We start from the raw sequence: 115,343 nt of genomic DNA on the forward strand, positions 1-115,343 counted from the left end.
AAAAATATAAAAAAATTGCAGCTACTGTACCTTTCAATTACCAAAAGCATAAATACCTAGAGCAACAAGAGGAATTAGGTAAATTACTTGGTAAAGAAGACGAAGTTAAAAAATGGGAAAAACAGTGGAAAGAAAAAACAGCTAAAGACGGTAAAGAAATCAAGAACAAGATAGGTAAAGATGCTACAGTTTCAATCTTCGATGAATTTGATAAAAAATTATATACATACGGTGATAACTGGGGCCGTGGTGGCGAAGTATTATATCAAGCATTCGGATTAAAGATGTCTAAAGGTCAAAATGATTTAACTAAAAAAGCAGGTTGGGCAGAAGTAAATCAAGAGCAAATTGAGAAAGTTGCAGGGGATTATATCGTGTCAACTAGTGCCGGTAAATCTACTCCAGGTTATGAAAAAACAAATATCTGGAAAAATTTACCTGCAGTTAAAAAAGGCCACGTTGTTAAGGTAAAAGCTGAAACTTATTGGTATAATGATCCTTATACGTTAGACTTTATGCGTAAAGACTTGAAGAAAAAATTAATGGATGCAAAATAATATACAAAAAAGGGAATTAACGAATATCAATTGGTTATATTGCAGGTTGCTACAATAGTGGCAACCTGTTTTTAATACACTATGAGAATTTTGATAAAATAATAATTAAGAATGGAGGAGAGATAATAATGACTAAAGTTTATTTTAACCATGATGGTGGAGTTGATGATTTAATTTCTTTATTTTTATTACTGCAAATGGAAGATGTTGAATTAATTGGTGTGAGTACTATTGGAGCGGATTGTTATCTTGAACCTTCATTGAGTGCATCAGTAAAAATTATTAATCGATTTTCTAATCAATCGATACAAGTTGCACCATCTTACGAAAGAGGTAAAAATCCATTTCCTAAAGAATGGAGAATGCACGCCTTCTTTATGGATGCATTACCAATTTTAAATGAAAGTCAAACGCCTAAAAGATCTAGTGAAAGTAACTATGAAGCTTATGAAGATATAATCCAAAAAGTAAACGCAAGTACTGAAAAGGTGACATTACTCTTTACGGGTCCACTTACCGACTTAGCTAAAGCGATGCGTCATGATCAATCATTCCTATCAAATGTAGAAAAATTAGTATGGATGGGTGGAACTTTTCTAGATAAAGGCAATGTTGAAGAACCAGAACACGATGGCACTGCAGAATGGAATGCGTTCTGGGACCCTGAAGCGGTTAAAACTGTGTTCGATAGTAATCTTAAGATTGATATGGTGGCTTTAGAAAGTACAAATCAAGTGCCTTTGACATTAGATGTGCGCCAAAAATGGGCGGACGAGAGAGAATTTATAGGGATTGATTTTTTAGGAGTAAGTTATGCTGCAGTACCACCATTAACGCATTTCGTTACAAATTCTACTTACTTTTTATGGGATGTGCTAACAACTGCATATGTTGGTATGCCTAAACTAGTAAAATCAGTAAAAATGAATGTGAATGTAATAAGTCATGGGCCGAGTCAAGGAAAGACTTATAAAGATGATAACGGGCGTAAAGTGAATGTAGTTAATTATGTTGAACATAATGCGTTTTTCGATTATATTTCTTATTTAGCGAAAAAAGCTTAATAAATAGAATTAATAACTTCAGGATATGTAAACTTTTTATTTATTAAAGTTTACATTGGTGGTATAATCATTCTCATGTAAGGAGGATGAACAAGTGAGTACAAAAAATTTAGTTTTTACAGCTTTGATGACTGCCATTATTTGTATTTTAGGATTAGTACCTGGTGTGCCTTTACCGTTTATGCCGGTACCTATTGTGTTACAGAACATTGGTATCTTTTTAGCTGGGATCATATTAGGGCGTAAAATGGGCGCATTGACTGTGATTGTCTTTTTATTATTAGCTGCCACAGGTTTACCAGTTTTATCCGGAGGACGTGGAGGAATAGGTGTATTTGTAGGCCCATCAGCAGGATTCCTATTTTTATATCCATTTATAGCTTACTTTATTGGATTAATTAGAGACCGTTATTATGGGAAAATTAATTTCCTTATACTCTTCGTCACTACATTAATTATCGGGGTTCTAGCATTAGATATCATCGGTACTATCATTATGGGATTCATTATACATATATCGATTTCTAAGGCATTTTTACTATCATTTACTTTTATGCCTGGAGATATTATTAAAGCCATTATATCTAGCTTGATTGGTGCGACCATCTTAAATCACACTCGTTTTAAAAGTTTGATACAATAACATTAATATATATCAAACTTTGCGAGGTAGAAATCTATGACTCACATCACGTTAAATGATATCTATGTCGATGGTGTGAAATATTCAGAAGACAACCGTAAAATCATTTATTTAACGCCGGGACATCCACTTAAATTTGATAGTAATACATGGATCTATAAAAAAATGCCTACAATAAGTCAATGGACTGAAGATTTGAAAGAACAACAGGGGTATCATCTTAACCAAGGTTCAAATCATTTGTCGTTTTATTTTCCTGAAAATGAAGTTCTTAGTAAACAATGGTTAGATATTATTAGACAACAAGGTTTTGAACTAGGTATTTTGGAATTGTATGCAATAGAGGCTAATGAACTAAGGCAATTGCCTCAAAATAATCAAGTGATAATTCAGCAAGTGACAGAGCAAAACATTGATGATTATGTATATATTCATAACTACTTTGCTCTGCCTTTTGGAGAACAGTATGCCAAAGAAAATGCAAAGCAAATCAAGGAATGCTTCTTGTCAGATGGAAAAAATAGGTTAATTGCGTACTTAGGGAAAAAGCCTGTTGGAATTGTTGATTTAATTATTACATCACATACGGTGGAAATAGATGGATTAGGTGTGATGGAGCAATACAGACATAACGCTATTGGTTCATCAATTCAATCGCACGTCGGTAAATTAGCTAAAACCAAGCCAGTAATTCTTGTCGCAGATGGTGAAGATACAGCTAAGGATATGTACATAAAGCAAGGTTATACATATTTGGGTTTTAGGTATCAAATTTTAAAAGAAAACATCTAATAAAAAGGCTAGTGAATTTAGGAAAAACAAATTTCCTATATTTCACTAGCCTTTTATACGTTCTGGATGGCTATAAATACTAAAGTTACCATCTCTAATAAATCCAATTGCTGTAATGTTTAAGTCTTTCGCTAATTGTACAGCTAATGTTGTTGGGGCTGATTTAGAAAGTATCACACCTACGCCAATTTTTGCTGCTTTAATTAATATTTCAGAAGAAATACGACCGCTAAATATTAATACCTTATCTCTTACCGAAATATGTCTTTGTATACAATAACCATATAACTTATCAAGTGCATTATGACGTCCAATATCTTGTCTATGTTCAAAAAAGGTATTACCATCACTAATTGCTGCGTTGTGTAAGCCGCCGGTTTGTTTGAAGATCACACTAGCACTTTGAAGTTGAGTCATCATCCTTAAAATCTGTTGAGGATGTAATTCGATTTTAGACATCGAAGTTTTAGCAATAGCGGCATCGTTATGAAAGTAAAACTCACGACTTTTCCCACAACATGAGGCAATCATACGTTTCGTAGAATATTCAAAACGATCTCCCAATGATTTAGTTAATTTTACATGAGCAAAGCCTTTACTATCATCAATTTGAATTGATTTTAATTCGTCTCTCTTAAGAATGGCTCCCTCTGAAGCGAGAAATCCTAGTACAAGTTCTTCCATATTGGTTGGGCTACAAATAATAGTAGCAAATTCTTCGCCGTTGACCATGATAGTTAAAGGGAATTCTGTAACATAAAAGTCTTCGGTTTCAAATAATTGCCCGTTTTCATATCTTATAATTGATTGATTACTCGAAACATCATTATTCATCTTGTTTTGCTCCCCATTTTAGTCATAATACAATCATAATGCTAAATATTAAAAATTTAAATGCTTTTGTTTATGTAAACTTTTTAATAATTAATGTAAGAACTATAAAAGAAAATGTTCATTCAAATGTTCTATTAATTGTAATTATTTTTCAAAAAAGGACTTTTCAAGGTTCTCATTCAGAGTATAATGTAAATAGAGTGGAAGGATTAGTTTATGAAAATAAAACATTTTTTAGTTGCTATGTTAGTTCTGTGTCTAGTATTAGCAGGATGTTCGAACTCTAGCAATAGTAGTAAAGATAGTGATAAAAAGGATGAAAGCTCGTCTGATAATAGTAAAAAGCAAGAATTACAAATCTCTGCTGCAGCGAGTTTAACTGATGTTAGTAAAGCACTTGCGAAAGAATTTAAAAAGGAACACAAGAACGCTGATATTAAATTTAATTACGGTGGTTCTGGTGCGTTAAGACAACAAATTGAAACAGGTGCTCCTGTAGATGTATTTATGTCTGCAAACACTAAAGATGTGGATCAATTAAAAGACAAGAAGAAAGCTCATGATACATATAATTACGCTAAAAATAAACTTGTATTAATTGGTGATAAGGATAAGAATTATAAATCAGTTAAAGATTTAAAAGATGGTGATAAACTTGCTTTAGGTGAAGTGAAAACTGTACCAGCAGGTAAGTACGCTAAACAATATTTAGAAGATAATAATTTATATAATTCAGTAAAAGATAAAATCATTAATGCCAAAGACGTTAAACAAGTATTGAATTATGTTGAAAAAGGTAATGCACAAGAAGGTTTTGTATATAAAACTGACTTATACAATCAAAAGAAAAAGACTGATAAAGTAAAAGAGATTGAACAAGTTAAATTAAGTAAACCAATCACTTATAAAGCTGGTGCAACTTCTGAGAAGAAACTAGCTAAAGAATGGATGAAATTCTTAAAATCTGATAAAGCTAAAAAAATTCTTAAAGAATACCAATTCTCGGCTTAAGGAGTTTTAAACTATGCCTGATTTAACATCATTTTGGATATCATTACGTGTCGCGATTACAAGTACAATTATTGTAACAATTTTAGGAATATTTGTTTCCAAATGGTTATATAACAAAAAAGGGCATTGGGTAAAAATCCTTGAAAGTTTTATAATATTACCAATAGTACTTCCACCTACAGTACTTGGTTTTATATTATTAATAGTTTTTTCAACAAAAGGACCTATAGGTCAGTTCTTTACCAATATTCTACACTTACCAGTAGTTTTTACTTTGACAGGTGCAGTACTTGCATCTGTCATTGTTAGTTTTCCTCTAATGTATCAACATACAATTGGTGGATTTAGAATGATAGATAAGAAAATGCTAAATACTGCGCGAACAATGGGTGCAAGCGAAACTAAAATATTTTTCAAATTGATATTACCTTTATCCAAACGTTCTATATTAGCAGGTATTATGATGAGCTTTGCTCGCGCGATTGGTGAGTTCGGTGCGACGTTAATGGTGGCTGGATATATTCCTAATAAGACAAATACGTTGCCACTTGAAATTTATTTCTTAGTTGAACAAGGTAAGGAAAATGAAGCTTGGCTATGGGTACTCGTCCTAGTTGCCTTTTCTGTAGTCGTTATTACTACGATTAATTTAATCAATCATGATAAATATAGGGAGGTCGATTAGATGTTGAAGATTCAATTAGAATACTTATTAAAGGATATCAACATCCGTGTCGACATTAATGATGAAATCCCTAAAATATATGCCATTCGAGGTCCGTCGGGAATAGGTAAAACTACTGTACTAAATATCATAGCTGGTTTAAAGAAAGCTGACCGAGCACTAATTAAAGTGAATAATCGTATCTTGACTGATACGGAAAATAAAATTAATGTCAAAATTCAACAACGTAATGTTGGATATCTATTTCAAGATTATCAGCTTTTTCCAAATATGAACGTGTATAAAAATATCACTTTTATGACTGAACCATCTGAGCATATAAATAATTTAATTCAGACACTAAACATTTCTCACTTAGTTACTCAATATCCAATGACTTTATCTGGTGGAGAAACGCAACGTGTTGCATTAGCACGTTCATTAAGTACGAAGCCTGATTTGATATTACTTGATGAGCCTTTCTCAAGTTTAGATGATGTGACGAAGGATGAGAGTATTGCACTAGTGCAAAAGATATTTGATGAGTGGAAGATACCTATTATTTTTGTTACACATTCAAATTATGAAGCTAAGAAGATGGCACACGAAATTGTAAATATTGGCAATGAATAAATGAACATTAGCACCTCTTTCTGTAATGGGAGAGGTGTTTGTGTGTATAAATTTTGTTACTTATAAAAATAGACATTATAATAGAAACAAATATTGATGAGAGGATAACCAATATGAATCAAGAACGTTATTCTAGGCAAATGTTATTTAAACATATTGGGCAAGAAGGACAAAGAAAGATTGAAAATCAACATGGCCTTATTATTGGAATGGGCGCATTGGGTACGCACTTGGCAGAAGGGTTAGTTAGAGCAGGCATTGGTAAATTAACTATAGTTGATAGAGATTATATTGAATATAGTAACTTGCAAAGACAAACACTTTACACAGAAAATGATGCACATGAAGCATTACCTAAAGTGATAGCTGCAAAGAACAGGTTAATTCAAATACGTAATGATGTCGTTATTGAGGCATGGATAGAACATGTGGATTATCCTTTTTTAGAACAACATGGTAAAGAAGTAGATTTAATACTTGATGCGACTGATAATTTCGATACAAGACAGTTAATCAATGATTTCGCTTATAAGCATCATATTCCTTGGATATATGGTGGAGTAGTTCAAAGTACTTACGCCGAGGCTACATTTATCCCAGAACAAACACCTTGTTTTAATTGTCTTATGCCTCAATTGCCTTCAGTAAATTTAACATGTGATACTGTAGGCGTGATTCAACCTGCGGTGACTATGACTACAAGTCTTCAATTAAAAGACGCATTAAAGTTGCTAACAGGTCATGATATTAAGCCTCAGTTGACTTATGGAGATATATGGGAAGGTGATCATTATAGGATTGGGTTTAGTAAAATGCATCAAGATCAATGCCCGACATGCGGTAGTCGCCCTCATTTTCCATATTTAAATCAGGAACGCCAAAATTATGCCACACTTTGTGGGCGAGATACAGTACAGTATAAGAATAAAAATATTTCTCAGGAAATACTTACTACCTTTCTAGAACAGCATCATATACATTATCGCACGAATCTTTATATGACTATTTTCAAATTTAGGGGTCATCGTATTGTTGCATTCAATGGGGGTAGGTTCCTTATTCATAATATGACTCAACCTCAACAAGCGATACAATTAATTAATCAATTGTTTGGATAATAAAGGAGTGAATTATCATGAACAATCATCAACATGAACATGTTCAATTAGAAAGAAATATTAATGTAGCAATACTAACTGTTTCTGACACAAGGGATTTCGATAGTGATAAAGGCGGGCAATTAGTTCAATCACTTCTAAAAGAGATTAATGTAAGTATAGAAGAACACCATTATAAGATTGTTAAAGATGATAAAAATGCAATTACATTACAGATAAAACAATGGTTAGAAGACAATGAAAATATAGATGTCATTATTACAACAGGTGGTACTGGTATTTCTCAAAGAGATGTTACGATTGAAGCGGTAAGACCACTATTAACTAAAGAATTAGAAGGATTTGGAGAATTATTTCGTTATTTAAGTTACTCAGAGGATGTGGGTACACGCGCATTATTATCACGCGCTATTGGAGGCACAGCAAAAGATAAATTAATCTTTGCTTTACCTGGATCAACTGGGGCAGTCAAACTTGCAATTGAAAAACTAATTAAACCTGAATTAAATCACCTTGTTCATGAATTAACGAAATAATAGTGAATAAAGATTTAGGGATAGCAGGTAAACTACATTGATTTACATTACCATCCCTTATTTCAATCAACAATCAAGACATGAATGTATTTCTCATACTTTTCTTTGATAGTCACCAGACTTACCACCAGACTTAGATTCTAAATAGGTTTGGCCAATGACCATCCCTTTATCGACTGCTTTAGTCATATCATAAACAGTTAAAGCTGTTGCTGATGCGGCAGTGAGTGCTTCCATTTCAACGCCCGTTTTACCAGTTGTTGAAACAATTGCAGTGATATTCAATATATAATGAGGTGTTTGAGATGTATCCCATTCAAAATTGACATCTATACCTGTTAGAGGTAAAGGATGGCACATAGGTATAATTGTAGATGTGTTTTTAGCAGCCATAATTCCTGCTATTTGTGCAGTATTGAGTACATTACCTTTTTTATTAGTATTATCGATAATTTGCCTATAAATCGTTTCATTTACAGTAATACTTGAATGGGCACGTGCTTGACGTTTAGTTACTTCTTTGTCAGAAACATCAACCATCTTAGCGTTCCCTTGTTCGTTTATATGTGTAAAGTTATTCATACTATTCCTCCTAGCAGGATTTAGTATATCATGAAAATAATTTATTTTTGGAGATGAAAATATGCCAGTTGAAAAAAGAAATCCTATTCCAGTAAAAGAAGCGATTTCTCGCATAATGAAACAAAATGTGTCGATTCGTACTACGAAAGTGGATTTAGATGAAAGTTTGGGGCGTGTTCTTGCAGAAGATATTGTTGCAACGTATGATATTCCACGTTTTAATAAGTCACCATATGATGGGTTCGCCATACGTAGTGAAGATTCTAAAGATGCTAGCGGTGAACATCGCATTGAATTTGAGGTTATCGATCATATAGGAGCGGGTTCAGTCTCAACTAAGACTTTAGGGAAAAATCAAGCGGTTCGTATTATGACTGGTGCGCAAATACCAGAGGGTGCTGATGCAGTTGTGATGTTTGAACAAACTATTGAATCTGAATCAACTTTTACTATACGTAAGCCGTTTGATCATCTTGAAAATATATCACTAAAAGGCGAAGAAACGACAACTGGAGATATCGTACTTAAAAAAGGACAACATATTAATCCGGGTGCGATTGCAGTATTAGCAACGTATGGCTATACACAAGTTCCTGTAACGATTAAACCAAGTGTAGCAATTATAGCTACAGGTAGTGAGTTGTTAGATGTAGAAGATGAATTAGAACCTGGTAAGATTAGAAATTCAAACGGACCTATGATTAAAGCGTTAGCTAAAAAAATTGGTTTAGAAGTAGGCACATATCAATTACAACAGGATAATCTGGAAAGTAGCATTCAAGTAGTTAAAGATGCTTTATCTCAACATGATATCGTCATTACTACAGGTGGTGTGTCAGTAGGTGATTTCGATTATCTACCAGAAATATATAAAGCGATAGATGCAAATGTCTTATTTAATAAGGTTGCTCAAAGACCAGGAAGTGTTACAACAGTCGCATTTAGTAATGGACAATATTTATTTGGTTTATCTGGGAATCCTTCAGCTTGTTTTACTGGTTTTGAATTATACGTTAAACCAGCTGTTAATAAATTGATAGGCGCAAGTGAGTGTTATCCTCAAATAATCAAAGCGACACTTATGGAAGATTTTACTAAGCCTAATCCTTTTACTCGTTTTATCAGAGCTAAAGCGACTTTAACACCTTCAGGTACTACAGTTGTCCCGTCAGGTTTTAATAAATCAGGTGCTGTTGTAGCGATTGCACATGCCAATGCGATGATTATGTTACCTAGTGGAACACGAGGTTTCAAAGCAGGGCACACGGTGGATGTAATACTTACAGAATCTAATGCGTTTGAAGAGGAATTGCTGTTGTGATTATACAAATTGTAGGATATAAAAATTCAGGAAAGACAACTTTAATGACACATGCGGTTTCATTTCTAAAAGAAAAGGGATTTACTGTAGCGACAATTAAACATCATGGCCATTTGGGGAATGATATTACACTGCAAAATGATGATGTTGATCATATGAAACATTTTAATGCAGGCGCTGATCAAAGCATTGTACAAGGTGAAACATTTCAACAAACAGTAACACGTATAAGTAAACAGAATCTTACTGATATTATTAAAGAATCTGTTACAATTGATTGTAATATCATCTTGGTAGAAGGTTTTAAAGAAGAACCGTTCAAAAAAGTTGTTGTATATAGAGATGATAGCGACTTAGAAATGTTATCTAAACTAACCAATGTATGTTTCACTATCAATTTGAACGAATCAAATGTTTATGAAAAATTTGAGATTGCATTGTTAGAATTGATTAAGATAGAAGGATTGAAAAATTAATGAAGCAATTTGAAATCGTGACTGAACCGATTCAAACTGAGCTATACAGAGATTACACACTCAATGAACATCAAGGAGCAGTTGTGGTTTTTACTGGTCATGTTAGAGAATGGACAAAGGGAGTTCGAACAAAATATCTAGAATATGAAGCTTATACTCCTATGGCAGAGAAGAAATTAGCTCAAATTGGCGATGAAATTAAGCAACGTTGGCCTGGCACGATAACTACAATTGTGCATCGTATCGGAGCGTTACAAATTTCTGACATCGCAGTGCTTATAGCGGTATCTTCACCACATAGAAAAGATGCTTATCAAGCAAATGAGTATGCAATTGAACGCATAAAAGAAATTGTTCCTATATGGAAAAAAGAAATTTGGGAAGATGGTGAAGAGTGGCAAGGCCACCAAAAGGGTACCCATCAAGAAGCGAAGAGGGGGAGAACATTATGAAAGTACTTTACTTCGCAGAATTGAAAGAAATTTTGAACCAATCATCTGAAGAGATAGATACTCAAAAAACGATGACAGTTCAAGAATTTGAAGCTTACCTACTTGAACAACATCCAGAAATTGAAAATAAAAAATTTCAAGTTGCAGTGAATGAGGAGTTTGTCAGAAAAGATGATATTGTACAACCTCAAGATACTGTAGCGCTTATTCCACCAGTTAGTGGAGGTTAGGTATAGTGAAAGCAATGATATTAGCAGGTGGTCATTCTGAACGCTTTGGTAAACCTAAAGCATTTGCAGAAATAGAAGGGCAACCATTTTATAAAAAAATCATAAACACTTTGACTTCAACAAATATGTTTAACGAGGTTATTATTAGCACCAATGAACAATTAGCGCCTTTATTTGAACATCAAAACGTTGTTATTGACGATAATAATAGTAGAAATAAGGGCCCATTAGCAGGAATTTATTCAGTAATGAAACAATATTCTGATGAGGAATTATTTTTTGTAGTTTCAGTTGATACACCTATGATTACAAGTAAAGCTATAAGTGGATTATATCAGTTTATGATTTCTCATCTCATTGAGGATCACTTAGATATTGCGGCTTTTAAAGACGCAGAAACAAAAATACCCACGATTGCCTTTTATAGTCCGCACGCATTGAAAACGATAGAGGCAGCTTTGCAATCAGATGACTATAGTTTGCGACATGTGTACAATCAATTATCCACTGACTGGTTAGACGTTTCTGAAATTCATTCTCCTCATTATTGGTACGACAATATTAACTATCAGCAAGACTTGGACTCTCTAAAAACGAAGATAAGAAATTAAGGAGGCCCAAATATGGTAGTAGAGCAAATTAAAGATAAATTAGGCCGACCTATACGTGATTTAAGGTTATCTGTCACAGATAGATGTAACTTTAGGTGTGATTACTGTATGCCTAAAGAGATATTTGGAGATGATTTTGTCTTTTTACCTAAAGAAGAGCTACTAACTTTTGAAGAAATGACTCGTATCTCACGTATTTATGCTGAATTAGGTGTCAAAAAGATTAGAATTACTGGAGGCGAACCTTTATTACGTCGTAATTTATATCAATTGATTGAACAGCTTAATGAGATTGAGGGTATTGAGGATATTGGCTTAACGACAAATGGCTTGCTTTTAAAGAAACATGGCCAAAATCTCTATAATGCAGGACTCCGTCGCATTAATGTAAGTTTAGATGCGATTGACGATGAGGTTTTCCAAGCAATTAATAACCGTAATATTAAAGCTTCTACTATTTTAGAACAAATAGACTATGCAGTTTCAATCGGATTTCACGTTAAAGTGAATGTCGTCATACAAAAAGGTGTGAATGATGACCAAATCATACCAATGATAGACTATTTTAAAGATAAGCAGATTGAAATTCGATTTATAGAATTTATGGATGTTGGTAACGACAATGGTTGGGATTTTAGTAAAGTTGTTACCAAAGATGAAATGCTAAATATGATTGAAGAACATTTTAATATTGAGCCACTAGAACCTAAATATTTTGGAGAAGTTGCTAAATATTATAGGCATAATGATAACGGAGCGAAGTTTGGTTTGATAACTAGTGTGTCTCAATCATTCTGTTCTACATGTACTCGAGCACGACTCTCATCAGATGGTAAATTTTACGGATGTTTATTTGCTACTGTGGATGGATTTAACGTTAAAGCATTCATGAGATCTGGAGCAACAGATGAAGAATTAAAAGAACAATTCAAAGCGCTGTGGCATATTCGAGATGACCGATATTCTGATGAACGAACAGAACAAACTGTTGCTAATCGCAAACGTAAAAAAATAAATATGAATTATATCGGAGGATAGTAGCCAGACCAACAGAGTATTTCATAGAAAACTGTATCTAGTCAAAGAAGATTGGAATTCCTTATTAACTCCTCATTTTATGTCGCCAAACTTTTTAGAGTCTGGCGATTTTCGCTTTATAGCTTCAAATTAACTATTGTGTGTTGTTTTAATTTTAAATGTTTATATTTTAAAGCGTTTAATTATGTAACATAGCTATAGCAAAATCTATTTAGATATTTTATATGCCTTTCAATATATAACTGATTGTTTAAAATGTTTAAATTCTTAACAAGATTTAGACGCTATTTTAATATTTGTAATAGATTAAATGCAAACTTTGTTATATAATAAAGTTAAGCAATTGAATTTTATAATGCAAACATAACATCTAAGAATCAACATTAGGAGGCATTTTATTATGAGTAACAAAGTACAACGTTTTATCGCATCTGAAAGAGAATTAAGTCAACTTAAACATTGGTTAAAGACGACTTATCGCATTTCGATTGAAGAATTTGTGGTTTTATACAAAGTTTATGCAGATACTAAGATTAGTGGTAAAGAACTCCGTGATACATTACATTTTGAAATGTTATGGGATACAAGTAAAATTGATGTAATTATAAGAAAGATTTACAAAAAAGAGTTAATTTCTAAATTACGTTCTGAAACAGATGAAAGACAAGTATTCTATTTCTTTGATGCTAAACAAAAGAAATTATTAGATAAAATGACTGGTGAAATTGAAACAATTAGTATTGCTAATTAATAGATTAAGCGCCTATCCCAAAATATAAGGGATAGGCGCTTTTATAGTTTAAAACCTATTAAATCTATTGATGCTTAACATTACGACCATGAACTACAAAATAAATAAATAACGTAATTATGCCTAATATTGCCATAATGCCATATAATTGACTATAAGTAATCATATGTGTGAAAAGGCCTAGGAATGATGGTCCGAAGCCAATACCGATATCTAAACCAATAAAATAAGTTGATGTAGCTAAGCCGTACTTCGTTGAAGGTGATACTTTAATTGCAATGGCTTGCATTGAGGAAGATAAGTTACCATACCCGATACCTAATGCAATACCAGCAATGAGTAATACCCAGCCATCAAAACTAAACATTAACATTGCAAAACTTATGATTAAGAAAATAAATGCAGGATAAACAACTACATTTTCATTTTTATCATCCATTAATCGACCTGCAATTGGGCGTGTCACAAGTGAAGCTACTGCATAAAATATGAAGAAGTAACTTGCGGCAGTTACTAAGTTTCTTTCAACTGCAAATGCTTGTAAGTAAGTGAGAATCGCAGCGTATGTGACACCAATTAACATCATGACAATCGCAACAGGAATTGCTTCTTTTGCGATAAAATTCCCCAAACTAAATGCTTTTCGATTAGACGTATCATTTTTAGATGCAACAGTTTTAAAATCAATTTTTATAAAGAGTGATAGTAAACCGCTCAATACTCCTAATATTACACAAATCATAAATAGAATTTGAATTGAAAATGAATTCATTAGCAACATGCCGAAGAAAGGACCAATCGCTGTACCCAAAACTAAGCTTAAAGAAAATAAACTAATTCCTTCACTTTTACGTGTAGGTGGTGTCACGTAAGCAGCAATGGTACCTGTTGCGGTAGTAGCGATTGCAGTAGCAATACCGTTAAGTAATCTTACTATCATCAAGAACCACACTGAACCTGGAATGAAGTAAAGTAATTGAGTAATGATTAAACAAATTAATCCGAAAATGAGTATCTTTTTTGGCCCAAAAGAGTTAACGTATTTTCCTGTGATAAATCGTCCAATAAGTGAGCCAACTATGAATAAACCTACGACCAGCCCAGCAAGTGAATCAGAAGCATGAAATTCAGTTTTACTATAACCAGCTATGACTACTATCAAAAGATACATACATAAATATACGAAAAAGTTAATTACAAAATTGAGATTAAAGCTTTTAGTAAATATGGGATCTTTAGTAGGTATCGCTTCGTTCATTATTTTTCCTCCTTAATAAGTGTCTCATGTATTTGAGACATAACTTTTGTAATTTCTGTTAGTTGTGCTTCTGTTAAGCCTACTTTCTTTATAATATCTTTTTGTATTACCGAAATTTCTTTATTTATAGTTTCAAACAAGGCTTGTCCTTCAGTGGTTAGTCTTAGTAATTTCTCTCTCTTATCACTACCTTGTTCTGTACTAATCCATTTATTATCAAGGAGTACTTTAACTATTTTACGAGTAGTTGGTTTTTCGATAGAACGTCGATTAGAAATTTTTGCTAATGTAGTTGGTTGAAAATTTGCTATGTCTCTTAAAACAAGCCATTGCCCAGTATGAATATCATGTTTATCTAAAATCGGTTGAGTTAATTTTGTGTATGGTCTGTATACACCTATAAAACTATTGAAGAAAGCATTGTTTAACATTAATAACACCTCATTCATGATATTTAGTTAGCTTGGCTAACCTTTTTTGAACGCAAGATATATTATATGACTAATATATGAATATTGCAATACCTTTTTATTCTTTTAGATATTTAAAGTAAAATGGCACGCTTTTTGTTAAAATAAAAATTAATTATAGGTAGAGGGGGTAGGTTGATGGAGCTTAAGTTTGATCACATTATTCATTACATTGATCAACTCAATCAATTTGAATTTCCTGGGAAATTATTAAAGTTACATAATGGTGGGAAACATCATCAATTTGGTACGTATAACCAGTTATCTTATATTAATGGTAATTATATTGAATTGTTAGATGTTGAAGATAAAGAAAAACTTAAGAAAGTAGCTAAAACAGAAGAGGGACGTGTCTCATTTGCTACTAAAATAGCCCAAGATGACTTTAATCAAGGGTTCAAGACAATTTGTTTGCGAACTAAAAACATAGAAGAAGTTAAAGCAACTTTACAAAAGAAAAATATTGATGTCATAGGACCTGTTCGTATGGAAAGGGAAAATAAAAAAGGGGATAAAGTAGGATGGCAACTTTTATATATAGCAGATCCTAGCTATAATGTTAAACCTCCATTCTTCATTCAATGGGATGAGAGTGAAGCATATAAAGAAGAAAGTTTAAAAGACTTGTATCAGAAGCAATTCTCAATAGAAACGCTTGTTGTGAGTAGTGAAAAACGCAATTTAACAGTAGACAATTGGATCAAATGGTATGACATGAAAGTTGTAGATGAAACTGATACGTATACTGACCTCATTTTAGCGGATGATGATATCCTTTTTAGAATTGAAGATGGAAAAGACCCAGGCTATCACACTCTAGTGATTAAAGATTCAGAAGCGACATCTCCATATTCAATAATAATTAGAGGTGCAAAATATCGCTTTGAACCTATAAATTAATATAGGTATTCATAAGTACTTTGAGCAATGATTGCAATGTGAATGAATGCAATGATTACTGAAATCATACTTAAAATAGTGTCAAAACGAGATGTTCTTATAAGTGAGAAGAAAATAGATAAAACAAATGATAACGCTACAAACATTACTCTCAAACTAAAATTTGATACAGTGAGCGGTTGAGCTAACGATGTTATAATAGCTAATAAGTTTAAAATGATAAATAAGAATAGAATGACTTTTCTCATTAAGAAAACCTCTTTATCTAATAATAATCATCATTATAACAAGCAACACTGTATAGACATAACTAAAAGGTTTATAACGTCCTTAATCGACAGTATCAAGGTTAGGATGTATAATTAAAATTACTGTAAAATAAAGGAGATATTATAAAGCATGGAAAAGATGAATATCACTAATCAAGAACATGACGCATTTGTAAAATCTCATCCAAATGGCGACTTACTGCAATTATCTAAATGGGCAGATACTAAGAAATTAACTGGATGGTACTCAAGACGAATTGCGGTTGGTGAAAATGGTGAAATTAAAGGTGTAGGACAATTACTATTCAAAAAAATACCTAAATTACCATTCACTTTATGCTATATATCAAGAGGTTTTGTAACTGATTATAATAATAAAGAAGCTTTAGAGACATTGTTGGAAATTGCTAAACAGGTAGCTAAAGAAGAGAAAGCTTATGCAATCAAAATTGATCCTGACGTTGAGGTTGATAAAGGCGCAGAGGCTTTAAAAAACCTTCGTGATTTAGGATTTAAACATAAAGGGTTCAAAGAAGGATTATCAAAGGATTATATCCAACCTAGAATGACAATGATTACGCCTATCGATAAATCTGACGATGAACTTATCCAAAGTTTTGAACGACGCAATCGTTCTAAAGTACGTTTAGCACTTAAACGAGGTACTAAAGTTGAACGTACTGGACGTGAGGGCTTAAAAACTTTCGCTAATTTGATGAAAATTACAGGTGAACGAGATGGGTTCTTAACGCGTGATATTAGTTACTTTGAAAATATTTATGATGCATTACATGAAGATGGAGATGCAGAACTTTTCTTAGTGAAATTAGAACCTAAGCCAGTTTTAGAACAAGTTAATAAAGACTTAGATAATCTTTCAAAAGAAAAAGAAAAGCTACAACAGAAAAAGCAAGACAAAAAAACATTAAATAAAATAAACGATGCTGAAAATAAAATTAAGAAAACTCATGAACTAAAAGTGAATTTAACAGAGCTTGAAAAAGAACATCCAAATGGCATCTATTTATCGGGTGCATTATTGATGTTCGCAGGTAATAAGTCATATTATCTATATGGTGCCTCTTCAAATGATTTCCGTGATTTCTTACCAAATCATCATATGCAATTCGAAATGATGAAGTATGCTCGAGAGCACGGTGCTACCACGTATGATTTTGGTGGAACTGATAATAATCCAGATAAAGATTCAGAACATTATGGATTATGGGCATTTAAGCGTGTTTGGGCCACATATTTAAGTGAAAAAATAGGTGAATTTGATTATGTCCTTAATCAACCGCTATATCAATTGATTGAACAAGTAAAACCTCGTTTAACTAAGGCTAAGATTAAATTATCACGTAAACTAAAAGGTAAATAATGCAACAAAAATCTGAACGCTTCTGTGACTCAACTAGATCGTTCAGATTTTTTTACTAAATATATTTTTAATATAGAAGGGAATACTAGAATGATTAAAAAGTTATTACAGTTCTCGCTAGGTAATAAATTCGCTATATTTTTAATGGTTGTTTTAGTCATCTTAGGCGGGATTTATTCGAGTGCAAAATTAAAACTCGAACTTTTACCAGATGTTGAGAATCCGATGATTTCTGTTCAAACTACCATGCCTGGTGCTACCCCTCAATCAACTGAAGATGAAATTAGTAGGAAAATAGATAATCAAGTACGTTCCTTGGCTTATGTAAAGAGTGTGAAGACAGAATCCATACAGAATGCATCAATTGTAACAGTTGAATATAATGATGGCACAGATATGGATAAAGCTGAAGAACAACTAAGAAAAGAAATTGATAAAATTAAATTTAAAGACGGAGTGGGAGATCCGGAATTAACTCGAAACTCTATGGATGCCTTCCCAATCGTTGCATATTCATTTACAAGTAATAAACATGACTTAAAAGATGTAACTAAAGAGCTTAATCAACAACTTATCCCTAAATTACAAACGATTAATGGTGTTCAAAATGCTCAATTAAATGGTCAAACTAATCGTGAAGTAACACTGAAATTTAAGCAAGATGCTTTAGATGATAAAGGGTTAACTGCTGATGATGTCGAAAATTACATAAAAACTGCTACTCGTGAAACACCGTTAGGATTATTCCAATTTGGTAAAACGGATAAATCGCTTGTCGTTGACGGTCAATTTGAATCAGTTAATGCTTTAAAAAATCTAAAGATTCCTTTATCTATAGCAGGACAAGGCAATCAAAGTAGTGATGATTCTAATAATAGCGATTCTGATAATGAGAGCTTAATGCCTAAAGAAAATTCCAACTCTTCGCAATCAGGATCAAAAATGGCAAGTAGTAATGGGAAAATGCCATCAGTAAGCTTAAAAGACTTAGCTGACGTTTCTGTAGGAGATAATCGAACTTCAATATCTAAAACGAATGGTAAAGACGCAGTTAACTTACAAATTATGAAATCTCAAGATGCTAATACTGTTCAAGTTGCCAAAGAAGTTCAGAAAAAAGTAGATGAATTTGTTAAGAATAATAAGGGTATGACATCAACGAAGACGATGGATACAGCTAAACCCATTGAAGATTCCCTTTATACCATGGTAGAAAAAGCAGCTTTAGGTACGATTGTAGCTATTATAGTAATTCTTCTATTCTTACGTAATATTAGAACAACAGCTATTTCAGTAGTATCAATCCCATTGTCCATTCTAATTGCTATGGTGGCTTTAAAGTTAAGTAATGTATCATTAAATATTCTGACATTAGGTGCATTAACTGTCGCAATAGGACGTGTGATTGATGACTCTATCGTCGTAGTTGAAAATATTTATCGTAGACTATCAGATCCCAATGAGACAATGAAAGGTGAAAATTTAATAATTAATGCGACAACTGAAGTATTTAAACCTATCATGTCCTCTACTTTAGTAACGATTGTCGTATTTTTACCACTTGTCTTTGTATCAGGTTCTGTCGGTGAAATGTTTAGACCATTTGCGCTGGCTATCACATTTAGTCTTTTAGCGTCACTCCTTGTTTCCATTACGGTTGTGCCGGCTTTAGGTTCTACACTTTTCAGAAAAGGTGTGAAAACGAAGCGTCAGCGTGAAGGTTTAGGTGTGATTAGCAAAGAATATAGACGAATACTAAAATGGTCACTCAATCATAAATGGATAGTCATTGTGATTAGTAAAGTGATTTTAATTGGTAGTATAGGTTTAGGTGCGACAACATTAGGAACAAGCTATATTTCGTCGGGGGATAATAAATTCTTAGCATTAACTTATACGCCTAAACCCGGCGAAACTGAAAAGTCAGTTTTAAATCATGCGAAGGAAGTACAAAAATACTTAGATAGTAAAGATAAAGTTCAAGCCGTACAATATTCTGTTGGAGGACCGACACCTCAAGATCCAACAGGTAGCACAAATAGTATGGCAATTATGGTTAAATATGATTCAAATACACTTCACTTTGATGAGGAACCAGATAAAGTGCTTAAACATATTGAGACGTTTAAGCAACCAGGAGATTGGAAAAATCAGGATTTAGGAACTGGTGCAGGTAATGATTCAATAGAAGTGACTGTAAAAGGTCCTTCACCAGAATCAATTAAAGATACGGTTGAAAATATTGAGAAGAAAATGAAAAATATTGATGGTATCGTAAATGTTAAATCAGATTTATCACAAACTTATGATCAATATGAAATTAAAGTAGATCAGAATAAGGCTGCCGATAATGGTATTTCGGCAAGTCAATTAGCTATGAATCTTAATGAGAACTTGCCTGAAAAGACAATTACTACAGTTAAAGATAAAGGCAAGAAAATTGATGTTAAAGTTAAACAGAATAAGCAAACTGATTGGTCTCCGAAGAAACTGAATAATATAGAATTGAAAAAACCAACAGGTGGAACAATTAAATTAAGTAAAATAGCTTCATTACAGAAAACTACGACACCAAGTAAGTTAACGCAAGAAGATGGAGACTATGCAACGACTGTGACAGGTAAAGTTTCAGATAAAGATGTCGGAGGTAAGTCTCGCGAAGTCATGTCTCAATTAAATGACATTCATAAACCAAACAACGTTAAAATGAATGTTGGTGGTGCGACTGATGATATTAATACGGCGATGTCTCAATTAGCTATAGCTATGTTAGCTGCTATTATTATTGTTTATTTAATACTTGTCATTACTTTCAAAGGTGGGCTAGCTCCATTTACAATACTCTTCTCATTACCATTTACTGTTGTAGGTGTTGTATTGGCTCTTGTTATAACTGGCGAAACAATTTCCGTACCAAGTTTAATAGGTATGTTGATGCTTATAGGTATTGTGGTAACTAACGCGATTGTCTTAATTGACCGAGTAATAAACAATGAAAAGAATGGTCTGGAAATGAAAGAAGCATTAATTGAAGCGGGTGGCACTCGTATCAGACCTATTTTAATGACTGCAATAGCAACAATTGGTGCATTAATTCCATTGTTATTTGGTCAAGATAGTTCAATTCTTATTTCAAAAGGATTGGCAGCTACTGTAATAGGCGGTTTAGTTTCTTCAACAATATTGACACTCATCGTCGTTCCAGTTATTTACGAAATCTTGTTCACCCTAAAGAATAAATTTTCTAGAAAATGGAATAATAAATAGAAAAAATCGACTTAGGCATCCTCATATTATAGCCTAAGTCGATTTTCATATTTTTTAATATAAAAATAGCGTTAAAATTACATAAATTACTATTAAAATAATTGAAATGATATTTAAAATGTTAACACCTTTTTTATCGCCTTTAAGTTCTTTAAAGCCTGTAACCTCAATGTTACCAACTAGGAGTAATAACACGATAAATACCCACCAATTTTCTTTCGGAAATTGTAGCGTCGTAATCGCAACGACGAACAATAATAAAATACCCATAATAATTCTTAAAATTCTCGTGAAAATCGAGTGCATTTTAAAAATACTAATATATGCGACAATTAAGTATAAAATGGGCAACAAAATTAGATAAAATTGCATCTGGGACATCCTTTCTTTTACGAATTATATCTTAGCACGTTCAAAAATTGATGACTAGGATGTTTGATAATTCATATGTAAGTTAATTTGAATATGCTCATTGTCAATAAATGATTAAAGAAAAGTCTTGTTCTCATTTATGTCTAACATTTAATTTGTAATAATTAAATGTTAAATTTCTGTCTACCATTAAATTATTCATTCATTTTAGCTCGAATGTCAGAAATTTGTTGTTCAATATCTTCTAGCTGTTTTAGTAGTGGATCAACATTTTGATTAAGCGATTCCTTTTTATCTAAATCATTCTGTAATCGTACATAATCATATTTTAGTTCTGTTAATTTAGATTCTAAATCCATAGAAACAAATCTCCTTTTATCATTGAAATTGTTTAGTAACTATATTTAAATTAGATTATATCACGAAACAAGACGCTTCTAAAAATTGTGAGAAATATGTTAAAGTTATCAACTGTAAAAATGAAAATCTAGAGAAAGAAGGTATAGATGTGACTGAACAATTTGTCATGATTATATTACTTATTGCGCTCGGTTATTTTCTTAAGCGCATTAATTATTTAAAAGCAACTGATAGTCAAGTTCTTTCAACGCTTGTATTAAACGTCACATTACCTTCTCTTGTCATCGTTAACTTAAATAGTGCTGACCTAAATATGTCATTCTCAATCTTACCAATCATGATGATAGTCTATGGTATTGTTGCCAAAATCATTGTGATATGGTTCTTTAGGAAGTATAGTAACCAAATGCGTGGTTCTGTAGGAATGATGACAGGTTCAATGAATATCGGTCTGTTTGCGTATCCTTTAGTTAATGCTATTTGGCCAGAAAAAGGTATGGTATATTTTGGAATGGCTGATATTGGTGGGGCAATGATTATGTTCGGTTTGACATACTTTGTGGGAAGTTATTTCAGTGAAGGTGAAGACCAATTCAATTTTAAATTTTTAGGGAAGAAATTGATTCAGTCTGTACCATTAGTAACCTATATCGTTATGTTTACACTAAATATGTCTAATATTCATATATGGAAGCCAGCCATAGACTTCTTCAGCATTCTTTCTAAAGCTAATATGCCATTATCAATGATATTACTAGGTGTCATGTTGAGCTTTAGCATTGATAGAGAATACTTACCTGTAACGATTAAGTATCTTTGCTTGCATTATGGATTAGCTATTGTAGCAGGAACACTTGTACATTTCTTTTTACCGGTATCAGATCCAATGATTAAGACGACGTTATTAATTACATGGCTTTTACCAGTAGGTGTAGCTATCATACCTTATTCCATTCAATTTAAGTATAAGACGTTGCCATTTGTAGGGATGGTCACTAACTTAACTATAATAATTAGTATTGTTATTCTATATGTTTATCAAGCACTTTTTGTTTAGTTGTTTGTTCATTCATTTTTGAAAAATAAAATCTAATAGCAATGTATGAAAAAAGCATGCGAATGACTTATAAAAAGTCTTCGAATGCTTTTTTGAGTGTGAATTTAAAAAGGGGTTATCCTTTACCACCCATAAATGCTGGATAATTAGTCATACCACCGTCAACATAAATAGTTGTACCATGAATATAGCTTGCTAAATCAGAGGCTAAAAATAATGCGACGTTTGAAATATCTTGAGCTTCACCAATTTCACGTGCTGGGATCATTTCTAACGTTTCTTCACGTGTTTTAGGATCAGAAAATTTTTCTCGAGTATGTTCAGTGACAATGGCGCCTGGAGAAATATTATTGATACGAATACCATACTGAGCATATTCCATTGACATAGTTTCCATCATTAACTTTAATCCGCCTTTACTTGCAGCGTAATTGACATAGTTAGGCCAAGGAATTGTGTCATGAACGCTTGAGATATTGATTATGACACCTTTTTTATTTTCTTTAAGAAATTGATTAATCGCCTCACGAGAACCTGTAAATGCACCTGTTAAGTTAATATCTATGACTTTTTGCCATTCAGCATTAGACATTTCATGTGTTGGGATTGGTTTTTCAAAACCAGCATTGTTAATCATAATATCTAATGTACCAAATTGATCAACTGCTGATTGAACAAGATTTTTAACATCTTCTTCTACAGCAACATCACCTTGAACTGCAATAGCTTGTCCGCCAGCATTTTGAATCGTATTTTTTAGTTCATCTATTTCATCTAAATGACGATCAGAGCGATAGTTTAATACTACTTTAGATTTAGCTTTCCCAAAGTTTTCGGCAAATGATTTACCAATACCACTACCAGCTCCAGTAATAACAACTACTTTGTTTTCTAATTCTTTAAACATTTTACGTCCCCCTAACGTTTTATTTCAAGTTACCTAGAATAATTGATGCGATGATTATCACAACGATACCTGACCATATACCAATCATTTGGCGACGATCTTTTTTCTCACCTAAAATAAAGATACCACCTAAAGTAGAAACGATAACAAGTAATTGTGATAATGAGAAGCTTGTGGCTACACCAACTTTAGGTTGTGAGTAGAACATAAATAAGTTACCAATACCCCATACTACACCAGGTATTAAATTCAATGCAGTAGATTTAATAGAAGTTTGATGATTCATAGAGAGAATAAATCCACCGATGGCCATACCGATTGATTGGAAGAATAGGGCATCAGTACCACTGACTCCGAAAATATCTCCAAGAACAACATAGCCTACGTAACCAATAGTTGAAATAAGCAAGATACCCATTGCTTTTTTGAATTCTGGATTATTGGATGTGCCTTCATTTTTAGCTTTAAGTGATGTTAGAGCAATACCAACCACTAGTAAAACCATTGCGATGAGGCCCATTACAACTTGAACCATGGTGCTCCATTCTCCTAAGAAAATGGCACTAAATAGAGTAGTACCAACAAGTTGCATTCCTGTAGAAATAGGCATCGTCTTTGAAACGCCTATTAAGTTAACAGATTTTAACTGATTACCTTGACCAAAGGCCCAAAGCGCACCAGAGATTAAACCTACAATAATAACTGTTAAATTATCAAAAGCAGCATTACCAGTTAGTAGTAAACCGATACCGACAATTAGAGTACCTAAAGTCGTTCCACGGATTTGATTGTAGGGTCCACCACCTACAAACACATTTATAATTACAACACTACCCCAAAACAGGGCTGGTAATAGTGCGATGAGAAAGTCTAAAAATTGCACTTATTACTCACTCTCCTAAAAATCTTAATTAAGTGTATTCTTTAACACTTGAAATTATTCTAAATCAAAAAATTTGATAAGTAAAAAACAAAAACTTACGAATGACAACTCAGAGTAAAAGTTTGAGAAATGTCTAATAAAAAAACCGTAAACTAAGTTAAGTCTATAAACACTCTATGTTACAAGATATTTATAAACAGTCGTTTACGGTTAAAGTATAAAATTAATTATGTGTAAGTGTACTAATCAACTTGAGAAATCCTGGTGCAAATGTCTAGGTTCAAATTTATATTTCTTATATTCATAGTTAATTTGGAAGCCCAACTCGTTGAAACGTTCAACCAATTTGCTATTTTTATTACGTATTTTAAAGTAGACTTTGTGAATAGTATAATGCTTGAAAGCGTATTTCAAAGCATACTCAAGTAAGTCAAAAGCAATCCCTTTGAGTCGATAATCCATATGGGAACTAAAGTACTTAATTTCGGCATTGTTGCGTTCAGTATCGACTTGTAAGTATAAATACCCCTTCAATAGACCTTCACTTACAAATATAAATAATCGATTATGTTCATCTAGTGATTCTATAATTTCATCCGGAGTCATTGCGTTATGTTTAAAGGTCATCATATGTAATTTGCTAAATGCACGATAGAAACCTTTTTGATATTCGATGATATTTTGATTATTAAAATGATCTCCAAGGTCTTTTTGTGCTTCCAAATAATAATCAGTAAAATTATAACTAGCATGGATTGTCTTCATATAGGTTTTATATTCTTGTGCACCTTCTTCAAATGAAAAGTTGAATATGGATTCATCCGGTTGTTGTTCTATCAATTTATCAAACAGTAATTTGAATTGATTATCAGTCAAAGTAAAGTCTTGTGCAATAAATGGTCCTATTATTTTGTACCGATGATTATCATATGAGAAAGCAAGTATCAACGCTTGAATTTGATTATTTTCAGTCATTGCAATCACGCCTGGATGAGTAATAGCTTCATTTAATAATGTGTCAAAATCCTCATATTCTTGAGGTAGTTTATATAAATAAGATGTTGATAAGTAACGAGATGAGTCTATAAAAGCTTTTATTTTTTGTGGTTCACGCAATTGAACGATATTCATCATTCTACCTCCGCCTCTTATAGTCTTTCTTCAATTATATTATATTTATAGAGAAATGAAAGTTTATCGATAGATACACATGTTACAATATGACTAATACTATTCAATGAATGAATAAGTTTAATTTTGAAAAAATATTTTGAGAGAGTTCTTCTTTACGATTCAAAAATTATTATTGTAAAAATTAAGCTAACTTCAAATTCATTTTCAGAAGGGAAGTTATCATGAAATCCTTAATATTAGCTGAAAAGCCTTCGGTAGCTCGAGATATAGCTGAGGCATTAAATATCAAGCAGAAAAAGAATGGATATATTGAGAATGAAAAGTATATCGTGACTTGGGCATTAGGCCATTTAGTCACAAATGCAACACCAGAACAATATGATGTTTCATATAAAGAATGGAAACTTGAGGATTTACCTATTATACCTAAACATATGAAGACTATTGTTATTGGTAAAACGAGTAAGCAATTTAAAACTGTAAAATCATTAATAATGGATAAAAAGGTGAACAACATCATTATAGCAACTGATGCGGGGCGAGAAGGGGAACTTGTCGCAAGGCTTATACTTGATAAAGTTGGCAACAAGAAACCAATTCAACGTTTATGGATTAGTTCGGTAACTAAGAAGGCCATTCAGAACGGTTTTAAACATTTAAAAGATGGACGTGCATATCATAGTCTTTATCAGGCAGCATTAGCGAGGAGTGAAGCGGATTGGATTGTAGGAATTAATGCCACACGTGCGCTGACAACAAAGTATGATGCACAATTATCACTAGGACGTGTTCAAACACCAACTATACAATTAGTGCAATCTAGACAGGAAGAAATCAATCATTTCCAACCTGAGAAGTACTATACATTATCAATTAAGGTAGATGGGTACAACTTTCAAATAGATTCAAATAAACGTTATAAAAATAAAGAAGATTTAGAAGCACTTGCACAACAAGTAAAAAACCAAGAAGGCAAAATATTAGATATAAAAACTAAGCATAAGAAAATGTACCCACAAATGTTATATAATTTAACGGATTTACAACAAGACGCGTATCGACGTTTTAAAATGGGACCGAAGGACACGTTAAATACATTACAAAACTTATATGAAAGACATAAAATTGTGACGTATCCACGTACTGACTCAAATTATTTAACGAATGATATGGTGGATACGATTAAGGAGCGTTTACAAGCCTTACTCGCTACTGAATATAAAGCCCATGTGCGAGAACTTATGAGTCAGTCTTTTTCACCTAAAATGAATATATTTAATGATGGAAAAGTATCAGATCACCATGCCATTATACCTACGGAAGTAAGACCATCACTTGATCAACTCAGTCAACGAGAATTAAAAATTTATACAATTATTGTTCAAAGATTTTTAGAAACTTTAATGAAACCTTACGAATATGAAAATGTTGTGATTAACTTTGGTATAAAAGATTTAATCTTTACATTGAAAGAAAACATTCCTAAACAATTAGGTTTTAAGGCACTTAAAGAAGAGGAATTACGTCAAACATCATCACATCGATTTACTAAAAATCTTAAGTTCAAAGTTCAAAAAGTGAATATTCATGAACATGAAACGAAAGCACCTGATTATTTTAATGAAGGTTCTCTATTAAAAGCGATGGAAAATCCACAAAATTATATTAATTTTAGTAATAAAAAGTATGCTCAAACTCTTAAACAAACTGGAGGAATAGGGACAGTTGCAACTCGTGCAGACATTATTGATAAGCTTTTTAATATGAATGCACTTGAATCAAGAGATGGTAAAATCAAAGTTACATCTAAAGGTAAACAAATTTTAGAGTTATCGCCTGATCAATTAACATCACCTCTTTTAACTGCTCAGTGGGAAGAAAAGTTGATTCTTATTGAACAAGGGAAATATAACTCTCAGAAATTCATGAACGAAATGAGAGACTTCACTAAACAAATTGTAGACAAAATTAAAAATAGTGAACAAAAATATAAACATGATAATTTAACTACGACCGAATGTCCTACATGTGGTAAGTTCATGATCAAAGTAAAAACTAAAAATGGTCAAATGCTTGTATGCCAAGATCCTTCTTGTAAAACTAAGAAAAATGTTCAACGTAAAACGAATGCGCGTTGTCCTAATTGTAAGAAGAAAATGACTTTATTTGGAAGAGGGAAAGAGGCAGTATACAGATGTGTTTGCGGTCATTCTGAAACACAAGCTCAAATGAATAAGCGTATGAAAGAGAAAACTAACGGTAAAGTTTCACGTAAAGAAATGAAGAAATATATGAATAATACAGAAGAGATAGATAATAATCCATTTAAAGACGCTTTAAAAAATTTAAAACTTTAAAAAATAGCGAACGAAAAAATATAAATATAGTTAAAGGTTCGCTTTTGGTATTGTTTTTTGTGAATTTAGGTATTAAAATATTAAAGTATTTCAAATAAAGGAGCATTTACCGTGAAAAAATACTTTCAGTTCGATAAGCATGGAACAAATTATAGAAATGAAATTTTAGGTGGTATCACGACGTTTTTATCTATGGCTTATATCCTTGCCGTAAATCCTCAAGTTTTAAGTTTGGCTGGGGTAAAAGGTGTTTCTAGCGATATGAAAATGGACCAAGGGGCAATTTTTGTTGCCACTGCATTAGCTGCTTTCGTTGGTTCTTTATTTATGGGACTTATCGCTAAATATCCAATAGCCTTAGCGCCAGGAATGGGATTAAATGCTTTCTTCGCATTTACTGTTGTGCTCACAATGGGAATTCCATGGAAAGTAGGTTTAACCGGCGTACTATTCTCTGGGGTGTTCTTTGCTATCTTAACTGCCACAGGATTAAGGGAAATCATTATTAATGCTATACCTTATCAGATGAAAATGGCTGTTTCAGCAGGTATAGGATTGTTTATCACCTTTGTAGGACTTCAAAGTTCTGGAATCATTATTAAAAATGATTCAACACTTGTTACACTTGGTCACTTAACTAAAGCGCCAGTATTATTAGCGATATTTGGAATTATAATTACTGTTATTTTATACGCTAAAAAAGTACCAGGTTCTATATTTATAGGGATGATTATTACAGCGATTGTAGGTATGATTACAGGTCAAATCCATACTCCATCAGGAATTGTAGGTCATATTCCTAGTATTAAACCAACTTTTGGTGTAGCGTTTGAATCATTTAAAGATCCTGGTCAATTATTCACAGTTCAATTTTTAATCGTCATTTTAACATTTTTATTCATTGACTTCTTTGATACGGCAGGTACACTTGTAGCTGTTGCAACACAAGCTGGTATCATGAAAGATAATAAATTACCTAGAGCAGGAAGAGCGCTTTTCTCAGATTCACTTGCTACGATTGTGGGAGCAATTTTTGGTACAACAACAACTACTTCATACATAGAATCTACATCAGGTGTAGCGGTAGGTGCCCGTACAGGTTTTGCTAGTATTGTAACTGGTATTTGTTTCTTACTTGCACTATTCTTTAGTCCACTTATCGAAGTGGTTACAAGTGCTGTGACTACACCTGCTTTAGTAGTTGTAGGTGTGTTAATGGCTTCTAACTTTGCTGAAATCAATTGGAAACGATTTGAAGTTGCGGTTCCTGCATTTATTACCATTATTATGATGCCTTTATCATATTCAATTGCTACAGGTATCGCGTGTGGATTTATTTTCTATCCACTTACAATGGTTATTACCAAAAGACATAAAGAAGTACATCCTATTATGTATGTACTCATGGCATTATTTATACTTTACTTTGTGTTTGTTCATAAATAATAAAAAAGGTCGACCCATATATGGGCCGACTTTTTTCTACTATTATAAATGATATTTATCTATGAATTTCTTCTTTTTCTCTACTATCGTTCTTATATTGAGTGTAGATTACTCGAGCATCTTTATTTGGTAGATAAGTTGGAGCAGATAAAACAATGAACACAAAAAATATCATTAAGAAGAATAAAATCCAATGTACTACCATACCAACTACTGGGATAAATGCAATAAATGATCCTACGATACCTAAAATCGGTATAATAACCATTGGTTTAATAGAATTTTGAGTATCTACAAGTAAAATAATTGTAATAATAAGATAGAGAAATGCATTAAGTAATAATGGTTGCCAACCAAAACTTAAAATGACACTACCACCTAAAAAAGGAATCCCATAGAAAAATTCACAAATGATAAGGAAAACCCCTAAAATTGCTAAAGTCATTTTAACTCCGTTTTTCATCTAATCACTCCTATTCTCTTCCTATTATATTAAAGCTAACGTTATAAATATATTAATATGTTTCCGTTTAGGAAATGAACTAAAATAAAAGTAAAAAATTTCAATAAAACGGTTGAACAAGCTCTTTATTTCAAGTACAATAATCAAGTATGTGTTAGACAGATATATAGAAAGTTACTGAAAAACCTTGATTTATCGGTGTTTTTCATGTAACATATCTAATGTTGGACTTTATGAAAAGCGATGAAGCGAAAGGTTACTGACACACCCGGCCGCTTTGCCATGGCGTTGTGTGAGATAGTTTTCGTGGAGAAGTCTATCACTTAAATGTAGACGAACAAGGAGGGAAAATTATGGCAAAACAAAAAATCAGAATCAGATTAAAAGCTTATGATCATCGTGTGATTGATCAATCAGCAGAGAAAATTGTTGAAACTGCAAAACGTTCTGGTGCAGATGTTTCTGGACCAATTCCGTTACCAACTGAAAAATCAGTTTATACAATCATTCGTGCCGTGCATAAGTACAAAGATTCTCGTGAACAATTCGAACAACGTACTCACAAACGTTTAATCGATATTGTTAACCCAACACCTAAAACAGTTGATGCTCTTATGGGCTTAAACTTACCTTCAGGTGTAGACATCGAAATTAAATTATAATAGAAATTTTTAGGAGGTGGACTTTCGATGACCAAAGGAATCTTAGGAAGAAAAATCGGGATGACACAAGTTTTCGGTGAAAACGGTGAATTAATCCCAGTAACAGTAGTAGAAGCAAGCCAAAACGTTGTATTACAAAAGAAAACTGAAGAAGTTGACGGTTACAACGCAATCCAAGTTGGATTTGAAGACAAACAAGCATATAAAAAAGGTTCTAAATCTAATAAATATGCAAATAAGCCAGCTGAAGGTCACGCTAAAAAAGCTGACACAGCACCTAAGCGCTTCATTCGTGAATTCCGCAACGTTAACGTTGACGAATACGAAGTAGGTCAAGAAGTCTCAGTTGATACATTTGAAACTGGTGACATCATTGATGTTACAGGTGTTTCAAAAGGTAAAGGTTTCCAAGGTGCTATCAAACGTCATGGTCAAGCACGTGGACCAATGGGTCACGGTTCTCATTTCCACAGAGCACCAGGTTCTGTAGGTATGGCTTCAGACGCTTCAAGAGTATTTAAAGGACAAAAAATGCCAGGTCGCATGGGTGGAAACACTGTAACTGTTCAAAACTTAGAAGTCGTTCAAGTAGACACTGACAATAGCGTAATTTTAGTTAAAGGTAACGTACCTGGACCTAAAAAAGGCTTAGTAGAAATCACAACTTCAATTAAAAAAGGTAATAAATAATTCAAGAAGCGAAAGGAGGAAATTGCATAATGGCTAATTATGATGTTTTAAAAGTAGACGGATCTAAATCTGGTTCAGTTGAATTAAGCGATTCAGTATTCGCTATTGAACCTAATAATAGCGTTCTTTTCGAAGCTATTAACTTACAACGTGCGTCATTACGCCAAGGTACACACGCTGTTAAAAATCGTTCAGCTGTACGTGGTGGCGGACGTAAACCATGGAGACAAAAAGGAACAGGTCGTGCACGTCAAGGTACAATCCGTGCTCCACAATGGCGCGGTGGTGGTATCGTATTCGGACCAACTCCAAGAAGTTATTCATACAAAATGCCTAAGAAAATGCGTCGTTTAGCTTTACGTTCTGCATTATCTTTCAAAGTTCAAGAAAATGGATTTACAGTTGTTGATTCTTTCGGTTTTGACGCTCCAAAAACAAAAGAATTCAAAAATGTTTTATCTACTCTTGAACAACCAAAAAAAGTTTTAGTTGTTACTGAAGACGAAGATGTAAATGTTGAATTATCAGCACGTAACATCCCTGGAGTACAAGTTTCAACTGCACAAGGATTAAACGTTTTAGATATTACAAGCGCTGACAGTGTAGTAATCACTGAAGCTGCTGCTAAAAAAGTTGAGGAGGTGCTCGGATAATGGAAGCAAGAGATATTCTTAAGCGCCCCGTAATCACTGAGAAATCTTCAGAAGCTATGGCAGAAGATAAATATACTTTCGACGTTGATACTCGTGTTAATAAAACACAAGTCAAAATTGCTGTAGAAGAAATCTTCGATGTAAAAGTTGAAAGTGTTAATATCATGAACTATAAACCTAAGAAAAAACGTATGGGCCGTTATCAAGGCTATACAAATAAAAGAAGAAAAGCGATTGTTAAATTAAAAGAAGGTTCAATCGACTTATTTAACTAAAAATAAATTACCAATAAGGAGGTAAGCGACAATGGCTCTTAAAAAATATAAGCCAATAACAAATGGTCGTCGTAATATGACTACTTTGGATTTCGCAGAAATCACAAAGACAACACCTGAAAAGTCATTATTACAACCGCTACCGAAAAGAGCGGGACGTAACAACCAAGGTAAATTGACTGTTCGCCATCATGGTGGAGGACATAAACGTCAATACCGTGTTATCGATTTCAAACGTAATAAAGATGGAATCACTGCTAAAGTAGATTCAATTCAATATGATCCAAACCGTTCAGCAAACATTGCTTTATTAGTATATGCTGATGGTGAAAAACGCTATATCATCGCACCTAAAGGATTACAAGTAGGTCAAACTGTTGAAAGTGGTTCAGAAGCTGATATTAAAGTAGGTAATGCTTTACCACTACAAGACATTCCAGTTGGTACTGTAATTCATAACATTGAGTTAAAACCAGGAAAAGGTGGACAACTTGCTCGTTCAGCTGGTGCTAGCTCACAAGTATTAGGTAAAGAAGGTAAATATGTATTAATCAGATTAAGATCTGGTGAAGTACGTATGATCTTATCTACTTGCCGTGCTACTATCGGTCAAGTTGGTAACTTACAACATGAACTTGTTAACGTTGGTAAAGCTGGACGTTCTAGATGGAAAGGCGTTCGCCCAACAGTTCGTGGTTCTGTTATGAACCCTAACGATCACCCACACGGTGGTGGTGAAGGTCGTGCACCAATCGGTAGACCATCTCCAATGTCACCATGGGGTAAACCAACTCTTGGTAAGAAAACACGTCGTGGTAAAAAATCATCAGACAAACTTATCGTTCGTGGACGTAAGAGAAAATAATAATAACAACTTATTTGGGTGTGCGGCTTAAAAGCTGCACGCACACAATAAGAAGGGAGGCGCCCAAATGGCTCGTAGTATTAAAAAAGGACCTTTCGTCGATGATCACTTAATGAAAAAAGTAGAAGCACAAGACGGAAGTGAAAAGAAACAAGTAATTAAAACATGGTCTCGTCGTTCTACAATTTTCCCTAACTTCATCGGTCATACTTTTGCAGTACACGATGGACGTAAACATGTACCTGTATATGTAACAGAAGATATGGTAGGTCACAAATTAGGTGAATTTGCTCCTACTCGTACATTTAAAGGACATGCTGCAGACGACAAGAAAACTAGAAGATAATTTTAATAAGTAGAGGAGGAAATCCTAATGGAAGCAAAAGCGGTTGCTAGAACAATAAGAATCGCACCTCGTAAAGTAAGATTAGTTCTTGACTTAATCAGAGGTAAAAATGCTGCTGAAGCTATTGCTATTTTAAAATTAACTAACAAAGCTTCATCACCAGTAATCGAAAAAGTATTAATGTCCGCTTTAGCAAATGCAGAGCATAACTATGACATGAACACTGATGAATTAGTTATCAAAGAGGCATATGCAAATGAAGGACCAACTTTAAAACGTTTCCGCCCACGTGCACAAGGTCGTGCAAGTGCAATTAATAAACGTACAAGCCACATTACAATCGTCGTAAGTGACGGTAAAGAAGAAGCTAAAGAAGCTTAATAACTTTCTAAGGAGGGAATACTGTGGGTCAAAAAATTAATCCAATCGGACTTCGTGTCGGAGTTATCCGTGACTGGGAAGCGAAATGGTATGCTGAAAAAGACTTCGCTTCATTATTACACGAAGATTTAAAAATCCGTAAATTTATTGATAAAGAACTTAAAGAAGCATCAGTTTCTCATGTAGACATTGAACGTGCTGCTAACCGTATCAACATTGCTATTCACACTGGTAAACCAGGTATGGTAATTGGTAAAGGCGGTTCAGAAATTGAAAAACTTCGTAATAAATTAAACGCTTTAACAGATAAAAAAGTACACATTAACGTAATTGAAATCAAAAAAGTTGATATTGATGCTCGTTTAGTAGCTGAAAATATCGCACGTCAATTAGAAAATCGTGCTTCATTCCGTCGTGTACAAAAACAAGCTATCACAAGAGCTATGAAACTTGGTGCTAAAGGTATCAAAACTCAAGTATCAGGTCGTTTAGGCGGAGCTGACATCGCTCGTGCTGAACAATATTCAGAAGGAACTGTTCCACTTCATACTTTACGTGCTGACATCGATTACGCACACGCTGAAGCCGACACTACTTATGGTAAATTAGGCGTTAAAGTATGGATTTATCGTGGAGAAGTTCTTCCTACTAAGAACACTAGTGAAGGAGGAAAATAATAATGTTACTACCAAAACGTGTAAAATATCGTCGTCAACATCGTCCAAAAACAACTGGTCGTTCTAAAGGCGGTAACTACGTAACATTTGGTGAGTATGGTTTACAAGCAACTACAACGTCTTGGATCACATCTCGTCAAATCGAATCTGCTCGTATTGCAATGACACGTTACATGAAACGTGGCGGGAAAGTTTGGATTAAAATCTTCCCTCATACACCGTATACTAAAAAACCTTTAGAAGTACGTATGGGTGCCGGTAAAGGTGCGGTTGAAGGCTGGATTGCAGTCGTTAAACCTGGTAGAATCTTATTCGAAGTAGCTGGTGTATCTGAAGAAGTTGCACGTGAAGCATTACGTTTAGCAAGTCACAAACTTCCAGTAAAAACTAAGTTTGTAAAACGTGAAGAATTGGGTGGTGAAACAAATGAAAGCTAAGGAAATTAGAGACTTAACCACTTCAGAAATCGAAGAACAAATCAAATCTTCAAAAGAAGAGCTTTTTAACCTACGCTTTCAGTTAGCTACAGGTCAATTAGAAGAAACTGCACGTATTCGCACAGTAAGAAAAACGATTGCACGTCTAAAAACTGTTGCTCGTGAAAGAGAAATTGAACAAAGTAAGGCTAATCAATAATAATTGAAAGAGGAGGTTACGAAAGTGAGCGAAAGAAACGATCGTAAAGTTTATGTAGGTAGAGTTGTTTCAGACAAAATGGACAAAACTATTACAGTTCTTGTAGAAACTTACAAAACTCACAAATTATACGGTAAACGAGTAAAATACTCTAAAAAATACAAAACTCATGATGAAAACAATTCAGCTAAATTAGGAGACATTGTTAAAATTCAAGAAACTCGTCCTTTATCAGCAACAAAACGTTTTCGTTTAGTAGAAATTGTTGAAGAGTCAGTAATTATTTAATCAAGATTAGAGATAAGGGAGGTTTAACGAATGATCCAACAAGAAACACGTTTAAAAGTAGCAGACAACTCTGGTGCTCGTGAAGTTCTTACAATTAAAGTATTAGGTGGATCTGGTCGCAAAACAGCGAATATCGGTGATATCATCGTATGTACTGTTAAAAATGCAACACCAGGTGGCGTTGTTAAAAAAGGAGACGTTGTAAAAGCTGTTGTAGTTCGTACTAAATCAGGTGTTCGCCGTAACGACGGTTCATATATCAAATTTGATGAAAATGCATGTGTTATCATCCGTGATGACAAAGGCCCACGTGGTACTCGTATCTTTGGTCCTGTTGCTCGTGAACTACGTGAAGGTAACTTCATGAAAATCGTATCATTAGCACCAGAAGTACTATAATACAAAAATTACCAATCATACTATTTAAGGAGGTGCCCACATGCATATCAAAAAAGGTGACAACGTAAAAGTTATCGCAGGTAAAGACAAAGGTAAAGAAGGTAAAGTTGTAGCGACTGAACCTAAAAAAGACCGTGTCGTTGTGGAAGGTGTTAACGTAATTAAAAAACACCAAAAACCAACTCAATTAAATCCTGAAGGTGGAATCTTAGAAACAGAGGCAGCAATCCATGTTTCTAACGTACAATTATTAGACCCTAAAACAAACGAACCTACAAGAGTAGGATACAAAATTGTTGATGGTAAAAAAGTTCGCGTCGCTAAAAAATCAGGCGAAGAAATCAAATCTAATAATTAATAACTAGTTGAAAGGAGGATCCACTTTGAACCGTTTAAAAGAAAAGTATAACTCTGAAGTTACTGAGAACTTAGTTAAAAAATTCAACTATAGTTCAGTAATGGAAGTACCTAAAATCGAAAAAATCGTAGTGAACATGGGTGTAGGTGACGCAGTTCAAAACTCTAAAGTATTAGATAATGCTGTAGAAGAGTTAGAATTAATTACTGGTCAAAAACCATTAGTAACTAAAGCAAAAAAATCAGTTGCAACATTCCGTTTACGTGAAGGTATGCCAATCGGTGCTAAAGTAACACTTCGCGGTGAAAGAATGTATGAATTCTTAGATAAACTTATTGCAGTATCATTACCTCGTGTACGTGACTTCCAAGGCGTTTCTAAAACAGCTTTTGATGGACGCGGTAACTACACTTTAGGTGTTAAAGAACAATTAATTTTCCCTGAAATTGATTATGATAAAGTAAGTAAAGTTAGAGGAATGGATATTGTTATCGTAACAACTGCTAATACTGACGAGGAAGCTCGTGAGTTATTATCAAACTTCGGTATGCCATTTCGTAAATAATCTCTAAAAAGGAGGCTAATTAAGTGGCTAAAACTTCAATGGTTGCTAAGCAACAAAAAAAACAAAAATTCGCTGTACGTGAATATACTCGTTGTGAACGCTGTGGTCGTCCACATTCTGTATATCGTAAATTTAAATTATGCCGTATTTGTTTCCGTGAATTAGCTTACAAAGGCCAAATTCCTGGCGTACGTAAAGCTAGCTGGTAATAATTAAGAGTCTGAAAGGAGGCAACAATCAATGACAATGACAGATCCAATCGCAGATATGCTTACTCGTGTTAGAAATGCAAACATGGTTCGTCACGAGAAGTTAGAATTACCTGCATCTAATATTAAAAAAGAAATCGCTGAAATCTTAAAAAATGAAGGTTTCATTAAAAACGTTGAATACGTAGAAGACGATAAACAAGGTGTTATTCGTTTATTCTTAAAATATGGTCAAAACAATGAACGTGTTATCACAGGATTAAAACGTATCTCTAAACCTGGTTTACGTGTATATGCTAAAGCTAACGAAGTACCTAAAGTATTAAACGGTTTAGGTATTGCATTAGTCTCAACTTCTGAAGGTGTTATCACTGATAAAGAAGCTAGAAAACGTAACGTAGGTGGAGAAATTATCGCGTACGTTTGGTAATTAATTAATAAGGAGGTGCCATAACATGAGTCGTGTTGGTAAGAAAATTATTAACATTCCTAGTGACGTAACAGTAACTTTTGATAATAATCATGTAACTGTTAAAGGTCCAAAAGGTGAATTAGAAAAAACTTTAAATGAAAGAATGACATTCAAACAAGAAGAAAACACAATCGAAGTTGTAAGACCTTCTGATTCTAAAGAAGATAGAACAGACCATGGTACAACTCGTGCTTTATTAAATAATATGGTACTAGGTGTTTCTCAAGGTTTCGAAAAATCACTTGAACTTGTTGGTGTCGGTTACCGTGCGCAAATGCAAGGTAATGACTTAGTACTAAATGTTGGTTATTCTCACCCAGTTGAAATTAAAGCTGAAGACGGTATTACTTTTGCTGTTGAGAAAAACACAACTGTTAAAGTATCTGGTGTTTCTAAAGAACAAGTTGGTGCGATTGCATCTAACATCCGTTCAGTAAGACCTCCAGAACCTTATAAAGGTAAAGGTATTCGTTACCAAGGTGAATATGTTCGCCGTAAAGAAGGTAAAACTGGTAAATAATAGATAACACTCTAAAGAAAGGAGTATTGAAATGATCAGTAAAATTGATAAAAATAAAGTACGTTTGAAAAGACATGCTCGTGTTCGTACTAAATTATCAGGTACAGCTGAAAAGCCACGTTTAAATGTGTATCGTTCAAACAAACACATCTACGCTCAAATTATTGATGATGTTAAAGGCGAAACTTTAGCTCAAGCTTCATCACAAGATAAAGACATTGCAAACGAATCTGCGTCTAAAGTTGATTTATCAACTAAAGTAGGTCAAACAATTGCTAAAAAAGCAAACGATAAAGGTATTAAAGAAATCGTATTCGACCGTGGAGGTTATTTATACCACGGACGTGTTAAAGCATTAGCAGATGCTGCTAGAGAAAGCGGATTAGAATTTTAATTTAAAGGAGGGACACATTCATGGCTCGTAGAGAAGAAGAAACTAAAGAATTTGAAGAACGCGTTGTTACGATAAACCGTGTTGCTAAAGTAGTAAAAGGTGGTCGTCGTTTCCGTTTCACTGCATTAGTGGTTGTAGGTGATAAAAATGGTCGTGTAGGTTTCGGTACTGGTAAAGCTCAAGAGGTACCTGAAGCTATCAAAAAAGCTGTAGAAGCAGCTAAAAAAGATTTAGTAGTTGTTCCACGTGTTGAAGGTACAACTCCTCACACTATTACTGGTCGCTATGGTTCAGGTAGCGTATTAATGAAACCAGCTGCACCTGGTACTGGGGTAATCGCTGGTGGACCTGTTCGTGCCGTATTAGAGTTAGCTGGAATCACTGATATCTTAAGTAAATCATTAGGATCAAATACTCCAATTAATATGGTTCGTGCGACAATCAATGGTTTACAAAACTTAAAAAATGCAGAAGATGTTGCTAAATTACGTGGCAAATCTGTAGAAGAATTATACAATTAAGGAGGGAAAATAAGTTATGGCTAAATTACAAATTACCCTCACTCGTAGTGTTATTGGTCGTCCTGAAACACAACGTAAAACTGTTGAAGCATTAGGTCTTAAAAAAACTAATAGTTCAGTAGTTGTTGAAGATAACCCTGCTATCCGTGGGCAAATCAACAAAGTTAAACATTTATTAACAATTGAAGAAAAATAATTAAGGAGGTGCCGAAATGAAATTACATGAGTTAAAAGCAGCTGAAGGATCACGTCGTGTACGTAACCGTGTAGGTCGTGGTGCTGCAACTGGTAACGGTAAAACTAGTGGCCGTGGTCAAAAAGGTCAAAAAGCACGTTCAGGTGGTAAAGTAAGACCAGGATTTGAAGGTGGACAATTACCTCTATTCCGTCGTTTACCTAAACGTGGTTTCACTAACATTAACCGTAAAGAATATGCTATTGTTAACTTAGACCAACTTAATAAATTTGAAGATGGTACTGAAGTAACTCCAGCTTTATTGGTAGAATCTGGTGTAGTTAAGAATGAAAAATCTGGTATTAAAGTACTAGGTAATGGTTCACTTGATAAGAAATTAACAGTGAAAGCTCATAAATTCTCAGCTTCAGCAGCAGAAGCTATTGATGCTAAAGGTGGAGCACACGAGGTGATCTAATGTTTCAAACGCTTGTGCGTTTCTTTACAACTAAAGAAGTGCGTAACAAGATTTTCTTCACTCTAGCAATGTTAGTAATTTTTAAAATAGGAACGTATATTCCTGCTCCAGGTGTAAATCCTGAAGCATTTAACCATCCGCAGGGTTCTCAAGGTGCCACTGAGTTATTAAATACTTTTGGTGGCGGTGCCTTGAAACGTTTCTCTATCTTTGCGATGGGTATTATGCCCTATATCACCGCATCCATTGTAATGCAATTATTGCAAATGGATATTGTGCCTAAGTTCTCTGAATGGGCTAAGCAAGGTGAAATGGGTCGAAGAAAAATTAATAATGTAACACGTTATTTCGCTATTATTCTAGCTTTTATCCAATCAATAGGCATGGCTTTCCAATTTAACAATTATCTTGGTGGCAAATTGATTATGGATAAATCAATTATGAGTTATTTATTGATTGCAGTTGTTTTAACAGCAGGAACAGCTTTCTTAATTTGGCTTGGTGACCAAATCACTCAGTTTGGTGTTGGTAATGGTATTTCTCTTATCATCTTTGCTGGGATTTTATCTACATTGCCATCTAGTATAGAACAATTTGGCCAATCTTTATTTGTTGGTCAAGATGATACTTCACTAGCATGGTTAAAAATTGCTGGCTTAATCGTAGCATTAATCTTACTAACGGTTGGTGCTATATTCGTACTTGAAGCTAAGCGTAAAATTCCAATTCAATATGCAAAGAAACAATCTACTCAACGATTAGGTACACAAGCAACTTATCTACCTTTAAAAGTTAACTCAGCCGGGGTTATTCCAGTAATCTTTGCGATGGCGTTTTTCTTATTACCAAGAACGTTGACTTTATTCTTCCCTAAAGCTGAATGGGCACAGAATATTGCGGACACTGCCAATCCATCAAGTAATATTGGAATGATCGTTTATATTGTATTAATTATTGCTTTTGCATATTTTTATGCATTTGTTCAAGTTAATCCTGAAAAGATGGCTGATAACCTTAAAAAGCAAGGTAGTTATGTCCCAGGTATAAGACCTGGTGAACAAACCAAAAAATATATTACTAAAGTTCTTTACAGACTGACATTTGTAGGTTCTATATTCCTAGCAGTTATAGCTATTTTACCTATAGTAGCAACTAAATTTATGGGCTTACCACAATCAATTCAAATTGGTGGTACGAGCTTATTAATTGTTATCGGGGTAGCTATTGAAACTATGAAGACATTAGAAGCTCAAGTGACTCAAAAAGAGTACAAAGGCTTTGGTGGTAGATAATTTGTAGGAGGGCACTTATGAATATCATTTTAATGGGTTTACCTGGCGCAGGTAAAGGAACTCAAGCGAGTGAAATTGTTAAGAAATTCCCAATACCACATATTTCTACTGGTGACATGTTCAGAAAAGCGATTAAAGATGAAACTAATTTAGGTAAAGAAGCTAAATCATATATGGATCGTGGAGAATTAGTTCCTGATGAAGTTACTGTAGGTATCGTTAAAGAAAGAATTTCTGAAGACGATGCAAAAAAAGGATTCTTACTAGATGGATTCCCTCGAACTATCGAACAAGCTGAGGCATTAAATAGTATTATGTCTGAGCTTGATAGAGAAATTGATGCAGTTATCAATATCGAAGTTCCTGAGGAAGAACTTATGAATCGTCTTACAGGTCGTCGTATTTGTGAGAAATGTGGTACAACTTATCATCTTGTATTTAATCCTCCAAAAGTTGACGGTATTTGCGATATCGATGGTGGAAAGTTATATCAACGAGAAGATGACAATCCAGAAACAGTATCAAATCGTTTGAGCGTTAATGTAAAACAATCTAAACCTATTTTAGAGTATTACAATGAAAAAGGTGTCTTGAAAAACATTGATGGTTCAAAAGATATTGAAGAAGTAACCAACGATGTCATTGATATCTTAGATCATTTATAATAGATCAACACTATACGGTCTATTGCTTAGTGAATATTTGAGTAAAATTTAATAAAATGAGTGACAAATAACGATTTTTAATTCCCGTATTTTTGTTAAACTTATATTAATTAGTCACGAATAGATTCGTATCGTTAAGTTGTCTATTGACGATTACCTTACTATTGCAAAAAGGGGGAAGTTAATCAATGGCTAAACAAGATGTAATTGAATTAGAAGGTACTGTATTAGATACTTTACCAAATGCAATGTTTAAAGTAGAATTAGAAAATGGTCATGAGATTTTAGCGCACGTAAGTGGTAAAATCAGAATGAATTACATTCGTATTCTACCTGGCGACAAAGTAACTGTTGAGATGTCTCCGTATGATTTATCACGCGGTAGAATTACTTATCGTTATAAATAATCGTCACTCCATAATATAGGGAGGTATAAAAATGAAAGTAAGACCATCAGTAAAACCAATTTGCGAAAAATGCAAAGTCATTAAACGTAAAGGTAAAGTAATGGTAATTTGTGATAATCCTAAGCACAAACAAAGACAAGGTTAATAAAAGAGAGGTGTAAATTAATATGGCACGTATTGCAGGAGTGGATATCCCACGTGAAAAACGCATTGTTATCTCATTAACATACGTTTATGGTATCGGTACTTCAACTGCTAACAAAATTGTTGAAGAAGCTAACGTATCAGCAGATACTCGCGTTAAAGATTTAACTGATGACGAATTAGGTCGTATCCGTGAAGTTGTAGATAGCTACAAAGTAGAAGGTGACTTACGTCGTGAACAAAACTTAAACATCAAACGTTTAATGGAAATTTCATCATACCGTGGAATTCGTCACCGTCGTGGCTTACCAGTTCGTGGTCAAAAAACTAAAAACAACGCACGTACTCGTAAAGGCCCAGTTAAAACAGTAGCTAATAAGAAAAAATAATAGGTAAAGGAGGCAAAAAATAATGGCACGTAAACAAGTATCTCGTAAACGTAGAGTGAAAAAGAATATTGAAAACGGTGTAGCTCATATCCGTTCAACATTCAATAATACTATCGTAACTATCACTGATGAATTCGGTAATGCATTATCTTGGTCATCAGCTGGTGCATTAGGATTCAAAGGATCAAAAAAATCAACACCATTCGCAGCACAAATGGCTTCAGAAACAGCTTCTAAATCAGCTATGGAGCATGGTTTAAAAACTGTTGAAGTAACAGTTAAAGGACCTGGCCCTGGCCGTGAATCAGCTATCCGTGCATTACAATCTGCAGGATTAGAAGTAACTGCAATTAGAGACGTTACTCCAGTACCTCACAACGGTTGTCGTCCACCAAAACGTCGTCGCGTCTAATTTATGATTGTATTGTTACAGGTCACTGAGCAAACAGTTTAAATCTAGTCGACGTATTTAAGGAGGATATTTGTAAATGATAGAAATTGAAAAACCTAGAATTGAGACAATTGAAATTAGTGAAGATGCTAAATTCGGTAAGTTCGTTGTTGAACCACTTGAGCGTGGCTACGGTACTACACTAGGAAACTCCTTACGTCGTATCCTACTATCTTCATTACCAGGTGCAGCCGTTAAGTACATCGAAATTGAAGGAGTTTTACACGAATTTTCAGCAGTAGACAATGTTGTAGAAGATGTTTCAACAATTATTATGAACATTAAAAAATTAGCATTAAAAATTTACTCTGAAGAAGATAAAACTCTAGAAATTGATGTTAAAGATGAAGGCGAAGTAACTGCAAGTGACATTACTCACGACAGCGATGTTGAGATTTTAAATCCAGAACTTAAAATCGCAACAGTGTCTAAAGGTGGACATCTTAAAGTGCGTCTTGTTGCTAATAAGGGTAGAGGTTACGCATTAGCTGAACAGAATAATACTAGTGATTTACCAATTGGTGTAATTCCTGTTGATTCACTATATTCACCTGTAGAACGTGTTAACTACACTGTAGAAAATACACGCGTAGGTCAAAGTAGTGATTTTGATAAATTAACTTTAGATGTTTGGACTAACGGTTCAATCACTCCACAAGAGTCAGTATCATTAGCAGCTAAAATAATGACTGAACACTTGAATATCTTTGTAGGTCTAACTGATGAAGCTCAAAATGCTGAAATCATGATTGAAAAAGAAGAAGATCAAAAAGAAAAAGTACTTGAAATGTCTATCGAAGAATTAGACTTATCAGTACGTTCATATAACTGCTTAAAACGCGCAGGAATCAATTCTGTACAAGAGTTAGCTGATAAATCTGAAGCTGACATGATGAAAGTGCGTAATTTAGGTCGTAAATCTCTAGAAGAAGTTAAATATAAATTAGAAGATTTAGGATTAGGATTAAGAAAAGAAGATTGATAAAGGAGGTTAACTCATGGGTTACAGAAAATTAGGTCGTACTTCTGATCAACGTAAAGCAATGTTACGTGACTTAGCGACATCTCTTATCGTAAGTGAACGTATCGAAACTACAGAAGCTCGTGCTAAAGAAGTTCGCAGTGTTGTAGAGAAATTAATCACTTTAGGTAAAAAAGGAGATTTAGCTTCTCGTCGTAATGCAGCTAAAACTTTACGTAATGTTGAAATCTTAAATGAAGATGAATCAACGCAAACTGCTCTTCAAAAATTATTCGGTGAAATCGCTGAACGTTATAATGAACGTCAAGGTGGTTACACTCGTATCCTTAAAGTAGGCCCACGTCGCGGTGACGGTGCTGAATCAGTAATTATCGAATTAGTATAATTTAAATAGGGTAGGATAATTTACAATTAGATTTCATTATCCTTACCCTTACCTTAATAAATACACTTACTACTTATATATAAAGCAAATGAGTGCAACGATAATGTTTGCCACATACAAATATTGTCTAGCTCAGAGTACCCCATCTAACTAAATATTTTCTATAAGCGTGAACTCAACAATTTGATGGGGTGCGCGCTTTTTTATTTGAATTGGACTAAAATTCAGTTTTAACCTCTATTTCGTTGTCCAATTTTAGTAAATAAGACTGATATTATATAGAGGTTATAGTCATTCGAACTTAATATCAGTCACTTATTTTTTTATTTAAGCTGAGACATTTTTAATGCTATATGTCCCAGCTTTTTATTTTTATCTAATACCTATTTAGTTCGATGTAAATAACTCATATGTGATATACAGATAAATTGAATTATTGTAAAATATTTAAAGTAATATTCAATATTCGAGTTTAAGGAGTTGTTTAATGTGAAAAGTCTTGATAATATCATTGAATTTAATAATGTATCATTTCAGTATCAAAGTGATGCGGCTTTTACATTAAATAACGTTAGTTTTACAATTCCTTCTGGTAAATGGACTTCAATTGTTGGACACAATGGATCAGGTAAATCAACTATTGCTAAATTAATAGTCGGAATTGAAAAAGCTAATGAAGGACATATACTATTTAAAAATAAAAAAATTGATATTAATAGTATTCAAGAAGTTAGAAATCACATAGGTATTGTATTTCAAAATCCTGATAATCAATTTGTTGGTTCTACAGTAAAGTTTGATGTGGCATTTGGCCTTGAAAATCATGCCATACCTCATGATGATATGCAAAAGATTGTCGATCGTTCCTTATCGGAAGTAGATATGTTAGATAAAGCTGATTATGAACCACATTCGCTCTCAGGAGGGCAGAAGCAACGCGTTGCTATAGCTGGAGTTTTAGCACTAAACCCGTCTGTTATAATTTTAGATGAGGCGACGACAATGCTTGATCCTAATGCAAAGGCATCACTTTTAAAACTCGTTCATGAAGTTAAAGAGAATAATGACGTTACGATTATTTCAATTACGCATGACTTAGATGAAGTTATTGAAGCAGATAATGTTATCGTGATGAATAATGGAACGGTGTTCAAACAAGGGTCCCCTCAAGAAATATTTAAATATACAGATGAACTTACTGCTATAGGTTTGGATTTACCTTTCTCTATGAAAATAAATCAACGATTAGGATTCGATTCGTCATTTGTTACTTACGAAGGGTTGGTCAAAAAGTTATGACTATACAGATGAATAATGTCAGCTACACTTATCAAAAAGGAACACCATATGAGTATAATGCAATAGAAGATGTCAATTTAACATTTGAACAAGGTAATTATTATGCTATAGTCGGTCAAACAGGTAGTGGCAAATCTACTTTAATTCAGCATATCAATGCACTTTTAAAACCAACAAAAGGGTCTATTACATTTGATGAAATAGAAATATCTCATAAAACTAAAGATAAATACTTAAGACCTATTCGTAAAAAGGTAGGAATGGTCTTCCAATTTCCTGAATCTCAATTATTTGAAGATAGTGTAGAAAAAGAAATAGAGTTTGGCCCTAAAAATTTTAAATTGGACTTAGAAAAGGTAAAGGAAAAGTCTTATCAATTATTATTAGATTTAGGTTTTTCTAGAGATATTATGTCTCTTTCTCCTTTTCAAATGTCTGGCGGGCAAATGAGAAAAATAGCAATCGTATCTATATTATCTATGAATCCTGAAGTTATTATTTTAGATGAGCCGACAGCAGGTTTAGATCCACAAAGTAAAAAACAAATCATGTCTTTAATTAAACGCATACAAATAGAAGAAAATAAGACAATCATTCTTGTTTCACATGACATGAATGATGTCGCACGTTATGCTGACGAGGTCATAGTCCTAAATAAAGGGCGAGTGGTAGAAACTAAAGAGCCGAGAGCGTTATTTAGGTCTACAAGCCAATTAGAAGATTGGCATATTACTTTGCCCAACATAGTAAAATTACAAAAAGACTTTGAATATAAGTATAATACTACTTTACCTAAATTAGCGTTAAACGAAGAAGAATTTGCGAGTTTATATAGGGAGTGGCAGAATGAAAAATAAATTAATCATTGGACGTTATCTCCCAAATCATTCGATTGTACATCATCTTGATCCTAGAGCAAAACTTATCTTTGTTTTTGTGTTTATAGTCTATATTTTCTTTTGCCATTCGTTTGGAACTTACGCATGGATATTTTTACTTATAATTGTTTTTATGAAATTAGCTAAAATACCATTCGGGTTTTTAATGAAAGGTCTCACGCCTATATTTTTCTTTTTAATATTTACTTTTTTAATGCATATTTTCTTTACTAATGGGGGTAAGATACTTTTTCATTGGGGAATCCTTACAATAGAATCCGATGGTGTTCTTGAAGGTATCTATATCTCTCTAAGACTTATATTTATTGTTATGATTGCGACAATAATGACATTATCTACTAGCCCTATAGATTTGACTGATGCATTTGAAAGATTATTATCACCTCTAAAGCTAGTTAAGGTGCCAGTGCATCAATTAAGCATGATGATGTCCATTGCATTAAGATTTATTCCTACGTTAATGGATGAATTAGAAAAAATTATCTTAGCTCAGAAATCAAGAGGTTCCGAAATAAGTTCAGGTAGCATAGTAACTAGAATAAAAGCATTCATCCCTTTAATGATTCCGTTATTTATTTCTGCTTTCCAAAGAGCCGAAGAATTAGCAATAGCGATGGAAGTTAGAGGATATGATATGAATGTTAAACGTACGAGTTATAGGTTATTACATTGGCGTCTAAGAGATACATTTGCTTTATTAACATTAATACCAATTGCAATTATCCTATATATTATTAAGTTCTCAGGAGTGTAGACATTGCGAATTTTAGTAGAAATAGCATACCAGGGTAATCAATTTTTAGGATTTCAAATCCAACAACAAGGAAGAACTGTACAGCAACAATTTGAAAAGATTTTAAAACGTATGCATAAACGACATGTACGAATTCATCCTACCAGTCGTACAGATAGAGGGGTGCATGCGTATCAACAATTTTTCCATTTTGATACTGAGTTAAATATAGATAATCAACAATGGCAATATGCGATGAACCGTTTTTTACCTGATGATATTTACGTCAAAAACGTTCATACAGTAGAAGAAAACTTTCATTGTAGATATGATTGTGTCGGCAAGAGATATCGCTATAAAGTTTATCAAGGAGAACATCGTAATCCCTTTAAAAGTGGTCTCGAAACATTTATAAATAGTGATTTAGATTTATCAAAAATGAATGAAGCTGCGCATCATTTTATTGGTACACATGACTTTACGGGGTTTTGTTCTCAGAAAACGGAAGTGGAAAGTAAAGTAAGAACGTTATACCAAAGTGAAGTGGTTCAAACTGAGACAGGTTTTGATTATGTGGTTACTGGTTCTGGATTTCTTTATAACATGGTTCGTGTTCTTGTAGCATTTTTAATAGAGGTGGGAAAAGGGAAGCGACAACCCGACGAAGTTCCGCAACTACTTGAAGAAAAAAATAGAAACAATGTGCCTTTTACTGCTCCGGCAGAAGGACTATACTTAGAAAAGATTTATTTGTCGCCAGAATCTTTAACAGAAGAGTTTGGAAATGATATTAAAATACATCTTAAAAAATCATTGGAAAATGACTGAATGTCATTGACAAAAGCATTGTGAAATTATAAGATTATTAACGGTATTGTTTTATATCACCCCACGATAAGCCCCGGAAACTTATTGTGTTACTAGATATATAAGCAAAGTAGAACAACAGTTAATAAAATAAATGAAATCTTACGCTTTTAAATCGTAACAAATATTAAAATTGTGCGTTTTCTGATCATAGGTTCGAATGTGATCAATTAACAAAACAATTAAGAATGAAGCATTTATTTTTAGGAGGACAATTATTATGCGTCAAACATTTATGGCAAATGAATCAAACATTGAGCGCAAATGGTATGTTATTGATGCTGAAGGCCAAACATTAGGTCGTTTATCATCTGAAGTAGCTGCTATCTTACGCGGTAAAAATAAAGTAACTTATACACCACACGTTGATACTGGTGACTATGTGATCATCATCAACGCTTCAAAAATCGAATTCACTGGTAATAAAGAACAAGATAAAATGTATCACCGTCATTCAAATCACCCAGGTGGTTTAAAATCAATCACAGCTGGTGAATTAAGAAGAACAAACCCAGAACGTTTATTAGAAACTTCTATCAAAGGTATGTTACCAAGTTCACGCTTAGGTGAAAAACAAGGTAAAAAATTATTTGTATATGGTGGCGCTGAACATCCACACGCTGCACAACAACCAGAAAACTACGAGTTACGTGGTTAATTAGAAGGAGGAAATTACATTGGCACAAGTTGAATATAAAGGTACAGGCCGTCGTAAAAACTCAGTAGCACGTGTACGTTTAGTACCAGGCGAAGGTAACATTACAGTTAATAACCGTGACGTACGTGACTACTTACCATTCGAATCATTAATCTTAGACTTAAATCAACCATTCGATGTTACTGAAACTAAAGGTAACTATGACGTTTTAGTAAACGTTCACGGTGGTGGTTTCACTGGACAAGCTCAAGCTATCCGTCACGGAATCGCTCGTGCTTTATTAGAAGCTGACCCTGAATACAGAGGTTCTTTAAAACGCGCTGGATTACTTACTCGTGACCCACGTATGAAAGAACGTAAAAAACCAGGTCTTAAAAAAGCTCGTCGTTCTCCACAATTCTCAAAACGTTAATTTTGGCGAACGCACAAAAACACTTCCCATTATTTGGGAAGTGTTTTTTTATTTTCAATGATTATTGGTTATAGAAATAGTAATTAGAATCCGTGTGTTGTCGTTTATAACTTTTTATTTTATATATTCATTTTTAAGCGAGCTTCTCTATATTTTTAGTTACTAATTATTAAATTAAAAAGATAGCATGATTGTTTCACGCTACTTGTATATGGTCTATTTTTTCATGATCTTTTCGACGACTTCTGTCATATCATCATGTATGACTAAGTCAGCACTTTGATCATATGGTGTGCGATCACTATTGATTATTATTAAATTGTCACCTTTAAATTCTGAAACGAAACCTGCTGCTGGTTGTACTACAAGTGAAGAACCTAGAACAACTAGCGTGTCAGCTTTTTGTATTTTTCCTAAAGCTCTGAATACTGTGTTTTGATTCAACATTTCTCCGTATAATACAATATCTGGTCTTATAATTTGCCCACATTTTTCACAATATCGAATGTGATTTTCCATCACTTGAGATTTTGAGTATTCATTGTAGCATTTGATACAGTAAAAGCGATTTAAAGTGCCGTGTAACTCATCGACATGACGACTTCCTGCATCTGAATGCAAGCCATCAATATTTTGAGTAATAACACCTAAAGATTTGTGTTCACGTTCTAAAGCAGCAATCCACTGATGTACAATATTTGGCTTTTTATCAGCTATTAATAATCTTTTATGATAAAAATCAATAAAACTCTCTTTATCATCATTTAAATGATCTACGCTTAGTAAATACTCAGGAGATTGACCATCCTTTGAAATCTCATCAAATAGACCTCCCATCGAGCGGAAATCTGGAATACCACTTGCTACTGAAACACCCGCGCCTGTAAAAAACACAATGTTATTGGATCTTTCTAAAATACTTTTTAATAGTTGAATTTCCTTTTCCATTGAATCACCTCAGTTTTTTGATTTATTTATAATAAATGGAAATCTGTAATTCTTATCTCAAATAACAGCAGGGATATTATTATAGATTCCATGTTATGATTTTTTAGTAGCAACAACTTCACATAAAATATTACTTTATCATTTTAAAGTATTTAATGTATGTTATAAAATTATATTAAGACATAAGAAAAGTAATTTAAAGTTTAAACAAATTAAGTTTGTAAATGATGTAATCGTAGGAAGTGGATATAGATATGAATAAATATGATAGACTCGACGAAATTACAAAACTCATCAACAAAAGAGGAACGGTTAGAACAAATGAAATTGTAGAAGGTCTTAATGTATCAGATATGACTGTTCGACGTGATTTAGCAGAGTTAGAAGAGAAAGGCGTTCTCACTAAGATACATGGTGGAGCTCGTAGTAATTCTGCATTTCAATATAAAGAAATGTCTCACCAAGAAAAACATACGCACTACATTGAGGAGAAACGCTATATCGCCAAAAAAGCAGTAGAGCTTATAGAAAATGGTGACACAATATTCTTAGGGCCAGGTACTACTGTGCAAAAATTGGCAGAAGAAATTCACCACCATTCACTTACTGTTATCACCAATTGTTTACCAGTTTTTAAAATCCTCATGAATAAACAGAGCTTACATTTTAGAGTGTATCTGCTAGGTGGAGAAATGAGAGATTTAACTGAAGCTTTCGTGGGAGAAATGACGAATCAATTATTGAATAACTTGAGATTTAGTAAGATGTTTTTTAGTAGTAATGGGGTTAAAGATGGTGTAGTGATGACATCTTCAATAGATGAAGCTTACACCCAACAACTTGCTCTAAAACATTCAATAGAGAAATATTTACTTATTGATTCTTCAAAAATTGGAAAAGATGATTTTTCATCTTTCTGTGAATTAAAAGAATTAAATGCGGTATTAATGGATAATAATAATTCGGAAAAGACAGAACAAGTTGAAAAATATGTTGAGGTCATTGACTAAAATATAGAATTTAATATCTATTAATTAATTATCCTTTATAGAGCGGTAAATGAATTCATTCTTTGAGAATGAGATTTCATTTCCGCTCTTTTTTGTTGATTTACAAAGCCAGTATAAACACTAAGTTCACTAAATGTTTGAAAACAAACATTAAATAAACAAAGTTCAAACAATATATGTTGAATTATTGTTGTATAGTGTTTATAATTTAAACATAGGTAATTGAAAGCGCTTTTCTTAATTGATATGTGTTTGCTTTCAAAATCATTTTAAAAGGAGACTTAAAATGACAATTATTATTGGTTCTGATGTAGATGGTAAACGTCTTAAAGATTTAATTAAAGTTTATTTGAAAGAGAACGATTTCGAAGTATTAGATGTAACTGAGGGTAAAGATTTAGATTTTGTAGATTCAACAGTATCTGTTGCACGTGAAGTTCAAAAGTCTGACGACAATTTAGGTATTGCCATCGACGCTTATGGTGCAGGTAGTTTTATAGTTGCTACAAAAATTAAAGGGATGATTGCAGCTGAAGTTTCAGATGAACGTTCAGCATATATGACTAGAGGCCATAATAATTCAAAAATGATTACTCTAGGTTCAGAAATTGTTGGGGACACATTAGCTAAGAATGTAGTTAAAGGTTTCGTTAATGGACACTACGATGGTGGGCGTCACCAAATTCGCGTAGATATGCTCAATAAAATGTGCTAATAGGAGGAGAATAAATGAAAATTGCTTTAGGTTGTGACCATATTGTCACTGATACAAAAATGGAAGTATCTCAGTTTTTAAAGTCAAAAGGACACGAAGTTATTGATGTTGGAACATATGACTTCACACGTACGCATTATCCTATTTTCGGTAAAAAAGTAGGAGAAGAAGTTGTAAACGGTAATGCTGACTTAGGTGTATGTATTTGCGGTACTGGTGTTGGTATTAATAATGCGGTTAACAAAGTTGCTGGCGTTCGTTCTGCACTTGTACGTGATATGACTTCAGCTTTATATGCGAAAGAGGAATTAAATGCAAATGTTATTGGTTTTGGTGGTAAAATCATCGGCGAACTTTTAATGTGCGATATTATTGAAGCATTTATCAATGCTGAGTATAAACCAACAGAAGAAAATAAAAAATTAATTACAAAAATTAATCATCTTGAAAGTCATAATGCTAAACAAGAAGATCCACATTTCTTTGATGAATTTTTAGAAAAGTGGGATAAAGGCGAATATCACGATTAAGGAAGTACAACGTGATTTTAACTTTAACATTAAATCCTTCGGTAGATATCTCTTATCCATTGGATGAATTACATATTGATACAGTTAATAGAGTTCAAAACGTTAGTAAGACAGCTGGTGGAAAGGGACTCAATGTAACTAGGGTGTTATCACAACTCAATGAACAAGTTGTTGCCACTGGCTTTTTGGGTGGTAAAATAGGCGATTTTATAGCAGAAAAGTTGAATCACAATCAAGTGAAACATTCATTTTTCAAAATTAAAGGTGAAACTAGGAATTGTATTGCTATATTGCATAATGGCAACCAAACAGAGATTTTGGAGCAAGGACCAACAATAACTGTGGATGAATCAACAGGGTTTTTGAAGCATTTAAAAGATCTAATACCAAAAGCTAAATCGGTTGTTATTTCTGGGAGCTTACCAAAAGGTGTAGATTCAAATTATTATTCAAAAATAATTGATATATGTAGTGAAAATGATAAACCAGTCGTGCTGGATTGTGCTGGAGAAACATTAAAGGAAGCGTTACAAAATAATCACAAACCGACAGTGATAAAGCCAAATATTGAAGAATTATCACAATTGATTTCTACGGAACTTAATGAATCAACTGAAGAGCTGAAAAAAGCTTTAAATCATCAATTATTTAAAGGTATTGAGTGGATTATTGTTTCTTTAGGTGCGAATGGTGCGTTTGCTAAACATAATAATCAATTTTATAAAGTAAACATTCCTTCGATTAAAGTACTTAATCCAGTGGGTTCTGGAGATTCAACAGTTGCAGGAATAGCTTCAGCAATTGTTCATCATGAAAGTGATGAGAATCTACTTAAGAAGGCAAACACTTTAGGAATGTTAAATGCTCAAGAGGCACAAACAGGTTATGTAAATATGTCTAATTATTCTCAGCTCTTTGACCAAATTGAAATTATAGAGGTGTAAAACATGGTAAAAACAACTCAAAAAACGGCATCAATTGAACATCTAAGTAATGATAAAGGTGTCATCTCAGCTTTAGCTTTTGACCAACGTGGTGCGTTAAAACGTATGATGGCAAAACATCAAACAGATGAACCTACAATTGAGCAAATTGAACAATTAAAAGTTTTAGTATCAGAAGAGTTAACGCAATACGCGTCATCTATTCTTTTAGATCCTGAATATGGTTTACCTGCATCAGAAGCTCGTAATAAAGAGTGTGGTTTATTACTTGCCTATGAAAAAACAGGATATGACGTTAACGCAAAAGGTCGATTACCTGACCGTTTAGTAGAATGGTCAGCTAAACGACTTAAAGAGCAAGGTGCAAATGCCGTTAAATTCTTGCTTTATTATGACGTCGACGATGCAGAAGAAATTAATATTCAGAAGAAAGCTTACATTGAACGAATTGGATCTGAATGTGTAGCTGAAGATATTCCATTTTTCTTAGAAGTTCTCACTTATGACGATAATATTCCAGATAATAGTAGTCTAGAATTTGCGAAAGTGAAACCAAGAAAAGTAAATGAAGCGATGAAACTATTCTCAGAAGATCGCTTTAATGTTGATGTCTTAAAAGTAGAAGTACCAGTAAATATGAAATATGTTGAAGGATTCACTGATGGAGAAGTAGCTTATTCTAAAGAAGAAGCAGCACAACATTTTAAAGACCAAGACGCTTCAACAAAATTACCATATATTTACTTAAGTGCAGGCGTTTCTGCTGAACTTTTCTAAGAGACTTTAAAATTTGCACATGACGCAGGAGCTCAATTCAATGGAGTACTTTGTGGTAGAGCTACTTGGGCAGGCGCAGTTCAAGTATATATCGAAAAAGGTGAAGAAGCGGCTAGACAATGGCTTCGTACTACAGGATTCAAAAACATTGACGAGTTGAATAAAGTTTTAGAAACGACTGCAACATCATGGAAAGAGAGAGTTTAATTCTCGAAAGGGGACAGACACATCATGAATAGAGAAGAAGTACAATTATTAGGTTTTGAAATTGTTGCTTACGCTGGAGATGCACGGTCTAAGTTTTTAGAGGCATTAACAGCCGCACAAGAGGGAGAGTATGATAAAGCCGAATCTTTAATAGAAGAGGGTAATCAGTGCATTGCTGATGCACATCGTGCTCAAACTAGTTTATTACAAAAAGAAGCTCAAGGAGACGACATTGCTTATAGTGTAACGATGATGCATGGTCAAGATCATTTAATGACTACTATTTTATTAAAAGATCTAATGAAGCATTTAATCGAATTATATAAAAGAAAGAGTTGACCTTTATGAATAAGTTAATAGCATGGATAGAAAAAGGAAAGCCGTTCTTTGAAAAAATATCTCGTAATATTTATTTGAGAGCGATTCGTGATGGATTTATTGCAGCAATTCCTATTATCTTGTTCTCAAGTATATTTATTTTAGTCACTTATGTACCGAATGTATTTGGATTTACTTGGAGTAAAACAATGGAAGGTATATTAATGAAACCCTATAACTTTACGATGGGAATTGTTGGTTTCATTGTAGCAGGGACAACAGCCAAATCACTGACTGATTCATTTAATCGACGATTGGAAAGCACGAATCAAATTAACTTTATTTCAACAATGATGGCTGCAATGTGTGGTTTCTTGTTCTTAGCAGCCGATCCTGTAAAAGATGGAGGGTTTTTAAGTGCTTTCATGGGAACAAAAGGCTTATTAACAGCCTTCTTATCAGCGTTTATAACTGTTAATGTTTATAGTTTCTTTATCAAACATAATATTACAATAAAAATGCCTAAAGAAGTGCCACCTAATATATCACAAGTTTTCAAAGATATATTCCCATTATCAGCAGTAATCATTATTCTTTATGCGTTAGATTTAATTGCTAGAGCCTTTATTCATACCAATGTAGCTAACGCAGTATTAAAAATCTTTGAACCATTATTTACAGCAGCTGATGGTTGGGTCGGAGTGACAATTATCTTTGGTGCATTCGCTTTCTTCTGGTTTGTAGGTATTCATGGACCATCAATCGTTGAACCAGCCATTGCAGCAATTACTTACGCTAACCTTGAAGCGAACTTACATTTAATTCAAGCAGGCGAACATGCTGATAAAGTCATTACACCTGGTACTCAAATGTTTGTTGTAACTATGGGAGGTACTGGTGCAACATTAGTCGTACCTTTCATGTTTATGTGGCTAACTAAGTCTAAACGTAATAAAGCAATTGGACGTGCCTCAGTAGTTCCTACTTTCTTTGGTGTAAATGAACCTATCTTGTTTGGTGCGCCTTTAGTATTAAACCCAGTGTTCTTTATTCCATTTATTTTAGCGCCAATTGTCAATGTATGGATATTTAAATTTTTTGTTGATGTTCTGAATATGAATAGTTTTAGTATCTTCTTACCTTGGACTACTCCAGGTCCTCTAGGTATCGTGATGGGTACTGGTTTTGCGTTTTGGTCATTTGTATTAGCCATTGTCTTAATCGTAGTAGATGTCATTATTTATTATCCATTCGTTAAGGTTTATGATGAGCAGATTTTGGAAGAAGAGTTAGGTAATAAAGAAGTTAATAATGAATTAAAAGAAAAAGTTTCAGCTAACTTTGATACTAAAAAAGCTGATGCTATTTTAGCAACTGCCGGAGCGAATGAAGCTTCGCAAAGTCATGATTCACAACCAGAAGTGAATCAAGATCATTCTGACAGCAATATTACTGAACAAACAAATGTCTTAGTATTATGCGCAGGAGGAGGTACAAGTGGTTTATTAGCTAATGCTTTGAATAAAGCAGCAGATGAATACGGTGTACCTGTTACAGCAGCGGCTGGTGGTTATGGTGCACATATGGATATTATGAAAGAATATCAATTAATTATATTAGCACCACAAGTAGCCTCAAATTATGAAGATATTAAACAAGACACTGACAAATTAGGTATAAAATTAGCTAAAACACAAGGCGCTGAATACATTAAGTTAACTAGAGATGGTCAAGCAGCACTCGAATTTGTAAAACAACAATTTAAAAATTAGATAGGAGTTTTATTCATGACTAAGAAATTACCTGAAGATTTTATTTTTGGTGGAGCAACAGCAGCTTATCAAGCAGAAGGAGCAACTCAAACTGATGGTAAGGGGCGTGTCGCTTGGGATACATATCTTGAGGAAAATTATTGGTATACAGCAGAACCAGCAAGTGATTTCTATAATAAATATCCAATCGATTTAGAATTAAGTGAGAAATTCGGAGTTAACGGTATAAGAATTTCAATTGCATGGTCAAGAATTTTTCCTAAAGGCTATGGAGAAGTAAACCCTAAAGGGGTAGAGTACTATCATAAGCTATTTAAAGAATGTCATAAACGTCATGTTGAACCATTCGTTACTTTACACCATTTTGATACACCAGAAGTACTTCATAAAGATGGAGATTTCTTAAATCGTAAAACCATTGATTATTTCGTAGATTATGCAGAATTTTGCTTTAAAGAATTCCCAGAAGTTAATTTCTGGACTACTTTCAATGAAATAGGGCCAATCGGTGATGGTCAATATTTAGTAGGTAAATTCCCTCCAGGTATTAAATATGACTTTGAAAAGGTTTTTCAATCTCATCACAATATGATGGTTGCGCATGCTCGCGCTGTTAAATTATTTAAAGATGGGCAATATTCAGGTGAAATAGGGGTAGTTCATGCCTTACCTACAAAATATCCATTTGACTCTTCTAATCCGGAAGATGTTAAAGCAGCAGAACTTGAGGATATTATTCATAATAAATTTATTTTAGATGCCACATACTTAGGTAAGTATTCTCGTGAAACAATGGAAGGCGTTCAACACATCCTATCTGTTAATGGTGGTAAGCTAAATATCCCTGACGAAGATTACCAAATTTTAGATGCTGCTAAAGATTTAAATGACTTCTTAGGTATCAATTATTACATGAGTGATTGGATGAGAGGTTATGAAGGTGAATCTGAGATTACGCACAATGCGACTGGAGATAAAGGTGGTTCTAAATACCAACTTAAAGGTGTCGGTCAAAGAGAATTTGATGTAGATGTACCTAGAACAGATTGGGATTGGATGATTTATCCTCAAGGATTATACGATCAAATTATGAGGGTTGTGAAAGATTATCCAAATTATCATAAAATCTATGTTACTGAAAATGGTTTAGGATACAAAGATGAATTTGATGAAAAAGAGAAAACTGTACATGACGATGCTCGTATTGATTATGTTAAGAAACATTTAAACGTGATTGCTGATGCAATTGCAGATGGTGCTAATGTGAAAGGATATTTCTTATGGTCATTGATGGACGTATTCTCATGGTCAAATGGTTATGAAAAACGTTACGGTCTTTTCTACGTCGATTTTGATACACAAGAAAGATATCCTAAGAAAAGTGCTTATTGGTACAAAGAATTAGCTAAAACAAAAGAAATCAAATAATTTCCTTTTAAAAATTTATCATTTAAATACAGCTTGTATGTTCCAAAGACTCATTACATTTGATGTAGTGAGTCTTTAAATATGAGCAAATACCTCTCTAATCGTTTATAATATATAAAATAAATAAAATGAGGTAAGATGATGAAATCAAAATCTTCTGCGATGGTCTTTATACTTATTATTATTGTTACTTTGATATTATCTGCTGTACTTTGTAGCCGTCAATCGGGCAAACATATTCCGTCTTCAGTTACTCAACATCAACATAAACTTGTGGCCACTCTATTTATGCATGGATATGGAGGAAGCGAAAAATCAGAAAGATTCATGGTTAATCAAGCAGTTAAAAAGGGCGTTACAAAGGATGTGATGATAGCAAAAGTATCTCGCAATGGTAATGTGACTTTTATTGGTTCTATAGATAAAAATGTAAAAAATCCAATTATAAAAATCGAATTTGAAAATAATCGCAATGGTCATTTTAATGAAAATGCACGATGGATTAAAAATGTCTTGTCTCAATTGAAATCCCAATATAATATCAATAAATTTAATTTTGTAGCACACTCAATGGGGAATATGTCATTTGCTTATTATATGAATAACTATGGAAATGATAAATATTTGCCACACCTTCAAAAAGAAGTAAATATTGCAGGTACTTATAATGGCGTACTAAATCTTAATGAAAAGATAAATGAAATAAACTTAGACCGAAATGGTAAGCCAAATAAAATGAACGATGATTTCAAAAAGTTATTATCTTTAAAAGAAGTTTATAAAGATAAAAACATTGATGTACTCAATATTTATGGAGATATTCAAGATGGCACACATTCAGATGGTCGTGTATCAAATAGTTCATCAAAATCTTTGAAATATTTACTAGGAAATAGTCCAAAATCTTACACGGAAAATAAATTTACCGGTAAAACAGCTCAACATAGCCAATTACACGAAAATAAAAATATCGCAAACGACATCATTCAATTTCTATGGAACAAATAATTCATATAGTTGAAGCGCACTCATGCATTTGGCTCATCACAATTTTAATGCATCAGTGCGCCTCTCTATTAAAACCATATCATCTAAAACACCATCATGGTGAACCAACAGCCCACACACTCCATACAGTTATCTAGTCCCACTCTATTCAACAAATAAAATGATTCAATATCGTGCCTAATCATGCAAACACACTAAATATCTAATTCTCGTGCCAATAATTCAATTAACTCAAAACGCGCATCTTCTCCATAAACATTTGGCAATATCATTAACTCATCTACACCAAACAAGGTTTTAATATCCTTTAACTGACGTGATACCTCGCGAGGCGAGCCATAAATAATTCTACGCTTATTCTGTTTAAGTTTCTCTTTCTCGCGCTCGCTGTAAACTCGATTCTTAGCGGTTTCAATAGATGGGTAAAACTGAGGTTGATCTAAATAATTAATACGTAACAACCAAAGTTGTAATGCGCTTAAAAGCTCTTCAACTTCAACCTCATTATCACCCGTTACTACAAATGTAGCTAATATCACATACGGTTTCACACCACCAGAAAGTTCTTTAAAAGCTTCATGCACATGGCCTCTAGAATCTTCCTCAGAAGCTTCATGCATATGTTCGCCGGAATAATCATTAACACCTCTATGTAAATCCCCAGCAAAATCTTCCTCTGAACTTCCATGAGATGTCCTACCAAAAGCATCATTAACGTCATCATCAGACGATTTCCAATATCTTCCATGCCAACGTGCAAACTCATTTTTATAGACATTTATAACTTCTTCAATAGCACTTGACGATTGTCCCATTTTAGCAATAACAAATGGCAAACCGCGTTTACCAGCTAACTTTGCACTTCGTTCACTCATACCTAAAATATACATTTCAGGCTTGGTCGGGATTAACGGGGTAGCTAATAACGTCTTGAAGCGGTGCGCTTTATCAATGTCATCATTAAAGTATTTATTCAAATCATCTAATTGTGTATCAAAATCTAGTTTTCTTTCTTTATTCTCATTTAATGCAGCGTTCACGTTGTTAAAACTTGGAGAGCGTCCTATGGCCATATCTACACGATGAGGATGGCGTGCTTCCATCATCTTAAATTGTTCAGCTACTTTATAAGGGCTGTAGTGTGGCAACATGACACCACCACTTCCAATTTTGATATTACTCGTCTGTTCCAATAATGTCATCATGACCATTTCAGGTGCGCTTGATGCCACAGAACGAACTTGATGATGCTCAGCCACCCAATATCTCACATAACCTAATTGTTCAGCTCGTTGTGCTAACTCTACACTATGCTGAAATGCTTCGTGTGCACTTCTACCTTCAAATATCGGTACATAATCTAATATGCTTAATTTCATTTTAGGAAAATTAAACCTCCCATACATCACGATTCAACCAATTTCTCAACGCTTGCTCTTATTATACAAGTGATTTTCTATGATTGCGATGACCTTGTTCGAGGTATGATATTTACAGAATTAATATTCAAAAAGGGTGATATCATATGAAAAATGAACAAATCGTATTTAACAAAGTTCCAAATGGAATGCCACAAGATGATACATTCAAATATGAGGAAACTGATGTACAAGAACCCAAAAATAATGAAGTTCAATTAGAAACATTATATATTTCAGTGGATCCATATATGAGAGGCCGTATGTCGAATGCAGATTCTTATGTCCAACCTTTTAAAAAAGGAGAGCCATTTAATGGACATATCGTAGCTAAAGTTATTCAATCAAATGCTAAAGATTATAATGAAGGTGACATTGTCGTGGGCATGCTTCCGTGGAAGAAAATAAACACTGTATCAACAGAGCATATCGATAAAGTACCTTCAACAGATGTGCCACTTGACTTATATTTAAGCGTACTAGGAATGCCAGGGCAAACTGCTTATCATGGCCTTTTAGACATTGGACAGCCTAAAGAAGGTGAAACCGTAGTTGTTTCAGCAGCTTCAGGTGCAGTAGGTTCAGTTGTCGGCCAAATTGCTAAAATTAAAGGATGTAGAGTTGTAGGTATCGCAGGAGGAGATAAGAAAGTAAATTATCTTACTAAAGAATTAAATTTTGATGCAGGTGTAAATTATAAGAAAGATGATTTCGCCCAAACATTAGCAGATGCTGTTCCAGATGGCATCGATGTCTATTATGAAAATGTAGGCGGCGAAATAGGTGATGAAGTATTTAAACACCTAAACACACATGCTCGTATTCCTGTTTGCGGTGCTATTTCTTCATATAACCATCCTGAAGAAGATATTGGTCCACGTATTCAAGGGACACTCATTAAGAAACAAGCGATGATGAGAGGTTTCTTAGTTGCCGAATTCGCTGATGACTTTAAAAATGCAAGCGAACAACTCGCTAAATGGGTACAAGAGGGTAAGATTAAGACTCAAGTATCTGTAGAAGAAGGTTTCGATAGAGTACCTCAAGCATTTAGAAATTTACTCACTGGTGATAATTTTGGTAAACAAGTAATTAAAGTCTCTGACGTTTAGTATCTTCATTTTCAAAAAAACTGTTCAAATGAGTGAATTAAATTAAATGCTATAATTAATTTAATAAAAATCAACATAGAGGTGGAATCATGAAAGCAATAGGATTTAATGCACCGTTCAATCTAGAAGATGGTAATCAATTTCAAGAAATTGAATTTAATATTCCAAATCCAACTAGGAATCAGTTATTAATAAAGGTTCAAAGTATAAGTGTCAATCCGGTTGATACGAAACAACGCATCTTACCAGTTAACCATGCACCACGTATATTAGGATTTGATGCGGCAGGTATTGTCGAACAAGTTGGAGAAGATGTCACAATGTTTGAGCCAGGAGACTATGTGTTTTATTCAGGTTCTCCAAATCAGCATGGCTCTAATGAAGAATATCAGTTAATTGAGGAAGAATTAGTAGCGAAAGCACCATCTAATCTTAAGCCTGAACAAGCGGCAAGTTTACCTCTCACTGGTCTCACAGCATCTGAAACATTATTTGATTTGTTTCAAATATCTCATGACCCTGAAAAGAACAAAGGTAAATCTCTTCTTATCATTAACGGGGCCGGTGGCGTAGGTAGTATTGCTACACAAATTGCTAAAGCACATGGCTTAAAGGTTATTACCACTGCATCTCGTGAGGAAACGATTGAATGGACGAAGTCTATGGGTGCTGATATTGTAATCAATCATAAAGAAGATTTAAAGACACAACTTGAGCATCACGATATTAATGAAGTAGATTACATTTTCTGCACATTTGATACAGATTTATATTATGAGAAAATGATTGAACTTATTAAACCATTAGGTCATATCGCAACGATTGTTGCATTTAAAGAAAAGCAAGACTTAAATCTACTCAAACCTAAGAGTGTTAACTTTACTCATGAATTTATGTTCGCCAGACCAGTCAATCGCACGAATGACATGATTAAACATCATGAGTATTTGAAAGATATTTCTGAAAGGGTTGAACAAGGCCAATATCACCATACAACTACAAAGGTGATTAATGGTTTAACCACCGAGACACTTTACCAAGCTCATCAAATTTTAGAATCAAATACGATGATAGGTAAATTAGTTATTAATGTGGAAAAATAATTACCATAAATAATTATCGACATATTTCCTAGAAAGAATAGCAGTAAGATGATTTCAATTATGAATCATCTTACTGCTAATTTTATATTCAATTTTGCCGCCATCATCACTATACAATTAAAAAGTTATATATTTTAAAAATACAAAGTATAAATGATTGATATTACTTGGGATGGGTAATAAACATAGGAAAGAGGTGATTGTTTTATTTATGAAATCAACAAATACAAGTAAAATCAGCATTGTATTTTGGGTAGCATTAGCAATTTGTACAACATTTGTTATTTATGGTGCGATTCTACCTAAACAACTTGAACAAGTTACGCAAACTGTAACTTCATTTATAGCAGTTCATTTTTCATGGTATTATCTTCTACTTGTCCTACTCATACTTATAGTAAGTGTTTATTTATTATTCTCAAGATATGCATCAATTACATTAGGTAAAGAAGGAGAAGATCCTGAATTCTCACTTCCTTCATGGTTCGCTATGTTATTTAGTGCAGGTATGGGTATCGGATTAGTATTCTGGACCACTGCGGAGCCTATAAGTCACGCCTTTACTTTAACTCCAATACATAAAGCTGGATCGCAGTCAGCCATTAATGACGCCATGCAATTTTCTTTCTTCCATTGGGGTATACATGCCTGGGCAGTTTACGGCATTGTAGCGCTCGTCTTTGCGTATTTTAGTTTCCATAAGGGATATCCCGGTCTTGTAAGTGCAACATTAACGCCCATTTTTGGTGAAAAAGCTATGCGAGGTCCGATAGGTGGTGCGATAGATGTATTAGCAGTCATAGCGACTGTAACAGGTGTCGCAGCAACATTAGGATTTGGAGCATTACAAATTAATGAAGGCCTCAACTTCTTGTTTAAAGTGCCAAATAACTTTGGAACACAAGTTATCCTTATTATAGTTGCTACTATATTATTTACTTGGTCAGCATGGTCAGGTATTGATAAAGGTATTAAAACTTTAAGTAACATCAATATGGGATTAGCATTTCTAGTGCTAGTCGGATTATTCATTGTTGAGCCGACACTTTATATTTTGAACACATTTACGAATGGTTTAGGGAATTACATAGCCAATTTCTTTAAAATGAGCTTGAGAATTCCATCAGGTGGAGAGAAATTTAAATGGTTACAACAATGGACAATTTTCTATTGGGCATGGTGGATTTCATGGGCGCCATTTGTTGGAATCTTTATCGCACGTGTCTCAAGAGGTAGAACAATCAAAGAATTTATTTTAGGCGTACTATTTGTTCCAGCACTAGTATGTTTCTTATTCTTTGCAGTCTTCGGTGCTTCAGCAATTTATTTACAAGATCATCATATAGCTAACATTGCTAAAGCAGCTACAGAGACAGCTACATTTGCAACGTTAGAACAATATCCGCTTGGATTTATATTAAGTATTATTACTCTAGTAGTGATTATGATTTTCTTTGTGACTTCAGCCGACTCCGCTACCTATGTACTAGGCATGTTAAGTGCTCGTGGAGATATAAATCCTGCTTCATTTGTAAAGGTAAGCTGGGGTATTATCATGGCACTATTTGCAATAATTATGATTTACACTGGTGGCACACAAGCAATACAAAACTTACTTATCATAGCTGCATTACCATTTTCACTCGTAATCATAGTTATGATTTGGTCGCTCTTTAAGTCGCTTAGTGATGAAAAGCCACGTCCTAGCAATAAGGTATTAGTTAAGGATAAGAATTCTGACATTCTAGAATACCGTAGTTCTAAAAACGAAAAAAATTTAACATAATAATAAAAATATACGTTTTTCATCTAATTAGAATGGGAATAATGTATTATAAGTAGTGCTTCTTTAAATATTTTTAAAAATAGAATAAAAAATTGTTTTATTTATGTTTCAAAAAAATATTTATAGGGTACTCATTTAAAATGTAAACAAATTCAACAATGACATAAGGAGGTGCCGTGCGAGGTGAAAAGACTAAAAAATTTCATCCTCGGCCTTTTAATAGTCGCAATTGTTGGGTTCCTATTGTTTATGTACATAAAGGATAGTCGTATTAAAAGCTATCAAGACTACTTCCTTCATTTCAATTGGTTCCAACCACTATTAATTGGACTTGCGGGATTACTAATATTGATTGGACTCATATTAGTATTAAGCATATTCAAACCTACGTATCGTAAACCTGGACTTTATAAAACTTTTGATGATGGTCATATTTATGTATCAAGAAAAGCAGTTGAAAAATCTGCGTACGATACATTAACTAAATATGATCAAGTAAGACAACCTAATGTAGTAAGTAAGCTTTATAGTAAGAAAAAGAAATCATTTATCGACATTAAAGCAGATTTCTTCGTACCAAATGATGTTCAAGTGAAATCATTAACTGAAAGTATTCGCTCTGACATTAAGAAAAATGTTGAACATTTCACAGAAATTCCAGTACGAAAATTAGAAGTTAATGTTCGTGACCAGAAAACGTCTGGTCCACGTGTGTTGTAAGGGAGGGATATCATGGCTGAAAATAATAATCAAAACGGACAAGACTCTACACAACAATTAATCAATATATTTAAAGCATTTAAGTGGCGTATTATTGGATTTTTAGCATTTTTACTTATAGCTATATTATTCCTAACTCTTGGATTTTGGAAAACAATTTTAATCATTGTCTTGTGTTTAATTGGAATTGGTATCGGGTATATTAAAGACCGTACGCAAGACTTTATGAATTTCCTCAATAGATGGAGCTAGTCCAGTTCTAAAGGAATTAATTAAATCTAATTATTAATAATAACTAAATTTTGAAAGTAAAGGAGAATTTACTATGGCAGTAGATAATAACAAAGCAAAACAAGCATATGATAACCAAACTGGTGTAAGTGAAAAAGAAAGACAAGAACAACAAAAAGAAGTTCAAGAAAATCAACAACCACAATTCGAAAACAAATTAACTTTCTCTGATGAAGTAGTTGAAAAAATTGCTGGTATTGCTGCTCGTGAAGTTAAAGGTATCTTAGATATGAAAGGCGGATTCACTGACAACTTCACTAATGCATTCTCAAGTGGTAATAACGTGACTACTGGCGTGTCAGTTGAAGTTGGCGAAAAACAAGCTGCTATCGACTTAAAAGTTATTTTAGAATATGGTGAATCAGCACCAAAAATCTTCCGTAAAGTAACTGACTTAGTTAAAGAACAAGTGAAATACATCACTGGCTTAGAAGTTGTTGAAGTGAATATGCAAGTTGACGATGTAATGACTAAAAAAGAATGGCAACAAAAAAATGAAAAAGACAACAAAGACAACAACCACAGTGATAGACAAGGTTTACAATAATTCATAATTGCAATTTGATAAATCATTTAAGTTGAACCTTATATGATATTAGCCTATAAATGGAAAGTGTTCTCACACCATTTATAGGCTTTTTGTTTATTAATAATTAATTTTCCTCAAAAAATAAGCAGTCTGTGTAAAAGATGACTTTCTTAAACATAGACTGCTTATTATAAACTACAATTACATTAATATTTTAATTAGTGAAGCGGATTGTTTACTTTAATATACGTATATTCATGTGCTTGATCTTCTAATCGCATAGTCGTCACGCATTTATAATCAATTGTTGGGGCAAAGATAACTTCTTCGATTTCACTACGACGACCTTCAGATAATTCTGTGATATTACTTAAAATATCCTTTAATATGAGTGCCATATCCTTCCAGATTTCATTTTCAAGTGAAGAAGAATGAGATGACTTAGCTATTGTAAGCACAAGCTCTCCTAAGTGATTCTGAACTGTAGAATAAAATGCTTTATTAAAAACGGAAGTCTTAGAATTTGTTAAAATTCTAGATTTCTCATGAAAATGGTTCGTCTCATAACCCGATTGATTTAAGCGCTCAGTATCAATACGTAAGCCTTCGAAATCTCTAATATATAGTTTATTAAGTGAACCGTCTTCGTTAAAGGTTGCAACAGAATTCTGTAGGTGTGCCTCTAAAGCAATACCATATTTAGAATATAAAGGAATGACTAAACCTAGTAACGCTTTACTATATTCATTCATCCAAGTTTTAGCTGCTTCTTCAAATGACTGAAATCCCTTAGAAATTTGATATGTTTGAATTAATGTTTGAATAGGCGTTTCAGAGTTGTAAGGATACGTTGCAACTAAACTTGATGGAATGACTGGTACCACGTCATTCGTTATAGAATGATAGAAATTATTTCTAAATAACGTACCTAGTTGTTCACTACGATCCGTTTGTATCTCATCACTATCATTAGAATTATAAAAATGAATTCCTGCCACTTCATCAATTACAGTAGAAGCATACTGTTTGAATGTTGAATCTTTAGTCAAGATATCGTTTAAGATGTGTGTAACTAAGGGTCCATTATGAGTTGTTTGTTCTGAAAGTGTACGAATTTCGCCAGTAATATGTACATTTGTTGATAATTTAATATGTGGCGCTTTATTAGGTAATTCAGGAACCAACGTTCTAAATGATAAGCCAGCATAATATGGGATAGAATATTCACTTACAATCATCAGTCGTTGATCAAGTTCTTCCATGTAATCTTGATGTAGGACATGGTCGTATTGCCATGGATGCATAATCATCAATTGATAGTCGTCTAAATTTACTTGTCCGCTAAATTCTTTTTCTAAGTGTGAGTATATATCAGGAAACATATGTTTCATCGTATCATTGTAATTTGCATCTAAAGCTTGAACACGAGCCACTGAATGATGCAATAATACAATTTTTAATTCGATGGGCTGAGTAAATTCAGAAGAGTATCTAAATGTTTCAAACGCGTCCATACCTTTACGCAGTTTTGCTCCCGGATGAAGAGGATGGCCTTCTACTACGGCTTGCTCAGATCTTAGATAACTATCTTGATGATTTTTAATAATATCGTATAGAGGTGCTCGATCATCCTTCATTTTAAAATATTGATAGCTTAGCGCAAATGTCATATTAGCTGCACTGTTCGTTTGGTCATCTCTGAATTGTTGGCTCGCTTCATTATCCAACTCAGGTGATTCAGTAAGAATCCAGTCTAAAATGTCATTAGGATGTAAAATACGCTTAAATTCATCTTGATATTGTTCACGTTTATAATAAAAGGGGCCTTCAACATCTATACGATTAAATGCATGTTGACCAGTTACTGGTGCGTATAAGTATAGCTTTGATTTAGGAAAATGTATTTCTAAAATGTCAGTTACATGAGTGTCATAGCCAGCAAATTTACGTCTATTAAGTAACTGACTATGATCATTACCATGAACTAAATTCTCTCTATGTATAGAAGTAACTAAACGCTTTGTTACTTTATCTCGACCAGTTAATAATTTATCTTGGAAAATAGATGCCCATTGTTCATCATATTGTTGTAAAAACTGAAAGACATTTTGCTCATCTTGGGTCATCTCAATGTCTTGTTTGTTAATAAATTGATTGAAATTCATAATTCACCTCTAAAAAATATTTTACAAAAATAAATAAGATTTGTATAATCCATATTAATGATAATGATAATTATTATCAATAAAAAAGACAGGTGGAAATTAAATGGCAAAATTTTTCTTTTCCAGTTCTTTTCTTCTGTTTTTGGGGAATTGGATTGGGCAAATAGGATTAAACTGGTTTGTACTTACTACATATCATAACGCAGTTTATCTGGGATTAGTTAATTTTTGCCGACTCGTACCAATTTTATTGCTAAGTGTATGGGCAGGCTCAATTGCTGATAAATATGATAAAGGAAATTTACTTAGAATAACGATTTCCTCTTCATTTATAGTCACTGCGGTATTATGTGTTTTGACATTTACTATTGATTCTATCCCAATCGCTGTAATACTCATTTATGCATCGTTAAGAGGTATTCTAAGTGCAGTAGAAACACCAGTAAGACAAGCGGTGTTACCTGATTTATCAGATAAAATTTCTACAACACAGGCAGTATCGTTTCATTCGTTTATCATTAACATCTGTCGTTCGATAGGTCCCGCAATCGCTGGAGTCATTCTAGCAGCTTATCATGCGCCTTCAACTTTCTTAGCACAAGCGATATGTTATTTAGTTGCTGTACTTTTTAGTCTGCCTCTTCACTTTGAAGTTGTTTCAAATCAACTCGAAAATAAAGAATTCTCATTAAAGATAGTTATGAATTATTTCAAACGTAATCTAGAGGGGAGTAAGATATTTATTACTTCTCTATTAATCATGGCTACAGGATTCTCTTATACAACAGTATTACCCGTACTTACGAATCATATTTTTCCAGGAAAATCAGAAGTATTTGGTATAGCGATGACCTTCTGTGCTATTGGTGGTATCGTAGCAACAATTATTTTACCTACCATTTTAAATCATCTAAGCGCAGTTAAAATGTATTATTTAAGTTCTTTGCTATTTGGGTTAGCTTTACTAGGCGTCGTTATACATAATTTGGTTATTATGTTCATTTGTATCACTTTAATTGGACTATTTAGCCAATGGGCAAGAACAACGAATAGAGTTTATTTTCAACATAGTGTTAAAGACTATGAGAGAGGGAAGGTATTAAGTATTATTATGATGGACCGTGGTATGATACCTCTCGGTAGTTTAGTTATGAGTTTCTTTGCAGATGTATTCGGAATACTGACGACATTCATGATCATGGGTATAACTACCGTAGCCATTTCAGTAATATTTTACCTAATACAGCGTATGACGAAGTTGGAGGAAAGTAATAATGGAGCGTAATGAATGGCTGTTAGCAGATAAAAATATACAATACCGTATCATGAACGCAATAATTAAAGAACGTATTTCACCAGAAGGCATGAAAATAACGAAAGATGATAGTGTGGTGGAAATTCAGTACCAAGGCAAAAGATTAACTGTTCAAGTAAAACGTAAAAGTGCTATGGAAAGATATGTGTTTAAAGGCGATATTATGTATGGTCGTGGTCAGAAGTCACAACCTATTGAAAACTTAGAAGATCTGCTCGAAACATTAACACAGAGTTTTAATATTGAAATTTCAGAACGATTGAATGAAGAATTGATTCATAGTAGAGACAGTTTTATTGAAACATATAAACATTTTAACAACAGACAATCACTCATACATCAAAGTATGAAATTTTCAAGATTGCCTGAATCATTAAACTTTATATCCTGGCTTCAACATTTACAAGATAGTGGCATTATAGATGATTTAAGTTATTCGGAGAGTTTGATTGTTGAAGGACATCCTACCCATCCTTTAACTAAGACAAAACTTCCATTAAATAAAAACGAGTTGAAAGCGTATGCTCCAGAGTTTGAAAAGGTTATTCCTCTAAAAATTATGCTTATTGAAAAGAATCACATTGTCACTACGTCAATGGAAGACGATGAACAATATATTTTAAATCGTGTCATTCCGGAATATCGTCATCAACTCAATTCATTTTTGGAGCCTTTAAATTTAAATTTAGAGGATTATAGAGTCATGATTGTTCATCCTTGGCAATACGATCACACTATAGGCGGAAAATTTAGTCAGTGGATTGCTAGTAAAATACTAATACCAACACCATTCACAGTAGAATCTAAAGCAACGTTATCATTTAGAACGATGGATTTAATTCATAAACCTTATCACGTTAAACTTCCTGTGAATGTTCAAGCAACTAGTGCAGTAAGAACTGTTTCTACGGTTACTACGGTAGATGGACCTAAATTAAGTTATGCATTACAAGGACTACTTGATCAATATCCAGGACTCCAAGTGGCGATGGAACCCTTTGGTGCATATGCCGACGTGGATTCTGATTTGGCAAGACAACTTGCATGCATTATTCGTCAGAAACCAGTTATCTTTGAAAATGGCTCAACAGTGGTCACAGCAAGTTTAGTTAATCCTAATCCAATTGATCGTAAAGCGATTGTAGATAGCTATTTAGAATGGCTTGAAACTGAAATAACAATTGACCACATTAAACATTTTATTGCAACTTACACACAAACATTAGTCCAACCACTCATTGCATACATTCAAGATTATGGAATTGCATTAGAAGCACATATGCAAAATACGATTGTCAATCTAGGTCCTAACTATCAAATGAAATTCTTAGTACGTGATTTAGGTGGTTCACGTATAGATTTAGATACTTTACAACAGAAGGTAACAAATATTGAAGTAACGAATGAAAGTTTATTAGCTCAATCCATTGAGGAAGTTATTGCGAAGTTTCAACATGCTGTTGTACAAAATCAATTAGCAGAGTTGATTCATTATTTTAATCAATATGAAGATGTTAAAGAAGAAGAGTTATTTGATATCGTTCGTGAAGAGATTGATCTAGCGATTGATGATGATAAATCCCATGCCGACATTTTGAGGAAAGTATTATTTGGTCCGACTATAACAGTTAAAGCGTTATTAAGTATGAGGATGGAAAATAAAGTTAAAAAATATTTAAACACTGAATTAGAAAATCCTATTAAAAAAGAGGTGTAGTACATGGCTAGAATCAAAGTTAACTTATCAAAAATACAATACAATGCCAAAGTACTTCAGACATTACTTGAACGTAGACAGATTCACTTGACCCCTGTAGTAAAATGTGTTGCCGGAGATGAACGCATCGTTTCTACAATAAAATCTCTTGGAATTACACACTTTGCTGAATCAAGAATTGATAATATTGAAAGACTAAGAGATTTAAATATCACATTTACACTATTACGCCCCACGACAGAATTTGAAACTATGATTTCTACTGTAAAACTGAGTATTCAAACAGAACTTGATACGATTAAACAATTGAATGTAATTGCAAAAAGAATGAATGTAAAGCATCAAATCATGTTAATGGTAGATTGGAAAGACGGCCGTGAAGGTGTCTTAACTTATGATGTATTAGATTATATTAAAGAAATTATGAGTATGAGTCATATACAACTAGTAGGATTAGCATTTAATTTTATGTGCTTTAAATCCAAAGCTCCAGAAGAAAATGATGTCTTTATGATCAATAAGTTCATTAGTGCCGTTGAAAAGGAAATAGGTTACAAGTTTAAAATTATTTCAGGAGGTAACTCAAGTATGTTACCTCAAACAATGTACAATGATCTTGGCAAGATTAATGAATTAAGAATAGGAGAAGCACTCTTTAGAGGAATAGATACTACCACGAATGAACCTATTGCAAGTCTCTATCAAGATGCGATTGTACTTGAAGCGGAAATTATTGAAATTAAACCACGTATTAATCAAGTGACACACCAATCCTATTTACAAGCAATAGTGGATATAGGTTATTTAGATACATTTACAGATGGTATCAAGCCTATCGCCAATGATCTGAAAATGATTGGCGCCTCAAGCGATCATTTAATGATTGATTTGAATAATCAAGATCACTATCAAATTGGGGATAGAATTCAATTTAGTTTAAATTATGAAGCTTTGTCACAGAGTATGTATATGAAAAATTTAACTAAATCATATTACGACGATTCAAAGATTCAAACTTTGATTGAAAATTTTAACACAACCATATTTGCCAATACGTAATGAAGACTCAATTTTATTCATTAAATTATATTTCACTTTAAACTGCTCTTTAATTTTCTATTTAAAAGAGCAGTTTTATTTATTTTAGTTAGTTATTGTTCTGTAAATTGTATATAAGGCAAATATTAAGTGATATTCAGATTTATCTTTCATAGTAGTTAGTCTGACTTATGAATTAAATTATATTTGAGTAAAATATATTCATAAAACTATACAAAATAATATTGACAATGAGAATCGTTATCAATAAACTATATATGTAAGCATATACATATTAAGGAGTGGAACAATGAGAGGTCTAAAATTTTTTAGTGCTGTTGGCTTAATGCTAGTATTAGTTCTTGTTGCGGCCTGTGGTAGTAATGGTTCTAATAATTCAAGTAATAAATCTGCATCTAAAAATGGTGTAGAAATTAAACACGAAGAGGGAAAAACTAAAGTACCTAAGCACCCTAAACGTGTCGTTGTACTAGAATATTCATTCGTAGATGCATTAGCTTCACTTGATGTAAAACCTGTAGGTGTAGCAGATGATAAGAAAAAGGAACGTATCATCAAACCATTAAGAGATAAAATTGGTAACTATACGTCTGTAGGTGCACGTAAACAACCTAACTTAGAGGAAATTAGTAAACTAAAACCAGACTTAATTATTGCAGATAGTAATAGACATAAAGGAATTTATAAAGATTTAAGTAAAATTGCTCCAACAATTGAACTTAAGAGTTTTGATGGAAACTATAATCAAAACATTGATGCCTTCAAAACAATTTCTAAAGCATTAGGTAAAGAAGATGAAGGTAAAAAACGTCTAAAAGAACATGATGAAAAGATTGAAAAATATAAAAAAGAAATTACAATGAATAAAGATGAGAAAGTGTTACCTGCAGTTGCATCTAAATCAGGTTTATTAGCACACCCTAGTTATTCATATGTAGGACAATTCTTAAATCAACTTGGATTCAAAGAAGCATTAACTGATGATGTGACAAAAGGTTTAAGTAAGTATCTTAAAGGACCTTACTTACAAATGAACACTGAAACATTATCTAAAGTAAATCCAGGCCGTATGTTCATCATGACTGATAAAGCAAGTCCTAACGAGCCTTCTCTTAAAGAATTAGAAAAAGATGCTGTATGGAAAAAATTAGACGCTGTTAAACATAATCGTGTAGATGTGTTAGATCGTGACCTATGGGCTAGATCACGTGGTTTAATTTCTTCTGAAGAGATGGCAAAAGAACTTGTAGAACTTTCAAAGAAAGATAGTAATAAAGATAATAAGTAAGGTGGAAAATAATGACTATGGGTATTAAAAATAGTCAATCCGCTATTGAACAAAAAAAGAGAAAGCGCACTACACTCACTTATATAGTGGGTGTGTGCTTTCTTTTTATTTCAATCTATTTGAATTTAGCGATTGGTTCTTCAAAAATACAATTTCATGATATTTTAAGTTACTTCACTGGACATATTGAATCAGAACAAACATTTTTAATTCATAACGTACGCATGCCTCGAATGCTTGCAGGGTTAGTGATAGGTGGTGCATTGGGGATAGCCGGTCTACTTATGCAAGCAATAACTAGAAATCCACTTGCTTCACCTCAAATATTTGGTGTAAATGCTGGAGCGTCCTTCGTCATTGTTTTAATTACAGTTTTAATTCCATCCCTAGGTTCTTATTCAACTATCCTAGCAATTATTGGAGCCTTTTTTGGTGGATTTACTGTTTATACGTTGTCAGTATCTACGAAATCAATTACGCCAGTGAAACTTGCTTTAGCAGGTATGGCGATACATCTATTCTTTAGTAGCATGACCCAAGGAATCATTCTTTTAAATGAGGATTCTAATGATACTGTCATGTTTTGGTTAGTAGGATCATTAGCTGGGATAAAATGGAATCAAATTATGATGATTTTACCTTGTATAGTCATTGCTGTCATTGTAACTGTTTTTATGGGGAGACAGCTTACAATTATGGAACTCGGAGACGACATTGCAAGAAGCCTTGGTCAACGTACTGAAATTGTAAGAATGATTATTGGAATACTAGTGATAGTATTAGCAGGGATGTCTGTTTCAATTGCAGGCCCCATCGGTTTTGTGGGCCTCATTGTTCCTCATATAGTTAAACGTTATGTAAGTAAAAATTATCTAGTTATGCTACCTCTCACGTTTATTTTTGGTGCAGATTTATTGCTAATATCTGACGTTTTATGTCGTTTAATCACTTATCCATTTGAATCTCCAGTTGGTATAGTGACTTCATTTGTCGGCGCCTTTTACTTCTTATTCATTACTGTAAGAGGGGTGAATCGCGTATGATTAAGAGTAGCAATAGTATACGTTATGGAATCGTGATTATTTTATTAGTCGTCAGTACAATATTTAGTTTATGTATAGGTTCAGTTATGATAGACCCTATACACGCTATTGTTGGTTTTTTCACACAAGATGACTTTATTTTAAATGAATATCGTATACCTCGAACATTATTGGGATTAGTAATAGGTAGCAGTTTAGCTATATCTGGTGCTGTCATTCAAGGTGTAATTAGAAATCCGCTTGCATCTCCGGATGTTATTGGAATTGCTAAAGGAGCAAGTCTAGCAGCGGTGATTATTATTATGATATTTCCGTCGGCACCTTTATTTGTATTACCTTTAGGATCGTTTGTTGGAGCATTGGTGATTAGTTTAATATTGTCCTTCCTTATTTCCAAATTTGATGTAAAAGGATCGAAACTTGCTCTTATAGGTTTAGCCATAGGCGCAATTTGTACGGCTATCGTTCAGTTCTTACTTATTCGTAATCCTATGGATGCAAATAATGCATTAGTTTGGTTAACTGGTAGTTTATATGGACATAATATTTCTAACTTCTATAGTGTCTTACCTTGGTTTATTATCACTGTACCGGTAGTATTATTACTCGGTTACCAGCTAGATATCTTAAACTTGGGAGATAATGTCGCTACAGCTCTTGGTGCACGTGTCCGATTTTTAAAAATGATATTACTCATCTTGGCTGTAATGTTAGCTGGAGCTTCTATTGCAGTTGTCGGTGGTATTAGTTTCTTAGGACTTATAGCACCTCATATAGCAAGACAACTCGTCGGACACAAAAATTTACATGTCATTATCATGTCAGGTTTAATAGGCGCTATACTATTAACGCTTGGTGATGGGTTAGCTAGGGGAATTCAACCGCCACTTGATATTCCAGTAGGTGTAGTTATTGCAGTTATTGGAGCACCATATTTCTTATTCTTACTACGTAGAATGAAATGATTTATTCATTAAATATGAATATGAGCGCTCTTAGGTATGCTATGGCCGATTTCAATTTATAGTTTATTGAAATCGGCCTTTTTTAAATTTTTAATTGCGAAAAGTGATAGATTAGCGTATAGTATTTATACGTAATTATTCATATTTTTGTATATATAAACATTTGTGTAGATGAATCTTGATTACTTCAAGTTGATATAAATAGATAGAAACGGATTGAAAAGTAATGAACGGATATACTAAAAGCGAAATTATAAAAGGTAGAATTAAATTTATAACAATGTCCATTCTAGGTATCATATTATTTTTAATTCCTATACCAGTTGTTCAAGATGGACAAAAACAAACAACATTACCTGTGGCATTTCTTGCAAATTGTTTAAAAGATCTTTTAGGGAATATTATGCCTATATTAATTGTATTAATTATTACAATTTCAGGTGTATTAACTCTTTTGTGCTCAACAATTTATAAACACAAGTTAAATCCACAAGGCCTAATGTATAATGCATTTAATGTCAAACTAGGTTGGCTAATATTAAGAGTATTATCAGTTGTATTTGTATGGCTTACTTATTTGAAGGTAGGGCCTAAAATGATTTATTCAGAAGATACGGGGGGGCTGGTCTTTTATAGTCTATTACCAACTCTTGTGGCCGTATTTTTATTTGCGGCATTATTTTTACCGTTATTGATGGAATACGGACTATTAGAATTATTAGGACCTGTGTTTAGACCAGTAATGAGACCGCTATTTACTCTACCTGGTCGATCAACTGTAGATAATCTAGCGTCATTTATTGGTGATGGAACGGTAGGCGTCTTAATTACAAGTAGACAGTATGAAGAAGGCTATTATTCTAGAAGAGAAGCAACAGTCATTTCTACTACGTTTAGTGTGGTATCTATTACTTTCGCTATAGTTATTGCTTCAACTATAAAAATGCAAGATCAATTCTTTTATTTTTATATCACTGTAATTGTTTCTTGTTTAATTGCAGCAATGATAATGCCAAGAATTTGGCCTTTAAAAAATATTCCAGATGAATATGCTAAAGATGTTTCAGAGGATGCAAGAACGGAGCAATTACCAGAAGGAAAAACGGCATTAAGACATGGATATGACATGGCGACAGAGGTTGGTATAAAAGCTCCAGGATTCAAAAAGTTCTTTATTTCTGGATTTAAAACCGTTGTAGATATGTGGTTTGTCATTTTACCAGTAGTAATGAGTATAGGAACAATCGCAACAATTATCGCGAATTATACACCTATTTTTGAAGTTATTGGAAAACCATTCGTTCCACTACTAGAATTATTGCAAATTCCAGAAGCTTCACACGCTTCTCAAACTATTCTCATAGGTTTTGCCGATATGTTTTTACCATCTATATTAATTGAAGGGGTCAAAAGTGACATAACACGTTTTGTTATTGGAGCATTAAGTATATCCCAATTAATATACTTGTCAGAAGTAGGTGGTGTTATTTTAGGTTCAAAAATTCCTGTCAGCATTGGTAAACTATTTATGATTTTCTTAATACGAACTTTAATCACGCTTCCTATTATTGCATTACTTGCGCATTTATTTATTCATTAAAAAGATTGCTTATTAATAGACTTTATTTTAATAAGCAATCCTCTATTAAAAAATTATTTATCTAATTTTGATAATACATTTGCTTTAACAATTTCACTTTTAATTAGTGGAGAGTCTTCGGATTTTCCAGTATTTTTATGAGCTTCTTTAAAAGCATCACTATTTACCCAATTTTTAAAATCTTTTTCAGTATTCCACCATGTATTTACATACATATCTTCACTATAATCATCTCTATCAATTTGCCAAACTTCAATACCATTAAAACCTTGTAAGGATTGGATTTGACCACCTTTTGTAAATCTAGGTGCCATTTTTTCTGCAAAACCTTTTTTCACGGTTATTCTATTTGTTACGACGAACAATAACTTCACCTCCATAATCATTATTGATTCCAATATAATAGGATTGTTTATACTTATCAATTTTCATATATCAAAAATGAGAGCCACCAACCGTAATAGATACATGGTTGGTGGCTTTTGTATGGATTATTAATTATATATATTTTAATTACTTAGTCAGTTCATTGTAAACTTTTTGATCATTTTGAGTATAAATAATGTATTCATGGTCATCAGTATCGATAATTACGCGGTTTGTTTTTCCAAATGTAGAACCAATACGAGAGATTTCTTTTCCATTTTTTTCAGGTACTGCATGGATATCTTGGTCTTGTGAGATATTTTTAATTTCATTATTAGGTATTTTAATATCTGCTACTCTCCATTGAATACGTACTTCATTATCGTTTTTCTTTACTGTCATTGCCATTCAAAACACATCCTTTAAATAATTTGTATATTCATCATAAATGATTTTGAAATCGTTTTCAAGTATTTATGTGATACTTTTGAATATAATATGTCATACTAATAAAATATTAATACGAAAGTATGTTCGCTTTATATGTAATTGTGTGTTAAAATGTTTTGAAAAGGAGAACTAGAAATGACAGGTAAAACACATGCCTCCTGTGGGGCTTTAACAGGAGCTTTGACAACTCAATATTTTCATACTGATTTATTTACTTCAGTCACTATATTGGTATTATCAACTCTAGCAAGCCTATTGCCAGACATATGTCATACCCAAAGTAAAATTGGAAGACGTTTCAGAGTTTTAAGTTTTGTTATTAGGCTACTATTTGGCCATAGGACATTTACTCACTCTCTTGCTTTCATCATTATCATTGGTTTTTTACTGTACTTAATTCAAACACCCATGTATTATATGGTTGCAATTGTTATTGGAATAGCTTCACATGTTATACTAGATATATTAACACCTAAAGGGGTTAAATTATTCTATCCCTTACCATTGAATGTTGTATCGCCGCTTCATTTTAAAACAGGCGGATTAGTTGATTTATCTTTAGCTACAGCTTTTAGCTTTGGAACAGTATACACGTTGTTTCAACCCTTTTTTAATGAATTTATGTTACAGTGGCTAAATTAATTCTTTGAATCATTTATACATAAGGAGAGTAATCATGTTAGATAAAAACCAATTGGAGAAATATAACCAAGAGCATTTGTATGAATATGAAAAATTAATGAGTAATAATGAAAGAGATGCACTTGAAAATAAAGTTGATGAGCTTGATTTAGAAGGAATTCAAAAACTATATCATGATTTATATGTTAATAGAAAATCAATAGATGATGTATCATCGGTATCAGAAGTTAAGTATGAAGTGAAATCTCAACTTTCTGATGAAGATAAGCATACATATGAACAAAAGGGTTATGAAGCGATTAGAAATGGTGAATTTGCGGTACTTCTTATGGCTGGCGGTCAAGGTACGCGATTAGGTTATAAAGGGCCTAAAGGTTCTTTTGAAATTGAGGGTGTAAGTTTATTTGAGTTACAGGCTCGCCAACTCATTAATTTAAAGAATCAAACGGGTCATACAATTAATTGGTATATAATGACTAGTGATATAAATCATGATGAAACAATAGAGTATTTTAAGAAACATCAATATTTTGATTATGATCCAGAACATGTACATTTCTTTAAACAAGCAAATATTGTAGCCTTAGGTGAAGACGGCAAACTTGTACTTGACAGAGATGGTCATATTATGGAAACACCAAATGGTAATGGTGGAGTATTTAAATCTCTTAAAGAGGCTGGATACTTAGATAAAATGGAAAAGGATCATGTAAAATATATCTTCTTAAATAATATTGACAATGTTCTTGTGAAAGTCTTAGATCCATTATTTGCTGGTTACACTGTAAGTAATAATAAAGATGTTACATCTAAAACAATTCAACCTAAACATGGAGAGAGTGTTGGACGTTTAGTCAACATTGATAGTAAAGATACAGTTCTTGAGTATTCAGAATTGGATCCCGAAGTAGCCAATGATTTTGATAATGCTAATATTGGTATCCATGCATTTAAACTGGCCTATATTAAAAGTACAGTAGATAGGGAACTACCATATCATTTAGCTATTAAAAAATTAAAACAACTAGATGAAGACTTTGGCGTTGTAGAGCTACCAACATTAAAATTTGAATTGTTTTATTTCGATATTTTCAAATATGGAACAAGTTTTGTTACATTACAAGTTCCTAGAGAAGAGGAGTTTTCACCACTGAAAAATAAAGTAGGTAAAGATAGTGTGGAAACGGCTACAGAAGATTTAAAACGTATGAGTTTGATTTAAATAAAAGGTGGTGGAATAGATGTCTCATACATCTAAGCATAAAAAAGCATCGGTAGTTGAATCATTTAAGGACATCATTCCCTTATCTTTTGGCGAGGAAATAGGTAATGCAGCCTCACATGGTGCGGCTGCATTATTAACATTGTTTGTATTACCTTATGCAGCTGTTCATAGCTACAATCATGGTGGCACATTGGAATCGGTAAGTGTGTCTATTTATATTATTAGTATTTTTATGATGTTTATTTCTTCAACTATTTATCATTCTATGCAGAATTATACAGCTCATAAGTATATTTTACGTATTATCGATCATAGCATGATTTACGTAGCTATTTCAGGTACTTATACGCCAGTATTACTTACTATAGTAGGTGGATGGATAGGATGGGTAGTGACCCTATTTTTATGGGGGACTACATTATGGGGAATATTATATAAATCCATTGCTACGAAAGTTAATCATAAGCTCAGTCTTATTGTTTACCTAGTGATGGGATGGGTTGGTGTGATATTTATACCAGTGATTATCATGCGCACCTCTTGGTTATTTATTTTATTTATATTCCTGGGTGGCCTTTCTTATACAATAGGAGCTTGGTTTTACGCGCAAAAGAATAGACCTTATTTTCATATGATATGGCATATTTTTATTGTGATTGCATCGGTTTTACACATGATAGGGATATTATATTTTATGTAAAGTAAGTTTACGGTAGAGTTTAAATGGCTCTGCCGTTTTATTTTAACCTAGAAAATTAATACTATTGCATGATTGCGAACTAAACATAATCGTATTAATATTTTAAGGGTTCGAAATAGATAGAACAAAAGGAGTAAATATAAATGAAGTTTAGGTCGATATTAACAGTAACCGCATTGATACTAATCATGTTTATGGCTGCAATTGAGACATCTATTATATCTCTAGCCTTACCAACGATTAAGATAAACTTACATGCAGGTAATTTAGTATCTTTAGTTTTTACTGTTTATTTTATTGCTTTGGTCATAGCTAACCCTATTGTAGGTGAGCTGTTATCTCGTTTTAAGATATTATATATTGCCGTTGCAGGTGTTTCTTTATTTGCAATTGGTAGTTTGATGTCAGGTTTAAGTGAAACATTTACTTTTTTAATTATCTCAAGAATGATTCAAGGTTTTGGGGCAGGGGTCATGATGTCTTTATCTCAGATAGTCCCTAAACTAGCGTTTGAAATTCCTTTAAGATATAAAATTATGGGAATTGTAGGTAGTGTTTGGGGAATTTCCAGTATCATTGGACCCATACTCGGTGGTGCGATCTTAGAATTTGCGACATGGCACTGGCTGTTCTTTATTAATATACCTATAGCAATTATTACTATTGTATTAGTACTAATGACATTTCATTTTCCAGAGGAAGAACATGGTAATCAAACACACTTTGATGTGAAAGGATTATCAATCTTTTATATATTTATAGCATTGCTTATGTTTGGATTATTAAATCAACAACATTTATATCTCAATATTATTGCAATCATCTTGGCTTTATTAGTATTGGTTGGCTTGTTTAAAATAGAACAAAAACAAAATAATCCATTTCTTCCGACTAATGAGTTTAATCGATCAATTATGCTTGCTTTCATTACTGATTTATTTATAGCTATGTCATTAATAGGATATAACCTGTATATACCAGTATATTTACAAGAACAATTAGGTTTATCACCTCTTCAAAGTGGGTTTGTTATTCTACCACTATCAGTTGCATGGATTATATTAAACTTTAATTTAGCGAAGATTGAAGCAAACTTTACTAGAAAAGCATTATATATTAGTGCGTTTACAGTTCTCTTAATTTGCAGTGTTATTATTTTATTTGGCATGAAAGTGCCATTATTGATAGCATTTTCAGTTATCTTTGCGGGACTTAGTTTTGGATATGTATACACTAAAAATAGCGTGATTGTACAAGAGGAAAGCTCTCCTAGAAATATGAAGAAGATGATGTCATTTTATGCATTAACTAAAAACCTAGGTTCATCTGTAGGTTCTACAATTATGGGGTATATGTATGCTTTAAAATCAGGTTTATTCGGCACTCATCTACACAATGTGTTAGGTTTGATTGCCGTCATTTCAATTTGCTTGTCAATGATGTGGATTTTATTTTATAAATCTAATAAAACTTCAAATTTTAATAATTAAAAAGGTTTTCAAATACAAAAAACGTCTACTATAAGAGTAGGCGTTTTTAAATTTTATAAGGTGATGAATACGTGATACTATAAATATGTATTAAAAAAGAGGGGAGGACAATGAGTGATGAAATTCTTTAAAAATAAATTTTATAATTTAGCTGTAACACTTATTGTTCTCGCTATCTTTGTATTGTCCGGGGCGATATTCTTAACATTTCTTGGTTTTGGATTATATGGGTTAAGTAGGATTTTAATATTTTTTCATTTAGGTTATTTTGGCTACAATAAAGGATTTTATGACAATTTGTTCTACTATGGTAGCTATATAGTATTGGGATATTTTACTCTTTTTGCTGTTGAGCATTTAATGGACTACTTTAAGAAGAAATTGCCTAACAATCCTTATTTTCAGGGTATTACATTTCATCTTATTTCTTATATAGTAACGACAGTGATGTTTTATTTTATAGTACATATTCACTATGTATATATTAATATTCAATTTTGGGTAATTATGTTAATCATAGGATTTCTATTTATTTGTAAGGAGATATTTTATCCTGAAAGTGAGAACTTGAATAACAAGAAATAGTAATTAAGCATTTATTTTGCTTTGATAATTATAATTTGATTGAATATAACACTGTTATAAAAACAATAAAGGAGTAAAGGTTCATGTCTAGTATCGATTTACCCAAAACGAAGCGGAATTTAATTGTAGCAGTGATGTTAGTGAGTGCGTTTGTAGCAATTTTAAATCAAACTTTACTCAACACTGCTTTACCTCACATTATGCGAGAATTAAAAATTGATGAAAGCACTTCCCAATGGCTAATTACTGGATTTATGCTTGTAAATGGTGTCATGATACCACTTACAGCTTTTCTAATGGATAGAGTTAAAACTAGACCTTTATATTTAGGAGCTATGGGTACATTTTTACTAGGATCAATTGTAGCTGCGGTTGCGCCTAATTTTGGTGTGTTGATGACAGCAAGAGTTATTCAAGCAATAGGCGCCGGTGTGTTGATGCCTTTAATGCAATTTACACTTTTCACTTTATTCTCCAAAGAACATCGTGGCTTTGCTATGGGGCTAGCTGGTTTAGTCATACAGTTCGCTCCAGCTATTGGACCTACATTCACAGGCTTAATCATTGATAATGCAAGTTGGAGAGTGCCATTTATTATTATAGTCGGTATCGCCTTAATTGCTTTTATCTTTGGTTTAATTTCAATTTCTAGTTATAACGAAACGAAGGATTCAAAATTAGATAAACGCTCTGTTGTATACTCGACTATAGGTTTTGGTATTATGCTGTATGCATTTAGTAGTGCTGGAAATTTAGGTTTTTCTAATCCAATAGTTATAGGATCGTTAATCATAAGTATTATTATTATCTCAATATTTGTTAGAAGACAACTAACGATTTCCAACCCATTACTTAACCTCAATGTATTTAAAGGTAGAATCTTTTGTTTCAGTACAATTACATCAATGATTATTATGTTATCTATGGTTGGACCTGCACTACTTATTCCTCTATATGTACAAAACGCTTTAGGTTTATCTGCGTTGTTATCAGGTTTAGTGATTATGCCAGGTGCGATTATAAATGGAATAATGTCAGTATTTACTGGACGTTTCTATGATAAATATGGTCCGAGACCATTAATATATGCTGGTTTTAGCTTATTAACGATTTGCACATTATTGCTTTGTTTCTTAAAAGCAGACACATCTTATATTTATCTTATTGTCATTTATGCGATTAGGATGTTTGCTGTTTCTCTACTAATGATGCCTATTAATACAACTGGTATTAATGCATTAGACAATAAAGATATTTCACACGGTACTGCTATTATGAACTTTGGTCGTGTGATGGCTGGTTCATTAGGAACTGCATTAATGGTAACGTTTATGAGTATTGGTTCGAAATGGATTGGGCCATCCTCGTCTGCACATGCTAGTAAAGAATTATTACAAAGACAAAGTGTTGCTGCCGGAGTTGATGTTTCATTCGCTCTAGTTACAGGTTTTGTTGTTGTTGCATTCTTATTTGCGTTATTTATTAAAGAACCTAATAGAAAATCTCAAAATATGAGAGAAGTCTAAATTATATATGAAGTTAGCCTATTATTATGGGCTAACTTCTTTTTTTATAATAAAAAAAGACTTATAATAAAAAAGATAAACTACGTAATCGAATAACTTTTGTTATTATGTAGATAAATTATTATATTTAAGGGGGATTTACTTTGTTAACGGTAAATCAAGTTGAAGAAATAGTAGGTGCATTAAAAGACCCAATTATTGATGTACCTTTGAAAGAAACTGATGGTATAGTTAACGTTACCATTAAAGAAGATATTGAGCACGTTAGTGTTAAAGTTGCAATGGCTCAATTAGGGGGACAACCGCAGTTGGATTTACAAATGGCAATTGTAAAAGCTCTAAAAGAAAACGGTGCTAATACAGTAGGTATTCGTTTTGAAGAATTACCACCGGAGTCAGTAGAAAAGTATCGTGGTAAAGGAACAGAAAAGCCTAAAACAATTGAAGGTTTACTTTCTCTAAATAATCCAGTTGAATTTATTGCAATTGCTTCCGGTAAAGGTGGCGTAGGTAAATCAACTGTAGCTGTTAATCTAGCTGTAGCTTTGGCAAGAGAAGGTAAAAAAGTTGGACTCGTAGATGCTGATATTTATGGTTTCAGCGTTCCAGATATGATGGGGATTGATGAAAGACCGGGAGTAGATGGCAAAGAAATTATTCCGGTTGAACGTCATGGCGTTAAAGTTATTTCAATGGCTTTCTTTGTAGAGGAAAACGCACCTGTCATTTGGAGAGGTCCAATGTTAGGAAAAATGCTTACTAATTTCTTTACAGAGGTTCAATGGGGAGATTTAGATTATCTTTTACTTGATTTACCACCTGGCACTGGAGATGTAGCCTTAGATGTACATTCAATGCTACCTTCTAGTAAAGAGATCATAGTTACTACTCCGCATCCTACAGCAGCGTTTGTAGCAGCTAGAGCTGGAGCTATGGCTAAACATACAGAACACTCCATTTTAGGTGTAATAGAAAATATGAGTTATTTCGAAAGTAAAGAAACTGGTAATAAGGAATATGTATTTGGTAAAGGTGGAGGTACTAAACTTGCTGATGAATTAGAAACACAGCTATTTGGAGAGTTGCCTCTTGAACAACCTACGTGGAACCCTAAAGATTTTTCACCATCTATTTATCAGCCTGAAGATCGTTTAGGAGAAATTTATACATCAATCGCCAGAAAAGTCATAGCCAGTACTCAAAAATAGTATCTTAATGTAATTTAACCAAAGGTATACTGATCACACAGAAACAAATTTTGTTTTTGTGTGATTTTTCTATTGCAAAATTTAGAAATCATGCTAGAATATTTCTTTGTGAGCTACGAATTAGCTGTTCACAAATTTAAAAAATAATTCAATTTAAATGTTGACTTAAAAACGTGAAATTGATATTATATAAAAGTCGCTGAAAAGCGATTGTAAAGTATTTAATTTAATTGTTAAGCAAGTGTAAAAATTACCCTTGCAAACATTATAAAAACACTTTAAAATAAATAAAGTAATCTTAAGAAATCATTGACACTTCTTCTTAGAAAAGATATGATTGAAAAGATTGATTTTATTGAGATGAACATTGAAAACTGAATGACAATATGTCAACGTTAATTCCAATAAACGTAACGAAACGTTACAAACTATTTAGTATTTATGAGCTAATCAAACATCATAATTTTTTATGGAGAGTTTGATCCTGGCTCAGGATGAACGCTGGCGGCGTGCCTAATACATGCAAGTCGAGCGAACAGACGAGGAGCTTGCTCCTCTGACGTTAGCGGCGGACGGGTGAGTAACACGTGGATAACCTACCTATAAGACTGGGATAACTTCGGGAAACCGGAGCTAATACCGGATAACATGTTGAACCGCATGGTTCAACAGTGAAAGACGGTCTTGCTGTCACTTATAGATGGATCCGCGCCGCATTAGCTAGTTGGTAAGGTAACGGCTTACCAAGGCAACGATGCGTAGCCGACCTGAGAGGGTGATCGGCCACACTGGAACTGAGACACGGTCCAGACTCCTACGGGAGGCAGCAGTAGGGAATCTTCCGCAATGGGCGAAAGCCTGACGGAGCAACGCCGCGTGAGTGAAGAAGGTCTTCGGATCGTAAAACTCTGTTATTAGGGAAGAACAAATGTGTAAGTAACTATGCACGTCTTGACGGTACCTAATCAGAAAGCCACGGCTAACTACGTGCCAGCAGCCGCGGTAATACGTAGGTGGCAAGCGTTATCCGGAATTATTGGGCGTAAAGCGCGCGTAGGCGGTTTTTTAAGTCTGATGTGAAAGCCCACGGCTCAACCGTGGAGGGTCATTGGAAACTGGAAAACTTGAGTGCAGAAGAGGAAAGTGGAATTCCATGTGTAGCGGTGAAATGCGCAGAGATATGGAGGAACACCAGTGGCGAAGGCGACTTTCTGGTCTGTAACTGACGCTGATGTGCGAAAGCGTGGGGATCAAACAGGATTAGATACCCTGGTAGTCCACGCCGTAAACGATGAGTGCTAAGTGTTAGGGGGTTTCCGCCCCTTAGTGCTGCAGCTAACGTATTAAGCACTCCGCCTGGGGAGTACGACCGCAAGGTTGAAACTCAAAGGAATTGACGGGGACCCGCACAAGCGGTGGAGCATGTGGTTTAATTCGAAGCAACGCGAAGAACCTTACCAAATCTTGACATCCTCTGACCCCTCTAGAGATAGAGTTTTCCCCTTCGGGGGACAGAGTGACAGGTGGTGCATGGTTGTCGTCAGCTCGTGTCGTGAGATGTTGGGTTAAGTCCCGCAACGAGCGCAACCCTTAAGCTTAGTTGCCATCATTAAGTTGGGCACTCTAAGTTGACTGCCGGTGACAAACCGGAGGAAGGTGGGGATGACGTCAAATCATCATGCCCCTTATGATTTGGGCTACACACGTGCTACAATGGACAATACAAAGGGTAGCGAAACCGCGAGGTCAAGCAAATCCCATAAAGTTGTTCTCAGTTCGGATTGTAGTCTGCAACTCGACTACATGAAGCTGGAATCGCTAGTAATCGTAGATCAGCATGCTACGGTGAATACGTTCCCGGGTCTTGTACACACCGCCCGTCACACCACGAGAGTTTGTAACACCCGAAGCCGGTGGAGTAACCTTTTGGAGCTAGCCGTCGAAGGTGGGACAAATGATTGGGGTGAAGTCGTAACAAGGTAGCCGTATCGGAAGGTGCGGCTGGATCACCTCCTTTCTAAGGATATATTCGGAACATCTTCTTCGAAGATGAAAGGGATAACGTGACATATTGTATTCAGTTTTGAATGTTTATTAACATTCAAATTTGTATATTGAAAACTAGATAAGTAAGTAAATAGATTTTACCAAGCAAAACCGAGTGAATAGAGTTTTAAATAAGCTTGAATTCATAAAAATAATCGCTAGTGTTCGAAAGAACACTCACAAGATTAATAACGCGTTTCCTGGTGGAAACATAGATTAAGTTATTAAGGGCGCACGGTGGATGCCTTGGCACTAGAAGCCGAAGAAGGACGTTACTAACGACGATATGCTTTGGGTAGCTGTAAGTAAGCGTTGATCCAGAGATTTCCGAATGGGGGAACCCAACATGAGTTATGTCATGTTATCGACATGTGAATTCATAGCATGTCAGAAGGCAGACCCGGAGAACTGAAACATCTTAGTACCCGGAGGAAGAGAAAGAAAAATCGATTCCCTGAGTAGCGGCGAGCGAAACGGGAAGAGCCCAAACCAACAAGCTTGCTTGTTGGGGTTGTAGGACACTCTATACGGAGTTACAAAAGAACATGTTAGACGAATCATCTGGAAAGATGAATCAAAGAAGGTAATAATCCTGTAGTCGAAAACATATTCTCTCTTGAGTGGATCCTGAGTACGACGGAGCACGTGAAATTCCGTCGGAATCTAGGAGGACCATCTCCTAAGGCTAAATACTCTCTAGTGACCGATAGTGAACCAGTACCGTGAGGGAAAGGTGAAAAGTACCCCGGAAGGGGAGTGAAAGAGAACTTGAAACCGTGTGCTTACAAGTAGTCAGAGCCCGTTTATGGGTGATGGCGTGCCTTTTGTAGAATGAACCGGCGAGTTACGATCTGATGCAAGGTTAAGCAGCGAATGTGGAGCCGTAGCGAAAGCGAGTCTGAATAGGGCGTTGAGTATTTGGTCGTAGACCCGAAACCAGGTGATCTACCCTTGGTCAGGTTGAAGTTCAGGTAACACTGAATGGAGGACCGAACCGACTTACGTTGAAAAGTGAGCGGATGAACTGAGGGTAGCGGAGAAATTCCAATCGAACTTGGAGATAGCTGGTTCTCTCCGAAATAGCTTTAGGGCTAGCCTCAAGTGATGATTATTGGAGGTAGAGCACTGTTTGGACGAGGGGCCCCTCTCGGGTTACCGAATTCAGACAAACTCCGAATGCCAATCAATTTAACTTGGGAGTCAGAACATGGGTGATAAGGTCCGTGTTCGAAAGGGAAACAGCCCAGACCACCAGCTAAGGTCCCAAAATATATGTTAAGTGGAAAAGGATGTGGCGTTGCCCAGACAACTAGGATGTTGGCTTAGAAGCAGCCATCATTTAAAGAGTGCGTAATAGCTCACTAGTCGAGTGACACTGCGCCGAAAATGTACCGGGGCTAAACATATTACCGAAGCTGTGGATTGTCCTTCGGACAATGGTAGGAGAGCGTTCTAAGGGCGTTGAAGCATGATCGCAAGGACATGTGGAGCGCTTAGAAGTGAGAATGCCGGTGTGAGTAGCGAAAGACGGGTGAGAATCCCGTCCACCGATTGACTAAGGTTTCCAGAGGAAGGCTCGTCCGCTCTGGGTTAGTCGGGTCCTAAGCTGAGGCCGACAGGCGTAGGCGATGGATAACAGGTTGATATTCCTGTACCACCTAGTATCGTTTTAATCGATGGGGGGACGCAGTAGGATAGGCGAAGCGTGCTGTTGGAGTGCACGTCCAAGCAGTAAGGCTGAGTGTTAGGCAAATCCGGCACTCGTTAGGCTGAGCTGTGATGGGGAGAGGAAATTGTTTCCTCGAGTCGTTGATTTCACACTGCCGAGAAAAGCCTCTAGATAGATAACAGGTGCCCGTACCGCAAACCGACACAGGTAGTCAAGATGAGAATTCTAAGGTGAGCGAGCGAACTCTCGTTAAGGAACTCGGCAAAATGACCCCGTAACTTCGGGAGAAGGGGTGCTCTTTAGGGTTCACGCCCAGAAGAGCCGCAGTGAATAGGCCCAAGCGACTGTTTATCAAAAACACAGGTCTCTGCTAAACCGTAAGGTGATGTATAGGGGCTGACGCCTGCCCGGTGCTGGAAGGTTAAGAGGAGTGGTTAGCTTCTGCGAAGCCACGAATCGAAGCCCCAGTAAACGGCGGCCGTAACTATAACGGTCCTAAGGTAGCGAAATTCCTTGTCGGGTAAGTTCCGACCCGCACGAAAGGCGTAACGATTTGGGCACTGTCTCAACGAGAGACTCGGTGAAATCATAGTACCTGTGAAGATGCAGGTTACCCGCGACAGGACGGAAAGACCCCGTGGAGCTTTACTGTAGCCTGATATTGAAATTCGGCACAGCTTGTACAGGATAGGTAGGAGCCATTGAAACGTGAGCGCTAGCTTACGTGGAGGCGTTGGTGGGATACTACCCTAGCTGTGTTGGCTTTCTAACCCGCACCACTTATCGTGGTGGGAGACAGTGTCAGGCGGGCAGTTTGACTGGGGCGGTCGCCTCCTAAAAGGTAACGGAGGCGCTCAAAGGTTCCCTCAGAATGGTTGGAAATCATTCACAGAGTGTAAAGGCATAAGGGAGCTTGACTGCGAGACTTACAAGTCGAGCAGGGTCGAAAGACGGACTTAGTGATCCGGTGGTTCCGCATGGAAGGGCCATCGCTCAACGGATAAAAGCTACCCCGGGGATAACAGGCTTATCTCCCCCAAGAGTTCACATCGACGGGGAGGTTTGGCACCTCGATGTCGGCTCATCGCATCCTGGGGCTGTAGTCGGTCCCAAGGGTTGGGCTGTTCGCCCATTAAAGCGGTACGCGAGCTGGGTTCAGAACGTCGTGAGACAGTTCGGTCCCTATCCGTCGTGGGCGTAGGAAATTTGAGAGGAGCTGTCCTTAGTACGAGAGGACCGGGATGGACATACCTCTGGTGTACCAGTTGTCGTGCCAACGGCATAGCTGGGTAGCTATGTATGGACGGGATAAGTGCTGAAAGCATCTAAGCATGAAGCCCCCCTCAAGATGAGATTTCCCAACTTCGGTTATAAGATCCCTCGAAGATGACGAGGTTAATAGGTTCGAGGTGGAAGCGTGGTGACACGTGGAGCTGACGAATACTAATCGATCGAAGACTTAATCAATATTAAAATGTTTTGCGACGCAAAATCATTACTTACTATCTAGTTTTGAATGTATAACACATTCATTTGTCTGGTGACAATGGCAAGGAGGTCACACCTGTTCCCATGCCGAACACAGAAGTTAAGCTCCTTAGCGCCGATGGTAGTCGGGCTTACGTCCCGCTAGAGTAGGACGTTGCCAGGCAATATCATTAATCCGCAGTAGCTCAGTGGTAGAGCTATCGGCTGTTAACCGATCGGTCGTAGGTTCGAATCCTACCTGCGGAGCCAGGGCTCCTTGGTCAAGCGGTTAAGACACCGCCCTTTCACGGCGGTAACACGGGTTCGAGTCCCGTAGGAGTCACCATTATGGAGAATTAGCTCAGTTGGGAGAGCATCTGCCTTACAAGCAGAGGGTCGGCGGTTCGAACCCGTCATTCTCCACCATTCTTAAGTGAATATGCCGGAGGGGTAGCGAAGTGGCTAAACGCGGCGGACTGTAAATCCGCTCCTTCGGGTTCGGCAGTTCGAATCTGCCCCCCTCCACCATCTCATTGGGCTATAGCCAAGCGGTAAGGCAACGGACTTTGACTCCGTCACGCGCTGGTTCGAATCCAGCTAGCCCAGCCATTAGAGCCATTAGCTCAGTTGGTAGAGCATCTGACTTTTAATCAGAGGGTCAGAGGTTCGAATCCTCTATGGCTCACTTTTAAACACCTTCATTATTGAAGGTGTTTTTTTATTTGATTTAAATAAATATAATTACAATACTTCTTGAAAAATGCAAGCGTATACATTATTCTGAATCTATGTAAATGAAAGGGGTATTGTCATGAATCAACGTATTGAAATTATTGGTGCACCTTCCACATTCGGTCAAAAGAAACTTGGTGTAAACTTAGGACCAGATGCAATTCGTTATGCAGGATTATTGTCACGTCTTAAAAAAATGGGACTTGATGTTATAGATAAAGGTAATATAGAAGTACCAACATTAGATGTAGAGAAATTTAACTCTGATCAAGAAGGGTTAAGGAACTATGATGAAATAGTAACTGTTTCTGAAAATCTTAGCAAAGCTACATCAGAAATAGTAAAGAAAGGAAACTTTCCACTTACACTTGGTGGCGATCATTCAATAGCTGTTGGTTCGATTTCAGGTATTAGTCAACATTACGAAAATTTAGGTGTCATTTGGTACGATGCTCATGGTGACTTAAATGTACCTGAAGAATCTCCATCTGGTAATGTTCACGGTATGCCTTTAAGAATATTAGCAGGTGATGGACCAGATGAACTTGTCAATATAAATGATTTTACGCCTAAAGTTAAACCTGAAAATATCGTATTAATTGGTATGAGGGATTTAGATGAAGGTGAAAGGAAATACATAAAGGATAAAAATATTAAAACTTTTACTATGGCGGATATCGACCGGTTCGGAAAACAAGAGGTGATTGAAAGATCTCTTGAGTATCTAAAATCTAGAAATATAGATGGCCTTCATTTCTCACTAGACGTTGATGCTTTGGATCCCGCTGAAACTCCTGGAACGGGTACAAGAGTAATGGGTGGTTTGAGCTATAGAGAAAGTCACTTTGCACTCGAATTGTTAAATGAATCAAAATTAGTTACTTCAATGGATATAGTTGAGGTTAATCCTCTTATTGACAATTCGAATCATACTGCTGAACAAGCTGTTGCGCTATTAGGTACTTTCTTTGGTGAAACACTTCTATAAATAAAATTGTGAAAGCACGACTTACATGGTATATACTGTGTAAGTTTTTTTATTTTTTAGTCTTTGTTCATATGACACTATTAACAATGATTGGTATAATAATTAATATGGAAAAATATTACCCGGAGGAGATGTTATGGATTTTTCCAACTTTTTTCAAAATCTTAGTACATTAAAAATTATTACTAGTGTACTTGATTTACTGATTGTTTGGTATGTACTTTATCTTCTCATAACAGTTTTTAAAGGCACTAAAGCGATTCAATTACTAAAAGGGATTGTCGTAATTGTTATCGGCCAACAAGTCAGTAAGATGCTTAATTTAACAGCAACCTCTAAATTATTTGATATCGTTATTCAGTGGGGAGTACTTGCACTAATTGTTATTTTCCAACCTGAAATACGACGTGCATTAGAACAATTAGGTAGAGGTAGCTTTTTAAAACGTTATACCAACACTTATAGTCGTGATGAAGAGAAATTAATACAATCTGTTTCTAAAGCTGTTCAGTATATGGCTAAAAGACGAATAGGTGCACTTATTGTTTTTGAAAAAGAAACAGGATTACAAGACTACATAGAAACTGGTATTCCAATGAACTCAGATATTTCTCAAGAGTTATTGACAAACGTCTTTATTCCAAACACGCCATTACATGATGGTGCGATGATTATTCAAGGTAGTAAAATAGCTGTAGCAGCGAGTTATTTACCTTTATCAGACAGTGTTAAAATATCTAAAAGTTTAGGAACAAGACATAGAGCAGCAGTTGGGATTTCAGAGGTATCTGATGCTTTTACAGTTGTAGTTTCAGAAGAAACTGGAGATATATCTGTAACTTTTGATGGTAAACTTCGAAGAGATATATCTAATGAAGTTTTCGAAGAATTACTTGCTGAACATTGGTTTGGCGCACACTTTCAAAAGAAAGGTGTGAATTAAAATGTTAGAAAGTAAGTGGGGATTAAGATTTGTAGCATTAATCCTAGCTATATTTTTCTTTTTATCAGTTAATAATGTATTTGGAAATGTGTTTAATACTGACGATATATCACAGAAATCCACTAAAACAATTCAGGATGTACCTGTAGATGTAATTTACAATAATAAAGATTTACATGTTACGAAAGCGCCTGATAATGTCGATGTTAATTTATCAGGCCCCCAATCAAAGTTAATTAAAATTGAAAATCCAGAAGACCTTAAAGTAACAATTGATTTATCCGATAAAAAAGCTGGAGAGTATCACAAGAAATTTCAGGTTAAAGGTATAGATGACGATGTAAGCTACAGTGTAAAACCTAAAAGCGCAGATGTTCATCTAGAGAAAAAGATTACTAAAAAAATGCATGTTCAACCTGATGTAAGTCAAAGTGATATTGATGCAAAGTATAAAGTAAGTAAACAAAGCATTTCTCCTGAAACTGTTAAAGTGACAGGTGGGGAGCAACAGCTTAAAAAAATTGCTTATTTAAAAGCTACATTTAAAAAGGCCAGTAAAATTTCTAAAGATACAAATGATGTAGCTGAAGTCAATGCATTTGATAAAGAATTAAATAAATTAAATGTCTCAATTAATCCTAGTGAAGTAGATTTAAAAGTTGCAGTTGAACCTTATAGTAAAAAAGTAAAAGTTCGTACTAAATCAACGGGTAAACTAGATAATGATAGAGAATTAGATAATATCAAATTAAACGATAAAGAAGTTGAAATTTACGGTAGTAGAGACGATTTACAAAGCATCAATGAAGTAACAGCTGAAGTTGATTTAGATGGCGTATCAGAATCAACTGAGAAAACAGTAAAATTTGACTTGCCAGACAATGTTGCAAAAGTAAATCCTAAGGAAACGAAAGCATATATAAACGTTAAATAATTGTTAGATATAAAGGAGAGTTTAAAAATGGGAAAATATTTTGGTACTGATGGTGTTCGAGGCATTGCCAACCAAGAGCTTACACCTGAATTAGCTTTTAAATTGGGTAGATATGGTGGATATGTTTTAGCACATAATAAAGGGGAGAAGCACCCAAAAGTACTAGTGGGTAGAGATACGCGTGTTTCAGGTGAAATGCTTGAATCAGCCTTAATCGCAGGTCTTATCTCTATTGGCGCTGAAGTCATGCGTTTAGGTATTATTTCAACACCAGGTGTAGCTTATTTAACTAAAGAAATGGAAGCTGCTTTAGGTGTTATGATTTCAGCTTCTCACAACCCAGTTGCAGATAACGGCATAAAATTCTTTGGTTCAGATGGTTTTAAATTATCTGATGATCAAGAAAATGAAATCGAAGAATTGTTAGATCAAGATAATCCTGAATTACCACGTCCTATCGGTGAAGACATTGTACATTATTCAGATTATTTTGAAGGTGCTCAAAAATATCTAAGCTATTTAAAATCAACTGTAGATGTTAATTTTGAAGGACTTAAAATTGCTTTAGATGGTGCTAATGGTTCTACATCATCACTAGCACCGTTCTTATTTGGTGATTTAGAAGCTGATACTGAAACAATTGGATGTAATCCGGATGGATATAACATTAATGAACAATGTGGTTCTACACATCCTGAGAAATTAGCGGAAACTGTCTTAGAGACTGAAAGTGATTTTGGTTTAGCCTTTGATGGTGATGGAGATAGAATTATTGCAGTAGATGAAAATGGTCAAATTGTTGATGGAGACCAAATCATGTTTATAATTGGTCAAGAAATGCATAAAAACCATGAATTAAACAATGATATGATTGTCTCAACAGTCATGAGTAATCTCGGTTTTTATAAAGCATTAGAAAATGAAGGTATTCAATCTAACAAAACAAAAGTAGGAGATCGTTACGTTGTCGAAGAAATGAGAAGAGGTAATTATAATCTTGGTGGCGAGCAATCTGGTCATATTGTGATGATGGATTATAATACAACGGGTGATGGATTACTTACAGGTGTTCAACTTGCTTCTGTAATTAAAATGAGTGGTAAATCACTAAGTGAATTAGCATCACAAATGAAAAAATATCCTCAATCTCTTATCAATGTTAAAGTAACTGATAAATATCGAGTAGAAGAGAATATTCATGTACAAGAAGTCATGACTAAAGTTGAAACTGAAATGAATGGGGAAGGTAGAATTTTAGTTCGCCCTTCAGGTACAGAACCTTTAGTAAGAGTTATGGTGGAAGCAGCCACTAATGAAGACGCTCAACGTTTTGCTCAAGAGATTGCAGATGTTGTTCAAGATAAAATGGGATTAGATAATGCGTAACGAATAAGTTATTCTTATATTCCTTATTAATAAATTAAAACACCTTCGAAAGAATCTTTCTTCTTTCGAAGGTGTTTTTTATATCATTTACTTTTTCTGTAATAATTCTAGTTCTTTAACAATTTCATCAGCTAATTGATCGTCAACTTTGGCATATGTTTTTAAGAAGGCCTTAGCACCATGTTCTTTAATATAATTATTTTTTTCTACTGTTTCTTGATCAGCATTGTCATCGTATGCAAGAAGAAGAGCAGCTGCTTTAACTAAACCTTCACGTTCTAAACCTTTATTATATAAATAAGTTAATGGTTTAATAATACGATCTTTAGGACCTATTTTACGTATTGTTCCTCGACCAACTCGTGTAACTTCATCAGATAGGTTAGGATTATTGAAGCGATCAATAATTTTCTCAACGTATTGCTTTTGTTCATTTTTAGAGAAATCAAATTGATCTGTGATATATTGACTCGTTTCACTAAGAGCTTGGCGAAGGCCTGCTTCTATTTGTTTATCTTCAATAGAATCTAAAATAGTAGCTTTATTTTCAAAATGACCAGCGTAAGCTAAAAATGCATGTCCTGTATTAACTGTTAACAATTTTCTTTCTATATATGGTGTTAAGTCATCTACATATTTAATATGTTCTAATTCTTTACCGTACCAAGCATCTTTTTCGATAACCCATTCAAAGAAAGGTTCTACCATGACGTCTAATATATTTTCATTTTTTTGTAATGGCACAATTCTATCCACTGCTGAATTTGCAAAATGGATATTATCAGCTAATGGTCCAGTAATATCCAGAATGGCTTTTTTCAAAGTATCTGTGGCCATAATAGCATTTTCACAAGCAACAATATTTACATGATTTTTCTTTTCTTTTAAATATGGAGCAAATGATTTAGCAATAATTGGTAAAATATTTACTCCAACAGCCGTTGTGATTAAATCTGCTTCAAGTATTGCTTCTTTAAGTTGATCTGAGGGTTTAGCTGAATTAATAGCATCTACATTATTCACTCGAGTCGTTGTTTTAGCTTCATCAGCTAAAATAACATCGTATTGATGTTCACTATCAAGTGCATTAATAATATCTTCATTTACATCTGCAAAAGTAACTTTAATGTTATTGTCAGCTAATATATATCCGATAAAACCTCTGCCGATATTGCCGGCACCAAAATGAACTGCTTTCATTATGCGTCAGCCTCCTCGAATACTTGTTTAATTTCATCTGCAGATGTAGCATTTACGATGCGATCAACATTTTCTTCTTCACTAAAAGTAATTGCAATTTTAGAGAGTAAATCTAAATGATCGCCATCTTTACCTGCAATGCCAACTACGACTTTTACTTCTTCGCCATTCCAGTCAACACCTTCAGGAATTTGTAATAAGCTTAAACCTGAACGAATCACATTACCTTTAGCTTCTTCAGTGCCGTGAGGAATTGCTAATGCATTACCCATGAAAGTTGATACTACGTTTTCACGGTCTTTCATAGCTTCGATATAGTTTGGTGTTACAGCACCACTATCAACTAAAACTTGTCCTGCTTTTTCGATTGCATCATTTTGATCAGATGCCGATAAATTTAAAAAGATATTGTCATTACTAAATAATTCACTCATTTAAAACACTCCTATTGTAATTGATTTTTTATTTGATTTAATAATTTGTTTCTTAAAATAGTTTTAAATTCATATGGATTTTGCATAAATTCTTCGATGTCATTTAAATGCTCGCTTAACGCCTCTGAGAGGGCACTTACGAATTGAGCCATTTTTTGATTATCTGGAATAAACATACTTATCAAATAATGAACTGAATTTAAATCATTTTGATTACGTTGCAATTGTATCGGTTCTTCCAAAATAGTAATAAGTATGGAAGGTTTTTTGAACATGTTATCTTTTAAATGTGGGATTGCTATCGGATAAGGATGTAACACCCAATTAGGATTTTGTTCAAACTTTGATTGCAGTAAATCAGCGAATGATTGCCTATCCTCAATTATATTTTCATTTAATAAGTAAGTTTCTAAATATTGCTTCCAATTATCTACTAATTTATATTCTATTTTCACTGAATCTAATACCTCTAAACCTACGCGCATATCTTGAATTGTTTCTTCAGGATTTGTAAAGGTATTTGAGTTATCATTTTCAGCTAGAAGAGTTTGATTTGAATTCGTACTTAGAAAAGAAGCTACATAAGACACTTCATGTTCTGGTAATAATGGATTAACAATTAGAAATGGAGCTTCGATATCTAAATTTACAGTCGAAATAATTCCGTCGTAGTTATTTAAATCTAATACATTCAAGTCGCTTACAGAAGCTTGAGTAATTCTTTCAATTTCACTAAAGACTTGCTCAAGACGATTGGCTAATAAACGACTTGTTCCAATGCCACTGCTACATACGACTAGGATATTTAAAAAGCGATTTCCCTGATTTTTAATGGATCCACCAAAGTGAAGCACTATAAAAGCAATCTCACTTTCAGGAAAAATTAAATCAGACCACACCATATGCAATGCTTTATGAATCGTTTCAAAAAGACGTGGATATTTAAATTTAATCATTTCAGTTAAAGGATTGTAAGTTTCAATGTTAGATTTCAAACGATTAATTGCAGGATTGATATGCAATGTTAACCCCTCGATTAAGTTTTCCTTATCTTTAAAATGTTGTCCCGATATTCGTGTAACTGTATTAACAAATTGACGAATCTTTTTACTACTATTATCTTCCTCAGAATTAGAATCCTTTGTACCTTTACGTTTAGCACCACGCAAATGAATTGTTATAAAAGTGATTTCAGCTTGGTTAAACTCAACGTTATATATTTCTTCAAGACGTTTAGCAATTTCTGTTGCAACTTCATGCTCGAAGGTATCTTTAACTGTTTCATATATATCTTTATTTAGTGAGACGTATTCACCATTTTGCATACGTGTAATACTTAACACAATGTGAATCGTCAAAGTTAAATAACTAGATTCTGTTAGGGTATAGGGCAGTTGACCTAAATAGTCCATCAATATACGTTCAATTTTAAATATTCTATCTAAATCTACGAGAGATTGTTGAGAATGATTCAAAGATTGGTAAACAAAGTGATTTTCAATTACAGAATAAACGCTTGTGCTATTTAAGTTATTTACCATAAGTTGACTAAGAAATTCTCTTTTTTTAGACTCAGGACCCTTTAAGTAGACACCTTCGCCACGTTTTCTTGAAAGTGACAGTTGATAAGATAATAATTCTTCTTCTAAATCATCTAAAAGTTTAGCTAGAGCTTGAATTGAAACACCAATTTCGTGTGCTAAACTAAATTGTTTTATTGCGTGTTTAGTTTGTATAAGAGCATAAAGAATGATTACTTTTTGTTCTTCAATTGATAAATCTAATGTTTGTTGAGTTGTTACTGCTTCCTTCAATCGTCTAATATTGTTAGCTTCTCCAGACAATCGTATACCCTTTTTATTGGCTCGCTCTAATAGTATTGAAAATGTACTTAAGTACGATTCAATTTGTTTTAACTCTCTATGAATAGTACGAGAGGACACCGCTAGTTGTTGAGCGATGTCGTATATAGTGACATATTGGCCGTGATACTTGATTAATATTTCAATAATCTCTTTTTCACGTGTACTCAGTAACATGGCGGTATCCTCCATTTTTGAAAATAATTAAGTTAATCTTCGTGCTTTAAATTATTTAATAACTCTTCATATCTTGGTGAATTTAAGAAGTTATCCACTGAAATATGAATAGCATTTGGAACTTGTTTAATGGCACGATCTGTTAGTGTTTTTTGCGTGATTACAAGTTGTGCATCATGAGGTAATTGATTAATAGCTGTATTAGTCACATTGACGTCAGTAATACCAGCTTTCTTAAATTTATTACGTAGCATACTTGCACCCATAGCACTTGAACCCATACCCGCATCACATGCGAATATAACATGATTTACACCGCTATAATCGTGTGCATCAACATTTTCAGTATTGTAATTATCTAAAAGTTGTTCAGTATTATCTTCATCATTTTCTTTCTCATTTTCTGTAGAAGACGTAGTAACACCTGTTGCTCCGGCTGCGCTCGCATTCTGTGCATTTGAACGAGTTGCTTCTTTATCAGAATGCGTTAGTTTAGATGAAACGTTAGATTTTTTACCTTTCGTTGCTTCCATTTGAGCTGTAGCAGATTCTAAATCTTGTTTAGGTTCTTTAGTGAATTTCATAATAAGTGCTGCGATGACAAATGATACTAATGTAGCAAGTACTACACCAAGTAACATGTGTAAGAATTCGCCTCTAGGTGCGTTTAAGCAGTAAACGATAAATGAACCTGGGGATGCTGGACTTTTGAAACCGAAGCCAGTAGCTTGATAAGTTGCAACGCCCGTCATACCACCTAAAATAACTGCAATAAATAGTAATGGACGCATTAAAACATATGGGAAGTAAATTTCATGAATACCACCTAGGAAGTGGATAATACCTGCACCATATGAAGTTGCTTTAGCAGTTCCTTTTCCGAAAATCATATAGGCCAATAAAATACCTAGACCAGGTCCAGGGTTAGATTCAATAGTAAATAAGATAGATTGACCAGCATGAGCTGCTTGGTCGGTACCAAGTGGTGTAAATACACCATGGTTAATCGCGTTATTTAGGAATAAAATTTTAGCTGGTTCAACAATAATACTTACTATAGGTAGTAAATGAAGGTGAACTAAGAATTCAACAGCTACAGACAAGATGTGCATGATGAATTTCATGATTGGAGCTAAAATTTCAAAACCAATAATTGTCATAATAAAACCTAAGATACCTGCAGAAAAGTTATTGAATAACATTTCAAAACCTTGTGGTGTTCTAGGTTGCACGAATTGGTCTACTTTTTTCATTAACCAACCAACAAGTGGCCCCATAATCATGGCACCAAGTAACATTGGTGTTTCAGGTAAAGCTACAATAACCCCCATAGTTGCAGTAGCTGCAATAATACCACCACGTAAACCATGAATTAAACGCCCACCGCTAAATGCGATGAGTAATGGAATTAAGTACGTAATCATCGGTCCAGCTAATTGAGATAAATCTTTGTTAGGGAACCAACCATTATCAATGAAGATTGCGGCAATAAAACCCCATGCGATAAATGCACCAATGTTAGGCATAATCATACTGCTTAAGAATGATCCAAACGCTTGGACTTTACGACCGACTCCTTTTTTCTCTTGAGTTTGTGACATCTCTACACCTCTTTTTTTAATTAGTATGTGACTATATTTAGTTTAAATCTTGTAGTTAGTTTCTCTCAATATAAACAAAAATTGAGTTTGTCATGATAGTTGTGACAAGATTAAGTCTAACTATTATATATAGTAGAACTTTGAATTAGTTTATATTAATAAGTTTTTTCAAAGGTTAAAAAAATAAGTTTTTTAACTTATTTTAGGAAGTATTGTTAAATCATTTGCAAAATAAATCATCGTCAGTGTACAATAATGATTAATGGAAAGGAGGAAAGAAAGTAAATAAATAGTTATAGCGCCTGTGCAAATGACTATATTATTGTTGAAAATTAAAAGTTAATTATGAGAACTTTTATAGAGAATAATATAGCTTTTGTAGACGAGGAGGATAGTGATCGAATAGATCGGCGGATGCTATCCCGGATGTGGCTCATTCGTTAGCTTATTAAGTAAAACACTAGGGCAACTTAGTGGACAAAGTTAATAAGATCGCCGAAATAAAATACTACTAAGGGAAGCGTAGAGTAGCGTGTTAAATTGATCAATTACACACGCTTATTTCTTGATGTACTCGTATGACATCATTGATATGGTAGAAGGTTATTAATATAAATTAAAATGACAAATCATATTGCTCTTGCTATCCCTCATTTTGGAGGAAATAGATTATGTGTGGAATTGTTGGTTATATTGGATACGACAATGCTAAGGAATTACTTTTAAAAGGTTTAGAAAAATTAGAATATCGTGGTTATGATTCAGCAGGTGTTGCTGTAGTTAATGATCAAGGGACTAAAGTATTTAAAGAAAAAGGTAGAATTGCTGAACTACGTAAAGTCGCAGATAACAGTGATCAAGATGGAACAGTAGGTATTGGTCATACACGTTGGGCAACTCATGGTGTACCAAACTATGAAAACTCTCATCCTCATCAATCAGCAACAGGTCGTTTCACATTAGTACATAATGGTGTGATTGAAAACTATGAGGAGTTGAAAGCTGAGTACCTATCAGATATTAAATTCCTTTCTGAAACTGATACAGAAGTGATTGTTCAGTTAATCGAACACTTCTCAAATGAAGGACTTTCAACAGAAGAGGCCTTTACTAAAGTTGTGACTTTATTACATGGTTCATATGCTTTAGGTTTATTGGATGAGCAAGATAAAGATACGATTTATGTAGCTAAAAACAAATCTCCATTGCTTGTTGGCGTGGGTGAAGGTTTCAATGTTATCGCTTCAGATGCATTAGCAATGTTACAAGCTACTAATCAATATAAGGAGATTCATGACCATGAAATCGTAATTGTTAAACGCGATGATGTGGTAATCAAAGACACTGAAGGTAATGTTCAAGAACGTGAATCTTATACTGCTGAAATCGATGCTTCAGATGCTGAAAAAGGTGTTTATGATCACTATATGTTGAAAGAAATTCATGAACAACCAGCAGTTATGCGTCGCATTATCCAAGAATATCAAGATGAAGAAGGTAACTTGAAAATTGATCAAGACATAATCAAAGATGTCGCAGATGCAGATCGTATTTACATCATTGCAGCAGGTACAAGTTATCATGCCGGTTTAGTAGGGAAAGAGTTCATCGAAAAATGGGCAGGAGTACCAACAGAAGTACATGTTGCTTCAGAATTTGTTTACAATATGCCTTTATTATCTGAAAAACCATTATTCATCTATATTTCACAATCAGGTGAAACAGCAGACAGTCGTGCCGTACTAGTTGAAACGAAAAAATTAGGTCATAAATCATTAACTATTACTAATGTTGCTGGTTCAACGTTATCTCGTGAAGCGGATCATACATTACTCTTACATGCAGGTCCTGAGATTGCTGTAGCATCTACAAAAGCATATACAGCTCAAATTGCAGTATTATCAATACTTTCACAAATCGTAGCTAAAAATCACGGTCGTGAAGCTGATATCGACTTATTAAGAGAATTAGCTAAAGTAACAACTGCTATTGAAACTATCGTTGATGATGCACCAGTAATGGAAGAAATTGCTACTAATTTCTTAGAAACAACTCGTAATGCATTCTTTATAGGACGTACAATTGATTATAATGTAAGTTTAGAAGGTGCATTAAAACTTAAAGAAATCTCTTATATTCAGGCTGAAGGATTTGCTGGTGGTGAATTGAAGCACGGTACAATTGCACTTATCGAAGAGGGTACGCCAGTTATCGGTTTAGCAACTCAAGAGAATGTTAACTTATCTATCCGTGGTAATATTAAAGAAGTTGTAGCTCGTGGTGCTAATCCTTGTATCATTTCAATGGAAGGCTTAGACAAAGATGGTGATACGTATGTTATCCCTCATGTACATGAGTTATTAACACCATTAGTTTCTGTTGTTACTATGCAATTAATTTCATATTATGCTGCATTGCACAGAGACTTAGACGTTGATAAACCACGTAACTTAGCTAAATCAGTTACAGTTGAATAATTGAACTAGTTTTTAAAACCAGTTAAGGGAAACCTTGCTGGTTTTTTAAAAACATTTTTAACAGAATATTCCGAAAATATCGTCGCGGTAGCTCACAATATCAATGATGTATTTTAAATTGAAATGCATCTTCGTTAATTCTACAAAAGGTAAAGGTTTCTAAGCTATATATATGATATCAACGCTTTATTAAAGTTAAAGTCGTTGCACTTTATATCAAACAGTGACACAATTTATTTAAGTAATTAAAGTAACGAGTGGAGGATAATATGAATAACGTTAAAGCAATATTCCTAGATATGGATGGAACAATTTTACATGAAAATAATAAAGCATCTAACTATACCAAGGATGTGGTAGATGAATTACGTGAAAAGGGTTTTAAGGTATTTCTAGCCACAGGTCGTTCATATTCTGAGATACATCAACTCGTACCTGAAGGTTTTAAAGTTGATGGAATTATTAGTTCTAATGGTACTACTGGTGAAATCGAGGATCAAAATTTGTTTAAACACAGTTTATCTTTAGAACAAGTTAAAAAAATTGTTAAATTAGCTCAACAACAACATATCTACTATGAAGTATTTCCTTTTGGAGCACAACGTATCGTTTTAAAAGAAGATTATCAATGGATGCGTGACATGATTACTGGTGAAACGCCACCCAATAATGTAAGTCATAGTGAATGGACTTCAAGACTAGACGCTATGAAAGATAAAATTGATTGGCGTGACGAGTTGCCGGACTTAGATTATTCTAAAATCTATTTGTTTAATCCAAATCTTGATAAAATTACCACATTCAGAGATGAACTTATTCAGAATAAAGTTTTGCTAAGTATAAGTGTTTCTAACTCATCTCGATACAATGCAGAAACAATGGCGTATAATACCGATAAGGGTACCGGGATTAAAGAAATGATTGAACACTTTGGTATTCAGCAAGAGGAAACATTAGTCATTGGAGATAGTGATAATGATCGTGCGATGTTCGACTTTGGGCAATATACAGTTGCAATGAAAAATGCACGACAAGAAATTAAAGATATCACAGATGAAGTGACTGAGGAAACAAATGAAGAAGATGGGGCAGCTAAATACTTAAAATCACGATTATTAGACAAATAAATATATAAACATTAAAAACTCGCAAGTAACGATAATAGGTTACTTGCGAGTTTATTTAATAACTATTATTTCTTGTCAAAAGTGTCTTTAGCTCTATCTGTAATGTCGTCTTTATTGTCAGACACCTTTTCAGAAGCTTTGTCTTTTAAATCTTGACCCTTACTAGAAGCGTTATCTTTTTGATTGTTAAATTGATTTTCAGCTTTATCTTTAAGATTATCATCTTTAGAGTCATTGTCGTTCACTTTATCTTGAACTTTTTCTTTTACGTTAGATGTTTTACCTTTGTTATCGTCTTTAGATGTAGCTAATGAATCTTTGTCATTCTTCTTACCTTTGCGAGCTTTCTTACCAGGTTTATCAATTTTATCACCACGTGTGATGAAGTAATAAATGATACCCATAAGAATGATAAAGTAAATAACAATTCTAATTAAAATGATTAAAATAAGCACAACGTATGCAAGAATTTGAGCAACTGATTGTGACATATGACTAGTTAAATAACTAAATAGGGTAATTAATGGTTGACCTGTAATAAGAACAACTAGGTTAAGTAATAAAATACCAATAAAGAATTTTAACCAAGTTTTCTTACCATTCTTAATTCCATTAAATCCTTCTTTAACATTACTCATTGCTTTTCGATGTGGATCTTCTGCAAATGCAACTGTGTAATTAATCATGAAGATTAAGAAGAACCAATAAACGATTGAAGTAATGAATCCCATTAGTAAAATAATTACAATTTGAGAAATAATTAAAATAGCAATTGAATTATCCACATTACTTACTGATTGTTGTATCCACGCATACAATTGAATAAAAGTGACGTTGTATAATAATTTTAGTAAGTACGCAATGATAAACATAATCATTATAGCAACAACTGAGATCAATGCTAATAATAAAGATGTTGCATAACGCCCTTTTTTAAAGGCAAAGAATAAATCACTAAATTTAATTTTTTCGTGCTTCATAGCCTTTTGGATAACATTTATAGCACCTGCTAATAGTTGATATCCAAGGAAAATAAATAGTAAAGCTAAAATAAGATAAATAATAATAATAGGGATGTACATTGTTAATGAAACGGATTGTCCGAATTGTTGTAACATTTGCATCTGAGTAGAAAATTGAGCTATAAATGCTGATGCAAATCGATAAACAATAAAACAAACTGCAAAACTAATTAAAGCGAATAATAAAGCTTTGAGTAGTTGCGGTTTAGCATTTTTAAATGCCGATTTATAATATCTAAACAAATTTTAAGCACTCCTTTAACGTAATATAAATACAATATCAAAAATCTTATTTTTTTTAAATTAATATCTAACATAAAAGGGTATTGAAGTGTTAAAATATGCTAGTAAATTCACATTGAAAGGAGATATCATCATGAAATTTGCAGTTATTACTGATATCCATGGTAATTATGATGCATTAGAAAAGGTGTTAGATGATATTGATAGTAGAGAAGATATCGATAAAATTTATAATCTTGGCGACAATATAGGTATTGGACACGAGACAAACAAAGTTTTAGATACTGTATTTGATCGTGATGATATGGAAATGATTGCCGGTAACCATGATGAAGCAATCATGACACTAGTTAATAACACACAATATCCTGAAGATCTTAAAGGGAAATTTTATGAGCATCATCAATGGATAGAAAGCCACCTCGATGAATCATATTACGATGAATTAAATCAATTACCACGATATATTGAGAAGACTATCAAAGGAAAAAAGGTTTTATTTATTCATTATGAAATTCCTAATGAAAAATTAGAAGTAGGAATTGAAGGGCAACCTTTCGCACCGATGGCTAGTGATGATGAGCAAGAGATTTCTAAGCTTTTTGAAGATAAAGACGCGGATTTAATATTATTTGGCCACAATCATCGTTTACATTTATTTGATGATAAATCTACAATTTACTTTAATCCAGGTGCAGTGGGATTAAATAACGGAGCTCATACAGTATATGGTATTGTTACAATTAATGAACAAGGCATTTCTGTTGAACGTGTAAAACTAGACTATGATGAAGAAGAATTTATTGAAGGTTTTGCTGAAAAACAAGTACCAGCAAGAGACTTTATTTTTAAAAACTTTATGTAAATAATTGAATATCCTCAAGGATGAGACATTGGAAGTGTCTTGCCCTTGAGGATATTTTTAATGACTATTGACATGTGTATGAGTGTGTATGTGTTCATGAATACCTGAACATAATGTTGAATCATCATGTTTATGTTTAGGTGTTTCAAGTTGTATTGTCATGTGTTGAACATTTTGATGCAATAAATCATGTTCAATGGTTTCTAAAAGATTTTCACATTCTTTAACTGTTAATTGCTCTGAAACAACTGCGTGACAACTGAGTGCATTCATATCATTTGATATAGTCCAAACATGATAATCATGTACATTTTGAATGCGTTCGTCTTTAGTGATTGTAGATATCACTGCTTCTAGGTCTACATCACTAGGTGTACCTTCCATTAAAATATTTAGTGAAGATTTTGCTATACCGTAAGCACTTTTTAAAATAATTAGTGACACCAGAATACTAGCGATAGGGTCAGCAAGAGTAAAGTTAAACGCCCAAATTAATAATGCTGCTACGATTGCACCAATTGAACCAAAGAGATCACCTAATACATGGAGAAAGGCGCCACGCATATTTAAATTATGAGATGTATCACCGCCTCTAAACATTAACGCTGCAACTACAATATTAACGATTAAGCCAATTAAGCTTATAATAAACATCTCTTGAGATTGCACTTCTGGAGGGGCGAAAAATCTACGAGTAGCTTCGATAATAATCATAAGACTGATAATAAATAAAGTTACGCCATTGAATAAAGCAGCGAGCACTTCAAAGCGTTTATAGCCATAGGTTTTAGTTTGTGTAGCATTCTTTTCCGCATATATAAATGCGATAAGTGCTACGCCAAGTGAGATGGTGTCACTTAACATGTGAAATCCATCAGAGAGTAAGGCCAAGCTATTGGCAATAAATCCACCAATGATTTCTACTAACATAAATAATCCTATAATAAAGAAAGAGATTAAAAGTACTTTCTTATTATTTGTATGGACATGACCATGTGCATGATTGTGACTTTGATGTTGATGATTGTGATTTGTCATATTAACTTCCACCTTCATTTGGATGACTAGCATGATGAATGGCTTGTTTGAGTAATGTAGATACGTGCTTGTCGTCTAAAGAATATATCATAGATTGACCTTGTCGCTTTGATTTAACCAAGTGTGTACTTTTCAATAACTTTAGTTGATGTGACACATTTGATTGAGACATATTCAATGTATGTGAAATGTGTCCTACACTTGCTTCTCCGAATTCTAATAATTCCATAATACGTAAACGGTTGAGATCGCTTAAAGCTTTGAATATCTCAGTGACTTTGCTTAAAGTATCTACATCGGTATGTTTATTTTGATCAATGTCATTCACCTTGAAGCACCTCTTTATATGAATATTTGTTCATATGTTAATATAATTTATTGTGGAAGTGATGTCAATCGTATTTTTATTGGGTTTACTTTTTGAAAATGAGTGGTAAACATCAATTACGATTTTAAAAAGGGAGGACATTAAGAATGAGTATTTTATTAATTGGTGCTAATGGTGGCGTAGGTTCAAGATTAGTACAGCAATTAAAATCAGATAATATTGATTTTACAGCAGGTGTTCGTAAAGAGGAACAAGTGAAAGAATTAAAGGACCAAGATGTCGATGCAACATTGGTAGATGTTGAAAAAGCCACTGTTAAAGATTTAACCCAACTCTTCAACAATTACGATAAAGTTATTTTCTCAGTAGGTTCAGGTGGCAGTACAGGCGATGATAAGACAATTATAGTTGATTTAGACGGTGCTGTTAAAACTATTGAAGCAAGTAAAGAAGCGGACATTAAGCACTATGTAATGGTTTCAACTTATGATTCAAGAAGAGAAGCTTTCGATTCTGCCGGCGATTTAAAACCGTATACAATTGCTAAACACTACTCAGATGATTATTTAAGAAATTCTGGTCTTAATTATACAATTGTGCATCCAGGAAGACTTACTGATGATGAAGGTACTGGTAAAATTGAAGCAGATTTATACTTTGATAAACGTGCGTCTATTCCTCGAGACGATGTAGCAACAGTGCTTAAAGAAGTAGTTACATCAGATGAATTTGCTAATCAAGAATTTCAAATTCTTAGTGGCGATAAAGAAATTAAAGATGCGTTACAAAAATATGAATAATCGTTATAAAAATGATATTAGCAAAAGCAGTCGAGTTACCTTTTAGGTGATTCGGCTGTTATTTGTTTTAAATTATAGAGTGAAAAATGGTTTATTTAACTTCAGATTGATATTGTTAATAATAATGCAAAATTTTAATTAATTAGTGAAGCGTTTGATAAACTAAAATTGAATTAAAGATGATTTGTTCTATTTGTTTTTAAATAATAATTTTTATTCAAAAAATTCGGTACTTCTTTAGATTTTGAAATGTGGTACAATCATAAATAGTGATAATGAAAAATAATGGATATAACTTAAAATTAGGGAACTCAATACATAATTATTAAATTGACTGTTGTCTCTTTAAAAATATAGAAACTATTTATAACAAAGTGAAAAAATGTCTTTAAGGAGATAAGTATACTTAAGTTAACTTTAGAATAATAGATTAAGTTGACGTTTAAGATAATGGAGGTGTAATGATGCCGTTATTTTTAAAGCCTATTTTTCATGAAAAGGTTTGGGGTGGAAGTAAACTCCAACAATTTGGATATCATCTTCCAAATGAGCATATAGGTGAGTGTTGGGGAATATCCGCACATCCGAATGGTAAGAGTGAAATTCTCAATGGACCTTATGCGGGGCAGACACTAGATCAAGTTTGGAACGACCATAGAGAACTATTTGGCGAGTTCCCAAGCAAAGATTTCCCTTTAATGGCTAAAATTGTTGATGCTGAGGCACCTTTATCAATACATGTTCATCCTGATGATTCATATGCTTATGAAAATGAAAATGGTCAATATGGCAAGTCCGAATGTTGGTACATTATCGAAGCGGAGGAAGATGCTGAAATTGCCATTGGCACTAAAGCATCGTCTCGTGAAGAATTTGAACAACAAATAAAGGAAGGCAAGTTCCAAGAAAACTTAAGAAAGATTAAAGTTAAACCTGGAGACTTTTATTTTATTCCTGCTGGCACAATTCATTCTATAGGCGCTGGAATCATGGCATATGAGACAATGCAGTCATCTGACGTATCATATAGAGTATATGACTATGATCGTAAACTTAATAACAATGAACAACGGACACTAAATGTCTCTAAAGCATTAGACGTAATGGAGTACTCTAGTGAACTGCCAAGTATTGTACCTCAGAACGAAGTGATAGAGAATCACAATTGCACCCACGTAGTGTCTAATGACTTTTTTACTATAGTAAAATGGGAAATTTCAGGTACATTAAATTATATGAAGCCACGTGAATTTTGCTTAATTTCTGTATTAGAAGGTAATGGTAAAATTATTATTGATGGTGAAATTTTTGAGATTGAAAAGGGAACTAATTTTGTTTTAACATCTGAAGATTTAGATAGCGTATTCGAAGGTGATTTTACGCTTATAATCAGTTATATTTAAGCTTGATTAAAAATAAATTGCTAGTAATTATATAGAGATTAATCATACAAGGAACGTTAGTTTTGAAGCAATTTTTATATATTTCTCTCATTTGTGGAATGATTTCAGGAGCTGGAATATTTTTACATATGCCACATTACCCTACATTAATTCTACCGAGAGTTGTAGCAATTGTAGGTATTATTAGTGCTTTGATTACGATTAAAGATAAAGATATTAATGCTATGCTTAAATTAGGTGGAGTAATGATTAACGTCATTCCGTTATTAGGTAGCATGATTACACCTCATTAATAAAGTTGTTTATTATAGGTTGTGTAAATGTTTATTAAAAGTTTTAATGACTTTTTATTCGAAGCTAAGACAGATGAGTTGTCTTAGCTTCTTTTTCTTAAAATGATAAAAACAGCTAATTGTTAGAGAATATTGAAAATGTGTGATAAAAATTATGATAAAATGGATTTAAAATTTGTATCAAAGTATTCGTAATACACATTTATTTAAATTATAGGTTAGATAAGGAGTATCATAATGACTGAGGAAATTAACTATTTTTGGCTAAATTGTGGTTATAATAGATGGAATCACAATGAACCCCTTGTAGGTCAAACAACTTTATTTGAATCGGGTGCACATTTCAATCCTTCTCAAGGATTTCGTGCTTTTAAAAAGGCCAAAGCAGGAGATCAAGTCATCTTTTATCAAGTACAAACTGATTCTGGTTTATTAGGTATTGGCGAAATTATAAGTGTTCAAGCAGGCGCTCAAAATAAAATTAGGGTAGAATTTAAATTCAATGAAGAACTGAAATCATTGACGACCGACTATTTAAAACGAAGTGAAGCTTTAGATTTTCGTATGAATAATATGAAAGAAACGTTGTTTAATCAAATTAAACAATCAGAATTTGATTTAATAGTAAGTTTAGGAAAAGGGGAATCTAAAATCCCAAGATACTTTTTATTATCTGAAACAGATGACTTTGAACCAGGTAAAAATTATACAATTTTTACGCATACTTACAATGGAATAAAAAGAAATGGTTATCACTTCTATACACAACTTGAAGTTGGAGATAATATTATTATCTATAATAAAGAAAAAGATCAATCAGTAGTAGGTATCGGCGAAGTGTCTCGTCATATTCATGAGAAACCTCCAATTCCAGGTAGAACGAATAGTACGGCTATTGAAATCTTGTATGGCAAGAATATTAACCCAATTTCCTTAGGTCATTTAAATAAACATCAGAAATTAAAGAATTTATATTTCTTACAAGAAAATGCTAAACAAGCTATCGCGAGTATGTCACAAACACAATATGATGCTATATTAGAAATGAGTGACAATAATGGTATTAAAAATCCATTCGAGACAGTTCAAAAATCAGAAGTCACTGAATATCAAAATGATGATTCACTCAAACCATTTATATTATTAGTTGTTGATAGAAAAGAAGAAGGCTTAAAAGCAGCTAATGATTTATTACAAAAAACAAATGCAAATCCTGTCATTACTAGTGGACATCCTGATTTTACAGAGGATATGTTATATGGCAAATATTTACCAAATGAATCAGGCGCTCTATATTATCGCGAAGGATTTATTACGCAATTAATGCCTACCAAAGATAAAAATTATTTAGTTATTGATAATTTTAATCGTATCGATCCAGATATCTTCCAAACGTACATTAATGTATTAGAAGGTTATGAGGTGACATTACCTAGGTACAATAAAGATGGAAGTATGATTAAATGGTCTAAGAACAAAGATTCCTTCTATCACTTTAATCCTAATTGGCATATTATTGGTGTAACATATGATTCTATTGAGGACATTAAACAGAAGTATTCTCAACAGTTTCTTAAGTATACGCGCATTGTACGCGTTAATCATTCAGAGTAAGTTAGTTTAATAGAATATTTTAATTAAATTTTAGAAATTAAATTTGAAATGACTCTCCTCAAACTCTTTACGTTAATAAGTGAAAGTTTTGGGGGGAGCTTTTTATGTTTTAAAGATTCTTAATCGCCATTAAGTTAAATACAAATGCTTTTATTTCGATTAATTAAAATTACTAAAGAAATGTTTGTAAATGAGGAGGCGGCCGTGTTTATGATGTTTTGAAAAAAGGAAATGTAATTGTAAGAGTTAATAAAGGAGGTATTTAATATGCCTATTATATATTATGACGGTAATTGCATTTATTGTTATAATTATGCGATTTGGCTTATTCAAAATGGACTTTCTAAGAGCTATGAGTTCGCAACTATAAAAGGTGAGATTGGCGAACAATTTTTTAATCAACACCCCGAAGCCAAAAATAGAAATAGTGTAATCTTGCAAAAAGGTGAGCATTTAGAATATAAATCAGACGCGATTGCTACGCTTATTACTTCGTTGCCAAACAATAAAAAATGGTTAGGTATAGGTCTAAGAGTACTGCCGAAACCAATACGTGATTTAAGTTATAATTTATTTGCTAATAATAGAGACAAAATGTGGAAGACACACTGGCATAAGCCTACTGAATATGAAAAATCATTCTTTTTAGATGATAATGCTAAAATCAAGTTAACTTAATTGATAATTTTGACCACTAATTGATAATATATAGGTGGAAGTCAAAAAGTAAAAATAACTTTCAATATTAGAAAATATTAGAATTTGTATGTAATGAGTTCATTGATCAATGCAAATAAGCATCGTCATAATTTCGACAACAATTTGAAATAATTATAAATAAAAGTGTGATTTTGCTTTACAGATTATAATTATTATAATATAATAATTATTGTAATCAAGGAAAGCTGATTAATTAAGGAGTGTATTTTAAATGAGTAATCAACAAGATGTAGTAAAAGAATTAAATCAACAAGTAGCAAACTGGACAGTAGCATACACAAAATTACACAATTTCCATTGGTACGTAAAAGGACCAAACTTCTTCTCATTACACACTAAATTCGAAGAACTTTATGATGAAGCTAGCCAATATGTAGATGATTTAGCAGAAAGAATCTTAGCTATTGGTGGTAACCCAATCGGTACTTTAACTGAAAGTTTAGATAAATCAATTGTTAAAGAGGCTGGAAAAAATTATGCAGCTGAACAAATGGTAGAAGAACTTTCACATGATTTCACTAACATTTCTAAACAATTAGAACATGCAATTGAAGTAGCAGGTAATGCGGGTGATGATGTATCAGAAGATATGTTTATTGGCATGCAAACTTCAGTTGATAAACATAATTGGATGTTACAATCTTATTTAGGCAAATAATTTGATAGACAACGTTCTAAAAAATATTTGGACATAATTGCTAAAAATAATAGCAGTAAGAAGATTTCAATTAGTATCTTCTTACTGCTACTTTTATTTTCAACACTAAGTACTAGTGTTGAACCTTTAATATTTTATTCAGCGATTTCAAGTGCAATTTCCATCATTTGAGTGAATGATGTTTGTCTTTCTTCTGCACTTGTAGCTTCATCACGTAAAATATGGTCACTAACTGTGAAGACGCCAAGTGCTTTTTTGCCTGCATTGATGGCATTTAAATATAAACCTGCTGACTCCATTTCAATTCCTAATATACCCATTTTCTTCCATGCATCGTTAAATGTTGCATCTGCATTATAAAAAGTATCAGATGATAATACATTTCCCACATGTGAAGTAGCACCAATTTCGTCTGCTGCTTTTTTAGCTTTAGTAATTAAGTCAAAATCAGCAATCGGCGCAAAATGTCCAGGAATATTAAATTGATCTACATAATTTGAATTTGTTGATGCAGCTTGAGCAATAATTACATCATATAAATTAACATCCTCTTGAAGTGCACCACATGAACCCACGCGAATAATTGTTTCTACATCAAAGAAATTATATAACTCATAAGAGTAAATACCAATACTTGGAATTCCCATTCCTGACCCCATAACAGAGATTTCTTTACCTTTATATGTTCCTGTATAACCGAACATGTTGCGTACTTCATTAAATTGTTCAACATTTTCTAAGAAGTTATCCGCAATGTATTTAGCACGTAGCGGGTCACCTGGCATTAATACAGTTTTAGCAATTTTTACACCATTTGGTTGAATATGAGGTGTACCATTCGTCATAAGTTATCTTCTCCTTATTATTTAAGTTATCAATATAGATTAAAAAGCTTTATATCACAATATAAGATAACATTTGTTTATCTTTTATGCGAATTTTTGTACTATATAATTGTAAGTAAATATTATGTGATTATTAACTAAGTGTGAAGCTGTATAACAAATTAAATTAAAATTTGGTGACTTCAAGACACTTTTTTCTGTCATCTTCAGAAGTATACCAGGACTTATATTTGTATGCTAGTTCCATTCTTAGTAAGCAGTTACATATATTTTGAAAAATGGAGGAACGGAAATGAACGTAGCAAAATATATAGATCATACTTTACTAAAACCTGATTCAACTAGAGAACAAATTGATAAAATTCTTGAAGAAGCTAAAAAGTATCAATTCAAATCAGTGTGCATTAATCCAACTCATGTTAGTTATGCAAGTCAACAATTGCTAGATACAGATGTACTTGTGTGTACTGTAATCGGGTTTCCATTAGGGGCAACTACGACTGACGTAAAGGTCTTCGAAACTGAAAATGCAATTAAAAATGGTGCTTCAGAAATAGATATGGTTATTAATATTGGGGCTTTAAAAGATCAACGCTATGATGAAGTGCAAAAAGATATTGAGGGTGTTATCGCAGCTGCTAATGGAAAAACAGTTAAAGTGATAATTGAAACAGTACTTTTAACTGATGAAGAAAAAGTTAAGGCTTGTGAATTAGCTGAAAAAGCAGGCGCTACTTTTGTTAAAACATCTACAGGATTTGCTGGTGGGGGAGCTACACCAGAAGACGTCAAATTAATGAAAGATACTGTAGGCAACCGCTTAGAAGTAAAAGCATCTGGAGGAGTGAGAAGTCTAGAAGACTTTGAAAAAATGATTGAAGCAGGTGCGACAAGAATTGGTGCAAGTGCGGGAGTCCAAATTATAGAGGGTCTTGATTCCAACTCAGATTATTAAAAGATTCATTTAAGGGAATGATTTTTATGAGAATGATAGATATTATTGAGAAAAAACGTGACGGACATGCGCTAACAGAAGAAGAGATTGAATTTTTTATTAATGGTTATACGAAAGGTGACATACCTGATTATCAAGCTTCGAGTTTAGCTATGGCCATCTTTTTCCAAGACATGAATCAAGAAGAAAGAGCAGCAATGACGATGGCAATGGTTAATTCAGGAGATAAGATTGATTTATCTCAAATTAAAGGCGTAAAAGTGGATAAGCACTCGACTGGTGGTGTGGGAGATACGACAACACTAGTATTAGCGCCTTTAGTAGCGTCATTGGGTGTACCTGTAGCTAAAATGAGTGGTCGTGGTTTAGGTCATACTGGTGGAACGATTGATAAATTAGAATCAGTAAATGGTTTTAATGTAGAGATAAGTGAACAAGAATTTATTAAACTTGTTAATGAAAACAAAGTTGCTGTGATAGGTCAATCTGGAAATTTAACACCAGCTGATAAAAAACTATATGCACTAAGAGATGTTACGGGTTCTGTTAATTCTATTTCATTAATCGCGTCA

The 115,343-nt window shown here is 33.8% G+C and carries 124 protein-coding genes, 6 tRNA genes, 3 rRNA genes and 1 pseudogene (2 of these 134 running past the window's edge); 110 read left to right on the top strand and 24 right to left on the bottom strand.

All coding sequences use genetic code 11. The features are described 5' to 3' along the window. From V6C74_RS03065 to V6C74_RS03080, 4 genes are all read left to right on the top strand, one after another. Positions 1–557 carry the 3' portion of an ABC transporter substrate-binding protein gene (locus tag V6C74_RS03065; RefSeq protein ID WP_002432640.1) on the top strand. It extends 364 nt beyond the left edge of the window, so only the last 557 of its 921 coding nucleotides appear in the window; its start codon lies off the left edge, out of view; the stop codon is at positions 555–557. A 125-nt stretch (positions 558–682) separates the two neighbouring features. Beyond that, the gene (locus V6C74_RS03070) at positions 683–1,621 is read left to right on the top strand and encodes a nucleoside hydrolase (RefSeq protein ID WP_165353533.1); all 939 of its coding nucleotides are present in this window, start codon (positions 683–685) and stop codon (positions 1,619–1,621) included. A gap of 94 nt (positions 1,622–1,715) precedes the next feature. Further along, positions 1,716–2,264, top strand: a complete 549-nt coding sequence (locus tag V6C74_RS03075) for a biotin transporter BioY (RefSeq protein ID WP_002453812.1) — start codon at positions 1,716–1,718, stop codon at positions 2,262–2,264. Between the two features lie 36 nt (positions 2,265–2,300). Then, positions 2,301–3,056 carry a GNAT family N-acetyltransferase gene (locus V6C74_RS03080; RefSeq protein ID WP_002453811.1) on the top strand — a complete coding sequence of 252 codons (756 nt, stop codon included), beginning with the start codon at positions 2,301–2,303 and terminating at the stop codon, positions 3,054–3,056. Positions 3,057–3,101: 45 nt separating this feature from the next. Here V6C74_RS03080 and fdhD read toward each other — a convergent pair whose 3' ends face one another. Next, positions 3,102–3,890, bottom strand: coding sequence for a formate dehydrogenase accessory sulfurtransferase FdhD (gene fdhD / locus V6C74_RS03085; protein WP_002453810.1), 789 nt, complete (start codon positions 3,888–3,890; stop codon positions 3,102–3,104). 216 nt (positions 3,891–4,106) lie between these two features. Between fdhD and modA the strand changes: the two genes are divergently transcribed. From modA to V6C74_RS03110, 5 genes are all read left to right on the top strand, one after another. Then, entirely contained in the window at positions 4,107–4,901 is a 795-nt protein-coding gene (modA, locus tag V6C74_RS03090; RefSeq protein ID WP_002453808.1) for a molybdate ABC transporter substrate-binding protein, read from the top strand. Positions 4,902–4,914: 13 nt separating this feature from the next. Continuing rightward, positions 4,915–5,586 carry a molybdate ABC transporter permease subunit gene (modB, locus tag V6C74_RS03095; RefSeq protein WP_002453807.1) on the top strand — a complete coding sequence of 224 codons (672 nt, stop codon included), beginning with the start codon at positions 4,915–4,917 and terminating at the stop codon, positions 5,584–5,586. Then, positions 5,587–6,198, top strand: a complete 612-nt coding sequence (locus V6C74_RS03100; protein ID WP_002453806.1) for an ATP-binding cassette domain-containing protein — start codon at positions 5,587–5,589, stop codon at positions 6,196–6,198. A gap of 113 nt (positions 6,199–6,311) precedes the next feature. Further along, complete coding sequence (locus V6C74_RS03105; protein ID WP_002453805.1) at positions 6,312–7,316, top strand: ThiF family adenylyltransferase; 1,005 nt, start codon at positions 6,312–6,314, stop codon at positions 7,314–7,316. A 17-nt stretch (positions 7,317–7,333) separates the two neighbouring features. Next, complete coding sequence (locus V6C74_RS03110) at positions 7,334–7,852, top strand: molybdenum cofactor biosynthesis protein B (protein WP_002453804.1); 519 nt, start codon at positions 7,334–7,336, stop codon at positions 7,850–7,852. Positions 7,853–7,945: 93 nt separating this feature from the next. Here the strand turns inward: V6C74_RS03110 and moaC are convergent, their stop codons facing one another. Continuing rightward, on the bottom strand, positions 7,946–8,434 hold the full coding sequence (gene moaC, locus V6C74_RS03115) for a cyclic pyranopterin monophosphate synthase MoaC (protein WP_002432275.1): 489 nt from the start codon (positions 8,432–8,434) through the stop codon (positions 7,946–7,948). A gap of 61 nt (positions 8,435–8,495) precedes the next feature. On the opposite strand from moaC, the gene glp reads away from it, so the two are divergent. The 7 genes from glp to V6C74_RS03150 all read left to right on the top strand — a co-directional run bounded on the left by glp (position 8,496) and on the right by V6C74_RS03150 (position 13,313). Then, positions 8,496–9,755: a gephyrin-like molybdotransferase Glp gene (glp, locus tag V6C74_RS03120; RefSeq protein ID WP_002453803.1), complete on the top strand. Its 1,260-nt coding sequence runs from the start codon at positions 8,496–8,498 to the stop codon at positions 9,753–9,755. After that, positions 9,752–10,231: a molybdopterin-guanine dinucleotide biosynthesis protein B gene (mobB, locus tag V6C74_RS03125; protein ID WP_002453802.1), complete on the top strand. Its 480-nt coding sequence runs from the start codon at positions 9,752–9,754 to the stop codon at positions 10,229–10,231. The genes glp and mobB overlap by 4 nt, the downstream gene beginning before the upstream one ends. Further along, a complete protein-coding gene (locus tag V6C74_RS03130; protein WP_002453801.1) occupies positions 10,231–10,683 on the top strand; it encodes a molybdenum cofactor biosynthesis protein MoaE in 453 nt (150 codons plus the stop codon). The genes mobB and V6C74_RS03130 overlap by 1 nt, the downstream gene beginning before the upstream one ends. Beyond that, positions 10,680–10,913, top strand: coding sequence for a molybdopterin converting factor subunit 1 (gene moaD, locus V6C74_RS03135; RefSeq protein WP_002453800.1), 234 nt, complete (start codon positions 10,680–10,682; stop codon positions 10,911–10,913). The genes V6C74_RS03130 and moaD overlap by 4 nt, the downstream gene beginning before the upstream one ends. Before the next feature lie 5 nt (positions 10,914–10,918). Further along, complete coding sequence (gene mobA, locus V6C74_RS03140; RefSeq protein ID WP_002432559.1) at positions 10,919–11,524, top strand: molybdenum cofactor guanylyltransferase MobA; 606 nt, start codon at positions 10,919–10,921, stop codon at positions 11,522–11,524. A 12-nt stretch (positions 11,525–11,536) separates the two neighbouring features. Beyond that, positions 11,537–12,562 carry a GTP 3',8-cyclase MoaA gene (moaA, locus tag V6C74_RS03145; protein WP_002453799.1) on the top strand — a complete coding sequence of 342 codons (1,026 nt, stop codon included), beginning with the start codon at positions 11,537–11,539 and terminating at the stop codon, positions 12,560–12,562. A gap of 400 nt (positions 12,563–12,962) precedes the next feature. After that, positions 12,963–13,313, top strand: a complete 351-nt coding sequence (locus V6C74_RS03150; protein WP_002432752.1) for a SarA family transcriptional regulator — start codon at positions 12,963–12,965, stop codon at positions 13,311–13,313. 64 nt (positions 13,314–13,377) lie between these two features. Here V6C74_RS03150 and V6C74_RS03155 read toward each other — a convergent pair whose 3' ends face one another. Together V6C74_RS03155 and V6C74_RS03160 are read right to left on the bottom strand one after the other, a co-directional pair. Continuing rightward, positions 13,378–14,571, bottom strand: a complete 1,194-nt coding sequence (locus V6C74_RS03155) for an MFS transporter (protein ID WP_016898629.1) — start codon at positions 14,569–14,571, stop codon at positions 13,378–13,380. Continuing rightward, positions 14,571–15,011, bottom strand: coding sequence for a MarR family transcriptional regulator (locus V6C74_RS03160; RefSeq protein WP_029625759.1), 441 nt, complete (start codon positions 15,009–15,011; stop codon positions 14,571–14,573). Before V6C74_RS03160 ends, V6C74_RS03155 begins: the two co-directional genes overlap by 1 nt. A gap of 168 nt (positions 15,012–15,179) precedes the next feature. On the opposite strand from V6C74_RS03160, the gene V6C74_RS03165 reads away from it, so the two are divergent. Next, positions 15,180–15,941 carry a VOC family protein gene (locus V6C74_RS03165; RefSeq protein ID WP_002453796.1) on the top strand — a complete coding sequence of 254 codons (762 nt, stop codon included), beginning with the start codon at positions 15,180–15,182 and terminating at the stop codon, positions 15,939–15,941. Here the strand turns inward: V6C74_RS03165 and V6C74_RS03170 are convergent. Continuing rightward, positions 15,938–16,189: a hypothetical protein gene (locus tag V6C74_RS03170; RefSeq protein ID WP_002432919.1), complete on the bottom strand. Its 252-nt coding sequence runs from the start codon at positions 16,187–16,189 to the stop codon at positions 15,938–15,940. The genes V6C74_RS03165 and V6C74_RS03170 overlap by 4 nt on opposite strands. A 151-nt stretch (positions 16,190–16,340) precedes the next feature. Between V6C74_RS03170 and V6C74_RS03175 the strand changes: the two genes are divergently transcribed. Together V6C74_RS03175 and V6C74_RS03180 are read left to right on the top strand one after the other, a co-directional pair. Further along, positions 16,341–17,591, top strand: coding sequence for a lipid II:glycine glycyltransferase FemX (locus V6C74_RS03175; protein ID WP_002453795.1), 1,251 nt, complete (start codon positions 16,341–16,343; stop codon positions 17,589–17,591). A gap of 90 nt (positions 17,592–17,681) precedes the next feature. Further along, a complete protein-coding gene (locus V6C74_RS03180) occupies positions 17,682–20,858 on the top strand; it encodes an efflux RND transporter permease subunit (RefSeq protein ID WP_016898630.1) in 3,177 nt (1,058 codons plus the stop codon). Between the two features lie 54 nt (positions 20,859–20,912). Here V6C74_RS03180 and mspA read toward each other — a convergent pair whose 3' ends face one another. Further along, positions 20,913–21,230, bottom strand: coding sequence for a membrane stabilizing protein MspA (gene mspA / locus V6C74_RS03185; protein WP_002432960.1), 318 nt, complete (start codon positions 21,228–21,230; stop codon positions 20,913–20,915). 194 nt (positions 21,231–21,424) lie between these two features. Continuing rightward, a complete protein-coding gene (locus tag V6C74_RS03190) occupies positions 21,425–21,589 on the bottom strand; it encodes an SE1832 family protein (protein ID WP_002432795.1) in 165 nt (54 codons plus the stop codon). Between the two features lie 149 nt (positions 21,590–21,738). On the opposite strand from V6C74_RS03190, the gene V6C74_RS03195 reads away from it, so the two are divergent. After that, a complete protein-coding gene (locus V6C74_RS03195; RefSeq protein WP_002453793.1) occupies positions 21,739–22,647 on the top strand; it encodes an AEC family transporter in 909 nt (302 codons plus the stop codon). A 115-nt stretch (positions 22,648–22,762) separates the two neighbouring features. Here the strand turns inward: V6C74_RS03195 and V6C74_RS03200 are convergent, their stop codons facing one another. The 3 genes from V6C74_RS03200 to V6C74_RS03210 all read right to left on the bottom strand — a co-directional run bounded on the left by V6C74_RS03200 (position 22,763) and on the right by V6C74_RS03210 (position 25,568). Continuing rightward, positions 22,763–23,554, bottom strand: coding sequence for a glucose 1-dehydrogenase (locus V6C74_RS03200; RefSeq protein WP_002453792.1), 792 nt, complete (start codon positions 23,552–23,554; stop codon positions 22,763–22,765). Between the two features lie 19 nt (positions 23,555–23,573). Beyond that, positions 23,574–24,437, bottom strand: a complete 864-nt coding sequence (locus V6C74_RS03205; protein WP_002432856.1) for a GRP family sugar transporter — start codon at positions 24,435–24,437, stop codon at positions 23,574–23,576. A 246-nt stretch (positions 24,438–24,683) separates the two neighbouring features. Beyond that, positions 24,684–25,568 carry a GNAT family N-acetyltransferase gene (locus V6C74_RS03210; RefSeq protein ID WP_016898631.1) on the bottom strand — a complete coding sequence of 295 codons (885 nt, stop codon included), beginning with the start codon at positions 25,566–25,568 and terminating at the stop codon, positions 24,684–24,686. A gap of 224 nt (positions 25,569–25,792) precedes the next feature. Between V6C74_RS03210 and V6C74_RS03215 the strand changes: the two genes are divergently transcribed. Next, the gene (locus tag V6C74_RS03215; RefSeq protein ID WP_002453790.1) at positions 25,793–27,928 is read left to right on the top strand and encodes a DNA topoisomerase III; all 2,136 of its coding nucleotides are present in this window, start codon (positions 25,793–25,795) and stop codon (positions 27,926–27,928) included. A gap of 111 nt (positions 27,929–28,039) precedes the next feature. Then, positions 28,040–29,374, top strand: a complete 1,335-nt coding sequence (locus V6C74_RS03220) for an NCS2 family permease (protein WP_002432350.1) — start codon at positions 28,040–28,042, stop codon at positions 29,372–29,374. A 55-nt stretch (positions 29,375–29,429) separates the two neighbouring features. Here V6C74_RS03220 and V6C74_RS03225 read toward each other — a convergent pair whose 3' ends face one another. Then, positions 29,430–29,837 carry a hypothetical protein gene (locus tag V6C74_RS03225; RefSeq protein ID WP_002453789.1) on the bottom strand — a complete coding sequence of 136 codons (408 nt, stop codon included), beginning with the start codon at positions 29,835–29,837 and terminating at the stop codon, positions 29,430–29,432. A gap of 353 nt (positions 29,838–30,190) precedes the next feature. On the opposite strand from V6C74_RS03225, the gene rpsJ reads away from it, so the two are divergent. From rpsJ to rpsI, 35 genes are all read left to right on the top strand, one after another. Then, positions 30,191–30,499: a 30S ribosomal protein S10 gene (gene rpsJ, locus V6C74_RS03230; RefSeq protein ID WP_001118667.1), complete on the top strand. Its 309-nt coding sequence runs from the start codon at positions 30,191–30,193 to the stop codon at positions 30,497–30,499. A gap of 27 nt (positions 30,500–30,526) precedes the next feature. Beyond that, entirely contained in the window at positions 30,527–31,189 is a 663-nt protein-coding gene (gene rplC, locus V6C74_RS03235) for a 50S ribosomal protein L3 (protein ID WP_002453788.1), read from the top strand. Positions 31,190–31,218: 29 nt separating this feature from the next. Then, a complete protein-coding gene (rplD, locus tag V6C74_RS03240) occupies positions 31,219–31,842 on the top strand; it encodes a 50S ribosomal protein L4 (protein WP_002432772.1) in 624 nt (207 codons plus the stop codon). Further along, positions 31,842–32,117: a 50S ribosomal protein L23 gene (rplW, locus tag V6C74_RS03245; protein ID WP_002432715.1), complete on the top strand. Its 276-nt coding sequence runs from the start codon at positions 31,842–31,844 to the stop codon at positions 32,115–32,117. The genes rplD and rplW overlap by 1 nt, the downstream gene beginning before the upstream one ends. Positions 32,118–32,148: 31 nt before the next feature. Beyond that, complete coding sequence (gene rplB / locus V6C74_RS03250; protein WP_002432890.1) at positions 32,149–32,982, top strand: 50S ribosomal protein L2; 834 nt, start codon at positions 32,149–32,151, stop codon at positions 32,980–32,982. Positions 32,983–33,049: 67 nt separating this feature from the next. Beyond that, positions 33,050–33,328 (top strand): 30S ribosomal protein S19, encoded by a 279-nt coding sequence (gene rpsS, locus V6C74_RS03255; RefSeq protein ID WP_002453787.1) that lies wholly within the window; start codon positions 33,050–33,052, stop codon positions 33,326–33,328. Between the two features lie 27 nt (positions 33,329–33,355). Continuing rightward, complete coding sequence (gene rplV, locus V6C74_RS03260; protein WP_002432623.1) at positions 33,356–33,709, top strand: 50S ribosomal protein L22; 354 nt, start codon at positions 33,356–33,358, stop codon at positions 33,707–33,709. Between the two features lie 23 nt (positions 33,710–33,732). Continuing rightward, positions 33,733–34,386: a 30S ribosomal protein S3 gene (gene rpsC, locus V6C74_RS03265; protein WP_002432339.1), complete on the top strand. Its 654-nt coding sequence runs from the start codon at positions 33,733–33,735 to the stop codon at positions 34,384–34,386. Positions 34,387–34,388: 2 nt separating this feature from the next. Next, positions 34,389–34,823 (top strand): 50S ribosomal protein L16, encoded by a 435-nt coding sequence (gene rplP / locus V6C74_RS03270; protein ID WP_002432945.1) that lies wholly within the window; start codon positions 34,389–34,391, stop codon positions 34,821–34,823. Continuing rightward, positions 34,813–35,022 (top strand): 50S ribosomal protein L29, encoded by a 210-nt coding sequence (rpmC, locus tag V6C74_RS03275; protein WP_000644737.1) that lies wholly within the window; start codon positions 34,813–34,815, stop codon positions 35,020–35,022. Before rplP ends, rpmC begins: the two co-directional genes overlap by 11 nt. Before the next feature lie 24 nt (positions 35,023–35,046). Continuing rightward, a complete protein-coding gene (gene rpsQ / locus V6C74_RS03280) occupies positions 35,047–35,310 on the top strand; it encodes a 30S ribosomal protein S17 (RefSeq protein WP_002432741.1) in 264 nt (87 codons plus the stop codon). Positions 35,311–35,340: 30 nt separating this feature from the next. Further along, positions 35,341–35,709: a 50S ribosomal protein L14 gene (gene rplN, locus V6C74_RS03285; protein WP_002432661.1), complete on the top strand. Its 369-nt coding sequence runs from the start codon at positions 35,341–35,343 to the stop codon at positions 35,707–35,709. 40 nt (positions 35,710–35,749) lie between these two features. Further along, positions 35,750–36,067 (top strand): 50S ribosomal protein L24, encoded by a 318-nt coding sequence (rplX, locus tag V6C74_RS03290; protein WP_002432326.1) that lies wholly within the window; start codon positions 35,750–35,752, stop codon positions 36,065–36,067. 25 nt (positions 36,068–36,092) lie between these two features. Beyond that, on the top strand, positions 36,093–36,632 hold the full coding sequence (gene rplE, locus V6C74_RS03295; RefSeq protein ID WP_002432757.1) for a 50S ribosomal protein L5: 540 nt from the start codon (positions 36,093–36,095) through the stop codon (positions 36,630–36,632). Positions 36,633–36,655: 23 nt separating this feature from the next. Next, positions 36,656–36,841 (top strand): type Z 30S ribosomal protein S14, encoded by a 186-nt coding sequence (locus tag V6C74_RS03300; protein WP_001829713.1) that lies wholly within the window; start codon positions 36,656–36,658, stop codon positions 36,839–36,841. A gap of 31 nt (positions 36,842–36,872) precedes the next feature. Further along, positions 36,873–37,271, top strand: a complete 399-nt coding sequence (rpsH, locus tag V6C74_RS03305; protein ID WP_002432853.1) for a 30S ribosomal protein S8 — start codon at positions 36,873–36,875, stop codon at positions 37,269–37,271. Between the two features lie 25 nt (positions 37,272–37,296). Next, positions 37,297–37,833 (top strand): 50S ribosomal protein L6, encoded by a 537-nt coding sequence (gene rplF, locus V6C74_RS03310; RefSeq protein ID WP_002453786.1) that lies wholly within the window; start codon positions 37,297–37,299, stop codon positions 37,831–37,833. Between the two features lie 31 nt (positions 37,834–37,864). Beyond that, complete coding sequence (rplR, locus tag V6C74_RS03315) at positions 37,865–38,227, top strand: 50S ribosomal protein L18 (protein ID WP_002432656.1); 363 nt, start codon at positions 37,865–37,867, stop codon at positions 38,225–38,227. Positions 38,228–38,247: 20 nt separating this feature from the next. Continuing rightward, positions 38,248–38,748 (top strand): 30S ribosomal protein S5, encoded by a 501-nt coding sequence (rpsE, locus tag V6C74_RS03320; RefSeq protein ID WP_002453785.1) that lies wholly within the window; start codon positions 38,248–38,250, stop codon positions 38,746–38,748. 16 nt (positions 38,749–38,764) lie between these two features. After that, on the top strand, positions 38,765–38,944 hold the full coding sequence (gene rpmD / locus V6C74_RS03325; protein WP_002432330.1) for a 50S ribosomal protein L30: 180 nt from the start codon (positions 38,765–38,767) through the stop codon (positions 38,942–38,944). Positions 38,945–38,960: 16 nt separating this feature from the next. Continuing rightward, positions 38,961–39,401 (top strand): 50S ribosomal protein L15, encoded by a 441-nt coding sequence (rplO, locus tag V6C74_RS03330; RefSeq protein ID WP_001829796.1) that lies wholly within the window; start codon positions 38,961–38,963, stop codon positions 39,399–39,401. After that, positions 39,401–40,693 carry a preprotein translocase subunit SecY gene (gene secY, locus V6C74_RS03335; protein ID WP_002432720.1) on the top strand — a complete coding sequence of 431 codons (1,293 nt, stop codon included), beginning with the start codon at positions 39,401–39,403 and terminating at the stop codon, positions 40,691–40,693. Before rplO ends, secY begins: the two co-directional genes overlap by 1 nt. 17 nt (positions 40,694–40,710) lie before the next feature. Next, positions 40,711–41,358 (top strand): adenylate kinase, encoded by a 648-nt coding sequence (locus V6C74_RS03340; RefSeq protein ID WP_002453784.1) that lies wholly within the window; start codon positions 40,711–40,713, stop codon positions 41,356–41,358. Positions 41,359–41,546: 188 nt separating this feature from the next. After that, a complete protein-coding gene (infA, locus tag V6C74_RS03345) occupies positions 41,547–41,765 on the top strand; it encodes a translation initiation factor IF-1 (RefSeq protein ID WP_001829792.1) in 219 nt (72 codons plus the stop codon). Positions 41,766–41,796: 31 nt separating this feature from the next. Beyond that, on the top strand, positions 41,797–41,910 hold the full coding sequence (gene rpmJ / locus V6C74_RS03350; protein WP_001829709.1) for a 50S ribosomal protein L36: 114 nt from the start codon (positions 41,797–41,799) through the stop codon (positions 41,908–41,910). A gap of 22 nt (positions 41,911–41,932) precedes the next feature. Beyond that, positions 41,933–42,298, top strand: coding sequence for a 30S ribosomal protein S13 (rpsM, locus tag V6C74_RS03355; protein WP_002432712.1), 366 nt, complete (start codon positions 41,933–41,935; stop codon positions 42,296–42,298). Positions 42,299–42,320: 22 nt separating this feature from the next. Beyond that, a complete protein-coding gene (rpsK, locus tag V6C74_RS03360) occupies positions 42,321–42,710 on the top strand; it encodes a 30S ribosomal protein S11 (RefSeq protein WP_000101625.1) in 390 nt (129 codons plus the stop codon). Positions 42,711–42,786: 76 nt separating this feature from the next. Next, positions 42,787–43,731: a DNA-directed RNA polymerase subunit alpha gene (locus V6C74_RS03365; protein ID WP_002453783.1), complete on the top strand. Its 945-nt coding sequence runs from the start codon at positions 42,787–42,789 to the stop codon at positions 43,729–43,731. Positions 43,732–43,747: 16 nt separating this feature from the next. Then, entirely contained in the window at positions 43,748–44,116 is a 369-nt protein-coding gene (rplQ, locus tag V6C74_RS03370; RefSeq protein WP_002432926.1) for a 50S ribosomal protein L17, read from the top strand. Between the two features lie 489 nt (positions 44,117–44,605). After that, a complete protein-coding gene (locus tag V6C74_RS03375) occupies positions 44,606–45,415 on the top strand; it encodes an energy-coupling factor transporter ATPase (protein WP_002453782.1) in 810 nt (269 codons plus the stop codon). Further along, positions 45,412–46,272 carry an energy-coupling factor transporter ATPase gene (locus tag V6C74_RS03380; RefSeq protein WP_002453781.1) on the top strand — a complete coding sequence of 287 codons (861 nt, stop codon included), beginning with the start codon at positions 45,412–45,414 and terminating at the stop codon, positions 46,270–46,272. The genes V6C74_RS03375 and V6C74_RS03380 overlap by 4 nt, the downstream gene beginning before the upstream one ends. Continuing rightward, positions 46,262–47,068, top strand: coding sequence for an energy-coupling factor transporter transmembrane protein EcfT (locus tag V6C74_RS03385; RefSeq protein ID WP_002453780.1), 807 nt, complete (start codon positions 46,262–46,264; stop codon positions 47,066–47,068). The genes V6C74_RS03380 and V6C74_RS03385 overlap by 11 nt, the downstream gene beginning before the upstream one ends. A 3-nt stretch (positions 47,069–47,071) precedes the next feature. Then, on the top strand, positions 47,072–47,875 hold the full coding sequence (gene truA / locus V6C74_RS03390; protein WP_002453779.1) for a tRNA pseudouridine(38-40) synthase TruA: 804 nt from the start codon (positions 47,072–47,074) through the stop codon (positions 47,873–47,875). A 259-nt stretch (positions 47,876–48,134) separates the two neighbouring features. Beyond that, positions 48,135–48,572 carry a 50S ribosomal protein L13 gene (gene rplM, locus V6C74_RS03395; protein WP_002432528.1) on the top strand — a complete coding sequence of 146 codons (438 nt, stop codon included), beginning with the start codon at positions 48,135–48,137 and terminating at the stop codon, positions 48,570–48,572. Between the two features lie 19 nt (positions 48,573–48,591). Next, entirely contained in the window at positions 48,592–48,984 is a 393-nt protein-coding gene (rpsI, locus tag V6C74_RS03400) for a 30S ribosomal protein S9 (protein ID WP_002443706.1), read from the top strand. Between the two features lie 216 nt (positions 48,985–49,200). On the opposite strand, the gene V6C74_RS03405 is transcribed toward rpsI, so the two are convergent. After that, the gene (locus V6C74_RS03405) at positions 49,201–49,932 is read right to left on the bottom strand and encodes an NAD-dependent protein deacylase (protein ID WP_002453778.1); all 732 of its coding nucleotides are present in this window, start codon (positions 49,930–49,932) and stop codon (positions 49,201–49,203) included. 254 nt (positions 49,933–50,186) lie between these two features. On the opposite strand from V6C74_RS03405, the gene V6C74_RS03410 reads away from it, so the two are divergent. The 9 genes and pseudogenes from V6C74_RS03410 to V6C74_RS03450 all read left to right on the top strand — a co-directional run bounded on the left by V6C74_RS03410 (position 50,187) and on the right by V6C74_RS03450 (position 58,641). Further along, on the top strand, positions 50,187–50,942 hold the full coding sequence (locus V6C74_RS03410; protein WP_002453777.1) for a DeoR/GlpR family DNA-binding transcription regulator: 756 nt from the start codon (positions 50,187–50,189) through the stop codon (positions 50,940–50,942). A gap of 286 nt (positions 50,943–51,228) precedes the next feature. Continuing rightward, entirely contained in the window at positions 51,229–51,657 is a 429-nt protein-coding gene (gene lacA / locus V6C74_RS03415; RefSeq protein WP_002432864.1) for a galactose-6-phosphate isomerase subunit LacA, read from the top strand. A 14-nt stretch (positions 51,658–51,671) separates the two neighbouring features. Beyond that, positions 51,672–52,187 (top strand): galactose-6-phosphate isomerase subunit LacB, encoded by a 516-nt coding sequence (gene lacB / locus V6C74_RS03420; protein ID WP_002453776.1) that lies wholly within the window; start codon positions 51,672–51,674, stop codon positions 52,185–52,187. Positions 52,188–52,198: 11 nt separating this feature from the next. Then, complete coding sequence (gene lacC, locus V6C74_RS03425; protein WP_002453775.1) at positions 52,199–53,131, top strand: tagatose-6-phosphate kinase; 933 nt, start codon at positions 52,199–52,201, stop codon at positions 53,129–53,131. A 3-nt stretch (positions 53,132–53,134) separates the two neighbouring features. Beyond that, a pseudogene (lacD, locus tag V6C74_RS03430) lies at positions 53,135–54,115 on the top strand (tagatose-bisphosphate aldolase). A gap of 24 nt (positions 54,116–54,139) precedes the next feature. After that, entirely contained in the window at positions 54,140–54,454 is a 315-nt protein-coding gene (gene lacF, locus V6C74_RS03435) for a PTS lactose transporter subunit IIA (RefSeq protein ID WP_002432608.1), read from the top strand. Positions 54,455–54,459: 5 nt separating this feature from the next. Further along, the gene (locus tag V6C74_RS03440; protein WP_016898635.1) at positions 54,460–56,205 is read left to right on the top strand and encodes a lactose-specific PTS transporter subunit EIIC; all 1,746 of its coding nucleotides are present in this window, start codon (positions 54,460–54,462) and stop codon (positions 56,203–56,205) included. Positions 56,206–56,220: 15 nt separating this feature from the next. After that, positions 56,221–57,633, top strand: coding sequence for a 6-phospho-beta-galactosidase (lacG, locus tag V6C74_RS03445; protein WP_002453772.1), 1,413 nt, complete (start codon positions 56,221–56,223; stop codon positions 57,631–57,633). A gap of 141 nt (positions 57,634–57,774) precedes the next feature. Then, positions 57,775–58,641, top strand: coding sequence for an alpha/beta hydrolase (locus tag V6C74_RS03450; RefSeq protein ID WP_039973997.1), 867 nt, complete (start codon positions 57,775–57,777; stop codon positions 58,639–58,641). A 194-nt stretch (positions 58,642–58,835) separates the two neighbouring features. Here V6C74_RS03450 and V6C74_RS03455 read toward each other — a convergent pair whose 3' ends face one another. After that, positions 58,836–60,020: an LLM class flavin-dependent oxidoreductase gene (locus V6C74_RS03455; protein ID WP_016898637.1), complete on the bottom strand. Its 1,185-nt coding sequence runs from the start codon at positions 60,018–60,020 to the stop codon at positions 58,836–58,838. 146 nt (positions 60,021–60,166) lie between these two features. Between V6C74_RS03455 and V6C74_RS03460 the strand changes: the two genes are divergently transcribed. The 6 genes from V6C74_RS03460 (at position 60,167) to V6C74_RS03485 (ending at position 65,618) form a co-directional block, all read left to right on the top strand. Next, entirely contained in the window at positions 60,167–61,171 is a 1,005-nt protein-coding gene (locus tag V6C74_RS03460; RefSeq protein WP_002453769.1) for an NADP-dependent oxidoreductase, read from the top strand. Positions 61,172–61,260: 89 nt separating this feature from the next. Then, positions 61,261–62,274 carry a zinc-binding alcohol dehydrogenase family protein gene (locus V6C74_RS03465; protein ID WP_002453768.1) on the top strand — a complete coding sequence of 338 codons (1,014 nt, stop codon included), beginning with the start codon at positions 61,261–61,263 and terminating at the stop codon, positions 62,272–62,274. A 211-nt stretch (positions 62,275–62,485) separates the two neighbouring features. Beyond that, positions 62,486–64,060, top strand: coding sequence for a BCCT family transporter (locus V6C74_RS03470; RefSeq protein ID WP_002453767.1), 1,575 nt, complete (start codon positions 62,486–62,488; stop codon positions 64,058–64,060). 183 nt (positions 64,061–64,243) lie between these two features. Continuing rightward, positions 64,244–64,780 carry an alkaline shock response membrane anchor protein AmaP gene (gene amaP, locus V6C74_RS03475; protein WP_002432799.1) on the top strand — a complete coding sequence of 179 codons (537 nt, stop codon included), beginning with the start codon at positions 64,244–64,246 and terminating at the stop codon, positions 64,778–64,780. 12 nt (positions 64,781–64,792) lie between these two features. Further along, on the top strand, positions 64,793–65,032 hold the full coding sequence (locus tag V6C74_RS03480) for a DUF2273 domain-containing protein (RefSeq protein WP_002432747.1): 240 nt from the start codon (positions 64,793–64,795) through the stop codon (positions 65,030–65,032). Between the two features lie 73 nt (positions 65,033–65,105). Beyond that, positions 65,106–65,618: an Asp23/Gls24 family envelope stress response protein gene (locus V6C74_RS03485; RefSeq protein ID WP_002453765.1), complete on the top strand. Its 513-nt coding sequence runs from the start codon at positions 65,106–65,108 to the stop codon at positions 65,616–65,618. A gap of 200 nt (positions 65,619–65,818) precedes the next feature. On the opposite strand, the gene V6C74_RS03490 is transcribed toward V6C74_RS03485, so the two are convergent. Then, positions 65,819–67,765: an IucA/IucC family siderophore biosynthesis protein gene (locus V6C74_RS03490; RefSeq protein ID WP_002453764.1), complete on the bottom strand. Its 1,947-nt coding sequence runs from the start codon at positions 67,763–67,765 to the stop codon at positions 65,819–65,821. A gap of 103 nt (positions 67,766–67,868) precedes the next feature. Between V6C74_RS03490 and V6C74_RS03495 the strand changes: the two genes are divergently transcribed. From V6C74_RS03495 to V6C74_RS03525, 7 genes are all read left to right on the top strand, one after another. Further along, a complete protein-coding gene (locus tag V6C74_RS03495) occupies positions 67,869–69,050 on the top strand; it encodes an MFS transporter (protein ID WP_002432777.1) in 1,182 nt (393 codons plus the stop codon). Continuing rightward, positions 69,040–70,797 (top strand): IucA/IucC family siderophore biosynthesis protein, encoded by a 1,758-nt coding sequence (locus V6C74_RS03500; RefSeq protein ID WP_103175498.1) that lies wholly within the window; start codon positions 69,040–69,042, stop codon positions 70,795–70,797. The genes V6C74_RS03495 and V6C74_RS03500 overlap by 11 nt, the downstream gene beginning before the upstream one ends. 3 nt (positions 70,798–70,800) lie before the next feature. Next, positions 70,801–71,856, top strand: coding sequence for an alanine/ornithine racemase family PLP-dependent enzyme (locus V6C74_RS03505; protein ID WP_016898639.1), 1,056 nt, complete (start codon positions 70,801–70,803; stop codon positions 71,854–71,856). Positions 71,857–72,145: 289 nt separating this feature from the next. Continuing rightward, positions 72,146–73,144: a Fe(3+) dicitrate ABC transporter substrate-binding protein gene (locus V6C74_RS03510; RefSeq protein ID WP_002453761.1), complete on the top strand. Its 999-nt coding sequence runs from the start codon at positions 72,146–72,148 to the stop codon at positions 73,142–73,144. A gap of 11 nt (positions 73,145–73,155) precedes the next feature. Beyond that, positions 73,156–74,187 carry an iron ABC transporter permease gene (locus V6C74_RS03515; RefSeq protein WP_002453760.1) on the top strand — a complete coding sequence of 344 codons (1,032 nt, stop codon included), beginning with the start codon at positions 73,156–73,158 and terminating at the stop codon, positions 74,185–74,187. Beyond that, a complete protein-coding gene (locus tag V6C74_RS03520; protein WP_103175499.1) occupies positions 74,184–75,152 on the top strand; it encodes an iron chelate uptake ABC transporter family permease subunit in 969 nt (322 codons plus the stop codon). Before V6C74_RS03515 ends, V6C74_RS03520 begins: the two co-directional genes overlap by 4 nt. A gap of 226 nt (positions 75,153–75,378) precedes the next feature. Then, a complete protein-coding gene (locus tag V6C74_RS03525; protein ID WP_002432704.1) occupies positions 75,379–76,752 on the top strand; it encodes a YjiH family protein in 1,374 nt (457 codons plus the stop codon). Between the two features lie 53 nt (positions 76,753–76,805). On the opposite strand, the gene V6C74_RS03530 is transcribed toward V6C74_RS03525, so the two are convergent. Together V6C74_RS03530 and V6C74_RS03535 are read right to left on the bottom strand one after the other, a co-directional pair. Further along, a complete protein-coding gene (locus tag V6C74_RS03530; protein WP_103175500.1) occupies positions 76,806–77,117 on the bottom strand; it encodes a heme oxygenase in 312 nt (103 codons plus the stop codon). Between the two features lie 148 nt (positions 77,118–77,265). Then, positions 77,266–77,526: a hypothetical protein gene (locus tag V6C74_RS03535; protein WP_002432344.1), complete on the bottom strand. Its 261-nt coding sequence runs from the start codon at positions 77,524–77,526 to the stop codon at positions 77,266–77,268. 177 nt (positions 77,527–77,703) lie between these two features. On the opposite strand from V6C74_RS03535, the gene V6C74_RS03540 reads away from it, so the two are divergent. The 20 genes from V6C74_RS03540 (at position 77,704) to glmM (ending at position 95,109) form a co-directional block, all read left to right on the top strand. Then, complete coding sequence (locus V6C74_RS03540) at positions 77,704–78,210, top strand: metal-dependent hydrolase (RefSeq protein WP_002432512.1); 507 nt, start codon at positions 77,704–77,706, stop codon at positions 78,208–78,210. Positions 78,211–78,244: 34 nt separating this feature from the next. Next, positions 78,245–79,432 (top strand): UDPGP type 1 family protein, encoded by a 1,188-nt coding sequence (locus tag V6C74_RS03545; RefSeq protein WP_002453757.1) that lies wholly within the window; start codon positions 78,245–78,247, stop codon positions 79,430–79,432. A gap of 19 nt (positions 79,433–79,451) precedes the next feature. Further along, complete coding sequence (locus V6C74_RS03550; protein ID WP_002432569.1) at positions 79,452–80,135, top strand: hemolysin III family protein; 684 nt, start codon at positions 79,452–79,454, stop codon at positions 80,133–80,135. A gap of 143 nt (positions 80,136–80,278) precedes the next feature. Continuing rightward, a complete protein-coding gene (gene sdrM / locus V6C74_RS03555) occupies positions 80,279–81,625 on the top strand; it encodes a multidrug efflux MFS transporter SdrM (RefSeq protein WP_103175501.1) in 1,347 nt (448 codons plus the stop codon). Positions 81,626–81,742: 117 nt separating this feature from the next. After that, on the top strand, positions 81,743–82,210 hold the full coding sequence (locus V6C74_RS03560; RefSeq protein ID WP_002432814.1) for a SepA family multidrug efflux transporter: 468 nt from the start codon (positions 81,743–81,745) through the stop codon (positions 82,208–82,210). 83 nt (positions 82,211–82,293) lie between these two features. Then, positions 82,294–83,736: an MDR family MFS transporter gene (locus V6C74_RS03565; RefSeq protein ID WP_002453755.1), complete on the top strand. Its 1,443-nt coding sequence runs from the start codon at positions 82,294–82,296 to the stop codon at positions 83,734–83,736. A 143-nt stretch (positions 83,737–83,879) separates the two neighbouring features. After that, a complete protein-coding gene (locus V6C74_RS03570) occupies positions 83,880–84,944 on the top strand; it encodes an Mrp/NBP35 family ATP-binding protein (protein WP_002453754.1) in 1,065 nt (354 codons plus the stop codon). Between the two features lie 466 nt (positions 84,945–85,410). Further along, positions 85,411–86,961, top strand: a 16S ribosomal RNA gene (locus V6C74_RS03575). Positions 86,962–87,204: 243 nt separating this feature from the next. Then, positions 87,205–90,126, top strand: a 23S ribosomal RNA gene (locus tag V6C74_RS03580). 69 nt (positions 90,127–90,195) lie between these two features. Next, positions 90,196–90,310, top strand: a 5S ribosomal RNA gene (rrf, locus tag V6C74_RS03585). Together the 16S, 23S and 5S rRNA genes with 6 tRNA genes alongside form the textbook arrangement of a ribosomal RNA operon. Positions 90,311–90,321: 11 nt before the next feature. Then, a tRNA-Asn gene (locus V6C74_RS03590) sits at positions 90,322–90,396 on the top strand. A 1-nt stretch (position 90,397) separates the two neighbouring features. Further along, positions 90,398–90,472: transfer RNA gene (locus tag V6C74_RS03595), tRNA-Glu, on the top strand. A 4-nt stretch (positions 90,473–90,476) separates the two neighbouring features. Then, positions 90,477–90,552, top strand: a tRNA-Val gene (locus V6C74_RS03600). 18 nt (positions 90,553–90,570) lie between these two features. Beyond that, positions 90,571–90,654: transfer RNA gene (locus V6C74_RS03605), tRNA-Tyr, on the top strand. 6 nt (positions 90,655–90,660) lie between these two features. Beyond that, a tRNA-Gln gene (locus V6C74_RS03610) sits at positions 90,661–90,735 on the top strand. A gap of 3 nt (positions 90,736–90,738) precedes the next feature. Continuing rightward, positions 90,739–90,811: transfer RNA gene (locus V6C74_RS03615), tRNA-Lys, on the top strand. Positions 90,812–90,937: 126 nt separating this feature from the next. After that, a complete protein-coding gene (gene rocF / locus V6C74_RS03620; protein ID WP_016898646.1) occupies positions 90,938–91,846 on the top strand; it encodes an arginase in 909 nt (302 codons plus the stop codon). Positions 91,847–91,982: 136 nt separating this feature from the next. Further along, positions 91,983–92,789, top strand: coding sequence for a diadenylate cyclase CdaA (gene cdaA, locus V6C74_RS03625; RefSeq protein ID WP_002435856.1), 807 nt, complete (start codon positions 91,983–91,985; stop codon positions 92,787–92,789). 1 nt (position 92,790) lies between these two features. Next, positions 92,791–93,723, top strand: coding sequence for a CdaR family protein (locus V6C74_RS03630; RefSeq protein ID WP_002453751.1), 933 nt, complete (start codon positions 92,791–92,793; stop codon positions 93,721–93,723). A gap of 27 nt (positions 93,724–93,750) precedes the next feature. After that, positions 93,751–95,109, top strand: a complete 1,359-nt coding sequence (glmM, locus tag V6C74_RS03635) for a phosphoglucosamine mutase (RefSeq protein WP_002435830.1) — start codon at positions 93,751–93,753, stop codon at positions 95,107–95,109. Positions 95,110–95,196: 87 nt separating this feature from the next. Here the strand turns inward: glmM and V6C74_RS03640 are convergent, their stop codons facing one another. From V6C74_RS03640 to V6C74_RS03655, 4 genes are read right to left on the bottom strand one after another with little or no spacing between them, the layout of a single operon-like run. Further along, on the bottom strand, positions 95,197–96,309 hold the full coding sequence (locus V6C74_RS03640) for a mannitol-1-phosphate 5-dehydrogenase (RefSeq protein WP_002453750.1): 1,113 nt from the start codon (positions 96,307–96,309) through the stop codon (positions 95,197–95,199). Continuing rightward, a complete protein-coding gene (locus V6C74_RS03645) occupies positions 96,309–96,743 on the bottom strand; it encodes a PTS sugar transporter subunit IIA (protein ID WP_002453749.1) in 435 nt (144 codons plus the stop codon). The genes V6C74_RS03640 and V6C74_RS03645 overlap by 1 nt, the downstream gene beginning before the upstream one ends. An 11-nt stretch (positions 96,744–96,754) precedes the next feature. Further along, positions 96,755–98,782 (bottom strand): BglG family transcription antiterminator, encoded by a 2,028-nt coding sequence (locus V6C74_RS03650; RefSeq protein ID WP_016898647.1) that lies wholly within the window; start codon positions 98,780–98,782, stop codon positions 96,755–96,757. A gap of 32 nt (positions 98,783–98,814) precedes the next feature. Beyond that, positions 98,815–100,383 (bottom strand): PTS mannitol transporter subunit IICB, encoded by a 1,569-nt coding sequence (locus V6C74_RS03655; RefSeq protein WP_016898648.1) that lies wholly within the window; start codon positions 100,381–100,383, stop codon positions 98,815–98,817. Between the two features lie 671 nt (positions 100,384–101,054). On the opposite strand from V6C74_RS03655, the gene glmS reads away from it, so the two are divergent. Beyond that, complete coding sequence (gene glmS, locus V6C74_RS03660) at positions 101,055–102,860, top strand: glutamine--fructose-6-phosphate transaminase (isomerizing) (protein ID WP_049390627.1); 1,806 nt, start codon at positions 101,055–101,057, stop codon at positions 102,858–102,860. A gap of 269 nt (positions 102,861–103,129) precedes the next feature. Then, positions 103,130–103,987, top strand: a complete 858-nt coding sequence (locus V6C74_RS03665) for a Cof-type HAD-IIB family hydrolase (RefSeq protein ID WP_002453745.1) — start codon at positions 103,130–103,132, stop codon at positions 103,985–103,987. 65 nt (positions 103,988–104,052) lie between these two features. Here the strand turns inward: V6C74_RS03665 and V6C74_RS03670 are convergent, their stop codons facing one another. Continuing rightward, positions 104,053–105,252 carry a hypothetical protein gene (locus tag V6C74_RS03670; RefSeq protein WP_002453744.1) on the bottom strand — a complete coding sequence of 400 codons (1,200 nt, stop codon included), beginning with the start codon at positions 105,250–105,252 and terminating at the stop codon, positions 104,053–104,055. A 133-nt stretch (positions 105,253–105,385) separates the two neighbouring features. On the opposite strand from V6C74_RS03670, the gene V6C74_RS03675 reads away from it, so the two are divergent. Beyond that, positions 105,386–106,117 (top strand): metallophosphoesterase family protein, encoded by a 732-nt coding sequence (locus V6C74_RS03675; protein WP_002453743.1) that lies wholly within the window; start codon positions 105,386–105,388, stop codon positions 106,115–106,117. 57 nt (positions 106,118–106,174) lie between these two features. Here V6C74_RS03675 and czrB read toward each other — a convergent pair whose 3' ends face one another. Then, entirely contained in the window at positions 106,175–107,155 is a 981-nt protein-coding gene (gene czrB / locus V6C74_RS03680; protein ID WP_002453742.1) for a CDF family zinc efflux transporter CzrB, read from the bottom strand. A 1-nt stretch (position 107,156) separates the two neighbouring features. Beyond that, a complete protein-coding gene (locus tag V6C74_RS03685; RefSeq protein ID WP_030062749.1) occupies positions 107,157–107,474 on the bottom strand; it encodes a helix-turn-helix transcriptional regulator in 318 nt (105 codons plus the stop codon). 155 nt (positions 107,475–107,629) lie between these two features. Between V6C74_RS03685 and V6C74_RS03690 the strand changes: the two genes are divergently transcribed. The 6 genes from V6C74_RS03690 to V6C74_RS03715 all read left to right on the top strand — a co-directional run bounded on the left by V6C74_RS03690 (position 107,630) and on the right by V6C74_RS03715 (position 112,971). Then, the gene (locus tag V6C74_RS03690; protein WP_002453740.1) at positions 107,630–108,283 is read left to right on the top strand and encodes an NAD(P)-binding oxidoreductase; all 654 of its coding nucleotides are present in this window, start codon (positions 107,630–107,632) and stop codon (positions 108,281–108,283) included. A gap of 464 nt (positions 108,284–108,747) precedes the next feature. Then, on the top strand, positions 108,748–109,686 hold the full coding sequence (manA, locus tag V6C74_RS03695; RefSeq protein ID WP_016898655.1) for a mannose-6-phosphate isomerase, class I: 939 nt from the start codon (positions 108,748–108,750) through the stop codon (positions 109,684–109,686). Positions 109,687–109,748: 62 nt separating this feature from the next. Further along, entirely contained in the window at positions 109,749–109,979 is a 231-nt protein-coding gene (locus tag V6C74_RS03700) for a hypothetical protein (RefSeq protein ID WP_002453738.1), read from the top strand. Positions 109,980–110,216: 237 nt separating this feature from the next. Continuing rightward, on the top strand, positions 110,217–111,593 hold the full coding sequence (locus tag V6C74_RS03705; protein WP_002453737.1) for an EVE domain-containing protein: 1,377 nt from the start codon (positions 110,217–110,219) through the stop codon (positions 111,591–111,593). Positions 111,594–111,860: 267 nt separating this feature from the next. Further along, positions 111,861–112,271 (top strand): thiol-disulfide oxidoreductase DCC family protein, encoded by a 411-nt coding sequence (locus tag V6C74_RS03710; RefSeq protein WP_002453736.1) that lies wholly within the window; start codon positions 111,861–111,863, stop codon positions 112,269–112,271. A gap of 253 nt (positions 112,272–112,524) precedes the next feature. Then, complete coding sequence (locus tag V6C74_RS03715; RefSeq protein ID WP_002435760.1) at positions 112,525–112,971, top strand: DNA starvation/stationary phase protection protein; 447 nt, start codon at positions 112,525–112,527, stop codon at positions 112,969–112,971. Positions 112,972–113,105: 134 nt separating this feature from the next. Here the strand turns inward: V6C74_RS03715 and deoD are convergent, their stop codons facing one another. Then, positions 113,106–113,816: a purine-nucleoside phosphorylase gene (gene deoD / locus V6C74_RS03720; protein WP_002453735.1), complete on the bottom strand. Its 711-nt coding sequence runs from the start codon at positions 113,814–113,816 to the stop codon at positions 113,106–113,108. 292 nt (positions 113,817–114,108) lie between these two features. Between deoD and deoC the strand changes: the two genes are divergently transcribed. Together deoC and V6C74_RS03730 are read left to right on the top strand one after the other, a co-directional pair. Beyond that, positions 114,109–114,771 (top strand): deoxyribose-phosphate aldolase, encoded by a 663-nt coding sequence (gene deoC, locus V6C74_RS03725; RefSeq protein ID WP_002435874.1) that lies wholly within the window; start codon positions 114,109–114,111, stop codon positions 114,769–114,771. Positions 114,772–114,797: 26 nt separating this feature from the next. Next, positions 114,798–115,343, top strand: partial view of a pyrimidine-nucleoside phosphorylase gene (locus tag V6C74_RS03730; protein ID WP_049388847.1) — the 5' portion only. The gene runs 756 nt beyond the window's last position; only the first 546 of its 1,302 coding nucleotides appear in the window; its start codon is at positions 114,798–114,800; its stop codon lies beyond the right edge, outside the window.

This window comes from Staphylococcus capitis subsp. capitis (assembly GCF_040739495.1).
GTDB lineage: Bacteria > Bacillota > Bacilli > Staphylococcales > Staphylococcaceae > Staphylococcus > Staphylococcus capitis.

Excerpts from the sequence above, each read along its gene's own strand:
- V6C74_RS03470 (WP_002453767.1), top strand. The coding sequence starts at position 62,486 with ATGAAATCAACAAATACAAGTAAAATCAGCATTGTATTTTGGGTAGCA.
- V6C74_RS03505 (WP_016898639.1), top strand. The coding sequence starts at position 70,801 with ATGGCTAGAATCAAAGTTAACTTATCAAAAATACAATACAATGCCAAA.
- rplM (WP_002432528.1), top strand. The coding sequence starts at position 48,135 with ATGCGTCAAACATTTATGGCAAATGAATCAAACATTGAGCGCAAATGG.
- V6C74_RS03405 (WP_002453778.1), bottom strand. The coding sequence starts at position 49,932 with ATGGAAAAGGAAATTCAACTATTAAAAAGTATTTTAGAAAGATCCAAT.
- V6C74_RS03715 (WP_002435760.1), top strand. The coding sequence starts at position 112,525 with ATGAGTAATCAACAAGATGTAGTAAAAGAATTAAATCAACAAGTAGCA.
- V6C74_RS03410 (WP_002453777.1), top strand. The coding sequence starts at position 50,187 with ATGAATAAATATGATAGACTCGACGAAATTACAAAACTCATCAACAAA.
- V6C74_RS03150 (WP_002432752.1), top strand. The coding sequence starts at position 12,963 with ATGAGTAACAAAGTACAACGTTTTATCGCATCTGAAAGAGAATTAAGT.
- V6C74_RS03100 (WP_002453806.1), top strand. The coding sequence starts at position 5,587 with ATGTTGAAGATTCAATTAGAATACTTATTAAAGGATATCAACATCCGT.
- V6C74_RS03340 (WP_002453784.1), top strand. The coding sequence starts at position 40,711 with ATGAATATCATTTTAATGGGTTTACCTGGCGCAGGTAAAGGAACTCAA.
- V6C74_RS03455 (WP_016898637.1), bottom strand. The coding sequence starts at position 60,020 with ATGAAATTAAGCATATTAGATTATGTACCGATATTTGAAGGTAGAAGT.
- rplN (WP_002432661.1), top strand. The coding sequence starts at position 35,341 with ATGATCCAACAAGAAACACGTTTAAAAGTAGCAGACAACTCTGGTGCT.
- V6C74_RS03565 (WP_002453755.1), top strand. The coding sequence starts at position 82,294 with ATGTCTAGTATCGATTTACCCAAAACGAAGCGGAATTTAATTGTAGCA.
- V6C74_RS03440 (WP_016898635.1), top strand. The coding sequence starts at position 54,460 with ATGAATAAGTTAATAGCATGGATAGAAAAAGGAAAGCCGTTCTTTGAA.
- V6C74_RS03500 (WP_103175498.1), top strand. The coding sequence starts at position 69,040 with ATGGAGCGTAATGAATGGCTGTTAGCAGATAAAAATATACAATACCGT.
- cdaA (WP_002435856.1), top strand. The coding sequence starts at position 91,983 with ATGGATTTTTCCAACTTTTTTCAAAATCTTAGTACATTAAAAATTATT.
- V6C74_RS03200 (WP_002453792.1), bottom strand. The coding sequence starts at position 23,554 with ATGTTTAAAGAATTAGAAAACAAAGTAGTTGTTATTACTGGAGCTGGT.
- V6C74_RS03480 (WP_002432747.1), top strand. The coding sequence starts at position 64,793 with ATGGCTGAAAATAATAATCAAAACGGACAAGACTCTACACAACAATTA.
- V6C74_RS03640 (WP_002453750.1), bottom strand. The coding sequence starts at position 96,309 with ATGAAAGCAGTTCATTTTGGTGCCGGCAATATCGGCAGAGGTTTTATC.
- V6C74_RS03560 (WP_002432814.1), top strand. The coding sequence starts at position 81,743 with ATGAAATTCTTTAAAAATAAATTTTATAATTTAGCTGTAACACTTATT.
- rplC (WP_002453788.1), top strand. The coding sequence starts at position 30,527 with ATGACCAAAGGAATCTTAGGAAGAAAAATCGGGATGACACAAGTTTTC.
- V6C74_RS03460 (WP_002453769.1), top strand. The coding sequence starts at position 60,167 with ATGAAAAATGAACAAATCGTATTTAACAAAGTTCCAAATGGAATGCCA.
- lacF (WP_002432608.1), top strand. The coding sequence starts at position 54,140 with ATGAATAGAGAAGAAGTACAATTATTAGGTTTTGAAATTGTTGCTTAC.
- V6C74_RS03495 (WP_002432777.1), top strand. The coding sequence starts at position 67,869 with ATGGCAAAATTTTTCTTTTCCAGTTCTTTTCTTCTGTTTTTGGGGAAT.
- V6C74_RS03485 (WP_002453765.1), top strand. The coding sequence starts at position 65,106 with ATGGCAGTAGATAATAACAAAGCAAAACAAGCATATGATAACCAAACT.
- V6C74_RS03675 (WP_002453743.1), top strand. The coding sequence starts at position 105,386 with ATGAAATTTGCAGTTATTACTGATATCCATGGTAATTATGATGCATTA.
- V6C74_RS03130 (WP_002453801.1), top strand. The coding sequence starts at position 10,231 with ATGAAGCAATTTGAAATCGTGACTGAACCGATTCAAACTGAGCTATAC.
- rplV (WP_002432623.1), top strand. The coding sequence starts at position 33,356 with ATGGAAGCAAAAGCGGTTGCTAGAACAATAAGAATCGCACCTCGTAAA.
- V6C74_RS03105 (WP_002453805.1), top strand. The coding sequence starts at position 6,312 with ATGAATCAAGAACGTTATTCTAGGCAAATGTTATTTAAACATATTGGG.
- V6C74_RS03380 (WP_002453781.1), top strand. The coding sequence starts at position 45,412 with ATGACTATACAGATGAATAATGTCAGCTACACTTATCAAAAAGGAACA.
- czrB (WP_002453742.1), bottom strand. The coding sequence starts at position 107,155 with ATGACAAATCACAATCATCAACATCAAAGTCACAATCATGCACATGGT.
- V6C74_RS03690 (WP_002453740.1), top strand. The coding sequence starts at position 107,630 with ATGAGTATTTTATTAATTGGTGCTAATGGTGGCGTAGGTTCAAGATTA.
- glmS (WP_049390627.1), top strand. The coding sequence starts at position 101,055 with ATGTGTGGAATTGTTGGTTATATTGGATACGACAATGCTAAGGAATTA.
- fdhD (WP_002453810.1), bottom strand. The coding sequence starts at position 3,890 with ATGAATAATGATGTTTCGAGTAATCAATCAATTATAAGATATGAAAAC.
- lacA (WP_002432864.1), top strand. The coding sequence starts at position 51,229 with ATGACAATTATTATTGGTTCTGATGTAGATGGTAAACGTCTTAAAGAT.
- lacB (WP_002453776.1), top strand. The coding sequence starts at position 51,672 with ATGAAAATTGCTTTAGGTTGTGACCATATTGTCACTGATACAAAAATG.
- rpmD (WP_002432330.1), top strand. The coding sequence starts at position 38,765 with ATGGCTAAATTACAAATTACCCTCACTCGTAGTGTTATTGGTCGTCCT.
- V6C74_RS03465 (WP_002453768.1), top strand. The coding sequence starts at position 61,261 with ATGAAAGCAATAGGATTTAATGCACCGTTCAATCTAGAAGATGGTAAT.
- moaC (WP_002432275.1), bottom strand. The coding sequence starts at position 8,434 with ATGAATAACTTTACACATATAAACGAACAAGGGAACGCTAAGATGGTT.
- V6C74_RS03225 (WP_002453789.1), bottom strand. The coding sequence starts at position 29,837 with ATGAAAAACGGAGTTAAAATGACTTTAGCAATTTTAGGGGTTTTCCTT.
- V6C74_RS03215 (WP_002453790.1), top strand. The coding sequence starts at position 25,793 with ATGAAATCCTTAATATTAGCTGAAAAGCCTTCGGTAGCTCGAGATATA.
- V6C74_RS03210 (WP_016898631.1), bottom strand. The coding sequence starts at position 25,568 with ATGAATATCGTTCAATTGCGTGAACCACAAAAAATAAAAGCTTTTATA.
- lacG (WP_002453772.1), top strand. The coding sequence starts at position 56,221 with ATGACTAAGAAATTACCTGAAGATTTTATTTTTGGTGGAGCAACAGCA.
- V6C74_RS03535 (WP_002432344.1), bottom strand. The coding sequence starts at position 77,526 with ATGGCAATGACAGTAAAGAAAAACGATAATGAAGTACGTATTCAATGG.
- rpsH (WP_002432853.1), top strand. The coding sequence starts at position 36,873 with ATGACAATGACAGATCCAATCGCAGATATGCTTACTCGTGTTAGAAAT.
- rpsE (WP_002453785.1), top strand. The coding sequence starts at position 38,248 with ATGGCTCGTAGAGAAGAAGAAACTAAAGAATTTGAAGAACGCGTTGTT.
- V6C74_RS03655 (WP_016898648.1), bottom strand. The coding sequence starts at position 100,383 with ATGTCACAAACTCAAGAGAAAAAAGGAGTCGGTCGTAAAGTCCAAGCG.
- V6C74_RS03525 (WP_002432704.1), top strand. The coding sequence starts at position 75,379 with ATGAACGGATATACTAAAAGCGAAATTATAAAAGGTAGAATTAAATTT.
- mspA (WP_002432960.1), bottom strand. The coding sequence starts at position 21,230 with ATGCAATTTTATCTAATTTTGTTGCCCATTTTATACTTAATTGTCGCA.
- V6C74_RS03450 (WP_039973997.1), top strand. The coding sequence starts at position 57,775 with ATGAAATCAAAATCTTCTGCGATGGTCTTTATACTTATTATTATTGTT.
- modA (WP_002453808.1), top strand. The coding sequence starts at position 4,107 with ATGAAAATAAAACATTTTTTAGTTGCTATGTTAGTTCTGTGTCTAGTA.
- V6C74_RS03665 (WP_002453745.1), top strand. The coding sequence starts at position 103,130 with ATGAATAACGTTAAAGCAATATTCCTAGATATGGATGGAACAATTTTA.
- V6C74_RS03190 (WP_002432795.1), bottom strand. The coding sequence starts at position 21,589 with ATGGATTTAGAATCTAAATTAACAGAACTAAAATATGATTATGTACGA.
- moaD (WP_002453800.1), top strand. The coding sequence starts at position 10,680 with ATGAAAGTACTTTACTTCGCAGAATTGAAAGAAATTTTGAACCAATCA.
- V6C74_RS03705 (WP_002453737.1), top strand. The coding sequence starts at position 110,217 with ATGACTGAGGAAATTAACTATTTTTGGCTAAATTGTGGTTATAATAGA.
- rplF (WP_002453786.1), top strand. The coding sequence starts at position 37,297 with ATGAGTCGTGTTGGTAAGAAAATTATTAACATTCCTAGTGACGTAACA.
- V6C74_RS03540 (WP_002432512.1), top strand. The coding sequence starts at position 77,704 with ATGACAGGTAAAACACATGCCTCCTGTGGGGCTTTAACAGGAGCTTTG.
- rpmJ (WP_001829709.1), top strand. The coding sequence starts at position 41,797 with ATGAAAGTAAGACCATCAGTAAAACCAATTTGCGAAAAATGCAAAGTC.
- manA (WP_016898655.1), top strand. The coding sequence starts at position 108,748 with ATGCCGTTATTTTTAAAGCCTATTTTTCATGAAAAGGTTTGGGGTGGA.
- V6C74_RS03175 (WP_002453795.1), top strand. The coding sequence starts at position 16,341 with ATGGAAAAGATGAATATCACTAATCAAGAACATGACGCATTTGTAAAA.
- V6C74_RS03510 (WP_002453761.1), top strand. The coding sequence starts at position 72,146 with ATGAGAGGTCTAAAATTTTTTAGTGCTGTTGGCTTAATGCTAGTATTA.
- V6C74_RS03110 (WP_002453804.1), top strand. The coding sequence starts at position 7,334 with ATGAACAATCATCAACATGAACATGTTCAATTAGAAAGAAATATTAAT.
- deoC (WP_002435874.1), top strand. The coding sequence starts at position 114,109 with ATGAACGTAGCAAAATATATAGATCATACTTTACTAAAACCTGATTCA.
- rplR (WP_002432656.1), top strand. The coding sequence starts at position 37,865 with ATGATCAGTAAAATTGATAAAAATAAAGTACGTTTGAAAAGACATGCT.
- modB (WP_002453807.1), top strand. The coding sequence starts at position 4,915 with ATGCCTGATTTAACATCATTTTGGATATCATTACGTGTCGCGATTACA.
- infA (WP_001829792.1), top strand. The coding sequence starts at position 41,547 with ATGGCTAAACAAGATGTAATTGAATTAGAAGGTACTGTATTAGATACT.
- V6C74_RS03550 (WP_002432569.1), top strand. The coding sequence starts at position 79,452 with ATGTCTCATACATCTAAGCATAAAAAAGCATCGGTAGTTGAATCATTT.
- deoD (WP_002453735.1), bottom strand. The coding sequence starts at position 113,816 with ATGACGAATGGTACACCTCATATTCAACCAAATGGTGTAAAAATTGCT.
- V6C74_RS03155 (WP_016898629.1), bottom strand. The coding sequence starts at position 14,571 with ATGAACGAAGCGATACCTACTAAAGATCCCATATTTACTAAAAGCTTT.
- V6C74_RS03385 (WP_002453780.1), top strand. The coding sequence starts at position 46,262 with ATGAAAAATAAATTAATCATTGGACGTTATCTCCCAAATCATTCGATT.
- rpsM (WP_002432712.1), top strand. The coding sequence starts at position 41,933 with ATGGCACGTATTGCAGGAGTGGATATCCCACGTGAAAAACGCATTGTT.
- V6C74_RS03180 (WP_016898630.1), top strand. The coding sequence starts at position 17,682 with ATGATTAAAAAGTTATTACAGTTCTCGCTAGGTAATAAATTCGCTATA.
- V6C74_RS03490 (WP_002453764.1), bottom strand. The coding sequence starts at position 67,765 with ATGAATTTCAATCAATTTATTAACAAACAAGACATTGAGATGACCCAA.
- secY (WP_002432720.1), top strand. The coding sequence starts at position 39,401 with ATGTTTCAAACGCTTGTGCGTTTCTTTACAACTAAAGAAGTGCGTAAC.
- V6C74_RS03710 (WP_002453736.1), top strand. The coding sequence starts at position 111,861 with ATGCCTATTATATATTATGACGGTAATTGCATTTATTGTTATAATTAT.
- moaA (WP_002453799.1), top strand. The coding sequence starts at position 11,537 with ATGGTAGTAGAGCAAATTAAAGATAAATTAGGCCGACCTATACGTGAT.
- V6C74_RS03165 (WP_002453796.1), top strand. The coding sequence starts at position 15,180 with ATGGAGCTTAAGTTTGATCACATTATTCATTACATTGATCAACTCAAT.
- V6C74_RS03630 (WP_002453751.1), top strand. The coding sequence starts at position 92,791 with ATGTTAGAAAGTAAGTGGGGATTAAGATTTGTAGCATTAATCCTAGCT.
- rplQ (WP_002432926.1), top strand. The coding sequence starts at position 43,748 with ATGGGTTACAGAAAATTAGGTCGTACTTCTGATCAACGTAAAGCAATG.
- rpmC (WP_000644737.1), top strand. The coding sequence starts at position 34,813 with ATGAAAGCTAAGGAAATTAGAGACTTAACCACTTCAGAAATCGAAGAA.
- glp (WP_002453803.1), top strand. The coding sequence starts at position 8,496 with ATGCCAGTTGAAAAAAGAAATCCTATTCCAGTAAAAGAAGCGATTTCT.
- V6C74_RS03080 (WP_002453811.1), top strand. The coding sequence starts at position 2,301 with ATGACTCACATCACGTTAAATGATATCTATGTCGATGGTGTGAAATAT.
- rpsJ (WP_001118667.1), top strand. The coding sequence starts at position 30,191 with ATGGCAAAACAAAAAATCAGAATCAGATTAAAAGCTTATGATCATCGT.
- sdrM (WP_103175501.1), top strand. The coding sequence starts at position 80,279 with ATGAAGTTTAGGTCGATATTAACAGTAACCGCATTGATACTAATCATG.
- V6C74_RS03645 (WP_002453749.1), bottom strand. The coding sequence starts at position 96,743 with ATGAGTGAATTATTTAGTAATGACAATATCTTTTTAAATTTATCGGCA.
- V6C74_RS03515 (WP_002453760.1), top strand. The coding sequence starts at position 73,156 with ATGACTATGGGTATTAAAAATAGTCAATCCGCTATTGAACAAAAAAAG.
- rplX (WP_002432326.1), top strand. The coding sequence starts at position 35,750 with ATGCATATCAAAAAAGGTGACAACGTAAAAGTTATCGCAGGTAAAGAC.
- rplW (WP_002432715.1), top strand. The coding sequence starts at position 31,842 with ATGGAAGCAAGAGATATTCTTAAGCGCCCCGTAATCACTGAGAAATCT.
- V6C74_RS03520 (WP_103175499.1), top strand. The coding sequence starts at position 74,184 with ATGATTAAGAGTAGCAATAGTATACGTTATGGAATCGTGATTATTTTA.
- rpsS (WP_002453787.1), top strand. The coding sequence starts at position 33,050 with ATGGCTCGTAGTATTAAAAAAGGACCTTTCGTCGATGATCACTTAATG.
- rplB (WP_002432890.1), top strand. The coding sequence starts at position 32,149 with ATGGCTCTTAAAAAATATAAGCCAATAACAAATGGTCGTCGTAATATG.
- rocF (WP_016898646.1), top strand. The coding sequence starts at position 90,938 with ATGAATCAACGTATTGAAATTATTGGTGCACCTTCCACATTCGGTCAA.
- rplO (WP_001829796.1), top strand. The coding sequence starts at position 38,961 with ATGAAATTACATGAGTTAAAAGCAGCTGAAGGATCACGTCGTGTACGT.
- rpsK (WP_000101625.1), top strand. The coding sequence starts at position 42,321 with ATGGCACGTAAACAAGTATCTCGTAAACGTAGAGTGAAAAAGAATATT.
- rplD (WP_002432772.1), top strand. The coding sequence starts at position 31,219 with ATGGCTAATTATGATGTTTTAAAAGTAGACGGATCTAAATCTGGTTCA.
- V6C74_RS03365 (WP_002453783.1), top strand. The coding sequence starts at position 42,787 with ATGATAGAAATTGAAAAACCTAGAATTGAGACAATTGAAATTAGTGAA.
- rplP (WP_002432945.1), top strand. The coding sequence starts at position 34,389 with ATGTTACTACCAAAACGTGTAAAATATCGTCGTCAACATCGTCCAAAA.
- V6C74_RS03545 (WP_002453757.1), top strand. The coding sequence starts at position 78,245 with ATGTTAGATAAAAACCAATTGGAGAAATATAACCAAGAGCATTTGTAT.
- glmM (WP_002435830.1), top strand. The coding sequence starts at position 93,751 with ATGGGAAAATATTTTGGTACTGATGGTGTTCGAGGCATTGCCAACCAA.
- V6C74_RS03650 (WP_016898647.1), bottom strand. The coding sequence starts at position 98,782 with ATGTTACTGAGTACACGTGAAAAAGAGATTATTGAAATATTAATCAAG.
- V6C74_RS03170 (WP_002432919.1), bottom strand. The coding sequence starts at position 16,189 with ATGAGAAAAGTCATTCTATTCTTATTTATCATTTTAAACTTATTAGCT.